General features: G+C 61.7%; 105 protein-coding genes and 1 tRNA gene (2 of these 106 cut by a window edge). 56 read left to right on the top strand and 50 right to left on the bottom strand.

The genetic code is table 11. From position 1 onward, the window contains the following. Positions 1 to 1455, bottom strand: the 5' portion of a protein-coding gene (locus tag AB4Z19_RS05695) for an OPT family oligopeptide transporter (protein ID WP_442034600.1). It extends 816 nt beyond the left edge of the window; only the first 1455 of its 2271 coding nucleotides appear in the window; its start codon is at positions 1453 to 1455; its stop codon lies beyond the left edge, outside the window. 92 nt (positions 1456 to 1547) lie between these two features. Between AB4Z19_RS05695 and AB4Z19_RS05690 the strand changes: the two genes are divergently transcribed. The 3 genes from AB4Z19_RS05690 to AB4Z19_RS05680 are packed head-to-tail and all read left to right on the top strand — an operon-like array spanning position 1548 to position 5774. Continuing rightward, positions 1548 to 3914, top strand: a complete 2367-nt coding sequence (locus tag AB4Z19_RS05690; RefSeq protein WP_442034598.1) for a penicillin-binding protein 1A — start codon at positions 1548 to 1550, stop codon at positions 3912 to 3914. A gap of 19 nt (positions 3915 to 3933) precedes the next feature. Then, positions 3934 to 4980 carry an ABC transporter substrate-binding protein gene (locus AB4Z19_RS05685; RefSeq protein ID WP_442025645.1) on the top strand — a complete coding sequence of 349 codons (1047 nt, stop codon included), beginning with the start codon at positions 3934 to 3936 and terminating at the stop codon, positions 4978 to 4980. Further along, positions 4977 to 5774 carry a PP2C family protein-serine/threonine phosphatase gene (locus AB4Z19_RS05680; protein WP_442025644.1) on the top strand — a complete coding sequence of 266 codons (798 nt, stop codon included), beginning with the start codon at positions 4977 to 4979 and terminating at the stop codon, positions 5772 to 5774. The genes AB4Z19_RS05685 and AB4Z19_RS05680 overlap by 4 nt, the downstream gene beginning before the upstream one ends. Here the strand turns inward: AB4Z19_RS05680 and AB4Z19_RS05675 are convergent. Beyond that, positions 5771 to 7519: a methyl-accepting chemotaxis protein gene (locus AB4Z19_RS05675; protein WP_442025649.1), complete on the bottom strand. Its 1749-nt coding sequence runs from the start codon at positions 7517 to 7519 to the stop codon at positions 5771 to 5773. The genes AB4Z19_RS05680 and AB4Z19_RS05675 overlap by 4 nt on opposite strands. A 150-nt stretch (positions 7520 to 7669) precedes the next feature. Then, entirely contained in the window at positions 7670 to 8347 is a 678-nt protein-coding gene (locus AB4Z19_RS05670) for a TetR/AcrR family transcriptional regulator (protein ID WP_442026076.1), read from the bottom strand. Between the two features lie 220 nt (positions 8348 to 8567). Between AB4Z19_RS05670 and AB4Z19_RS05665 the strand changes: the two genes are divergently transcribed. The 5 genes from AB4Z19_RS05665 to AB4Z19_RS05645 all read left to right on the top strand — a co-directional run bounded on the left by AB4Z19_RS05665 (position 8568) and on the right by AB4Z19_RS05645 (position 16240). Further along, positions 8568 to 9476, top strand: coding sequence for an esterase/lipase family protein (locus tag AB4Z19_RS05665; RefSeq protein ID WP_442026075.1), 909 nt, complete (start codon positions 8568 to 8570; stop codon positions 9474 to 9476). After that, positions 9473 to 10417, top strand: a complete 945-nt coding sequence (locus tag AB4Z19_RS05660; RefSeq protein WP_442026074.1) for a lipase secretion chaperone — start codon at positions 9473 to 9475, stop codon at positions 10415 to 10417. The genes AB4Z19_RS05665 and AB4Z19_RS05660 overlap by 4 nt, the downstream gene beginning before the upstream one ends. Positions 10418 to 10509: 92 nt before the next feature. Further along, positions 10510 to 13944, top strand: a complete 3435-nt coding sequence (mfd, locus tag AB4Z19_RS05655; protein ID WP_442026073.1) for a transcription-repair coupling factor — start codon at positions 10510 to 10512, stop codon at positions 13942 to 13944. 20 nt (positions 13945 to 13964) lie between these two features. Continuing rightward, positions 13965 to 14807: a phosphoserine phosphatase SerB gene (gene serB, locus AB4Z19_RS05650; protein ID WP_442026077.1), complete on the top strand. Its 843-nt coding sequence runs from the start codon at positions 13965 to 13967 to the stop codon at positions 14805 to 14807. A gap of 80 nt (positions 14808 to 14887) precedes the next feature. Then, a complete protein-coding gene (locus AB4Z19_RS05645) occupies positions 14888 to 16240 on the top strand; it encodes a DUF2252 domain-containing protein (protein ID WP_442034596.1) in 1353 nt (450 codons plus the stop codon). Here the strand turns inward: AB4Z19_RS05645 and AB4Z19_RS05640 are convergent, their stop codons facing one another. The 3 genes from AB4Z19_RS05640 to AB4Z19_RS05630 form a co-directional block, all read right to left on the bottom strand. Continuing rightward, a complete protein-coding gene (locus AB4Z19_RS05640) occupies positions 16241 to 17572 on the bottom strand; it encodes an MFS transporter (protein WP_442034594.1) in 1332 nt (443 codons plus the stop codon). A 114-nt stretch (positions 17573 to 17686) separates the two neighbouring features. Beyond that, complete coding sequence (locus tag AB4Z19_RS05635; RefSeq protein WP_442029416.1) at positions 17687 to 18610, bottom strand: hydroxymethylglutaryl-CoA lyase; 924 nt, start codon at positions 18608 to 18610, stop codon at positions 17687 to 17689. Further along, a complete protein-coding gene (locus AB4Z19_RS05630; protein WP_442029417.1) occupies positions 18604 to 19800 on the bottom strand; it encodes a CaiB/BaiF CoA transferase family protein in 1197 nt (398 codons plus the stop codon). The genes AB4Z19_RS05635 and AB4Z19_RS05630 overlap by 7 nt, the downstream gene beginning before the upstream one ends. A gap of 113 nt (positions 19801 to 19913) precedes the next feature. On the opposite strand from AB4Z19_RS05630, the gene AB4Z19_RS05625 reads away from it, so the two are divergent. After that, positions 19914 to 20261 (top strand): GFA family protein, encoded by a 348-nt coding sequence (locus AB4Z19_RS05625; RefSeq protein ID WP_442029234.1) that lies wholly within the window; start codon positions 19914 to 19916, stop codon positions 20259 to 20261. On the opposite strand, the gene AB4Z19_RS05620 is transcribed toward AB4Z19_RS05625, so the two are convergent. Continuing rightward, positions 20258 to 21181: a LysR family transcriptional regulator gene (locus AB4Z19_RS05620; protein ID WP_442029231.1), complete on the bottom strand. Its 924-nt coding sequence runs from the start codon at positions 21179 to 21181 to the stop codon at positions 20258 to 20260. The two genes, AB4Z19_RS05625 and AB4Z19_RS05620, sit on opposite strands and share 4 nt — an antisense overlap. A gap of 78 nt (positions 21182 to 21259) precedes the next feature. Here AB4Z19_RS05620 and AB4Z19_RS05615 point away from each other — a divergent pair, with 78 nt between their 5' ends. After that, on the top strand, positions 21260 to 21625 hold the full coding sequence (locus AB4Z19_RS05615) for a DUF4870 family protein (RefSeq protein ID WP_442029232.1): 366 nt from the start codon (positions 21260 to 21262) through the stop codon (positions 21623 to 21625). A 12-nt stretch (positions 21626 to 21637) separates the two neighbouring features. On the opposite strand, the gene AB4Z19_RS05610 is transcribed toward AB4Z19_RS05615, so the two are convergent. The 6 genes from AB4Z19_RS05610 to AB4Z19_RS05585 form a co-directional block, all read right to left on the bottom strand. Beyond that, positions 21638 to 22801 carry a cystathionine beta-lyase gene (locus tag AB4Z19_RS05610; RefSeq protein ID WP_442034592.1) on the bottom strand — a complete coding sequence of 388 codons (1164 nt, stop codon included), beginning with the start codon at positions 22799 to 22801 and terminating at the stop codon, positions 21638 to 21640. A gap of 75 nt (positions 22802 to 22876) precedes the next feature. Beyond that, entirely contained in the window at positions 22877 to 24268 is a 1392-nt protein-coding gene (rimO, locus tag AB4Z19_RS05605) for a 30S ribosomal protein S12 methylthiotransferase RimO (RefSeq protein ID WP_442029514.1), read from the bottom strand. A 193-nt stretch (positions 24269 to 24461) separates the two neighbouring features. Then, a complete protein-coding gene (gene phaR / locus AB4Z19_RS05600) occupies positions 24462 to 25022 on the bottom strand; it encodes a polyhydroxyalkanoate synthesis repressor PhaR (RefSeq protein ID WP_442034590.1) in 561 nt (186 codons plus the stop codon). A gap of 187 nt (positions 25023 to 25209) precedes the next feature. Continuing rightward, the gene (gene phaC, locus AB4Z19_RS05595; RefSeq protein WP_442029263.1) at positions 25210 to 26931 is read right to left on the bottom strand and encodes a class I poly(R)-hydroxyalkanoic acid synthase; all 1722 of its coding nucleotides are present in this window, start codon (positions 26929 to 26931) and stop codon (positions 25210 to 25212) included. A gap of 239 nt (positions 26932 to 27170) precedes the next feature. After that, positions 27171 to 27947, bottom strand: coding sequence for a peptidoglycan editing factor PgeF (gene pgeF, locus AB4Z19_RS05590; protein ID WP_442034588.1), 777 nt, complete (start codon positions 27945 to 27947; stop codon positions 27171 to 27173). Further along, positions 27931 to 28995 (bottom strand): RluA family pseudouridine synthase, encoded by a 1065-nt coding sequence (locus AB4Z19_RS05585; protein WP_442021893.1) that lies wholly within the window; start codon positions 28993 to 28995, stop codon positions 27931 to 27933. Before AB4Z19_RS05585 ends, pgeF begins: the two co-directional genes overlap by 17 nt. Before the next feature lie 101 nt (positions 28996 to 29096). Here AB4Z19_RS05585 and AB4Z19_RS05580 point away from each other — a divergent pair, with 101 nt between their 5' ends. Further along, positions 29097 to 29897: an outer membrane protein assembly factor BamD gene (locus AB4Z19_RS05580; RefSeq protein WP_442021895.1), complete on the top strand. Its 801-nt coding sequence runs from the start codon at positions 29097 to 29099 to the stop codon at positions 29895 to 29897. Between the two features lie 62 nt (positions 29898 to 29959). Here AB4Z19_RS05580 and yaaA read toward each other — a convergent pair whose 3' ends face one another. Next, positions 29960 to 30730: a peroxide stress protein YaaA gene (gene yaaA, locus AB4Z19_RS05575; protein WP_442021897.1), complete on the bottom strand. Its 771-nt coding sequence runs from the start codon at positions 30728 to 30730 to the stop codon at positions 29960 to 29962. 37 nt (positions 30731 to 30767) lie between these two features. Here yaaA and AB4Z19_RS05570 point away from each other — a divergent pair, with 37 nt between their 5' ends. From AB4Z19_RS05570 to AB4Z19_RS05560, 3 genes are read left to right on the top strand one after another with little or no spacing between them, the layout of a single operon-like run. After that, positions 30768 to 31205, top strand: coding sequence for a putative toxin-antitoxin system toxin component, PIN family (locus AB4Z19_RS05570; RefSeq protein WP_442021899.1), 438 nt, complete (start codon positions 30768 to 30770; stop codon positions 31203 to 31205). Between the two features lie 57 nt (positions 31206 to 31262). Then, positions 31263 to 32444 (top strand): pyridoxal phosphate-dependent aminotransferase, encoded by a 1182-nt coding sequence (locus AB4Z19_RS05565; RefSeq protein ID WP_442021901.1) that lies wholly within the window; start codon positions 31263 to 31265, stop codon positions 32442 to 32444. A gap of 19 nt (positions 32445 to 32463) precedes the next feature. After that, a complete protein-coding gene (locus tag AB4Z19_RS05560; RefSeq protein ID WP_442034586.1) occupies positions 32464 to 33453 on the top strand; it encodes an HD-GYP domain-containing protein in 990 nt (329 codons plus the stop codon). Positions 33454 to 33502: 49 nt separating this feature from the next. Here the strand turns inward: AB4Z19_RS05560 and AB4Z19_RS05555 are convergent, their stop codons facing one another. From AB4Z19_RS05555 to pilM, 7 genes are read right to left on the bottom strand one after another with little or no spacing between them, the layout of a single operon-like run. After that, the gene (locus AB4Z19_RS05555) at positions 33503 to 34906 is read right to left on the bottom strand and encodes a tetratricopeptide repeat protein (RefSeq protein ID WP_442034584.1); all 1404 of its coding nucleotides are present in this window, start codon (positions 34904 to 34906) and stop codon (positions 33503 to 33505) included. After that, positions 34903 to 35790 carry an ExeA family protein gene (locus AB4Z19_RS05550; protein ID WP_442021907.1) on the bottom strand — a complete coding sequence of 296 codons (888 nt, stop codon included), beginning with the start codon at positions 35788 to 35790 and terminating at the stop codon, positions 34903 to 34905. The genes AB4Z19_RS05555 and AB4Z19_RS05550 overlap by 4 nt, the downstream gene beginning before the upstream one ends. Next, complete coding sequence (gene mshL / locus AB4Z19_RS05545; protein ID WP_442021909.1) at positions 35790 to 37544, bottom strand: pilus (MSHA type) biogenesis protein MshL; 1755 nt, start codon at positions 37542 to 37544, stop codon at positions 35790 to 35792. Before mshL (AB4Z19_RS05545) ends, AB4Z19_RS05550 begins: the two co-directional genes overlap by 1 nt. Beyond that, on the bottom strand, positions 37541 to 37900 hold the full coding sequence (locus AB4Z19_RS05540) for an MSHA biogenesis protein MshK (RefSeq protein ID WP_442021911.1): 360 nt from the start codon (positions 37898 to 37900) through the stop codon (positions 37541 to 37543). Before AB4Z19_RS05540 ends, mshL (AB4Z19_RS05545) begins: the two co-directional genes overlap by 4 nt. Then, positions 37897 to 38577 carry a hypothetical protein gene (locus AB4Z19_RS05535; RefSeq protein WP_442034582.1) on the bottom strand — a complete coding sequence of 227 codons (681 nt, stop codon included), beginning with the start codon at positions 38575 to 38577 and terminating at the stop codon, positions 37897 to 37899. Before AB4Z19_RS05535 ends, AB4Z19_RS05540 begins: the two co-directional genes overlap by 4 nt. Then, complete coding sequence (locus AB4Z19_RS05530; protein WP_442021915.1) at positions 38574 to 39293, bottom strand: hypothetical protein; 720 nt, start codon at positions 39291 to 39293, stop codon at positions 38574 to 38576. Before AB4Z19_RS05530 ends, AB4Z19_RS05535 begins: the two co-directional genes overlap by 4 nt. Then, positions 39290 to 40234, bottom strand: coding sequence for a pilus assembly protein PilM (gene pilM, locus AB4Z19_RS05525; protein WP_442021917.1), 945 nt, complete (start codon positions 40232 to 40234; stop codon positions 39290 to 39292). The genes AB4Z19_RS05530 and pilM overlap by 4 nt, the downstream gene beginning before the upstream one ends. 165 nt (positions 40235 to 40399) lie before the next feature. Here pilM and AB4Z19_RS05520 point away from each other — a divergent pair, with 165 nt between their 5' ends. From AB4Z19_RS05520 to AB4Z19_RS05495, 6 genes are all read left to right on the top strand, one after another. Beyond that, positions 40400 to 42919 carry a DUF6701 domain-containing protein gene (locus tag AB4Z19_RS05520; protein ID WP_442034580.1) on the top strand — a complete coding sequence of 840 codons (2520 nt, stop codon included), beginning with the start codon at positions 40400 to 40402 and terminating at the stop codon, positions 42917 to 42919. Next, complete coding sequence (locus tag AB4Z19_RS05515) at positions 42919 to 43383, top strand: pilus assembly FimT family protein (RefSeq protein WP_442021945.1); 465 nt, start codon at positions 42919 to 42921, stop codon at positions 43381 to 43383. Before AB4Z19_RS05520 ends, AB4Z19_RS05515 begins: the two co-directional genes overlap by 1 nt. Then, positions 43373 to 43846, top strand: coding sequence for a type IV pilus modification PilV family protein (locus AB4Z19_RS05510; RefSeq protein ID WP_442021921.1), 474 nt, complete (start codon positions 43373 to 43375; stop codon positions 43844 to 43846). The genes AB4Z19_RS05515 and AB4Z19_RS05510 overlap by 11 nt, the downstream gene beginning before the upstream one ends. Next, a complete protein-coding gene (locus AB4Z19_RS05505) occupies positions 43846 to 44718 on the top strand; it encodes a prepilin-type N-terminal cleavage/methylation domain-containing protein (RefSeq protein ID WP_442034579.1) in 873 nt (290 codons plus the stop codon). The genes AB4Z19_RS05510 and AB4Z19_RS05505 overlap by 1 nt, the downstream gene beginning before the upstream one ends. After that, positions 44715 to 45176, top strand: a complete 462-nt coding sequence (locus tag AB4Z19_RS05500; protein ID WP_442021923.1) for an MSHA biogenesis protein MshP — start codon at positions 44715 to 44717, stop codon at positions 45174 to 45176. The genes AB4Z19_RS05505 and AB4Z19_RS05500 overlap by 4 nt, the downstream gene beginning before the upstream one ends. A 198-nt stretch (positions 45177 to 45374) precedes the next feature. Next, positions 45375 to 45641 carry a hypothetical protein gene (locus AB4Z19_RS05495; RefSeq protein WP_442021925.1) on the top strand — a complete coding sequence of 89 codons (267 nt, stop codon included), beginning with the start codon at positions 45375 to 45377 and terminating at the stop codon, positions 45639 to 45641. Positions 45642 to 46048: 407 nt separating this feature from the next. Here the strand turns inward: AB4Z19_RS05495 and AB4Z19_RS05490 are convergent, their stop codons facing one another. From AB4Z19_RS05490 to AB4Z19_RS05475, 4 genes are read right to left on the bottom strand one after another with little or no spacing between them, the layout of a single operon-like run. Further along, positions 46049 to 46516, bottom strand: a complete 468-nt coding sequence (locus AB4Z19_RS05490) for a type II secretion system protein (protein WP_442021927.1) — start codon at positions 46514 to 46516, stop codon at positions 46049 to 46051. Positions 46517 to 46549: 33 nt separating this feature from the next. After that, positions 46550 to 47053 (bottom strand): hypothetical protein, encoded by a 504-nt coding sequence (locus tag AB4Z19_RS05485; RefSeq protein WP_442021929.1) that lies wholly within the window; start codon positions 47051 to 47053, stop codon positions 46550 to 46552. Then, a complete protein-coding gene (locus AB4Z19_RS05480; protein WP_442021931.1) occupies positions 47050 to 48279 on the bottom strand; it encodes a type II secretion system F family protein in 1230 nt (409 codons plus the stop codon). Before AB4Z19_RS05480 ends, AB4Z19_RS05485 begins: the two co-directional genes overlap by 4 nt. Position 48280: 1 nt before the next feature. Further along, entirely contained in the window at positions 48281 to 49987 is a 1707-nt protein-coding gene (locus AB4Z19_RS05475; RefSeq protein ID WP_442034577.1) for a GspE/PulE family protein, read from the bottom strand. Between the two features lie 86 nt (positions 49988 to 50073). Between AB4Z19_RS05475 and AB4Z19_RS05470 the strand changes: the two genes are divergently transcribed. The 14 genes from AB4Z19_RS05470 to AB4Z19_RS05405 are packed head-to-tail and all read left to right on the top strand — an operon-like array spanning position 50074 to position 65066. Then, a complete protein-coding gene (locus AB4Z19_RS05470; RefSeq protein ID WP_442021935.1) occupies positions 50074 to 50787 on the top strand; it encodes an ABC transporter ATP-binding protein in 714 nt (237 codons plus the stop codon). A 6-nt stretch (positions 50788 to 50793) separates the two neighbouring features. Further along, entirely contained in the window at positions 50794 to 51687 is an 894-nt protein-coding gene (locus AB4Z19_RS05465; protein ID WP_442034575.1) for an ExeA family protein, read from the top strand. Positions 51688 to 51689: 2 nt separating this feature from the next. Next, complete coding sequence (mshL, locus tag AB4Z19_RS05460; protein WP_442034573.1) at positions 51690 to 53609, top strand: pilus (MSHA type) biogenesis protein MshL; 1920 nt, start codon at positions 51690 to 51692, stop codon at positions 53607 to 53609. Next, positions 53606 to 55789 (top strand): tetratricopeptide repeat protein, encoded by a 2184-nt coding sequence (locus AB4Z19_RS05455; protein WP_442021941.1) that lies wholly within the window; start codon positions 53606 to 53608, stop codon positions 55787 to 55789. Before mshL (AB4Z19_RS05460) ends, AB4Z19_RS05455 begins: the two co-directional genes overlap by 4 nt. 10 nt (positions 55790 to 55799) lie before the next feature. Next, positions 55800 to 57503 (top strand): GspE/PulE family protein, encoded by a 1704-nt coding sequence (locus AB4Z19_RS05450; RefSeq protein WP_442034571.1) that lies wholly within the window; start codon positions 55800 to 55802, stop codon positions 57501 to 57503. Then, positions 57500 to 58705 carry a type II secretion system F family protein gene (locus tag AB4Z19_RS05445; protein ID WP_442034569.1) on the top strand — a complete coding sequence of 402 codons (1206 nt, stop codon included), beginning with the start codon at positions 57500 to 57502 and terminating at the stop codon, positions 58703 to 58705. The genes AB4Z19_RS05450 and AB4Z19_RS05445 overlap by 4 nt, the downstream gene beginning before the upstream one ends. 3 nt (positions 58706 to 58708) lie before the next feature. Further along, positions 58709 to 60277 (top strand): hypothetical protein, encoded by a 1569-nt coding sequence (locus tag AB4Z19_RS05440; protein ID WP_442034567.1) that lies wholly within the window; start codon positions 58709 to 58711, stop codon positions 60275 to 60277. Beyond that, the gene (locus AB4Z19_RS05435; RefSeq protein WP_442026096.1) at positions 60274 to 60933 is read left to right on the top strand and encodes a hypothetical protein; all 660 of its coding nucleotides are present in this window, start codon (positions 60274 to 60276) and stop codon (positions 60931 to 60933) included. The genes AB4Z19_RS05440 and AB4Z19_RS05435 overlap by 4 nt, the downstream gene beginning before the upstream one ends. Next, entirely contained in the window at positions 60930 to 61427 is a 498-nt protein-coding gene (locus tag AB4Z19_RS05430; RefSeq protein WP_442034566.1) for a hypothetical protein, read from the top strand. The genes AB4Z19_RS05435 and AB4Z19_RS05430 overlap by 4 nt, the downstream gene beginning before the upstream one ends. Next, positions 61411 to 62145 carry a hypothetical protein gene (locus tag AB4Z19_RS05425; RefSeq protein WP_442026098.1) on the top strand — a complete coding sequence of 245 codons (735 nt, stop codon included), beginning with the start codon at positions 61411 to 61413 and terminating at the stop codon, positions 62143 to 62145. Before AB4Z19_RS05430 ends, AB4Z19_RS05425 begins: the two co-directional genes overlap by 17 nt. Further along, on the top strand, positions 62142 to 62846 hold the full coding sequence (locus AB4Z19_RS05420; RefSeq protein ID WP_442026099.1) for a type II secretion system protein: 705 nt from the start codon (positions 62142 to 62144) through the stop codon (positions 62844 to 62846). The genes AB4Z19_RS05425 and AB4Z19_RS05420 overlap by 4 nt, the downstream gene beginning before the upstream one ends. Further along, a complete protein-coding gene (locus AB4Z19_RS05415; RefSeq protein ID WP_442026100.1) occupies positions 62843 to 63736 on the top strand; it encodes an ABC transporter permease in 894 nt (297 codons plus the stop codon). Before AB4Z19_RS05420 ends, AB4Z19_RS05415 begins: the two co-directional genes overlap by 4 nt. Continuing rightward, positions 63736 to 64494 carry a hypothetical protein gene (locus AB4Z19_RS05410; protein WP_442026101.1) on the top strand — a complete coding sequence of 253 codons (759 nt, stop codon included), beginning with the start codon at positions 63736 to 63738 and terminating at the stop codon, positions 64492 to 64494. Before AB4Z19_RS05415 ends, AB4Z19_RS05410 begins: the two co-directional genes overlap by 1 nt. 23 nt (positions 64495 to 64517) lie before the next feature. Continuing rightward, entirely contained in the window at positions 64518 to 65066 is a 549-nt protein-coding gene (locus tag AB4Z19_RS05405) for a prepilin-type N-terminal cleavage/methylation domain-containing protein (protein WP_442034564.1), read from the top strand. Here the strand turns inward: AB4Z19_RS05405 and AB4Z19_RS05400 are convergent. Together AB4Z19_RS05400 and AB4Z19_RS05395 are read right to left on the bottom strand one after the other, a co-directional pair. Next, positions 65063 to 65401 carry an ArsR/SmtB family transcription factor gene (locus tag AB4Z19_RS05400; protein WP_442026103.1) on the bottom strand — a complete coding sequence of 113 codons (339 nt, stop codon included), beginning with the start codon at positions 65399 to 65401 and terminating at the stop codon, positions 65063 to 65065. The genes AB4Z19_RS05405 and AB4Z19_RS05400 overlap by 4 nt on opposite strands. Then, positions 65382 to 65834 (bottom strand): SRPBCC family protein, encoded by a 453-nt coding sequence (locus tag AB4Z19_RS05395; protein WP_442034562.1) that lies wholly within the window; start codon positions 65832 to 65834, stop codon positions 65382 to 65384. The genes AB4Z19_RS05400 and AB4Z19_RS05395 overlap by 20 nt, the downstream gene beginning before the upstream one ends. Positions 65835 to 65921: 87 nt before the next feature. Between AB4Z19_RS05395 and AB4Z19_RS05390 the strand changes: the two genes are divergently transcribed. The 5 genes from AB4Z19_RS05390 to AB4Z19_RS05370 all read left to right on the top strand — a co-directional run bounded on the left by AB4Z19_RS05390 (position 65922) and on the right by AB4Z19_RS05370 (position 74647). Beyond that, on the top strand, positions 65922 to 66650 hold the full coding sequence (locus AB4Z19_RS05390; RefSeq protein WP_442026105.1) for a histidine phosphatase family protein: 729 nt from the start codon (positions 65922 to 65924) through the stop codon (positions 66648 to 66650). 49 nt (positions 66651 to 66699) lie between these two features. Then, positions 66700 to 67761: a phosphotransferase gene (locus tag AB4Z19_RS05385; protein ID WP_442034560.1), complete on the top strand. Its 1062-nt coding sequence runs from the start codon at positions 66700 to 66702 to the stop codon at positions 67759 to 67761. 63 nt (positions 67762 to 67824) lie between these two features. Further along, complete coding sequence (locus AB4Z19_RS05380; protein WP_442034558.1) at positions 67825 to 69048, top strand: acyl-CoA dehydrogenase family protein; 1224 nt, start codon at positions 67825 to 67827, stop codon at positions 69046 to 69048. Positions 69049 to 69113: 65 nt separating this feature from the next. Continuing rightward, complete coding sequence (locus AB4Z19_RS05375; protein ID WP_442034556.1) at positions 69114 to 73736, top strand: PAS domain-containing protein; 4623 nt, start codon at positions 69114 to 69116, stop codon at positions 73734 to 73736. Next, entirely contained in the window at positions 73733 to 74647 is a 915-nt protein-coding gene (locus tag AB4Z19_RS05370; RefSeq protein WP_442034554.1) for a diguanylate cyclase domain-containing protein, read from the top strand. The genes AB4Z19_RS05375 and AB4Z19_RS05370 overlap by 4 nt, the downstream gene beginning before the upstream one ends. Positions 74648 to 74768: 121 nt before the next feature. Here the strand turns inward: AB4Z19_RS05370 and AB4Z19_RS05365 are convergent, their stop codons facing one another. From AB4Z19_RS05365 to AB4Z19_RS05355, 3 genes are all read right to left on the bottom strand, one after another. After that, positions 74769 to 75881 (bottom strand): acyl-CoA dehydrogenase family protein, encoded by a 1113-nt coding sequence (locus AB4Z19_RS05365; protein WP_442034552.1) that lies wholly within the window; start codon positions 75879 to 75881, stop codon positions 74769 to 74771. A 9-nt stretch (positions 75882 to 75890) separates the two neighbouring features. Continuing rightward, positions 75891 to 77081, bottom strand: coding sequence for an acyl-CoA dehydrogenase family protein (locus tag AB4Z19_RS05360; protein WP_442024789.1), 1191 nt, complete (start codon positions 77079 to 77081; stop codon positions 75891 to 75893). Positions 77082 to 77156: 75 nt separating this feature from the next. After that, a complete protein-coding gene (locus AB4Z19_RS05355; protein WP_442024787.1) occupies positions 77157 to 78038 on the bottom strand; it encodes a LysR family transcriptional regulator in 882 nt (293 codons plus the stop codon). A 108-nt stretch (positions 78039 to 78146) separates the two neighbouring features. On the opposite strand from AB4Z19_RS05355, the gene AB4Z19_RS05350 reads away from it, so the two are divergent. The 3 genes from AB4Z19_RS05350 (at position 78147) to AB4Z19_RS05340 (ending at position 80817) form a co-directional block, all read left to right on the top strand. Beyond that, entirely contained in the window at positions 78147 to 78848 is a 702-nt protein-coding gene (locus tag AB4Z19_RS05350; protein ID WP_442024785.1) for a dienelactone hydrolase family protein, read from the top strand. Positions 78849 to 78870: 22 nt separating this feature from the next. Next, positions 78871 to 79698: an alpha/beta fold hydrolase gene (locus AB4Z19_RS05345; RefSeq protein WP_442034550.1), complete on the top strand. Its 828-nt coding sequence runs from the start codon at positions 78871 to 78873 to the stop codon at positions 79696 to 79698. A 258-nt stretch (positions 79699 to 79956) separates the two neighbouring features. Next, complete coding sequence (locus AB4Z19_RS05340; RefSeq protein ID WP_442024737.1) at positions 79957 to 80817, top strand: GIN domain-containing protein; 861 nt, start codon at positions 79957 to 79959, stop codon at positions 80815 to 80817. Here AB4Z19_RS05340 and AB4Z19_RS05335 read toward each other — a convergent pair whose 3' ends face one another. The 5 genes from AB4Z19_RS05335 to AB4Z19_RS05315 form a co-directional block, all read right to left on the bottom strand. Beyond that, the gene (locus AB4Z19_RS05335; protein WP_442034548.1) at positions 80818 to 83136 is read right to left on the bottom strand and encodes a gluconolaconase; all 2319 of its coding nucleotides are present in this window, start codon (positions 83134 to 83136) and stop codon (positions 80818 to 80820) included. A 209-nt stretch (positions 83137 to 83345) separates the two neighbouring features. After that, complete coding sequence (locus AB4Z19_RS05330; RefSeq protein WP_442034547.1) at positions 83346 to 85583, bottom strand: carboxy terminal-processing peptidase; 2238 nt, start codon at positions 85581 to 85583, stop codon at positions 83346 to 83348. 122 nt (positions 85584 to 85705) lie between these two features. Beyond that, positions 85706 to 86224 (bottom strand): hypothetical protein, encoded by a 519-nt coding sequence (locus tag AB4Z19_RS05325; RefSeq protein WP_442024731.1) that lies wholly within the window; start codon positions 86222 to 86224, stop codon positions 85706 to 85708. Between the two features lie 73 nt (positions 86225 to 86297). Next, the gene (locus AB4Z19_RS05320; RefSeq protein WP_442024729.1) at positions 86298 to 88430 is read right to left on the bottom strand and encodes a molybdopterin cofactor-binding domain-containing protein; all 2133 of its coding nucleotides are present in this window, start codon (positions 88428 to 88430) and stop codon (positions 86298 to 86300) included. Between the two features lie 11 nt (positions 88431 to 88441). Further along, complete coding sequence (locus AB4Z19_RS05315; RefSeq protein ID WP_442034545.1) at positions 88442 to 88900, bottom strand: (2Fe-2S)-binding protein; 459 nt, start codon at positions 88898 to 88900, stop codon at positions 88442 to 88444. 117 nt (positions 88901 to 89017) lie between these two features. Between AB4Z19_RS05315 and AB4Z19_RS05310 the strand changes: the two genes are divergently transcribed. The 3 genes from AB4Z19_RS05310 (at position 89018) to AB4Z19_RS05300 (ending at position 90859) form a co-directional block, all read left to right on the top strand. Next, positions 89018 to 89362, top strand: coding sequence for a helix-turn-helix transcriptional regulator (locus tag AB4Z19_RS05310; protein ID WP_442024725.1), 345 nt, complete (start codon positions 89018 to 89020; stop codon positions 89360 to 89362). A gap of 86 nt (positions 89363 to 89448) precedes the next feature. Continuing rightward, on the top strand, positions 89449 to 90276 hold the full coding sequence (locus AB4Z19_RS05305) for a hypothetical protein (RefSeq protein WP_442024723.1): 828 nt from the start codon (positions 89449 to 89451) through the stop codon (positions 90274 to 90276). A gap of 115 nt (positions 90277 to 90391) precedes the next feature. After that, positions 90392 to 90859, top strand: a complete 468-nt coding sequence (locus tag AB4Z19_RS05300) for a YaiI/YqxD family protein (protein WP_442034923.1) — start codon at positions 90392 to 90394, stop codon at positions 90857 to 90859. 19 nt (positions 90860 to 90878) lie between these two features. Here the strand turns inward: AB4Z19_RS05300 and AB4Z19_RS05295 are convergent, their stop codons facing one another. Then, positions 90879 to 91283 carry a carboxymuconolactone decarboxylase family protein gene (locus AB4Z19_RS05295; protein WP_442029062.1) on the bottom strand — a complete coding sequence of 135 codons (405 nt, stop codon included), beginning with the start codon at positions 91281 to 91283 and terminating at the stop codon, positions 90879 to 90881. Between the two features lie 111 nt (positions 91284 to 91394). On the opposite strand from AB4Z19_RS05295, the gene AB4Z19_RS05290 reads away from it, so the two are divergent. Both AB4Z19_RS05290 and AB4Z19_RS05285 read left to right on the top strand, forming a co-directional pair. After that, positions 91395 to 92279, top strand: coding sequence for a LysR family transcriptional regulator (locus AB4Z19_RS05290; protein WP_442029061.1), 885 nt, complete (start codon positions 91395 to 91397; stop codon positions 92277 to 92279). Positions 92280 to 92405: 126 nt separating this feature from the next. Then, positions 92406 to 93566 (top strand): IS30 family transposase, encoded by a 1161-nt coding sequence (locus tag AB4Z19_RS05285; RefSeq protein ID WP_442029060.1) that lies wholly within the window; start codon positions 92406 to 92408, stop codon positions 93564 to 93566. A 588-nt stretch (positions 93567 to 94154) separates the two neighbouring features. On the opposite strand, the gene AB4Z19_RS05280 is transcribed toward AB4Z19_RS05285, so the two are convergent. The 6 genes from AB4Z19_RS05280 to AB4Z19_RS05255 all read right to left on the bottom strand — a co-directional run bounded on the left by AB4Z19_RS05280 (position 94155) and on the right by AB4Z19_RS05255 (position 98074). Then, positions 94155 to 94688 (bottom strand): hypothetical protein, encoded by a 534-nt coding sequence (locus tag AB4Z19_RS05280; protein ID WP_442034543.1) that lies wholly within the window; start codon positions 94686 to 94688, stop codon positions 94155 to 94157. 52 nt (positions 94689 to 94740) lie between these two features. Further along, entirely contained in the window at positions 94741 to 95331 is a 591-nt protein-coding gene (locus tag AB4Z19_RS05275) for a hypothetical protein (RefSeq protein WP_442030055.1), read from the bottom strand. 25 nt (positions 95332 to 95356) lie between these two features. Continuing rightward, positions 95357 to 95674, bottom strand: a complete 318-nt coding sequence (locus AB4Z19_RS05270) for a hypothetical protein (protein ID WP_442030053.1) — start codon at positions 95672 to 95674, stop codon at positions 95357 to 95359. A gap of 599 nt (positions 95675 to 96273) precedes the next feature. Beyond that, positions 96274 to 96753, bottom strand: a complete 480-nt coding sequence (locus AB4Z19_RS05265) for a WapI family immunity protein (protein ID WP_442034541.1) — start codon at positions 96751 to 96753, stop codon at positions 96274 to 96276. Between the two features lie 481 nt (positions 96754 to 97234). Continuing rightward, positions 97235 to 97717, bottom strand: coding sequence for a hypothetical protein (locus AB4Z19_RS05260; RefSeq protein ID WP_442028609.1), 483 nt, complete (start codon positions 97715 to 97717; stop codon positions 97235 to 97237). A gap of 78 nt (positions 97718 to 97795) precedes the next feature. Next, complete coding sequence (locus AB4Z19_RS05255; RefSeq protein ID WP_442028607.1) at positions 97796 to 98074, bottom strand: hypothetical protein; 279 nt, start codon at positions 98072 to 98074, stop codon at positions 97796 to 97798. Positions 98075 to 98296: 222 nt separating this feature from the next. On the opposite strand from AB4Z19_RS05255, the gene AB4Z19_RS05250 reads away from it, so the two are divergent. Beyond that, positions 98297 to 98617, top strand: coding sequence for an NINE protein (locus AB4Z19_RS05250; RefSeq protein WP_442028606.1), 321 nt, complete (start codon positions 98297 to 98299; stop codon positions 98615 to 98617). On the opposite strand, the gene AB4Z19_RS05245 is transcribed toward AB4Z19_RS05250, so the two are convergent. Further along, a complete protein-coding gene (locus AB4Z19_RS05245) occupies positions 98601 to 99071 on the bottom strand; it encodes a GNAT family N-acetyltransferase (protein WP_442028605.1) in 471 nt (156 codons plus the stop codon). The two genes, AB4Z19_RS05250 and AB4Z19_RS05245, sit on opposite strands and share 17 nt — an antisense overlap. 67 nt (positions 99072 to 99138) lie before the next feature. Continuing rightward, entirely contained in the window at positions 99139 to 99798 is a 660-nt protein-coding gene (locus tag AB4Z19_RS05240) for a glutathione S-transferase family protein (RefSeq protein ID WP_442028604.1), read from the bottom strand. Between the two features lie 129 nt (positions 99799 to 99927). On the opposite strand from AB4Z19_RS05240, the gene AB4Z19_RS05235 reads away from it, so the two are divergent. Both AB4Z19_RS05235 and map read left to right on the top strand, forming a co-directional pair. Beyond that, positions 99928 to 100137, top strand: a complete 210-nt coding sequence (locus AB4Z19_RS05235; RefSeq protein WP_442034539.1) for a ParD-like family protein — start codon at positions 99928 to 99930, stop codon at positions 100135 to 100137. Further along, positions 100134 to 100895, top strand: coding sequence for a type I methionyl aminopeptidase (gene map, locus AB4Z19_RS05230; RefSeq protein WP_442026042.1), 762 nt, complete (start codon positions 100134 to 100136; stop codon positions 100893 to 100895). Before AB4Z19_RS05235 ends, map begins: the two co-directional genes overlap by 4 nt. On the opposite strand, the gene AB4Z19_RS05225 is transcribed toward map, so the two are convergent. Continuing rightward, entirely contained in the window at positions 100892 to 101341 is a 450-nt protein-coding gene (locus tag AB4Z19_RS05225) for a hypothetical protein (RefSeq protein ID WP_442026041.1), read from the bottom strand. The genes map and AB4Z19_RS05225 overlap by 4 nt on opposite strands. Before the next feature lie 58 nt (positions 101342 to 101399). After that, positions 101400 to 101954: a thymidine kinase gene (locus tag AB4Z19_RS05220; RefSeq protein ID WP_442026040.1), complete on the bottom strand. Its 555-nt coding sequence runs from the start codon at positions 101952 to 101954 to the stop codon at positions 101400 to 101402. Between the two features lie 201 nt (positions 101955 to 102155). Here AB4Z19_RS05220 and AB4Z19_RS05215 point away from each other — a divergent pair, with 201 nt between their 5' ends. From AB4Z19_RS05215 to AB4Z19_RS05205, 3 genes are all read left to right on the top strand, one after another. Then, on the top strand, positions 102156 to 103532 hold the full coding sequence (locus AB4Z19_RS05215) for a pyridoxal-phosphate dependent enzyme (protein WP_442026039.1): 1377 nt from the start codon (positions 102156 to 102158) through the stop codon (positions 103530 to 103532). Next, positions 103529 to 104716: a trans-sulfuration enzyme family protein gene (locus AB4Z19_RS05210; RefSeq protein WP_442026038.1), complete on the top strand. Its 1188-nt coding sequence runs from the start codon at positions 103529 to 103531 to the stop codon at positions 104714 to 104716. Before AB4Z19_RS05215 ends, AB4Z19_RS05210 begins: the two co-directional genes overlap by 4 nt. 65 nt (positions 104717 to 104781) lie before the next feature. Beyond that, positions 104782 to 106038 carry a TCR/Tet family MFS transporter gene (locus AB4Z19_RS05205; RefSeq protein ID WP_442026037.1) on the top strand — a complete coding sequence of 419 codons (1257 nt, stop codon included), beginning with the start codon at positions 104782 to 104784 and terminating at the stop codon, positions 106036 to 106038. On the opposite strand, the gene AB4Z19_RS05200 is transcribed toward AB4Z19_RS05205, so the two are convergent. The 3 genes from AB4Z19_RS05200 to AB4Z19_RS05190 all read right to left on the bottom strand — a co-directional run bounded on the left by AB4Z19_RS05200 (position 105937) and on the right by AB4Z19_RS05190 (position 110440). Next, entirely contained in the window at positions 105937 to 107253 is a 1317-nt protein-coding gene (locus tag AB4Z19_RS05200) for a hypothetical protein (RefSeq protein ID WP_442026036.1), read from the bottom strand. The genes AB4Z19_RS05205 and AB4Z19_RS05200 overlap by 102 nt on opposite strands. Positions 107254 to 107357: 104 nt before the next feature. Beyond that, positions 107358 to 109556 (bottom strand): acylase, encoded by a 2199-nt coding sequence (locus tag AB4Z19_RS05195; RefSeq protein ID WP_442034537.1) that lies wholly within the window; start codon positions 109554 to 109556, stop codon positions 107358 to 107360. 20 nt (positions 109557 to 109576) lie between these two features. After that, the gene (locus AB4Z19_RS05190) at positions 109577 to 110440 is read right to left on the bottom strand and encodes a hypothetical protein (protein WP_442029985.1); all 864 of its coding nucleotides are present in this window, start codon (positions 110438 to 110440) and stop codon (positions 109577 to 109579) included. 156 nt (positions 110441 to 110596) lie between these two features. Between AB4Z19_RS05190 and AB4Z19_RS05185 the strand changes: the two genes are divergently transcribed. Beyond that, positions 110597 to 110683 (top strand) — tRNA-Leu (locus tag AB4Z19_RS05185). Between the two features lie 559 nt (positions 110684 to 111242). Here AB4Z19_RS05185 and AB4Z19_RS05180 read toward each other — a convergent pair. After that, positions 111243 to 112127: a LysR family transcriptional regulator gene (locus AB4Z19_RS05180; RefSeq protein ID WP_442026191.1), complete on the bottom strand. Its 885-nt coding sequence runs from the start codon at positions 112125 to 112127 to the stop codon at positions 111243 to 111245. Between the two features lie 119 nt (positions 112128 to 112246). On the opposite strand from AB4Z19_RS05180, the gene AB4Z19_RS05175 reads away from it, so the two are divergent. Next, complete coding sequence (locus tag AB4Z19_RS05175) at positions 112247 to 112927, top strand: type 1 glutamine amidotransferase domain-containing protein (RefSeq protein WP_442034535.1); 681 nt, start codon at positions 112247 to 112249, stop codon at positions 112925 to 112927. Further along, a protein-coding gene (locus tag AB4Z19_RS05170; protein ID WP_442026189.1) for a putative quinol monooxygenase crosses the window boundary here: on the top strand, positions 112924 to 113213 show its 5' portion. 4 nt of this gene lie beyond the right edge of the window; 290 of the gene's 294 nt are visible here — the first part of the coding sequence; it begins with the start codon at positions 112924 to 112926; the stop codon falls past the right edge of the window. Before AB4Z19_RS05175 ends, AB4Z19_RS05170 begins: the two co-directional genes overlap by 4 nt.

Here is a 113213-nt window from a genome sequence, read left to right as displayed (position 1 = left end):
GGCCAGCGAACCGGCCAGGATTGCATACTGTTGCAGGCGCGGCGTGGAGCCGACCAGGAAGCCGGTCTTCAGGTCCTGCGATGTCGTGCCCGCGTTGGCCGATGCGATACACACGATGGCGCCAACCGACAGCGCGGTCACATAATACTGGCCGCCGGTCCAGCCCAGAATCAGGAAGATCAGGCAGGTGAACAGCAGCGTGGCCACGGCCATGCCGGAGGTGGGATTGGAAGAGGAACCGATTTCGCCCGTCAGCTGGGAGGAAACCGTCGAGAACAGGAAACCGAACACCAGGATCAGCAGCGCGCCCAGCACATTCATATGCAGCGGCGTTGCGGCGGTGATGACGGCAATGATGGCCAGGCAGCCGATCACCACCCACTTCATCGGAATATCGCGTTCGGTGCGGCGCGTACTATCGGCCTTGCTGCCCTTGCCCACATTGGACAGGCCCGCAAACAGGCTGCGGATAATCATCGGCATGGCGCGCACCAGCGAAATCAGGCCGCCTGCCGCGACGGCGCCGGCGCCGATGTACAGAATATAAGCGCTGCGCACATCGTCCGGCCCCATTTGCGAAATCAGCATGGTGCCCGGCGACAGCACGGTGGTCAGCGGGTCGCCAAAGAACTTGATCATCGGGATCAGCAGCAGATACGACAGCACGCCACCACCGGCCATGGTCAGCGCAATGCGCGGGCCGATGATGTAGCCGACGCCCAGCAACTCCGGCGAGATTTCGCCGCCCACGGAGCCGCCCTTCAGCGGCGCGCCCAGCACGACTTCCGGCGTATCTTTCCACCATTTCAGCGACACATTCATCGCCTTGTAAATCAGACCGATGAAGAAACCGCTGAAGATGATGCGCGCCCGGCGCTTGGCGTCGCGGGCAGCTTCCGACTCTTCCTGCAGGCTTTCGCCGGCAGCGAGACGGGACGTATCGTTGGCCGCAGCCTTCAGCACTTCAGCGCAGGCCGTACCTTCGGGGAATTTGAGTTCGCGGTGCTGATCCACGATCATGGTGCGGCGCATCGGAATCATCATCAGGATGCCCAGCAGACCGCCCAGCACGCCCACCAGCATCACGCGCCAGATCTCCAGGTCGAAGCCCAGGATCAGGATGGCGGGCATGGTCACACCCAGGCCGAACGCAATCGATTCGCCGGCCGAACCGGCGGTTTGCGCAATACTGTTTTCGAGGATGCTGGAATCCTTGCCGCCCATCTTCTTGGTCAGGCCAAAGAAGGTAATCGCAATCACGGCCACCGGGATCGAGGCGCTGACCGTCAAGCCCACTTTCAGCACCAGGTAAAGCGAGGATGCGCCGAACACCATGCCAAGGATTGTGCCAAGCAGCAGAGAGCGGAAAGTCAGTTCGGGAAGCTGGGCTTCATCGGGGATATATGGCCGTACCTGGGGCTGGCCTTCGAATGGCATTCCTTGATCCTTTGGCATGTCTGCGTCCTGAAAGTACAGCCCGCACTATGGCATAAGCCGCTCCCCCTGCATAGTCTATAATTGCCCGACTTTGCAACCGAGAGACTGCCTTGACCGTTAATCGCCGATTCGTCATCCGTGCCCTGATTGCCGCAGGCGTAGCCGCCGTTCTAGGCGTTGCCGCCGTCATTGGCTACCTGCTGGTTGTGGTCTCCCCCAACCTGCCGTCGCTGGAAGCAGTAACCGACTATCGCCCGAAGATCCCCCTGCGCATTTACACGGCAGACAAAGTGCTGATTGGCGAATTCGGTGAAGAGCACCGCGACTTCGTGCCGATCAAGCAGATTCCGGACATGATGAAGAAGACCATCCTCGCCATCGAGGACACGCGCTTCTACGAACACGGCGGCATCGACTGGATTCGCGCCCTCGGCGCCGCGCGCGCCAATCTGGCCGGCGGCTTCCGCCAGGGCGCTTCCACCATCACCATGCAGGTGGCGCGCAATTTCTATCTGAGCCGCGAAAAAGTCGTGTCACGCAAGGCCACCGAAATCCTGCTGGCCTACCGCATCGAGGGCGCCCTGAGCAAGGACGAAATTCTTGAGCTGTACATGAACCAGATTTACCTGGGCCAGCGCAGCTTCGGCTTCTCGGCCGCGGCGCGCACCTATTTCGGTAAGTCGCTGAAGGACCTGTCCATCGCCGAAATCGCCATGCTGGCGGGCCTGCCGAAGAATCCGGCCCACCACAATCCGATCTCCAATCCCAAGCGCGCCAAAGCCCGCCAGCATGTCGTGCTGGGCCGCTTGCGTGAATTGAACTACATCAGCGAAGCCCAGTACCAGCAGGCATTGCACGAGCCGCTGCGCATCAACAGCCGCGGCCAGGAGTTCGAAGCCCACGCCGAATATGTTGCCGAACTGGCGCGCCTTGCCGTCGTTGCGCAGTACAAGGACGACGCTTACAGCAAGGGCATCAACGTCTACACCACGATTATCAGCGCCGACCAGGATGCCGCTTACGAATCCGTGCGCCGCAATGTGATTGCCTACGACCAGCGCCACGGCTATCGCGGCCCCGAGGCCTATATCGATCTGCCGGCCGATGAAGAAGCACGCGAGGATGCAATTGACGAAGCGCTGGGCAAGCGCACCTCCAGCGATGGCCTGATTCCAGCCATGGTGCTGGCAGCTTCGCCAACCGAAGTCAAAGTGGAAACCATCGACGGCGAACAGTTGGCCATAACCGGCGAGGGCCTGAAGCTGGCCGCACCGGCCTTGTCGGCCAACGCCAAGCCAACCTTCAAGCTGCGCCCTGGCGCCGTCATCCGCGTCATGCGCGGCGAGAAAAAGACCTGGGCCATCACGCAAGTGCCGAAAGTAGCCGCCGCCTTTGCCGCCATCGATGCTGAAACCGGTGCTTACCATGCCATGGTCGGCGGCTTCGATTACACGCTGCAGAAGTTCAATCACGTGACGCAGGCCTGGCGCCAGCCGGGCTCCTCCATCAAGCCTTTCATTTATTCGGCAGCGATCTCGAAGGGCTTCTCGCCAGCCACCCTGGTGCTGGACGAGCCTATCGAGCTGCCGGGCGGCGCCAACGGTGAGCCATGGCGTCCGCAGAACGACGACAATGTTTTTGACGGCCCGATTACCATGCGCCGTTCGCTGGCCGCGTCCAAGAACGTGCCTTCCGTGCGCATCCTGCGCGCGACCGGTCTGGATTATGCGCACGGCTACCTCGGCAAATTCGGCTTCGATCTGGCCAAGCATCCGAAGAATTACACCATGGCGCTGGGTACGGGCGCGGTCACGCCGGAGCAGATGGTCAGCGCTTATGCGGTATTCGCCAACGGCGGCTACAAGGTCCAGCCATACCTGATTTCGCGCATCACCGACAGCAAGGGCACCGTACTGTCCGAAACCAAACCACCAGCCGTCGCGCAGGACGGCAATCGCGTGCTGGACGAGCGCAACCTCTTCATCATGGACAGCATGCTGCATGAAGTCACGCGCACCGGCACCGGCGCGCAAGCCACGCAGCGCCTGGGCCGCAATGACATCGCAGGCAAAACCGGCACCACCAGCGACGCCATGGACGGCTGGTTCGCCGGCTATGGCGGCGGCATCGTCGGCGTCGCCTGGATGGGCTATGACGAGCCGAAATCGCTGGGCGGCCGCGAATTCGGCGCCACGCTCTCGCTGCCGATCTGGATCGACTACATGAAAGTCGCTCTCGCCAAGCGCGGGCCAATCGAACGTGCAGCGCCGGAAGGCGTGGTGCAGCAGGACGGCGACTGGATGCTGGAGGAATACACCAGCGATCCGACGGTGCGCGGCATCGACCTGGATCAGGCGCCGGCGCCGGAGGGCGAAGCGGCGCCGGGCGAAGAGACGCCCGCAGTACCTGGTACGCCTGCCGCGCCGGCCAACCCGCCAGCGACGCCGCCCGCGCAGCCTGCGACGCCCGCACAGTAAGCGGTGTAGAATCGCTGGCATGACTCAGACGAGACGGCCCTCGCATGGCGGCACGCGGCGCACATTCCTGCGCGGCGCGGCCATGCTCACGGCCGCCTCACCATTGGCGCCACTGGCCGCACTGGCGCACGACAGCAAGCCGCATGTGCCGCGCATCTACATGATTCTGGCCTACGGCGAAACGCCCGCCGAACAAGGCTTCCGCGACTACTTCGCCCAGCACAAACTGAAAGTCGAATTCATCGAGCGCAATGTGGACCTGGATATCAGCCGCGTCCCTGCCCTGATCGCCGAAGCCCGCGCATTAGGCGCAGACTTGATCTACACCTGGGGCACATCGGTAACGCTGGCCGTGGCAGGCAAGGAAGGCGCCGTTGACCCGGATGCGCACGAGACCGACATCCCCGTCGTGTTCACCATGGTATCGACGCCGCAAGCCGCTGGCGTGGTGCGCTCGCTGCAGTCCTCGCATCGCAATATCACGGGGACTTGCCATGTGGTGCCGGTGAGCCAGCAGATGAAGGCCATCCGCGCCTGGCGGCGTTTTGCCCGCATCGCGACCATTTACAACCCGAACGAATTGAATTCCCAGGCCACCGTGCGCGAGCTGCGCGCCGAGGCGGCGCAATGCGGCTGCGAGATCATCGCCAAGCCTGTGCCACTGGATGCCAATGGACAACCGCAAGTCGACGCCTTGCCTGGCATGGTGAACGATCTGGCGCGGCAAGGCGTGCAGCTGCTGTATATCGGCCCCGATAACTTCCTGGCCACCCACCGCAAGCTGCTGACGCAAGTGGCGCTCGACGCCCATCTGCCCACCTTCGCGGCCACCGAAATCAATCTGCGCGATGGCAAAGCCTTGTTCGGGCTGGTGAGCGGCAATCGCGAAATCGGCAAACTGACCGCGCATAAGACCGCGCAAATCCTCTTCCACGGCCGCAGCCCGAGCGAGATTCCGATCGAAACTATCGGCAGCTTCAACGTCCTGGTGAACATGGACGTCGCGGCACGTCTCGGTATGCCGCCACCGAAGCAGCTGCTGCAGCATGCGGAGCTGATCCGATGATTCCGCTTTCGCCACCGCGTCCGCACACACTGGCGATGGGCGCCGCCTGCGGGCTCACCGATACCGGGACCGTCCGCCCATCCAATCAGGACAATCTGCTGATCGATACGAGACTGGGACTGGTGGCGGTGGCCGACGGCATGGGCGGCCACGCCGGCGGCGCGCTGGCCAGCACGGAAGCCTTGCTGCTGCTGGCACGCGAGCTGGCCAATGTGCATGATCATCCTGTCGATCCCGACACCACCTGGACGGGTGCCAGTCCACGCGCAGTGCAGGCGGCGCGCGATGCGGTGCTGCACGTGAACGCCACGCTGTACGGCATGAACGCAGCGGCCGGACTGGCGGATGGCATCGGCATGGGAACCACCTTGAGCGCGCTATGGCAGCCCGAGCCAGGCGCGCCTGCCATCGCACTGCATGTCGGCGACAGCCGCATCTACCGCTGGCGCGATGGCCTGCTCGAACAACTGACGCACGATCACACGCTTTACCAGCAGGCGCTGGAACAAGGCCTGCCGGAACCTCTCCCGCCACGCAATCTGCTGCTGCAGGCGCTGGGGCCAAGTCCCGACATCGAACCGGATGTCTTTGCGATGCCGCTGCAGCCGGGAGATCTTTATCTGCTGTGCAGCGACGGGCTGTATGGCGAAGCACAGGCGGGCGCCATCGAAGCGATTCTTGCGCACACCACGCTGGACGGCCTGGAAGCCGCCTGCGCAGCGCTGACCGAAATGGCCAAGCAGGACGGTAGCCGTGACAACATCACTGCCCTGCTGCTGGCCTGTCCTGCTTAAAACTCTTCCCAGTCATCCGCCGCTTCGCGCGCAGCGGCGACTTTCGCCGGCGCGGGACGCTTCAATTCCGGACGTTTGAGCGGTGCGGCGGCCGCCAGCGCGACAGGACGCTTCGCCACAGCCGCAGCACGCGGCTTGGCGGCAGGCGCCGTCAACAGACTGGGATCGAGTTTGAATACGCTGACCACAGCGGCCAGCGACTGCGCCTGTTCCTGCAATGAGGCCGATGCGGCAGCCGCTTCTTCCACCAGCGCCGCATTCTGCTGGGTGACCCTGTCCATCTGGCCGATGGCATCGTTGATCTGGTCGATACCAACGCTCTGCTCCTGCGTCGCCAGGCTGATTTCCTGGATGATGTCCGTCACGCGCTGCACGCTGGTGACAATTTCGCCCATCGTGCTGCCCGCTTCCGCCACCAGCTTGCTGCCGGCGCCCACTTTCTCGACCGAGTCGCCAATCAGCTGCTTGATTTCTTTCGCTGCCGCGGCGGAACGCTGGGCCAGATTGCGCACTTCCGATGCCACCACCGCGAAGCCGCGGCCCTGTTCACCGGCACGCGCTGCTTCCACCGCCGCATTCAGGGCGAGGATATTGGTCTGGAAGGCGATGCCGTCGATCACGCCGATGATGTCGACGATCTTGCAGGACGACTCATTGATCGAATCCATGGTTTGCACCACGCGTGCCACCACGTCGCCGCCCTTCTCCGCCACGCCCGATGCCGTGCGCGCCAGCTGGTTGGCTTGCTGTGCGTTGTCAGAGTTCTGGCGCACCGTGGATGTCAGTTCTTCCATCGAGGAGGCGGTTTCCTCCAGCGAGGATGCCTGTTCTTCCGTACGTGAAGACAGATCCAGGTTGCCGCTCGCGATCTCGCTGGACGCGCAGGCGATCGTGTCGGTGCCGCTGCGCACCTGCGCGACCACCTTGATCAGGCTACCGTTCATGTCTTTCAGCGCTTGCAACAGCTGGCCGGTTTCTTCGCTGGTGTCAACGGTGATGGTGCTGGTCAGATCGCCCGCAGCCACAGTCTGCGCGACCTGCACTGCCGATTCGATGGGACGCGTGATCGCCAGCGCGATATACCATGCGCAGCCAATCGCCACGGCGAGCGCGATGATGGCGGTCCAGATCATGGCCGCTTCCGCCGTGCCGACAGCCGCCAGGCCATCCTTCACGCTGCCCTTGGCCACGTTGTCATTCAGCTCGGTGATCTTGTCCAGAGAGGTTTCGGCCTTGGCGAACAGCGGCCCCGCTTCGTCGAACTGGGCGTAGAACTGCTTGAACAGCTCTTTCTGTTTTTCTTCGTCCTTGTTGGACGCAAGCGCCGCGATGGTAGCGCCCAGTTTAGCGTCGACGGCCTTCCACGCTTCCCACTCGCCCACGAACTGCTTCCACATGGCCGCTTCTTCATCCGTTTGCGGCAGCGGCTCATAGCGCTTCCAGCCGCCGTTGGCGTTGGCCCAGGCCTTATCGCGCAGCTTGATCACTTCGGCGAACTTCGCCTGCGATGTGTAGTCGTTTTCCCAGATGGCCGTGCGCAGCGTCGCGAGCGCCACCGCGGTCTGGCCCTCGTTCAATTCCAGCAGCCCCTGAATCGACGGCAGGCGAACGACCCCGATTTCGTTCACCGATCCGCCCACTTTTGCAATACCCCGATACCCTGCTGCGCCCAGCACCACCAGCGCGATCATCATGATGCCAACCAGGACCGCCAGCTTCCACTTGATCAACAGATTCTTGAACATGCCCAGCCCTTTCCATTACAGAAATTAAAGTTGTTATATTTCGAGAGAATCTGCTCTTCGTACGACGACTATCGGTCGAAAATTCCCGAGCGTCAACGAGATTTGGGAGGACTGTGGCGTACGCCTGACGCAGGCGTAACAACATTGAAATCAGGACAAGCCGTTGCGCAGCACCGCCACCACGCTGGCGGCGAAATCGTCCACATCGACCTTGGCGGCGCGATACTTCCAGCGCTTTACATACCAGTCCTGGAAGGCGGCCAGGCAGTGCGCCGCCAGCAGATCGGGATTGCACTGGCGCGGCGGCTCCACCTTGCGGATGGTGTCTGCAATCACAGCCTGAACGTGGAGCTCGGCTTCCTTGGCAGTGGCGCGCTGTTCGGGCTTGAGCACGCGCGAATCCATGTAGACGAAGTAGAACCAGGGCTGCAGCAACTCGGAAAGATAAATCCAGCCGCGCACCATGGCTTCCAGGCGTTCGCGCGGATTCTCGATATCCGCGTACCACTCCGGCACGGCCGAGCTGCAATGGCGCACCACGTCTTCAATCATTTCCGCCAGCTGGTCCTTGCTGTCGATATAGCCATACAAGCCGCCCATGGACAGCCCGGTTTCACGGCACAAGTCGCGCAAGGTCATGGCGCGGAAGCCCACCTCATTGGCGAGGCGGAAGGTGGCGGCGAAGATGCGTTCGAGATTTTCCAGCGCGGGCTTGGGGCGCTTGACGGTGATGCGCCCGGCATTGCGCGTGAGAAGCCAGGACCAGATGCTGTCGCCGTCGAGCGGCGTGCTGGCCTGGAATTGCTTGAAGTCGAAACTGCCCGGCAACGCTGGCTCCGTTTGTTGAGTGCTGAAAGATTATAGCTCATTAAAACAACGTTAAATTTCCGACCAGAACAGAACGCCGGAATTTTTGCGAAATGCCCTTTCTTCCTTAAAATACGGTGCTAAATTTTGAAAACCGAGCAGCTGCTCGCTTTTCTAACCGGCGCAGATCGGACGGGGCAATGCCCGGCCCTTGAACGTAGTTCCTTCACACGGAGACAAAATGAAGAAACGCATCCTGACGTGCCTGTCCGCACTGCTGCTCGCCTGCCTGGCCCTGCCGTCCTGGGCCACCGGCTATACCCAGACCCGCTATCCCATCGTGCTCGTGCACGGACTGTTCGGCTTCGACAATATCGGCCCGGTCGATTACTTCTACGGCATTGCACCGGCCCTGCGCAGCGGCGGCGCAACCGTGTACGTGACCACCGTGTCCGCCGCTAACAGCACCGAGGTGCGCGGCGAACAATTGCTCTTGCAAGTCAAACAGATCCTGGTTGCCACGGGCGCGTCCAAGGTCAACCTGATCGGCCACAGTCACGGCGGCCCGACAGCACGCTATGTGGCGTCGGTGCGGCCGGACCTGGTGGCGTCCGTCACCAGCGTGGGCGGCGTGAACAAGGGTTCCAAGGTGGCGGACGTGCTGATCGGCGCGGCACCGGATGTGGCTTACGACGTGGCGAACGGACTGGCCAGCCTGATCAGCCTTCTGTCCGGCAGCTCGACGTACCCGCAAAGCTCGCGCGCGGCGGCGGTGTCGCTGAGCACGGCAGGCACCGCGGCCTTCAACGCGGCCCATCCTGAAGGCGTGCCGACGTCCGCGTGCGGCGAAGGCGCGTATCAGGTGCATGGCGTGTATTACTTCTCCTGGAGCGGCGCCCAGCCTTACACCAATGTGTTCGACGCTGCCGATCCTTTCCTGGCGCTGACGGGCCTGGCGTTTGGCGGCGCGAAGAACGACGGCCTGGTCGCCAGCTGCTCCAGCCATCTGGGCCGCGTGATCCGCGACGATTACGCCCTCAACCACCTGGATGAGGTGAACCAGCTGATCGGTATCACGAATCTGTTCGAGACTGATCCTGTCACGCTGTACCGCCAACAGGCCAACCGCTTGCAGGGCCTGGGCCTGTGAAACTGCTGCGCTATCTCGCTTTAGCCCTTGCGGCTGTGGCGCCCGCCATCTGGGTGCTGTGGCCGCAGGGCCAGGCGCCGCTGCCTGCCGCCAGCGCGCAATCTGCGCCGGCTGCGGGGGGCAATGCCGCCGCTGGCGATGTCACCTCCACCGCATTCGCCCCCTCAATGGCCGGAACACGGCCGGACGGCGACATCCGCAGCGACGCCGGCCATCTGGTCATCAATGAAGAGCTGACGCATCTCTTTGATTACTACCTGTCGTCGCTGGGCGAGCAGGATTTGCCGGCCATCCGCGCCGGCATCGAGCGCGATCTGCGCCAGCGCCTGACGCCGATCGCCGCAGCCGAGGCCATCGCCCTGCTCGACCGCTACCTCGCCTACAAGCACGCGCTGGCGGACCTGGAGGGCAAGCTGAAGCCGTCGCCGGACCAGGCCAAGGCTGCGCGCGCCCGGCTGGAAGCCATGCAAAGGCTACGCAGGGATTATTTCAGCGCCGCCGAGCTGGCAGGTCTGTTTGGCGCCTCCGATGCGCGCGACCGTGACGCCATCGCGCGGCTGGAAATCACCCAGGACAAGCAACTGAGCGACGCCCAGCGCCGCGCGCAGCTGTCGGCGCTGGACGGCAAACTGTCGGCAGCCGAAAAGGCCGAGCGCGATGCGCCGGTCAAGATCCTGAGCCTGGAAGCGGCCGTGCAGCAAGCCCGCAGCCAGGGCGCCGATGATAACGAAGTCTATCGCCTGCGCGCCGCCGCGCTATCGCCGGAAGCAGCCGCCCGGCTGGCCGACGTGGACCGCGAGGAAGCCGACTGGCAGCGCCGCATTGCCGCCTACCGCGCCGACCGCGCCCGCCTGCAGGGCGCCAACGAAGTCACCATGCAGCAGCTGCGCGATTCCCAGTTCACAGTCCAGGAGCAGAAACGCCTGACTGCCTACGAATGAGGCAGCGCCGCCGGCCGGGCGCGGCTGGCGGCGTCCCCTAAGGGCTTGCACTATAATGTGGGGCCAGACATCCACAGCGCCCACGTTTCTGCATGTCCTTTGACTTAAAAAAAGCAATACCCAAACCCGGCAACCGCTTTGTCCTGCCCAATCTGTTCGGCTCCGCGGATGCCTATGCACTCGCGCAAACAGCCCTTGAACTGAAGTCGCGCGGCCAGATGCTGGCCGTGATCGTGGCCCAGGCCAGCGATGGTCAGCGCCTGCTGGAAGAGATTCCATGGTTCGCTGAAGGCAAGCTGCGTTGCCACTTGCTGCCGGACTGGGAAACCCTGCCTTACGACGCCTTCTCCCCGCACCAGGACCTGGTGTCCGAACGTCTGGCCACCCTGCATGAGATCCAGACCGGCCAGTGCGATGTGGTGCTGGTTCCGGCCACCACCGCGCTGGTGCGCATGGCGCCGCCGTCTTTCCTGGCCGCCTATACCTTCTTCTTCAAGCAGGGCGAATCGCTGGATGAAGCGAAGCTGAAGTCGCAGCTTACCCTGGCCGGCTACACCCACGTGACGCAGGTGATGTCGCCAGGCGAATACTCGGTGCGCGGTGGACTGATCGACCTGTTCCCGATGGGTTCCGCCCTGCCTTATCGCCTCGACCTGTTCGGCGACACGGTGGAAACCATCCGCACCTTCGATGCGGACACCCAGCGTTCACTGTATCCGGTGAAGGAAGTGCGCCTGCTGCCCGGCCGCGAATTCCCGATGGACGAAGCCGCGCGCACCACCTTCCGCAGCCGCTGGCGCGAAACGTTTGAAGGCGATCCGTCACGCTCCGTGGTCTACAAAGACATCAGCAGCGGCATCGCTTCCGCCGGTATCGAATACTACCTGCCACTGTTCTTCCAAGAGACGGCGACCATCTTCGACTACCTGCCGGCAGGTGCGGCGCTGGCCATGATTGGCGACATCGATGCGTCCATCAAGCGCTTCTGGGCCGATACCGAATCGCGCTACAAATTCCTGAAGGCCGACCGCGAGCGCCCGATTCTGCCGCCGGACCAGATCTTCCTCGGCGACGAGCAGTTCTTCATCCAGGCCAAGCCGCATGCACGCATCGCGATCAGCCGCGATATGTCCGCGCCGGCATCGGAGCTGAGCGCGCCGATTCCAAACATCGCCGTCAACCGGCACCTGGACGATCCGCTGACCAATCTGCGTTCCTACCTGATGCAGACCAAGCGCCGCGTCATGATCTGCGCCGAAACCAACGGCCGCCGCGAAACGCTGCAGCAGTATTTCGCCGAATTCGACCTGGCGCCGCCGCCGGTGGAAGGCTATGAGGGCTTCCTCGCATCCGACGCCAAGTTCGTGCTGGGCGTGGCGCCGCTGCATGCAGGCTTTGAGCTGGAAGATGGACTGACGTTCATCACCGAAACCGAACTGTATGCCGGCACCGGCCGCCGCGTCGGCAAGAAGAAGCAGGAGGCTGTGACCCAGGTCGAGTCCATGGTGCGCGACCTGTCCGAACTGAAGATCGGCGACCCGGTGGTGCACATCAACCATGGCATCGGCCGCTACATGGGCCTGACCAGCATGGACCTGGGCGAAGGCGAGACGGAGTTCCTGCATCTGGAATACGCCAAGGACACCAAGCTGTATGTGCCCGTCTCCCAGTTGCACGTGATTTCGCGCTACTCCGGCGGTTCGCCGGAAGATGCGCCGCTGCACACCCTGGGCTCCGGCCAGTGGGAAAAGGCCAAACGCAAAGCCGCCGAGCAGGTGCGCGACACCGCCGCCGAGCTGCTGAACCTTTACGCCCGCCGCGCTGCGCGCCAGGGCCACGCTTTCGAATATTCGTCGCAGGACTACGAGCGCTTCGCCGAGAGTTTCGGCTTCGACGAAACGCCGGACCAGGCAGCCGCCATCCTGAACGTGATGAAGGATATGACGTCCGGCAAACCGATGGACCGCCTGGTGTGCGGCGACGTGGGCTTCGGCAAAACGGAAGTCGCGCTGCGCGCCGCCTTCATTGCCGTCATGGGCGGCAAGCAGGTCGCGATTCTCGCGCCGACCACCCTGCTGGCCGAGCAGCATGCGCAGACCTTCGCCGACCGCTTTGCGGACTGGCCGGTGCGCATTGCCGAGATGTCCCGTTTCCGCACCGGCAAAGAGATCGCCAACGCCATCAAAGGCATGCAGGACGGTACCGTGGACATCGTGATCGGCACGCACAAGCTGCTGTCCGACGACGTGAAATTCACAAGACTGGGCCTGGTCATCATCGACGAGGAACACCGTTTCGGCGTGCGCCAGAAGGAAGCGCTGAAGTCCCTGCGCGCCGAGGTGGACGTGCTGACGCTGACCGCGACGCCGATCCCGCGTACGCTGGGTATGGCGCTGGAAGGCTTGCGCGACTTCTCCGTCATTGCCACCGCGCCGCAAAAGCGCCTGGCCATCAAGACCTTCGTGCGTAACGAAAACGGCTCCATCATCCGCGAAGCCGTGCTGCGTGAGCTGAAGCGCGGCGGCCAGGTCTACTTCCTGCACAATGAAGTCGAAACCATCCAGAACCGTCTGGCCGCGCTGACCGAACTGCTGCCGGAAGCCCGCATCGCCGTGGCGCACGGCCAGATGCACGAGCGCGATCTGGAAAAAGTGATGCGCGATTTCGTGGCCCAGCGCTACAACATCCTGCTGTGCACCACGATTATCGAAACCGGCATCGACGTGCCGACCGCGAACACCATCATCATGCACCGTGCCGACAAGTTCGGCCTGGCCCAGCTGCACCAGCTGCGCGGCCGCGTCGGCCGGTCGCACCACCAGGCATACGCTTATCTGCTGGTCAACGATGTGCAGGGCCTGAGCAAACAGGCGCAGCGCCGTCTGGACGCGATTCAGCAAATGGAAGAACTGGGTTCCGGCTTCTATCTCGCCATGCACGACCTGGAAATCCGTGGCGCCGGCGAAGTGCTGGGCGAGAACCAGTCCGGCGAAATGCTGGAAGTGGGCTTCCAGCTGTACACCGACATGCTAAACGAAGCCGTGCGCGCGCTGAAGGCGGGCAAGGAGCCCGATCTGGCGGCGCCGCTGGCAACGACCACCGAAATCAATCTGCACGTCCCAGCCCTGCTACCCGCGGATTTCTGCGGCGACGTGCACGAGCGCCTGTCCATTTACAAGCGCCTGGCCAACTGCGAAGCGCAGGACGCCATCGACAATCTGCAGGAAGAACTGATCGACCGCTTCGGCAAACTGCCGGAGCAGGCCAAGGCGCTGGTGGAGACCCACCGCCTGCGCATCGCGGCCAAGACCGTCGGCATCATCAAGATCGACGCACATAGTGAAGCAGCCAACCTGCAATTCATGCCCAAGCCGCCCATCGATCCGATGCGCATCATTCACCTGATCCAGAATCAGCGCCACATCAAACTGGCAGGACAGGATAAACTGAAGATAACCGCGAACATGCCCGACCTGACGGCACGCGTGAATCAGATTAAGACCGCAATCAAACAATTGACCGCCTGATGAAGAAAGACGATATCACGATGAATCTGGTGCTGCAGGGCACCGGCGACTGCGATGCACGGCTGGAGCGCATTGCCGCCCTGACCGCACCCAAGTCCGTTCACCGCGTTTCGGAACATGCCGTACGCTGCGAAGGCATCAGCTATTCCCCGGCACTGCGCCAGACCATCGAGGTCGCCGCGCACGCCGCCCAGCTGGATGCCACTTATATGATGGGCCGCCGCCACCTGAGCGATTTCCGCCTGGTGGCAATGGACATGGACTCCACCCTGATTACCATCGAGTGCATCGATGAAATCGCGGACATGCAGGGTCTCAAGCCGCAAGTATCCGAAATCACCGAAGCTGCCATGCGCGGCGAGCTGGATTTCGCTGAAAGCCTGCGCCGCCGCGTGGCGCTGCTGGAAGGCCTGGACGCCTCCGCGCTGCAACGCGTGTACGACGAGCGCCTGCGCCTGTCGCCGGGTGCGGAGCGCATGCTGCAAGCCGTGCAGGCCGCTGGCCTGCAAACCCTGCTGGTTTCCGGTGGCTTCACTTATTTCACCGACCACCTGAAACAGAAGCTGGGTCTGAACTTCACCCGCGCCAATGAGCTGGAAATCAGCGACGGCAAGCTGACCGGCCGCGTGCTTGGCGAAATCGTGGATGCGGAAGCCAAGAAGAAGACCGTGGAACATGTGTGCGCCGCGCTCGGCATCACGCCGGACCAGGCCATCGTCATGGGCGATGGCGCCAACGACCTGAAGATGATGAGCATTGCCGGCCTCTCCGTCGCCTTCCGCGCCAAGCCGGTGGTACGCGAGCAGGCCAGCGTGGCGCTGAACTTCGTCGGCCTCGATGGCATCCTGAATCTGTTGGATTAACGACACTGGCAGTCACAGGGCGGTCATCTTCCTTTCCTATACTCGCGGCCATTTGAAACGGCCGTGAGGAAATAAGGACAATGAAGAAAATCGCCCTGCTGATTGCCAGCGCCATGCTCTCCCTTTCTGCAAACGCAGCATCTTCGCGCTCATCCTGGGTCGTGAGCCAGGTGTACAACTACAACCACCAGTTCGCCGCCACCGGCAGCGCGGACCTGGCGACCAAGATGTCCACCATGGCGAACAGTCCCTTCCTGTTCTACCGTGGCACGGCCCACATCTTCTACCAGGACATGGCCACCCTGCCTGCTTCGCTCTACACCAGCGTGCAGACCGGCTACACGTGGCTGGGCGGCGACACCCACCTCGGCAACTTCGGCTCCGTGCGCGACAGCGGCGGTGCGCAAGTCTTTGCCGCCGGCGATTTCGACGAAGGCTATCTGGGCCAGTTCGTGTGGGACCTGCGCCGCATGGCGGTCAGCATGATCCTGGCAGGCCGCGAGAACGGTATCTCCGATGCGGACATCACCACCGCCATCAACACCGTGGCGGGTGCCTACCTGGACAAGATGGACGCCTTCAAAGGCACCAGCGATGAACTGACCTTCCAGCTCAAATCCGGCAACACCAGCGGCGTGGTGCAGGACACCATCAATGCCGGCGCCGCCGATTCGCGCAGCAGCCTGCTGTCCAAATACACCCAGCTGAATGGCGCGGCGCGCGTGTTTCAGACCACCGCGCAGCTGCAGGTGGTTCCTGCCGCGACTTACAATGCGCTGGTGGCGTCGATGGGCGACTACGTGAACTCGATCGCTTCGTCCAAGCGCTATGCGTCCGGCTACTACGCCGTGAAAGATATCCGCCAGAAGCTGGGCTCCGGCGTCGGCAGTCTGGGCAAACTGCGCTACTACCTGCTGCTGGAAGGCCCGTCGTCTTCGACTTCGGACGACGTGATCGTGGAAATGAAACAGTCCGTGCCGAGCGCCGTGACCGCTGCCGCCAACGGCCGCCTGCCCGCGTCCACTTACGCCTACAACGAAGGCAACCGCGTTGCCCGCACACTGAAGGCACAGCTGATCAACGCTGACGTGCTGGCCGGCTACACCCGCGCCAACAATATGGACTTCTTCCTGCACGAGAAGTCGCCATGGCAGCAGGACTTCGATACTACCGCCCTGACCAGCGGCGGCAAGCTGAATACCGCCGCCACGTACATCGGCCAGGCGCTGGCATCGGCCCACGCCATCGCAGACCAGGACTACGACGCCACCGTCGTCAGCTACAGCATCGACAAGCAGGTGACCGATGCCGTGACCAGCAAGAGCAGCTTCAAGTCCGAACTGGTGTCCTTCGCCTTCGACTATGCCACCCAGGTCAGCCTGGACTGGCAATCCTTCGTCGCGGCGAAGAACGCCGGCAGCCCGCTGTACTGATCACTCCTTCTGCCGCAGGCGCTGCGGCAGACCATACAGCACGATCAGTGCACAGAGCAGCGCCAGGCCGCCAATGACGTACATGGCGGGCGTGGTGCTGCCGGTGACATCCTTGATACGTCCCACCATCACCGGGCTGACGATGCCGCCCAGCTGGCCCAGCGTGTTGATCAAGGCGATGCCGCCTGCCGCGCCGGCGCCCGTTACCAGCTTTGGCGGCAGCGCCCAGAAGGCGGGAATCGATGCAACCACGCCAGCGCCCAGCACGGCCAGCGCCAGCTCCAGCATGTGCTTCTGTGTATCGAACAGCCCCGCGCTGAAGAAGCCCAAGGCCGCCAGAATCAGCAGACCAGCCACGAATTTATGACGCTGCCCGCTCGCATCGGACATGCGCCCCACTACCACCATGCTGATGGCGCCGCAGACATAAGGGATCGCGGTCAGCAAGCCAATGACGGTCGGATTCTGCGTGCCGGCGCTGCGGATCAGGTGTGGCGCCCAGAAATTCAGACCGTACGATGCGATCTGGATCAGGAAGTACACGAGGCCCAGCGTGAGGAAGCCCGGCGTGCGGATCGCCGCCCACAGCGAGTGGCCCGCGCCATGTGGCGCCGTCTGCGTGATGCTGTTGCGTAGCACGGCTTGTTCAGCTGTGCTGAGCCACTTGGCGTCTTCAATGCGGTCTTTCAACTGGCTCAGCACCACCAGGCCAAGCAGCACGCACGGCGCACCGCCCAGCATGAACAGCCAGTGCCAGCCGCGGATGCCCACGACGCCATCCATGTGGCTCAGAATCAGGCCGGAGAATGGTGCGCCAAACAGGCCGGCGAAGGCCGATGCCAGGAACAGCATGGAGGTGACACGGCCACGGAAGCTGGTGGGGAACCAAAGCGTCAGGTAATACAGCACGCCCGGCGCAAAGCCCGCTTCCATCGCGCCGATCAGGAAGCGCAGGCCGTAGAACTGCCACTCGCTGTTCACGAAGACCATCGCGGCGGTGGCGATCCCCCACGAAATCATGATGCGCGCGATCCAGCGCCGCGCGCCAACCTTGTACAGCAGCATATTGCTCGGCACTTCAAACAGCACATAGCCGACCACGAACAGGCTGGCGCCCAGGCCATAAGCTGTGTCGCTCAAGCCAAGATCGCCTTGCAGCTGGAATTTGGCAAAGCTGATGTTGATGCGGTCGAAGAAGGCGAACAGATAGCAGATCATAATCAGCGGCATGATCCGCCATGCCGCCTTGCGCACAACGGCGGCTTCGGTCACCGCGCCGCTGCTTAGCGTCTGATCGGCCGCTGCGGCGGCCAGTATGCTTTTCGTGGACATAAAAGGTCTCCTTTGCCGGCGCTTTCAAGGGCCGGTCATTAGTTTAAGTGTGTCGGTCATTCTTGGCGGGTCAAACGACCCGCCCTACGTTGGCGGATCATTGACCCGCCGAATTCAAGCCGCGATGGGCAGCAGATCCGGTGGCGTTGGATGCAGGTCGCTATTGCGTCCCGCCTTGACGACCTGTCCCGGCAAGTCGTGCCCCAGCAACGGCGGCAAGGTGCGCGACAGCGCGATCAGCGCAGGCAGATCGATCCCCGTCGGGATACCCATCTCCTCGCACATATTCACCAGGTCCTCGGTACAGATATTCCCCGAAGCGCCCGGCGCGAAAGGACAGCCGCCAAGGCCGCCCAGCGAAGCATCGAAGCGGCGCGCGCCCGTGTCATAAGCCGCCAGCACATTGGCCAGGCCCAGGCCGCGCGTGTTATGGAAGTGCAGCGTCAGCTCGGATGCCCGCACGCGCTCGCGCACCCGGCGCACGATGCGCGCGACCTGACGCGGATTCGCCATGCCCGTGGTGTCGGCCAGCGTGATGCCCTGCATGCCCAACTCCAGATACTGGTCGACGATACGCAGCACCAGGTCTTCATCGACCTTGCCCTCGAAGGGACAGCCGAACGCCGTGGCAACCGTACCGTTCAGCGAGGCCGCGCTGCCGGTTGCGGCAACGATGTCGCGGAAGCCAGCCAGCGACTGTTCGCGCGTCATGCGCATATTGGCGCGGTTGTGCGTCTGGCTCGCGGACATCACCAGATTCAGCTCGTTGGCGCCCGCCTCCAGCGCGCGCTGCGCACCCTTCAGGTTCGGGATCAGTGCCACATAGATCACACCGGGGCGGCGCTGGATGCGGCGGAATACTTCATCGCCATCGCGCAGCGCTGGAATGGCTTTCGGTGACACGAACGATCCGGCCTCGATGCGCGTGAAGCCCGCCGCAGACAGCGCATCGATCAGCGCCACCTTGGTTTCGGTCGGCACGAACACCGGCTCGATCTGCAGCCCGTCGCGCGGTGCGACTTCCTGAACGATCAGCATTGCACCACTCCCTGTTCGCGCAGACGCGCAATATCGCCTGCCGTCATGCCCAGATCCGCCAGCACGGACGCGGTATGCTCACCCAGTTGCGGCCCCTGCCAGCGCACTTCGCCCGGGGTGTCCGACAGCTTCGGCACGATGCCCGGCATTTTCACGTGCACGCCATCCGGCAGCGTGGAATCCAGGATCATGTCGCGCGCCTGGTAATGCGGATCGGCGACGATGTCCTTCACCGAATAGATGCGGCCGGCCGGCACTTCGGCGCGCTCCAGCGTTGTTAGCACGTCTTCGATGCTGTGTGCCGAAGTCCAGCCGGCGATGGCCGCATCGATCAGGCCCACCTGTGCGGCACGGCCATCGTTCTGGGCGAATTGCGGATCTTCGGCCAGATCGGCGCGGCCAATGGCGTGCATCAGGCGCTTGTAAATCGGGTTGCTGTTACCCGCGATGACGACATAGGAACCGTCGCGCGTCGGATAGGTATTCGAGGGGGCGATCCCGGGCAATGCACCGCCGCTGCGTTCACGCACATGGCCCAGCAGATCATATTCGGGAATCAGGCTTTCCATCAGATTGAACACGCTTTCGACCAGCGACACATCGACCACCTGGCCATTACCCTGCCCCGTCTTCACGCGCAGCACGGACATCAGCGCGCCCATCACGGCATGCAGCGAGGCCAGCGAATCGCCCAGGCTCACGCCAACGCGCGCCGGCACACGGCCTTCTTCGCCCGTTGTGTGACGAATGCCGCCCATCGCCTCGCCAATCGCGCCAAAGCCCGGACGGTCTTTGTACGGGCCGGTCTGGCCGTAACCCGAAATGCGCACCATGGTCAGCTTCGGGTTCAGCGCATGCAGCGTATCCCAGCCCAGGCCCAGCTTTTCCAGCGCGCCCGGCTTCATGTTCTCGATCAGCACATCGGCGCCTTCAGCAAGCCGCTTGACGATGGCGATGCCTTCCGGCGACTTCAGATTGATCGAAATGGATTTCTTATTGCGCGACTGCAGATACCACCACAGCGAGGTGCCCTTGTGCAGCTTGCGCCATTTACGGATTGGGTCGCCCTCGCCGGGCGCTTCGATCTTGATGACTTCCGCGCCGAATTCGGCCATCAGGCGGGCGGCGAAAGGTGCGGCGATCAGGGTTCCGATTTCGATAACCTTGATGCCGGTGAGCGGTCCACTCATTGCGTGTCTCCTTCTGTTAGTGTTAGCAGGATAGACAACGCTCTGCGTTTCCGTCCAGACGCAAAAAAGCGAGTATCATTCGCTAAACACGAACGTTAATAAGGAGACAAGCCATGCAATACAAAGGCAGCTGCCACTGTGGCAACGTGGCATACGAAGTCGAAGGCGAGATCACCGGCGCCATGGCCTGCAACTGCTCCATGTGCCAGCGCAAGGGTTCCCTGCTGTGGTTCGTGCCGCGCGCGCAATTCAAACTGACGACGCCGGAAGAAAACGCCAGCACTTATCTTTTCAACAAACACGTGATCCAGCACCGCTTCTGCCCGAAGTGCGGCATTCACCCTTACGCGGAAGGCGTGGACAAGAACGGCAACAAGATGGCGGCGATTAATGTGCGCTGCCTGGAGGGCATCGACCTCGATTCGATCCCGGTCAAACACGTAGACGGCCGCGCCTACTAAGCCTTGACGCGTGCTTCCGCGCTGCGCAGGTGTTCGAACAGCGCCTTCGTTACCGGCGACAGGCTTTCCTCGTCGCGGATGACAATCTTCAGCTCGCGCTCGGCCCAGTCTTCATTGAGATCGACTGACACGAGCCCGAGCTGGCGTCCAATCGCCACGAAGACCTCATAAGGCAGCAGGCCGATGCCCATGCCCACTTGCGCCATCCTGCACACGGCATCGAAGCCCGGCACGTGAATCGGCACCCGCAGCGTGCGCCCAGCCGCGCGCGCCTCGAGGTGCATGCGCGTGTTGATCGAGCTGTTGACGTGCAGGCCCACGTGGTCGTATTCCAGCGTTTCGGCAAACGCCACACAGCCGCGCTTTGCCAGCGCATGGTCTGCGCGCATCACCAGCACCAGCTTGTCGAGGCGGTAAAGCTCCGTGCGCAGCGCGCGCGTGTCGACGTCGCCGGAGCAGATGCCGATGTCGGCCCAGCTGTCCTCCACACCGCGCACCACGTTATCGCTCGGACGCTCTTCCAGATCCAGCCGCACCTGGGCGTGCTGCGCCATGAAGTCGCGCAGGTCCTCGGGCAGGAATTCAATGATGGCGGACAAATTGGCCACCATGCGCACATAACCGCGCACACCCTGCGCGTGTTCGGCCAGTTCAACGCCGATCTTCTCCACACTGAGCAGCATGCGGCGCGCGTGGGTCAGCAGGGTTTCACCGGCGGGCGTGAGCACCATGCCGCGCGTCTTGCGCACAAAGAGCGGCACATTGAGCGCCTGCTCCAGTTCCACCAGCCGTTTGCTGGCTGCGGACACCGCGATGGCTTCACGTTCGGCAGCGCGCGTCAGCGTGCCCTCCTCGTGGACAGCGAGGAAAAGTTGCAGGGTTGTCGGATCGAGGCGACGGAGCAGGTTCAGGTAAGCCATTCCCTACTTTACCAAAATGCGCCCAACGCTTGTCAAGATGGCTATAATTGCATTAGCAAATTCGCAAGGAGCACAGCCATGGCACAAGAACTCATCCTCGATTCGCGTACCGACTCCGCCAAGAACTGGGCGTGGTGGCTGTATCTCGGCCACGGCCTGAGCGTGTTCTTCACCTTGGGCGCGGCCTCGTGGATTCCCCTGATCCTGAACTACGTGAAGCGCTCCGAGAGCGAGGGCACCTTCATCCGCAGCCATCACACCTGGATGATCCGTTCCTTCTGGTGGTACCTGGTGTGGGTATTCGTGGGCTGGTGCCTGTTCATGACCATCATCGGCATTCCGTTGGCGTGGGTCACCTGGCTCGGCGCCTGGCTGTGGAAAATCTACCGGCTGCTGCGCGGCTGGTCCGCCCTCAACAACAACGAGCCAATGGACGTGTCATAACGCGCAGTGCGGTTACAGCCTGGCCAGCGCTTGTTCGATGTCGGCGATGAGGTCGGCGGGGTCTTCGAGGCCGATGTTAAAGCGGACCAAAGTGCCTGCATCGCTCCAGTTGCGGCGCATGGCCTGGATGCGGTAGGGAACGCACAGGCTGTGCGCGCCGCCCCAGCTATAGCCGATCTTGAACAGCTTGAGCGAATCGACGAAGCGGTCGGTTTGTTCTTCGCTGAACTTCGCGTCGAACAGCACGGAGAACAGGCCGCCGGCGCCGGTGAAGTCGCGCTTCCAGAATTCGTGGCCGGGGCAGTCTTCAAACGCAGGATGCAGGACCTTGCTGATTTCGGGACGCGACTTCAGCCACGTGGCCACTTTGCGGGCGCCGGCATCATGGGCTTCGAAGCGAAGTTTCATGGTCGGCAAGCCGCGCAACACGAGATAAGCATCGTCGGCACCGACGCCCATGCCGAGGCGCATATGGGCGATGGCCAAGCGATCGTGCAGCGAACGGTCACGCGTGATCAGGGCGCCCATCAGCACGTCCGAACCGCCGGACTGGTACTTGGTCAGCGCCTGCATGATGATGTCCACGCCGAGATCGAAGCCGCGCAGCGCCAGCCCTGCGGACCAGGTGTTATCCAGCGCCACCAACACGCCGCGCGCATGCGCCGCGGCGCTGATCGCGCGCAGATCCGGCACTTCCATCGACACGGAGCCCGGTGCCTCGGTCCAGATCAGTTTTGTATTCGGTTGGATCAGCCCGGCAATGCCGGCGCCGATCATCGGATCGTAATAGCGTGCGGTAATGCCGAAATCGGCCGTCAGCCATTTGCCCAGTTCGCGGTTCGGGTTGTAGACGTTATCCGGCAGCAGAACGTCGTCGCCGGTTTTCAGCAGCGCGAAGTCGACCATCGAGATCGCAGCAAGGCCGCTCGGCGCCAGCAGGCACTGCTCGCCATCTTCGATTTCAGCCAGGCGCGCTTCCAGCGTGAAGGTGGTCGGCGTGCCATGCAGACCGTAGGTATAGGCGTTCTTTTCTTTCCAGTCGCCGGAGCGCATGGCCGCCACGTCCTTGAACAGGACTGTCGACGCATGATGGATCGCGCTCGGAAAGGCCGCGAAGCCTTCCGGAGCGGTGTAATCGGTGTGGATTAGCTGGGTTTGGAGGTGCTTGGAGGTCATTTGCACATTTTAAACCACAGGCGTGAAGCTGGTGGCTGCCACATCGTGGCAGCCACCTGGGTTACGCCCTTGGTTTCAGAGCGCCTCGCCCCACAGGTCATGCGCGTCTGCGCGGGTGATTTCGACGTCGAAGAACTGGCCGACTGCCAGCTTCTTGTGCGGTTCGTATGGACGCTTCACGTGCACCACGCCATCGATTTCCGGCGCATCGGCAGCGGAACGGCCAACTGCGCCGCTTGGGGTCAGTTCGTCGATCAGGACCTTGATGGTCTTGCCGACCTTGGCCTGCAGGCGCTTGCGGGAAATCTCTTCCTGCAGCAGCATGACGCGGCCGCGGCGCTCTTCGCGCACTTCTTCCGGCACTGGATTAGCGATGTCGTTCGCGGTCGCACCTTCCACCGGCGAGTAGGCGAAGCAGCCCAGGCGGTCGATCTGCGCTTCTTTCAGGAAGTCCAGCAGGTATTCAAATTCGGCTTCGGTTTCGCCAGGGAAGCCGGCGATGAAGGTCGAGCGGATCACCAGCTCAGGATTCATCTCGCGCCACTTCAGGATGCGCTCCAGGTTCTTCTCGCCGGAAGCCGGACGCTTCATGCGCTTCAGCACATCAGGATGCGCGTGCTGCATCGGCACGTCCAGGTAAGGCAGCACGTGGCCGCCGCTCATCATCGGGATGATTTCGTCCACATGCGGATACGGGTAGACGTAGTGCAGGCGCACCCACGCGCCGTACTGCTTGGCCAGCTCGCCCAGGGCCTGGGTCAGCTGGGTCATGTGGGTCTTCACCGGACGGCCGTTCCAGAAGCCGGAGCGGAATTTCACGTCCACGCCGTAAGCGGAAGTGTCCTGCGAAATCACCAGCAGTTCTTTCACGCCGGCCTTGAACAGGTTCTCTGCTTCCAGCATCAGTTCAGCGATCGGACGCGACACCAGATCGCCGCGCATCGACGGGATGATGCAGAAGGAGCAGCGGTGGTTGCAGCCTTCGGAAATCTTCAGGTAAGCGTAGTGCTTCGGCGTCAGCTTCACGCCCTGCGGTGGCAGCAGGTCGATGAAGGGCTCGTGCGGCTTCGGCAGGTGGGTGTGGACTTCGGCCATCACCTCGCCCACGGCGTGCGGACCGGTCACGGCCAGCACTTTCGGGTGGATTTTCTGGATCAGGTCCTGGCCATCCGTGTCCTTCTTCGCGCCCAGGCAGCCGGTCACAATGACCTTGCCGTTTTCAGCGAGCGCCTCGCCGATCGCATCCAGCGATTCCTGCACGGCGGCGTCAATGAAGCCGCAGGTGTTGACGATCACCAGGTCGGCGCCATCATAGGATTTCGCGGTTTCGTAGCCTTCGGCACGCAGCTGGGTCAGGATCTGCTCGGAGTCGACCAGCGCTTTGGGGCAGCCGAGGGAAACGAAGCCTACCTTCGGGGCCGGAGCGCCTTCGGTGGGGGTGATGCGGGAGAGTGGCTTGGATTGCATGGGAGATAACTGAAAATCGGGCGCAATCGAGCATTATATCATTGCGCCGGCGGCGCATAATGAAACCTGCGGCCCCGAGCAGGTGGCTGACACTGGCTTTGTTGCACACGGGTCCGCCGAGGCCGACGATGGCGAGTGTCAGCCACCGGGTTTAAGCCTGCCAATAAAAAACCGGCCAGCGGCCGGTTTGCATTTATTTCTTGTCGTTCGACGGCGGGGGCGTCATGAACGGGAAGGCGCTGAACAGATTTTTGCTCTGGTTCTGCATCTGTTCCTGCATCTGCACGAACAGGCTCTTGCTCTGGTCGATGTAGTTGTTCATCATGCCCTGCATGATCGGGGCCTGGACGTTCATGAACTGGGTCCACATTTCCGGGCTGAAGGCCTTGCCATCCAGATTGGCCGCGCTGGCGGTGAATTTGCGCTGGATTTCGGTAAAGGCCTGGATATTCTTTTCGAGATAAGAACCCATCATGCCCTGCATGGCGTGGCCGTAGTAGCGGATGATCTGGGCCAGCATATCGGTCGAAAACATCGGCGCGCCGCTGGCCTCTTCTTCCAGAATAATCTGGAGCAGGATGCTGCGGGTCAGGTCTTCATTCGATTTGGCGTCGACGACCGTGAAGTCTTCCGCGTCGAGCACGAGTTGCTTCACATCCGTCAGGGTGATGTAGGAACTGGTCTGCGTATCGTAAAGACGGCGATTCGGATATTTCTTGATCAATCGTTCGGTACTTTTCTTTGCACTACTCATCACAAGTCCATTTATTGCGCCGCAGCGCGTTTACCTGCCGTTGATAATGTTTGCGAGCCTATTATAGATGTAAAAAATCGTGACAGGCAGCATAAGTTATAAGTTCGATGCCTGTTCTGATCATTATTGCAACGCAACTTAAATGACTTGAAGCCGGACCGGCAGGCAGTCCGGCCACTTTCTGTCATTAATCAGCTCTTACCTTTACGTAACGGCCCGGAGCGGCTTCGATCGGCTTGTGTTTGGTATTGCCGAGCTTGGCGCGCGCCTTCACTTGCTCGCCGCCGTGTTTGGCCAGGAAGCCCGACCATTCACCCCACCAGCTGCCGGGATGCTCGGTCGCCTTGCCGAACCACTCGTCCGCTGTCAGCGCCTTGCCGTCGTTGACCCAGTAGCTGCGCTTCTTCTTGGCGGCCGGATTGATCACGCCGGCGATGTGGCCGGAAGCGCCCAGCACGAAGCGGTTATTTTCCGGCTTTTTCGGGTTCAGGATGCGCAAGGAGTCGAAGGCGGACTGCCACGGCACGATGTGATCTTCCCTCGAACCATAGATGAAGGCGGGGGTGTCGATTTTCGAGAGGTCGATCTTCTCGCCGGCCACTTTTACTTTACCCGGCACTTTCAGGTTATTTTCCAGATAGGTCTGGCGCAGATACCAGCAGAACATCGGCCCCGGCAGATTGGTCGAGTCCGAGTTCCAGTACAGCAGGTCGAACGGCGGCGGCTCGTTGCCCTTCAGGTAGTTGGACTGCACATAATTCCACACCAGGTCGTTCGGACGCAGGCTGGAGAAAGTGCTGGCCAGGTCGCGCCCCATCATCAGGCCGCCATTGGCGAGGGTCTGTTCGCGCAGCTGCACTTGCGGCTCGTCCACGAATACCTGCAGCACGCCGGTATCCCGGAAGTCGAGGAAGGTGGTCAGCAAAGTCAGGCTGGAGGCCGGATGTTCGCCGCGTGCGGCCAGCACGGCCAGCGCGGTGGACAGCAGCGTGCCGCCGATGCAGAAGCCCAGCATATTCAACTGGTCCTGCTTGACGATTTCGCGGGCAACGTTGATGGCGTTGATCACGCCCTGCTCGATGTAATCGTCAACCGAGGCCTTATTGATCGAGGCATCGGTCGGATTGCGCCAGGAAACCAGGAACACGGTATTGCCCTGCTCTACGCCGTAGCGCACCAGCGAATTTTCCGGCTGAAGGTCGAGAATATAGAATTTGTTGATGCACGGCGGGACGATCAGCAAAGGACGCTCGGCCACGGTGTCGGTCTTCGGCGCGTACTGGATCAGCTGGAACAGCTCGTTCTCGCACACCACCTGACCCTCGGTGGTCGCCAGGTTGCGGCCCACTTCAAAGGCCTTTTCGTCGGACAGCGAAATATGGCCCTTCTGCATATCGCCCAGCATATTGGCCAGGCCCTTGGTCAGGCTTTCGCCCTTGGTTTCGATCAGCTTGGCCTGCGCTTCCGGATTCGTAGCCAGGAAGTTGGCGGGCGACATGGCGTCCACAATCTGCTGCACGGCAAAGCGGATTTTCTGCTTCTGGTGCGGGGTCGCATCCACGGCTTCCGCCATGGCGGTGAGGAATTTGGCGTTCAGCAGGTATGATGCTGCATGAAACGCCGACACAGGATTGCCCTGCCAGGCTTCCGAGGAGAAACGGCGGTCTTTGACAGCCGGGGCTTTGCCGCCCATGAACTCCTGGAAGAGCTGGCCGAATTCGGTCATGTACTCGTTTTTGAGCTTTTCCAGCACATCCGGTTTGACGGACGCGCCAGCGTCACGCAACAGTGCGGAGCCCGGGATTACATCCATTTCCGGCATCATCTTGAACCAGGATTGCCACTGGTTGGGGTCGCTGATCTGCGCCATCCATGCGTTGGCAATGACTTGCGGGTCGGGCATGTTCATATTGAGTCCAATTCGAGTGTTGAATTACTAAAAACCTAGACTGCTTATGTGGATTGTTGCTGTTGCCTGGATCTACGTCGTTCTTCTCATGGCGTTCACGGAACCCTCCGTGGTCGCCGGGATCATGACCTTCCTGCTTTATTGTGTGTTGCCTTTAGGGATACTATTTTATCTAACGGGAGGTAAAGCTCGCAAACGCAAGCGAGCTGCTCAAGCGAAACCGCCTGAAATTCCCCCATCTACTTGATCCATATCAAGCTGGCTTGACGGCCGGTGACCTTGTCACGGCGGTAGGAGTAGAAGGTGCCGGGTTCGCTGACCGTGCAGCGATCGCCGCCGGCGACGCGGCGCACACCGGCACGGGCCAGGGCCAGACGCGCCAGGGCGTAGATATCGGCCAGGAATTTGTCGCCGCGCGGCTGGAAGGCCAGCTGTGCGCTGGCGTCGCGGACAAGGAAGGCGTCCAGCACTTCCGGGCCGACTTCGAACTGCGTGGGGCCGATGGCAGGACCCAGCCAGGCGGTGATTTCCGTGGCGCCGGCCGTGCGCATGGCCTCCACCGTGTCTTCAAGAATGCCTGCGGCCAGTCCGCGCCAGCCGGCGTGCGTGGCGCCGACCACGCGGCCTTCGAGATCGGCAAACAGCACCGGAAGACAGTCGGCAGTCTGAATGGCGCAGATCACGCCCGGCTGGCGGGCAATGCTGGCGTCGGCAGTCGGCACGCCGGCTTCCGCATCAGCTGCCGTGGCGGCGTCCACCACGATGGTGCCATGCACCTGGGATAGCCACACCGGTTCGGCCGGCAGCTCGGCGCGCAGCAGCGCCCGGTTGCGCGCCACGTTTTCCGGCGCATCCCCGACGTGAACGCCGAGGTTCAGGCCGCGGCCGCCCTGCCCGTCCCCGTATGGCGCGGGGCTGACGCCGCCACGCCGGGTGGTGCAGAGGAAGCCGATATTGGCCGGGGCATCCGGCCAGTCGGGGACCAGCCAGGGAGAAGCATCACTCTTCGTCGTCAAAATCGTCGTCTTCGTAATCGTAGTCGTCGTGTTCGTCGTCCTGGCCGGCGTTCTCGTCCGGTTCCTCGATATTCGCGCGGGCCAGCAATTCCTTGAAGTCATCCGCCAGCTCGACCATCCATTCCATCGGCTCGCCGGTATGCGGATGAATCAGCCCCAGGCGGCGCGCCTGCAGTGCCTGGCGCGGGAACACATTGGTCAGGTGCGGCTTGCCGTACACATAATCGCCGATCAGCGGGAAGCCCAGGTGCGCCATGTGGACGCGGATCTGGTGGGTGCGGCCAGTTTCCAGGCGGCACTGAACCAGGCTGACCGGACGACGGTCCAGCGAACCTTCCGCCAGGCGCTTGTAATGGGTAATCGCCGGCTTGGAGCCCATGCTGGTGGATACAGCCATCTTAACGCGCTCACGCGGATGGCGGCCCATCGAGGCGTCAATCGTGCCGGACAGATGAGGCGTACCCCACACCAGGCACCAGTATTCACGCTTCACGGTACGGGCTTGCAGCTGGCGCACCAGGTCGGTCTGGGTGGCCAGGTCCTTGCCGACCACCATCAGGCCGGAAGTATCCTTGTCCAGGCGGTGCACGATGCCCGCGCGCGGCACGCCGCTCAGCTGCGGTGCGTGGTGCAGCAGGCCGTTCAGCAGCGTGCCGGACCAGTTGCCCGCGCCCGGATGCACCACCAGCCCGGCCGGCTTGTTGACCACGATCAGGTAATCGTCCTCGAAGACGATGTTCAGTTCCATCGGCTCCGGCTCGAAGGCCACATCCTCCGGCGCCGGCTGCGGGTTGACGACCACTTTCTCGTCGCCATACACTGTGGCGCGCACCTTGGCTGGCTTGCCGTCCACCGTAACATGGCCCTCTTCGATCCATTGTTGCAGACGGCCACGCGAGAACTGGGGCACCAGACGGGCCACCACCTTGTCCAGGCGTTCACCGCAGACTTCCGACGTCAGTTCCAGTTCGATCGGGGCCAGCGGGTCGCCCGCTTCACCGGGCAACAGGTCACCGTCAAACTCGGCATCAAATTCTTCGTCGGACAATTGTTCTGCCGAATTAGGCTCACGATTCAATATCACAGCATTCCCATAGGCTATAATCAGCCAATTGTAGTTTTTGTTTAAACGTTTCCTTGCACATCAACATGCAAAAAAAATTTTCGGTAGTTGCAGCAACCGTTGTACTGCTTAGTTTGTCGGCTTGTGGTTTGTTACCAGACAAAGTCGACGAGACCAAAGGCTGGTCCGCAACGAAATTATACTCGGAGGCCAAGGACGAATTGGAGGGCGGCCACTACGAGCGCGCTATTCAGCTGTTCGAACGCCTGGAGTCCAGCTACCCGTTTGGCACCTATGCGCAACAGGCGCAGATGGAAATCGCCTACGCCTACTATAAGTCGCAGGATCAGGCTCAGGCCCTGGCCGCAGTGGAACGTTTCATCAAACTGCACCCGAATCACCCGAACGTCGACTATATGTACTACCTGCGCGGCCTGGTCAACTTCAACGACCAGCTGGGCGTGCTGAACTTCATTTACGAGCAGGACCCTGCCGAGCGCGACCCGAAAGCGACCCGCGAGTCCTTCGCCGCGTTCAAGGAACTGGTCCAGAAGTTCCCGGACAGCCAGTACGCGCCGGACTCCATCGACCGCATGAAGTACCTGATCAACGCGATGGCCAAGTATGAAATCTATGTGGCGCGTTATTACTACCGCCGCGGCGCCTACCTGGCGGCCGTGAACCGCGCCCAGGGCGTGGTGACCGATTTCAGCGATTCCCCGGCTATCGAGGAAGCGCTGGCGATCATGGTGCGCGGCTACGACAAGATGGGCAACGAGACGCTGCGCGACGATGCCCTGCGCGTGCTCAAGAAAAACTTCCCTGAGAGCAAGTTACTGGAAGGCCCGGTCAAGGGCGAGCGTCCGTGGTGGAAGTTCTGGGGTTAAAACCCTAAGAGCCGGGTCGGACCCAAGGGTCTGACCCTTTGGGTCTGACCCGAAGTTCGGGCTTAAGCCGCCAATCGGCGGCGGAACACCCAGTTGCGCTCGTCCGAGACCGCAGGCTCGAACGCATAGCCGTCCACCTCAAACTTCTTCAGCTTCTGCGGATCGGTGATGCCCTTCACTGCCGCGTAGCGCGCCATCATGCCGCGTGCACGTTTGGCGAAGAAGGAAATGACTTTGTACTTGCCGTTCTTCCAGTCCTCGAAGTTCGCCGTAATGACGGGAACAGCCAGCTTCTTCGGCTTGACCGACTTGAAATACTCTTCCGACGCCAGGTTCACCAGCACCTCAGCGCCCTGCTCTTCGGCCGAGCGGTTCAGCGCATCCGTGATGGTGTCGCCCCAGAACTCGTACAAGCTCTTGCCGCGCGCAGTCTTCAGGCGGGTACCCATTTCCAGGCGGTGCGGATGAATCAGGTCCAACGGCTTCAGCATGCCGTACAGGCCGGACAGGATGCGGATACGCGACTGGGTGTAATCGAGCTGCTTGCCGGTCATCGAGCGCGCATCCAGGCCGTCATAAACGTCGCCATTGAAGGTCATGACCGCCTGGCGCGCTTCGGCGGTGTCCCTGGTCCACGAGGCATAGCGCGCCACGTTCAGCGTCGACAGCGCATCGGACAGCTCCATCAGCTCGCCCAGCTGCGCCGGCGTAAACTCGCGCAGGTGGTCGATCAGCTGGGCTGAATGATCGAGAAATGCAGGCTGGGTGTGAAGCTTGGTGGTCGGCGGGGTTTCCAGGTCAAGACTTTTTGCAGGCGAAAGCACTATCAGCATAAGATTCCAACAAATACATCAAAACAAAATAGCCGACATGATAACCGCTCCAGCAAAACGCATCGTCATCGACACCAATGTTTGCCTCGATTTATTCGTTTTCCAGGACCCGCGCTGGGCCGCGCTGCTGGAAGCGATCGAAAACGGCACGGTCGAAGCGATCACCCGCGCCGACTGCCGCAACGAATACCTCTTCGTCCTGCACTACAAGCATCTGCCGCTGACCGACGAAACCCGTCCGCTCAGCGCCGAACGGTTCGATAAGCTGATCAAGGTGGTGGCGCCGCCCGAATCCGGCGCGCGCCTGCCGGTCTGCACCGATAAGGATGACCAGAAGTTCCTGGAACTGGCGCGCGACGCCAATGCGGACATTCTCATCACCAAGGACAAGGCCCTGCTCAAGCTGGCCAAGCGCCTGGCCAAGGCCGGCATGTTCAAGGTCATGCAGCCGGAAAAATGGAGCCTGGAGGCTTAAGGGAATTCGTCCTTTTGCGGCAACACACGGCGCGGGCGGCTGCGCTAGAATGGTGTAATGAACAACCGTCACGTCCCTCCGTACACGCCGCATCTGGCCACCCGCCTGCCCGCCGTTGGCACCACCGTTTTCAGCCGCATGTCCTCGCTGGCCGTGCAGCACGGCGCCGTCAACCTCGGCCAGGGCTTCCCTGATTTTGCCTGCGATCCCAAGCTGGTCGACATGGTCTCCGCGGCCATGCGCGAAGGCTTCAACCAGTACCCGATGGGCATTGGCGCGCCGGTGCTGCGCAAAGCCATCGTCGAGAAGATCGCTGCCACTTATGGCCACAGCTATGACGTGGACAGCGAAATCACCGTCACCCCGGGCGCCACCGAAGGCCTGACCACGGCCATCCTGTGCGCCGTGCATCCCGGCGACGAAGTGATCGTGATCGAACCGGCCTACGACAGCTATATGCCGGCCATCGAACTGGCCGGCGGCGTGGTGGTGCCGGTGCAGATGGAAGTAGCGCCGCATGGTGGCTTCAGCATTCCCTGGGACCGCGTCGGCGCCGCAGTATCGCCGCGCACGCGCATGATCATCCTCAATACGCCGCACAATCCGACCGGCAGCGTGCTGCGCGCGGCGGATATGCTCTCGCTGTGCGACATCGTGCGCGGCACCGAGATCCTGATCCTGTCGGATGAAGTGTACGAACACATGGTCTACGACGGCCATCGCCATGAGTCGATGTGCCGCTATCCCGAACTGGCGGCGCGCAGCTTTGTGGTGTCCAGCTTCGGCAAGACGTACCACGTGACAGGCTGGAAAATCGGCTATGTTGCGGCGCCCGCGCCGCTGATGGCGGAATTCCGCAAGGTCCACCAGTACAACGTCTTTTCGGTCAACACGCCGATGCAGCACGGGATCGCGGCTTATATGGCCGACCCATCGCCGTACCGCGAACTGCCCGATTTTTATCAGCGCAAGCGCGACCTGTTCCGCGATGGGCTGAAAAACAGCCGCTTCGAACTGCTGCCTGCCGATGGCACCTACTTCCAGTGCGTGCGCTACGACGGCATTTCTTCAATGACGGAAGCGGATTTCGCGGAGTGGCTGACCACCGAAATCAAGGTGGCGGCGATTCCAGTCTCGGCCTTCTATCGCGAGGCGCGCGAATCGGGCATCGTACGCTTCTGCTTTGCGAAGAAAGACGAAACACTGGCGCTGGCCCTGGAGCGGCTGGCGCGCATTTAGAAAAATGCAGGGGACGATCATGAACCAGCACCTGAGCAGTCTGCACGATCTCTCAATCGACGATACGCGGCACCTGTACCCGCCGGTGTCGGTGCTGCATGAACTGAACCTGGCCAATAAGCGCCTGGAAAAGCTGCTGACCGACCTGCGCAACGAACACAATGCGGATGCGGACCTGCGCAATATCGCGCGCGAAGTCGGACGCGCCGTCGAGGTGAATCCGGACATCGCGCTCGCCAGCGTTTTCCTGAACCAGATCGCCGGTTCCTATGCGGTGCGCCACTGCATTGAAACGGCGGTGGTGGTGGTGCTGGTCGCGCGCGGTCTGGCCCGCACGCCCAGCGAAGTGCTGTCGCTGACGGCGGCGGCGCTGACCATGAACGTGGGCATGATCCGCCAGCAGGATAATTTCCAGTGCAAGATGGGCTGCCTTGACGATGATGAAATGGCGCTGGTGCGGCGCCATCCTGCCGAAAGCGCGGAGCTGCTGAAATACGCGGGCGTGGAAGATGACGAATGGATCTCGGCGGTGCTGCTGCACCATGAGAATGACGACGGCACCGGCTACCCGGAAGGCAAGTCGCGCGAGCAGATCACGCAGAATGCCCGCCTGATCAGCCTCGCCGACCGCTACTGCGCGCAGGTCTCGGCGCGCAATTACCGCTGCTCGTTGCCGCCGGACGAGGCCATGGACAAAGTGCTGGCGGATACCGCGCACATGTCCGATCCGGTGCTGGCGGAACAGTTCCGCCGCCAGCTGGGCAAATATCCGCCGGGCTGCCTGGTGCGGCTGGCCAATGGCGAAACGGGCGTGGTGACGCAGCGCGAGTCGGCGCAGGGCGTGATCGAAGTGCGCTGCCTGCGCGACAGCTCAGGCAAGACGATTCCAATCGCCCTGCACCGCCACACCAATCAGCCCGACTGTGCGATCGAGGCTGTGCTCAGCGAGGATGATGCGGAACTGCGCTTCAGCATGAAGCAGATCTGGGGCGCCCAGGCGGCGCTGTAAATCGGCGGATCAATGATCCGCCCTACGCTGCGGCGCTCCGTAGGGCGGGTCATTGACCCGCCGGCTGCTGAAGCTTGCGCTCAACGAAGGCTTGCAACTCCGGGGTCAACCTGCCTGAATCGCGGGCATGTACAAACGCATCGTGCGCCTCGGCCGCGCGCTTGTCGGCCTGCAGCGAAATCCCCAGCCCCATCCACCACACCCCGTTTGATGGCTGCAGCTTCAGCGCAGCCTGATATTGCTCGACCGCTTCATGATTGCGCTGCGTACGCTGCAGCATCCCCGCCAGCAATGCGCGGTACTCTGCGTTGCCGGACGCATACTGGAGGCCGCGCTGCAGCGTTTCGATCGCCGGTCCACCCTGCTCGCTTTGAAGCCTTGCCAGCAGCATGGTCATATTGGATTGACGCGGATCGAGGCTGATCGCAAATTGCAAATGCCGGATCGCGTCGGCATACTGCTTGCGCTCGACCAGCAAGCCAACCAGCGTCTGGCGCGCAGCGTCGTGGCGCGGATACAGATACACCGCCTGCTCCAGCCCCGCCACCGCCTCGCTCACACGGCCATCCTGCAGCGCGCCCAGTGCGCGCCGATATTCATTCTCCGCCCGCTGCTGCGAGCCGACAGCATACTCCTCAGCGGCCCCGCCAGCACCAGCGGCACCGACGCCGCCCGCGGCGGAGCCACGCGCCTTGCGATCGGCCGCAGCAACATGCCTATCCGCCTTCGACGCAGCACCTCCATGTACACGCGCATCGCCCGCAACCCCGGACGCCGCTTTGCCAGTACCGGCGTAACCGCCCGTCTCGTGGCCGGACGCTGCTTTGCCGGCACTGGCGTAACCGCCCGCGTCATGCCCGGACGCCGCCATCGCTGCTCCAGGTGCCGCTCCGCCGGCACTGCCGTGGCCGGCGCCTTCGTGCCCGAACGCCGTCGCCGCTGCTGCGGTGGCGCTGCCGGCCGTGCGGCGTGGCTTAGCAGCCAGCTCCTGTGGCGCGCGCGAGGCCACGTCCGCGCGGCCTGCGTCTGCTGCGGGCACGGTTCGCTCCGTGCTCGCCGCGTCGTGCGCCTGTGCATCGCGAGCCGCTTTGTCGGCAGCCAGCTGGCGCGCACGGGCCAGGGATTGCATTGCCTGCTCATCGCTGAGCGCCGCACCAACGGCCGTGGCTTGAGCGACCTGTGCGACCTTGCTTGCCGGCGCGGCAGCCGCGGCGCGCGGCGGCACGGTCACTGTTTGCGCGGCGGGCGCTGATGACGGTTTGCGCAGGTACTGCCATCCCGCATAGCCCGCCCCTGCCAGCACGACGACCAGCACGCCCGCGCCAGCGGCCATGCCGGTGCGTGGCCAGCGGTCCGGCTGCGAGACGGGACGCACTTCGACCGGCGCGCCAGTTCCCTGGGCGCCGCCACCGCGGGCGTCCAGATCCTGCAGCATCTTGTTGATCAGGCTCATTTGATGAACGCCCAGGCTACGCTGGCGACAGCGATCAGGCCCGCCGCACCGGCCATCCACGGCCACCACCATCCCTGGCTAGCTGCCGTGTCTTTGACGGCCAAACCGACATGGCGGCGATCCACCTGATGTTTGCCTTCGCCATACGCCAGCAGCATCGCCTTATGCGCCAGAATATTCACGAGGCGCGGAATGCCGCCGCTGGCCGCGTACAAGCGCGCGACCGCGCTGCGCGAAAACAGGCGAGCACCCGCGAAGCCCGCCACGCGCAGGCGATGCGCCAGATAAAACTCCAGATCATCGCGCGACAAAGCCCCCATGTGATAGTGGAAGGTAATGCGCTGCGCCAGCTGGCGGATCGACTCGGTCGCCAGATGCTTGTTCAACTCAGGCTGGCCAAACAGCACGATCTGCAGCAGCTTGCGTTTCTCGGTTTCCAGATTTGTCAGCAGGCGCAAGGCTTCCAGGCTTTCCAGAGGAATCGCCTGCGCCTCGTCCAGGCACAGCACCACTTGCTTGCCCTGCGCCGCCAGCTCCATCAGGCGGAAAGTGATCGACTTCATCATCTGATGCTGGTCCACGTCGCGTGGCAGCGTCAGCTCCAGTTCATCGGCCAGCGCCAGCATCAGCGTGCGCGGCTCCAGATAAGGATTCGGGATATACGCCGTAACAAAGTTCTCGCCCAGCGTGGCCAGGAATTTGCGGCACAACAGCGTCTTGCCGGTGCCGACTTCGCCGGTAATCTTGATGAAGCCCTCGCCCGAGCGCATCGCCACCAGCAGCGTATTCAACGCCTCCTGCGACTGTGCGCTGGTGAAGAAATAGCTGGTGTCCGGCGTAATGCCGAACGGTGCCTCACCCAGCCCGAAGTGCGCTTCGTACATCAGCGGCCTCCACGCGCAGGATCCAGCGCCTTGATGCGGCGTTCGGTATCCTGCAAGTCCTCGTTCCAGCCGGCGTCGCTGTCGACGATGGTCGGCTTGATCAGCACCACCAGCTCGCGCTTCTGCACGGCTTCCTGCTTGTTGCCGAACAGGGCGCCGACAATCGGCAGGCTGCTCGTGCCGGGCAAGCCGGTGCGGTCCGAGGTCGTCGCCTGGCGCATCAGGCCACCGATGGCGACCACCTTGCCGTCCTGGCCGCGCACCATGCTGTCCATCTCGGACGTGGTGGACGATGCCAGCGGCAGATTCAGGTTGCCCACGCTGCCCAGATTGATGCTCTTGTTGACCGTCTCGACCTGGCTGACGGATGGATGCACGTGCAGGATGACGTTGCCGTGATCGTCGATCTGCGGCGTCACATCCAGCACCACGCCGGAGAAGAACGGCTGCAGCGTCACGTTCGGCGACACTGTGCCATTGCCCACCGCATTGGTGCTGGTGGTCGTGCTCACGCCGGTCACGAAGAATTCATCGGTACCGATCTTCAGCACGGCCTTCTGGTTATTCAGCGTGGCCACGCGAGGGCTGGACAGCACGTGCACCGTGCCCTGCGATTCGAGCATGGAAATCAGCGCCGCGAAATTACTGGTCTGGAAGGCCAGTCCGAACAGCGAACCGACAGCTTCCGCGCCGCTGCTCAGCGACGAACCGCTGTTGGCCGAGATACCTTTGGTGCCGCCCGTCGAAATCGCCGGCGGCACACCGGTGCTGCCGCGCACCAGCGGATTCAGCGAAGTGCCCGGCGACAGAATGCCGCCCGACAGCTTGCTGTTCGGGTTCTGCGTGAACACCGACCAGTTGATGCCGCTCTGGAAGCCGCTGTTCAACTCAACTTCGATGATCTTCGCTTCCAGGATTACCTGGCGCTCAACGGACAACTGGGTCGCCTTTAAATAGCGGTCCACTGCGCGCAGCTCGTCCGGCATGGCGCGCACCAGGATCACGCCCGACTGCGGCGAAATAATCACACTGCGGCCGCCTTCCTTGCTGCCGACGATGGCCTCCAGCGCCATCTTCAGCTCGCGCCAGAAATCGCTGTCCGAGGTGGTCAGCACATTGGTGGCATCGATGCGCGCATTGTTATTGCTGCCGCTGTTATTGTTATTCTGCGGCGCGGGGGTGCCGGTTTGCTGGCCGTTCTGGCCGTTGGTGTTGTTGACGTCCGCCACGGTGGTCGAATTCACGCGCACATTCGACATGCCCTGGCGCTTCGAGGTCAGATAGTTCACCTGGAACATGCGGGTCTGGATCGTCAGCGGACGAATATAGATCTTGGTCCCTTCGACCTTGTAGTCATAGCCATACAGCTCGCGCACCGCATCCAGCGCTTCGAACAAGGTTACGTCGCGCAGATTGGCGGTGATGGTGCCATCCACGTCCGGATGCACCAGCATGTTGTAGCGCGTGCCCGTCACCAGCGAATTGAAAAACTGGCGTGCCGGCACATTGTTGAAGGAGACATTGAACCGCTCTTCGAGGACCACGCGGGCTTTCGGCAGCTGGCTCGCCAGATCGCTCACCGGCGGCACCAGCGCGTTTGCGACCGCGTCGGGCTGGGCTTGCGGCGCGGCCTTGGTGGCTTGCGCCATCTGCTCCGTGATCTTGTCGTAGGCGCCGCGCGGCGGCGTGGTGGAGCATGCCCCCACGGTCATTAGTCCCGCCACTGCAGCCAGTTTGAAGAGGTTTCGCATCATTTATTCTCTGATTTCGTTTTTTGGCCGCTCGCTGCCATCGGGAACAGGTGCAGCACCTCGACCTGCTTGCCCCGGCGCAGAATCACTTCGTTTGCTTTGACTTCTTCCAGCACCGCGCCGTGGAACTTGTCGCCGCGGCGCAGGATCTCGCCATCGATCACGGCCACTTCCCTGCCCTGGTAACCTTTGCCGACCAGGACCGATTGCAGCTGCGGGCCTGCCGGCACCGCAGGCGCGGCATTGCCGGCCTGCGGCAGCATCGCTTCCGGCGGCGGACGCGTCGGGTCGGTCAGGCCCTGGGCCGATGCCAGCAACGGCAGCGCGGCGAACAGCAATGTCGGCAGACGCAGGCTCATAGCTTCATCCACTTCTCGTCCGGGCTCAGGGTGTAGAGCTTGAGCGTCAGCGTCACGTTCGGGTAAGCCAGAGCGTCCAGCCTGGCCTGGCCCCAGAACAGCTGCGACTGCAGTTTCTCCAGCGCCGCCATGTAATCCACCATATCGAGATAGCTGCCTTGCACAGTCACCTCCACACCGTGACGGTACAGCAGCTCGCGTCGTTTTGGCGCATTCTTGTCGGCCGGTGTGGCAGGTTTGTCGGATTTTTCGCTCAAGCCTTCAGTTGGCAAGGTGCGCAGCGAAATCAGTTTCAGCTTGCCATTCGAGCGCAGCATCTGCTCCAGCAGGCCAACCATCTTCTCCGGCGCCACCAGGCCATTCTTGACCGACACCAGCGACTCGCGCAATGCCATGCGCTGGGTGCCCAGGCTTTCAAGCTGCTGGCGAGCAGCCGCATCCGGGTCCACCGTAAAGGCCGCCACCACGGCAGTCACTTCCGCGTCGTTCGCCAGGGCCTGATTGTGCTGCTGATTGAGCTGCATGCGCAGCGACTGCTGGCGCGCGAAGACAGGCGCCAGAGCTGCGTTGTAGATTATGTACAGCAGCACGGCAAGCATGGCGGCGAAGATCATGACACGCTCACGCAGCGTCAGCGCGTCAACGCGGCCGCTGATCTTGTCCCACCACGGCTTCATTTGGACGCCTCCGCAGGCTGCGATTGCAGGCTGAATTCAACGAAAGGCGCGGCGGCGGGCGCGCTGCCACTGGCGCCGCCCGGCCCGGATGTCGCCGTCGCCGCGGCCACACCCTGCGCCGACGGCTGCACGGCCGCGCCAGGCGCACCAGTCATGGCAGCCATCGCCTCCGGCCGTCCCATCTGCAAGCTGCCAAACGTCTTCCCGTGCATGACCGGTTCCTGCGTCAAGCGCGCGATATAGCCTGGCACCAGCGTCGCCTGCATCGCCCTGCCTTGCACGGAGATATCCGTTCCGGCGCCGCTTATCGCAATGCCGGTCAGCCACAGGCCGTGCACGTTCTGCCGCGCAAAGGCGCGGAAATATTCGGCATAACCTTGGGTATTGCCCAAGCTGCCGCGCTGCAGGATGTTCTGCGCTTCGCGCATCGCCGCCAGATCGGCCTGCGCGGACGCCAGCTCCTCGGCCACCTGCTCGCTTTTCTTGCGCGGCACGAACTCGGCGCGCGCATGCGCCAGGCGGCCTTCGCTGGCGGTCAGCGCGGCTTTGCTAGCGGCCACTTCGTCTTCCAATTGCGCCGTGCGGTAATGGCCGAAGGCGGCCAGCGCCAGCGCGCCGGTCAGGATCAAGCCCAGCGTCTGCACCATCTGCCCGCTGGTGAAAATCTTCTTCTGGCGCAGGAAGATGGGATTGAACAGATTGATCTGCTGGCTCACGGCACCGTCTCCTCATGCCGCAGGGCCGCGCCCAGCGTCAGCAGATAGCGGATCTGCTCGCCGATATCCTGTAGCTGTGGCGCTTCCGAGAAGTCGAATATCTCGCTCAGCGACATCGCTTCCACCGGCACGTAGATGTTCTGCGCCAGGAAATCCTGCAAGCCGCTGGAACCGGTCGGCGCCAGCACCAAGCGCGACACGCTGATGAAGTGGAACTGGCGGTCAAAGTGATCGAGCGAGCGTTGCAGCTCCAGCGCGATGCGGTCGAAGTAGCCGTGGCGGCGCGTGGAATCGGAATCGTTCAACTGCTCCAGCGTAACGTCGATCTGACGCGCCAGGTACAGCTCGCCGTGGTAACTCACCGTCAGCAGGCCGCCCTGCGGGCCGAAGGTCAGCATGGCCAGGCCGCGTCCCGGCGTCTCCAGCAAGGCCGAGATATTGCGTTGCGCCATTTCGGGGATGTCGATCACGCTCAGCTCCACCTTGGCCTCATCGAACAGCGCCTGGCGCGACTGGATCAGCGAGTTGCGTGCGGCCACGGCAAACATCGAATGCGCGCGCGGCGCCGTGCCTTTTTCAACCGGCATGTCGAACACGTCGATGGTGGCGTCGTCGATGTGGAAATCCAGCATATCCTTGAGCCGCCAGCGTACCGCGGTCTTCAGCTCATCGGGCGCCACATTGGGCGCCTCCACCGTCAGCAGCTGATATTCGCCGGCGCCGAGCAGCGTCAGGCACTGATAGCCGGCGGCGCGCAACTCGCGCGCGAGCTTATCCAGCGCGTCCGGCGAGAAGCTCGGCGTTAGGGGCTGAAACGTGGCAATTTGAACAACTGGTTTGGCGTCGGCCCGGCGCTCCACGCTTGCTGCGCAGATGCCGTCTGCGAGAAAGGTGAAGACGAGTTTGCCATTCTTTTTTCTTGCTTTCGAGAAAAAGCGCATTCCACCAGTCTAAAGAGAAAATGTTACGGGAGGTATCCGTCGTAATGGCTTGATTATATTCAAGTTCACCTTGTCTTTTGAGTAAATTTACGTGTGCTGGTGAAAAAATATCGCTTTCTTGTTACGGCCTTGACACATTCTCAGGGCGCATGGTCTGATTCGGCCATGACTCGACCATTGCTACCGTCAGCGCCATCCAGGGCAAGGGCTTTTGTGGCCGCCCTGTTGTGCGCTGCCGCCGGCATGGCGCAAGCCGACACCTATACTCTACCGGCCGACCTGACCAGCGCGCCGTTCAATTGCACAGGCAGCGGCAACAGCTATAGCTGTCATGGCTCGATCGGTCTGGACAAGGATTCCATCATCCAGCTGACCAGCGATGTCACCCTGAACATCGACGGCAATCTCACAGCCGACAAATCCCTTTCGACGAGCAATAATGGCCACTCGCTGACCCTGTATATCGGCGGCTCGGCCAACTTCAAGAAGGAAACCACCCTTACCGCCGATCTCACCGTCGGTGGCAGCATCAGCTTCGACAAGGACGCGACAGTTAACGGTGACATCACGACCGGTGGCAATATGACCATGGCCAAGGACTCCACTGTCTACGGCGATGTGGTTGTCGGCGGCTATCTGGACATGGGCAAGGACAGCGACATCATCGGCACATGCCGCGCCGCTGCCACGAATTACACCTGCAGCGCTGTGCCGAGCGGCATTCACCACCTGCGCATCGAGCATGCTGGCACTGCCCTCACCTGCTCGCCTGCCACGATTACCGTGCGCGCCTGCAGCGCCGCGGACAACAACGGCTGCACCGCCAGTACCGCAGGCATCAGCGGCACAGTACGCGCCTCAAGCGGCGGCAGCGTACTTGCCAGCACGGCCTTCAATATTCCGGCAGGCGTCAGCACTGCCACCATTACGCTGCCCGTCACTAGCGCTACAGCGACAACGTTATCCGCGGCCGGCATGACGCCAACGCCGTCCAACGCGACCACATGCTGGGTCGGTGCAACGCAAAGCTGCACGCTGACCTTTGCCGACTCAGGCTTCTTCATCGATGTGCCGGACCATATCTCCGACACCACCGCCTCCGGCACCGTCAAGGCAGCCAGGAAGGACGACGCCTCAAGTGCTTGCGTTCCCGCATTTACCGGCGCCAAAGCAGTTCCACTGTCCTGCCAGTATGTCAATCCCGGCACCGGCACCAAGTCTCTGACACTGACCGGCAGCTCTACCGCGACCATGGCATGCAACGGCACGCCTAGCCCAATTAACCTTAGTTTCGACACCAACGGCGTCGCACCGCTGCAGGTGCGATATCCGGACGCCGGCCAGATTGGCCTGGACGCGCACTACGTTGCCGGCGCCCTGGATATGCAAGGCAGCGATCAATTCATCGTCGCGCCGAAAGACTTCGCAGTGAATGCCGCCGTATCGAACATCTACGTGGCCGGATCACCATTCGCCCTGCAAATCATTGCGCGCAACAACAGCGGCGCCACCACGCTCAACTTCGGCAAGGAAAGTACACCTGCGACAGCCATTCTTTCACGCACGCGCTGCGAACCGTCTGCCAACGGCACCCACGGTGAAACCCCGCAGGACGGCACGCTCAGTACCGGAACACCAAACAATGCCGTGTCGATGAATAGCGGCGTAGCGTTCGTCACGACCACTGAATGGACTGAGGTCGGCAAAATCATCGTCAAGGCAGACCACACAAATTACCTTGGCTCAGCCCTGAGCGTGACGGGAACCGTCAACAACAGTGCCGGCTGCGCCAGCCCAATCGGCCCATTCGTGCCGCACCATTTCAGCACAACGGTCACCGATGCCTATCCTGCCAATCCATCGACCGATCCCACCACGGCCTTTACCTATTCAGGTCAGCCAATGGTGCTTCTGGTGGCAGCGAAAAATGGCCATGACGCGACTACCCAAAACTACTACCTTGCCAACTCAGGGAGCAGTTTTGCGAAGGATGTAACGCTGACCGCCCTCCTCAATCCGACACCAGCGCCTGGCTCCTTGCTGCCAAGCCCCATTCTCGCGAAAGACTTCGCTGGCGGTGTGGCGACGGCAAATGCCAGCTATACATTCACCAACATCAAGACCGCACCCACTGCAGTGACGATCCGCGCCAACGATGCAAACGCTTCGTCGCAAAGCGGAATCGAAGGCATCGCGCACGTTCGCAGCGGTCGACTGCGCGTCAGCAATGTATTCGGTAGCGCAAGGCAAGCGCTGAAAATTCCCGTGCAGGCGGAATACTGGACCGGACAGGCCTGGATTCTCAACGTAAACGACACCGGCGCTCCCGCGACTCAAATTAAACCCAGCTCGGTGGCGCTTAGCTTCACGAGTTCGACTTCCTCCCCTTCTTTTTCGGGCAGCACGATTACTGGCCCTACAATCGTACTCTCCGGCGGCAAAGCGGAAATCCCACTTAGCGCGCCCACCGTCGGCACTGGTTATATTGACTTCGCGATCAATCTCGGCACAACGGCAGCCGACAATTCCTGCCTGGCCACACACCCTGCAACTGTGGGCAATGTGCGCACCTGGCTGCGCTCAACCTACAGCACCTGTGTGCTAAGCGATCCTTATGCGCGTGCCACGTTCGGTATCTACACCCCGGCACAGAAGTCCGTTATCCACGTGCGAGAGGTCTATTGATGGCACAGAGCGCGCGCGGCTACACCATTGTCGAACTGATTGTGGTCATGGTGCTGATCGGGCTTCTGACCGCTGTAGCAATGCCGCGTATCCTCGGCAGCAATGTCATGGCGGGCACTGCCTGGCGCCAGCAAGTCGTCAGCGCCCTGCGTTACGCCCAGAAGAGCGCCGTCAGCCATCGGCGGCTGGTCTGTGCCAACGTTTCTGCGCAGTCGGTCACGCTAATGATTGCACCCTTGCCTGGCAACGCCTGCGCATCCAATTTGCCAAGCCCGGACGGTTCCTCTTACTCAACCAGCGATAGCCAGGCTGTAGCGAGCGGCGCGCTTGGCAACATCTTCTTCCAATCCGACGGCCGCATCACTTCGGATGCGAATGGCGCTACGCCACTAGCCGCAGCGATTATTTCGATTGCGGGTGAGCAGAATATCCGCATTGATGGAGTGACCGGCCATGTCGAATAGGCGCCAGCGTGGCATGACACTGGTGGAACTGGTCATCGCCATGGCAATTATTGGCGTGGGACTCGCTGGCGTGCTGGGTGCGCTCTCCAAGCTGGCGGTGACGACCGCCGACCCCATGATCAAAAAGCAGATGATCGCGATCGCGGAAGGCATGCTGGAGGAAGTGCAACTGCAGCCGTACACGAGCGCCGCAACTGTCACGATTGGCGCGAACACCTGCGCACGCGACCAATTCCAGGGGACCTGGGACTATAACAATTACAACGCGCCGCGTCCCGTCTGCGACACTAGCGGCAATCCTATCGCCATGCTCGCTGGCTACCGCGTGTCGGTCACGGTAGCCAATGAAGCTGCCGGCGGTCCGCTTACGGGCGTGCCTGCCGGGCGGGCCAGCCGCATTACCGTCACCGTTACGCATGGCACCGATAACTATTCGCTGCAGGGTTGGCGCGTCGACTATTGATGATGATGAACAGACAGCGCGGATTTACATTGGTTGAACTGATCATCGTCATGGTGATCGTCGGCGCACTCGCTGGCATTCTGATGGTGTTCTTCAAGCCTGCAATGCAAAACTATTTGTCCGCCGGTCAGCGTGCCGCGATGACGGACCTTGCGGATGGCGCCATGCGGCGAATGGTCCGCGATATTCGCGTTTCGGTGCCCAATTCCGTGCGCGAGATTAGTTCTCGGTGCATTGAAATGATTCCTACATCGAGCGGTGGCCGTGTCCGCATGGCTCCGGACACCGTGTGGGATACCGCCAGTCCCGGCAACCCCAGCATGGCACTGGACACGAACCTACCCACCAATGGCTTCGACGTAATGACTCCCATCATGACCCAGCCGACCGTTGGCGACTGGGTGGTGATCGGTAACCAGGCGACTGAAGATGTGTACGCGGGAATCACCCGTTATCGCATCGCTGGAGTGCAAACTGCGCCTGCTGCCAACGTCGGCACGTTGCGACTGACGTTTTCGTCCTCGCCGCCGGCCCAGTTCCCAGTTGGTTACGATGGGGGGCGGTATGTCGTAGTGCCTCAGGCGCAGCAAGCCGTCTCATTTGTCTGCTTAAACGCAGGCATCGATGCAAGCGGCACTGGCACCGGCACACTGTTCCGCGTCGCGAATTATGGATTCAATTCTCCGGGGACCTGCCCGGCCGCTGGCAGCGCCCCAATTCTAGCAACGCATGTTCAGACCTGCAATTTCAACTATAACCCGTCGGCTGGCGTGACCGCGCAAAACGGCTATGTCGAAATCACACTGCAATTGACCGACCATGGGGAATCCGTCTCCCTTTACTACGGCGCCCACGTGGATAACGTGCCATGACAAAAACTCCGCACCGCCAAGGAGGCTTCGCGTATATCGCCGCAATCGTTGTCTGTGTCGTGCTGGCAGCGCTGGCAACAGCCGCTGTTAGGCTTGGCACGACGCAGCAGACCACGCTCAATCAGGACTATCTCTCGGCACGTGCATGGCAGGCCGCCAGGGCCGGTACCGAATGGGGAGCGTATCAGGCCATACAAACCGCGGCGCCCAATAACTGTCAGGCTTTATCGACGCTGACAGCACTGAACGGGTTCACAGTCAATATACAGTGCCAGGTTCGGACGTTTAACGAAGGAGAGTCTGCGCCCGGTGTGGCGCGGACTGTCAACGTTTATCAAATCACGGCCACCGCCTGTAACGCCGCGGCTTGCCCCAGCAATCAAGTCACTTCGCCGGATTACACGGAGCGCAGCCGCGTCATCTCCGTTTGCACCCTTAGCCAGGGTGTACCCTGTTAATTCAGGCTTGGCCTAATTCGGTCTAAACAGCGCGCAGCGCGTCTAACAGCGTCCAGAATCCGAGGGTGCAAGTCTAAAAGAGTCCGCAAACTCGGGGCTGAAATCTAATTCGGTCGCGAATTTGGCAGCAGAAGTCTAAACGGAACTATCTTTCATTACCGCGATCCAATCTTTAGACTCATTTCGAAGGATTGGATCATGGACAACATTGCCACGCGCCCCGTTCACCTGCCGGCAGCCGATCTCCTGGATCTGGAATTCCATCTAATGGAGACAAGGCCAGACCTTACCCTTGAAGCATTTCTCACAGAGCTGCTGAAACGCTGGTTGAAGCTTGACAAGGAACGAACCGAGCTACGCCTTATGGTCAGCCCATTCGCGGTTTTCAATGGAAAAATGTCTTTCTTCCTGAAGGCACGAACCTTCGCACAAGCTATCGCGACACCGTTGAATTTGCGAAAGTAGTTGGCGACCACATCCTGTCTGCGGACGGGCATCCGTTGACGCCATCGGTGTTCGCAAACCAGCACGCGACGGGACGAAATGCATGGCGCTTTATCTGGCTTCGCTTTCCTGGCGAAGAGCATTGGACGCGGGCGGCCGATTGCAGAAGAAACTCTTCCAGTCTATAAGTTGCGACTGAGAACGAAAAGAGGGACCGGTTTAGACTTTCGTCCCCCTCAAAAGCGACCAATTTAGATTGGCGGCCTCGATTTTTAGACTGTTTGAGGCGCAGGGGCCCGGATTTCAGTCTCTTTTAGACTGATTCTTCGCTATCTAGAGTAATTTAGACTGGGCTCTGAAATAGATACTACACCCACCAATAAAAAAGCCAGCCTCGCAAGGCTGGCTTTCATGCGACGTCTACTCGATCAGCATTGATCGCCAGTCGGCAATGCCGAGTAGGTTGGAATGCCGCCAGAAGCAGCTTGCGTGTAGGTAAACAAGCATGTAGCCGCTTTCGACGTAGGCACATTTGCAGGCTTGATCGTCAACACACCACCGGTCCCTGCTCGCGAGTAATCCGTCGAGTTCAAGCCTGCAGCATCCGCCGTACTGGTATCGCCGGAAGGGTATCCGTTCGTAATATTCACAGTGATACCTTCGGCATCGATCGTGGGGGGATTAGTCCCAGCTGCCAGGAAGCGTCCGTGCGCCATCGCAGCCGTCGCTTGCAACGAACCTTTGGCGGCGTTGAGGCTGGCAACGCGGGCGTCACCGCCGAGGTTGGCGAAGCGTGGCAGTGCCGTGGCGGCGAGGATGCCGAGGATCACCATTACGACGATCAGTTCGATCAGGGTAAAGCCGGCTTGCTTTTGAGGCACAGCGTACTTGCTCATGCTTTGATTCTCCATTTAACAAAGTGTGCGGCTTCAATCTAACTGCACCAAGGACACACCGCTTGTCCTCGCCTGCTGCCCATCGGGAATTGGATCGGATTTTACCTTGAAAATCAGGCGCTTTCTTTCCGTAGCTCCAAAAATTTTTCCCATATTTAACAAATAAACCAGACTTTGCGTCTGCCGGTCGAAATACCAGCGGCCAAGCTCGGCCTTGTCCAATCCACCGTCCACCTCGCCCCCATAGTTCGGCGGAGGCGCCCGCAGCAGCAGGATTGGATTCTGTCCGGCCAGCGCCGCGACCTCGTTTTCCCTGTGCTGCAGCAGCAATTCCCCAGTGCGTGCGGCCAGCGCCGTACGCAGGGCACCTATCATCCCGTCGACCGCCACCCGCTCAGCCGCCGCCTGGTAGTACACGATACGGCTGAGCAGAACCGTTATCAGAATGGCGACGACACTGGCGACAATAACAAATTCCAGCCTGCTCGCGCCACACTGCTTAAGCTGTTGCGGCGAGGCGACAGCACGTAAGCTCATCGGTGCAACGCCGCCTTCCCAAGATCCCAAATTGGAAGGAAGATGCCCAACGCGAGAATCAGCACCATCACACCGAGGAAGGTAATCAGGATCGGCTCGATCTGCGACGACAGCGTCTTCAGCTCATATTCCACTTCGCGCTCGTACATCTGCGCGATCTCTTCCATCAATTCGTCCAGCGAACCGGACTCCTCGCCGACAGCGATCATCTGCAGCACGATGGGCGTGAACACATTGGCGGCAGCGGCCGTGCGCAGGATCGATTCGCCGCGCTCCACGCCGTCGCGCATCTGCTCGACGCGGGCGGTCAGATAAGCGTTATCGACCGTCTGGCCAACCACAGTCAGCGCCTGCACAATCGGTACCCCGCTGCGGCTCGACAAGGCGAAACTGCGGGCGAAGCGCGCCATCGTCGCTTTGAGCACAATCTTGCCGGCGATTGGAATGCGTAGCTTGAACTTGTCCCAGCTATAGCGGCCGGCCGAGGTATTGACCCAGGCGCGGAAGCCGAACACCCCCATCAGCAGGACGCCGAGCAGCAGCGGCCAGTAATCCACCATGAAGCCGGAACTCGCCAGCAGCAGTCGCGTCATGAATGGCAGCTCTGCGCCGAAACTCTGAAACACTTTGGCGAAAGCCGGAATCACAAAAATATTCACGATGACGATGGCTGCGATCATCGCAATCACCACAAAGCTCGGGTAGCGCAGCGCTGATTTCACACGGTCGCGCATATCGCGGTCGAACTCCATGTGATCGAACAGGCGCAAAAAAACCTCTTCCAGCCGGCCCGTCATCTCGCCAACCCGCACCATCGACAAATAAAACGGCGTGAACACTTTCGGGTGCCGCCGCATCGCAGCCGACAACTCGCGGCCCGAGTCCAGCGACTCGCGCAGGTCCTTGATGACGCGGCCGAACGATTTGCTGATGGCCGACTCCTGCAAGCCCGCCAGGCCGCGCATGATCGGCACGCCCGATTTAAGCAGGGTGTACATCTGGCGGCTGAATAGCTGCACGTCCATCGGCGTGACCTTCTTCTCGGTCAGGCGCTCCCACAGCGAATCTTCGTTGCTTGGTGCGGCCTTGCGCGTGACCGTGATCTCGACTGGCGTAACGCCAGTGCTGAACAACTGGTCGGCGACGGCGCCGCTGTCGGCGGCTTCCAGCACGCCTTGCATCAATTCGCCGCGAGCGTTGCGGCCTTTGTAGGCGAAGAAGGGCAAATTAGTCCTCTAGCTGGTTACTGATGCGCATGGCTTCGGCAATCGTGGTACGTCCCTGAATTACCAGCTGCACCGCGTGGCGGCGCAAGGTCTGGCCGCCCATCTGCTGCTGGGCGGCTTTCAGGAAGACGCCAGGGTCGGGATTATTGGCCGCATCGACCACCGACTGTGTCATCTCCAGCAGCTCATACACGCCGGTTCGGCCGCGATAGCCCATGCCGTTGCAATGCGAGCAGCCCTTGCCGTGGAAGTAGCGCGCCATATCGACCTTGTCGTTCAACTCAAGACGCAGCCATTCGTGTTCGGATGGCGACGGCGTGTACGGCGTGGTGCAGCTTTCGCAAATCACGCGCACCAGACGCTGCGCCAGCACGGCCTGCAAGGAGCTGCCCACCATATAACGCGGCACACCCATGTCCATCAGGCGCAGCGGCGTGCTGGCGGCATCGTTGGTGTGCAGGGTCGAGAGCACAAGGTGGCCGGTCATGGCAGCACGCAGACCGATCGACGCGGTTTCCTGGTCGCGCATCTCGCCGACCAGCACAATATCCGGGTCCTGACGCAGCGCGGAACGCAGCACGCGCGCGAAGTCCAGCTCAATCTTTTCATTGACCTGCACCTGGTTGATGCCGGGCAGACGGTATTCGACCGGGTCTTCGACGGTGATCAGTTTTTTCTCGTCCGAATTCAGTTCGGACAAAGCGCAGTACAGCGTGGTGGTTTTGCCGGAGCCGGTCGGCCCGGTTACCAGCACCAGGCCATTGGGACGCGCAACGATGGCGCGGAATTTATCCAGCAGCGGCTTGGGCATGCCGATCGCGTCCAGCCGCAGCGTGGCGCCGCTCTGATTCAGCAGACGCATCACGATCGATTCGCCGTACTGCGTCGGCATGGTCGAAATACGCACATCGATGCGGGCATTTTTCACGCGCACGGCGAAGCGGCCATCCTGCGGCAAGCGTTTTTCCGAAATATCGAGATCGGACATCAGCTTCAAACGCAGCGCCAGTGCCGGCGCGATCTTGATATCGGCCTCGGTCTGGCGATGCAGCACGCCGTCGATGCGGAACCGGATCTGCAGCCGGTTTTCCTGCGGCTCGATGTGAATGTCGGAGGCGCGCACCTGGGCCGCATCATCAAACACCGATTGCAGCAGCTTGACGACGGGCGCTTCTTCCAGACCGGGACTGGCCGCGGCCAGCGCGCCAAAGTCGACGGAGGCATCGCCCATCTCCTGTTCCAGCTCGCGCGCCAGATCGCTGATGTCTTCCGTGCGGCGGTAGATGCGGTCGATCGCCGCCAGCACTTCCGTCTCGTTGACGACGGCCAGCTCGATATTCTGTTTGACCAGCTTGGCGATCTCGTCGTAGGCAAACAGGTCGGTCGGATCGGACAGGCCAATCAGCAGTGCATTGGGCCGTTCCTCCAGCACCAGCGCGCGGAACCGGCGCGCCTGGGTTTCCGGCAGCTTGCGCACCAGTTCCGAATTGACGTGATAGAACTTGAGATTGATGTAGGGGATGTTGAGCTGCCGCGCCAGCGCGCCGGAGATCTGCTCCTCGGTCACGTAGCCATGTTCGACAAACAGGCGGCCCAGCTTGCGGCCACTGCGTTTCTGTTCGGTCAGCGCCAGGCCAAGCTGTTCTTCGGACAGCAGTTTTTGCTGCACCAGAATCTCACCAAGCCTGACCTTTTCCGGTCTCGTCATACCGTTCGCCCTATCAAGAAGTCCGGGGCCATTGTAATGCCAACGGTGCGCGCGCGGCCAGTAAAAGTAGTTATTATCCGACAACAATGAGTCAGGCGCTTCGCTTCCACAACGTAAGTAAGCAGCACGCGCGCCGCAGCGTGCTGTCCGCGTTCGACCTCGACGTGCCGCCGGGCGCCCTGTTCGGACTGGTGGGCGTCAACGGCGCCGGCAAAACCACCGTGCTCAAATGCCTGCTCGACTTCTGCGCCCTCGATGGCGGAACGATCGAGATTTTCGGCGCCAGCCACTTGCAGCCCGCATCGCGCCAGCCTTTGGCCTTTCTGCCCGAACGCTTCATCCCGCCCGCACACCTGACGGGCGACGAATTTCTGCGTTACGTGGTCAAATTGCAAGGCCTGCCTTACGACCGCTCGGCGGCAGAACACATGCTGCAGGCCATGGACCTGGAGGAGTCAGCCTTGAACCGCACCGTGCGCCATTATTCCAAGGGGACGACGCAGAAGCTGGGCCTCGCCGCCACCTTCCTCATCCGCAAAGACCTGTACGTGCTGGACGAGCCGACCAGCGGCCTCGATCCCCGCGCCCGCGCGCGCCTGAAAGCGCACTTGCAGCTGCTGCGTAGCGAAGGCGCCACAGTTTTTCTGACCTCGCATGCGCTCGCCGACATCGACGAGCTGTGCGACCACATGGCCATCCTGCACGACGGCCGGCTCGCTTTCACCGGCTCACCTGCCGCGTGCAAGGCGCAATACAACGCCGAGTCGCTGGAAGCCGCCTTCCTCACTGCCGTCAACTAAACCGCCATGTACCAGACCCACTTCGGCCTGCGTGAAGCGCCTTTCAGCATCACGCCCAACCCGGCCTTTTTCTACAGCGGCAATACGCGCGGCGAAATGCTGGCCGCCCTACTCTACGCCGTCACGCATGGAGAAGGCATCGTCAAGGTGACGGGCGAAGTCGGCAGTGGCAAGACCATGTTGTGCCGCATGCTGGAGCAGCACCTGCCGGAGCACATCGATGTGCTTTACCTCGTCAATCCCAGCCTGGGGCCGCATGAAGTGCTGTATGCGATTGCCGCCGAACTGGGCCTGATCCCCGATGGCCGCCGCGCCGATGAAGTGCTGCGCATGCTGAATGCGGAGCTGATCGCGCGCCACAGCGACGGGCGCCAGGTGGTACTGCTGGTGGAAGAAGCTCAGGCCATGCCGCTCGATACGCTGGAAGAGGTGCGCCTGCTGACCAATCTGGAAACCGCGCGCCACAAGCTGCTGCAAATTGTGCTGTTCGGGCAGCCGGAACTGGACGAGCACCTGTCCCTGCCGCGCATGCGCCAGCTGCGCGAACGCATCACGCACAGCTTCGTGGTGCCGTGCATGCCGCGCGAGCAGATCCCGGAATTTCTCGGTTTCCGCCTGCGCGCTGCTGGCTATCTCGGGCCGGATATTTTCAGCCGCCACGCGGTGCGGCTGATCGCCAGCGGCTCGGAAGGCATCGTGCGCCGTATCAACGTACTGGCCGACAAGGCCATGCTGGCCGCATTCGTCGATGACGCGCGCCATGTCGACGCCATGCATGTGCGCCAGGCGATTCAGGAGGCCAGCTATTCGTGCGCGGGTCTTTGGCGCAATCGCAGTATGATCGTTTTCGAGAAAATTTTGACAACATATTTCAGTCGGTCAACTTTTAGGCGGCGATAACGATGAGAATACTCGCGGCTTCCCTGCTCTGCACTCTGCTCGCGGCCTGTGCGACGCCCAAGCTGCCGCAATCGCCATCCCACCTGAGCGAAGCGGCGCCTCCGGCGGGAGCGATTCCCGAACCGGTACAGCAGAACGCAGCCCTGCCGCCGCCTCGCGCGTCCGCAAGGCAGGAGACATACAGCGTGACCGTTCACCGCGTGCCGGTGCAGAACGTGCTGTTCGCCCTGGCGCGCGACGCGGGGCTCAACGTCGATATTCATCCCGCCGTGGAAGGCACGGTGACACTGAACGCGCTTGACCAGACTTTGCCGCAACTGCTCACGCGCATCGCGCGCCAGGTCGACATGCGCTACGAGCTCGATGGCAATACGCTGACCGTGCTGCCAGACCAGCCCTACTGGAAGAATTACAAGATCGATTACGTGAACATCGCGCGCAGCACCAACAGCAGCGTGAATATCGCGACCCAGATTTCGACCACCGGCAATTCCAGCGCATCCCAGTACAACCCGAATACCGGAAATACCGTCACCGCGTCCAATCCGCTCGACACTAGCGGCGGCAACAACAATTCCACGACCTCCGTAGCGAACCGCTCGGATAATAATTTCTGGTACAGCCTTGAGAAGAATATCCGCGATATGCTGCGGCCAACCAATCTCAATGACCAACTGACCGATCCGCTGGCGCAAATGCGCGACCAGGCGGCTGCCTTGCAGCGGCAGGCACTGATGTCCGCTGGCGGCGCCACGGGTGCGCCAGGCGGGTACGGCACGGCCGGCTTGCCCGGTGCGACGGGCAGCGCCTACCCCGGCGGCGCCGGGCCGCTATACGGCAGCGGCCAGGCGGCAGATCCGAATTATCCCGGCGGTGCGAACGTGCAAGGATATGGCGGCGCGGGCTATCCCGGCAACCAGGCCACGTCCGCGCAAAACCGCAACGCGCCGCGCATGGCGCAGTCGGTCATCGCCAATCCCGAAAGCGGCCTGATTGCCGTGCGCGCGACCAGCCGCCAGCACGAGAAGGTGCAGGAGTTTCTGGACATCGTCCTGTCCACCGCCAAGCGCCAGGTGCTGATTGAGGCAACCATCATCGAGGTCAAACTGAGCGACCAGTACCAGCAAGGCATCAACTGGTCGCGCATCAATGGCAACTCCACGGTCAGTCAGGGCGAGGTCGGCACCACGCCCCTGCCCTCCGGCATTGCCCCCGGATCGTCGGCCGGCGTGTTCGTATTTAATTATCTGAACCCGACCACACGCTTCGGCAATATCTCGGCCACGATCCAGCTGCTGGAATCCTTCGGCAAAGTGAAGGTGCTGTCCAGCCCGAAGATCAGCGTGCTGAATAATCAGACCGCGCTGCTCAAGGTGGTCGACAACAATATCTTCTTCACGATCAAAGTCACGCCTGCTGTGCTGACCACCACGGGTACGATCGCCACGCCGGCGACCTACGAGTCCAAACTGGAAACCGTGCCGGTCGGCTTCGTGATGAGCGTGACACCGCAGATTTCGGAAGATGATGAAGTTACGCTCAATGTGCGTCCCACTATCACCCGCGTGGTGGGCTTCGTGCAGGACCCGAATCCCGAGCTGTCGAAACAGAATGTGGTGAGCAAGGTGCCTGTAATTCAGGCGCGCGAACTGGAATCGGTGATGAAGGTACACAGCGGACAGATCGCCGTGATGGGCGGTTTGATGCAGGATTCGGTCGACAATTCCAAGGACGGCATTCCGCTGCTTAGCTCCCTTCCCGTGGTCGGCAATGTGTTCTCGTACCGGAACGAGACGGCAAGCAAGACTGAACTCGTGATCTTCATGCGCCCGGTGGTGGTGAAGGACGCGACCATGTCCGGCGACTATAAGGACTATCGCTATCTGCTGCCGGAGCAGCAGGCCAAGGCAGGTGGATTATGAGCCTGCTCATGCAAGCCTTGCGCAAGGCGGAGCGCGCCAAACACGGTTCGCAAATCTCGGCGCCACACGAAGAGAATGGTCTGCAGCTGGAGCCGCTGGAAACGGACGTCCAGAAGGCGGCGGCAAGCAGTGAGTCGGCTGTGGTGGGCGGTCCGGCATTTTCTCTGGAGCCGCTGGAGCCACCCACTTCCACGTCCGGCGCGGACGATGATGAGGATATTCCTGTCGTTGCCGCGACGGAGGCAATGCATGACCCCGTGCCGCCGCAGGCGCGGCCAGGCGCACGCCGCAACCCCGCCGCCGCAGCGCGCGCAGCGGCGGCAGCGCGGCTGGCGTCCGATATGCCCCATGGCCCCGGCCAGCCCGGCGGTCTGGGCGCCGATCCCGCGCCGCATGCCCGCAGCGCCGATGATGATGCGCATGGCGACGCGGCGTTTGCAGCCAGCATGCAAGGTGCCGACACAGCGCGCACTGCGCGCGACGGTTCCGGGGCATCGCGCCCTGCCCCGGCCAGCAACATCGCCAGCAGCGCCCCTGGCGCTTCTTCCTCCACAGCTCGCGGCGCACCAACGACGGCGGCGCGCGACGCGGGCGCTCCGCGCGCTTCTGGTCAGGGCGGCACGCGGGGAGACAGCGGTGCCGCGGCGATGTCCGGTCCCGGCGCCGCGCCTTGGAGCCGAACCGGGGCCGCAACACGTGCCAGCGCAAACGCGTCGCGCCAACGGCTCACCGTGCTGGCGGGCCTGCTGGTGGTGGTCCTGCTGGCCTTTGGATTCATGTACTGGAAAGCCGTCAGCAGCCCTGGCCCTGGCGCCTCGCTGCCGCCGGTGCCAATGCCCGCACCGGGCACCATCGCCGGTCCCGCGCAAAATGTCGCGCCGCCGGTGGCGGGCATACCGGGCGTGGACACGGCCCAGCCAGTCCCCGCTGGGACCATCCCCGGCGGCATCGCGGCGACCGGCGCGCAGGGGCCCGCTGCGGTACCAGCGGCCGGCTCGCCGCCTGGCAGTGTGGCGACAAGCGGTGCTGCTGGCGTTCCGGGGGCCGGTGTAGCCGCCACGACCGGAACCACCGGCACGACGGCCGCCGGCATCGGCGCGAATGGCGCATCAGCCGGAGCTGGAAACGCAGGGGCGACCGCGCATGGCGTCCCCGCGGTAGCACCGGCGGCACCGGGCGCCGGCACAGCCGCCGCGCGGGCCACAGTACCTGCGGGCGCGATCACGGTCGACACCGCCTCCCCACAGCGCGCAGGACACACGGCTGCCACCAGCCATGGCGCAGCTCCGGCCACGCGTCCGCAGCCGCATGTGATTGTCCCGACGGCGGAAGCGCTGGCCGCCATCCCCGATCCCGCCATGCGCGAAGAAGCGCGGCGCGATGCGGAGGAGCGCGCTGCAAGACTGGCGCGCGATACCGGGACCATGGTGCCCTCGCACGACACTGGCACCGCCGCGGCAGCCGCGCCAACCGCCGCCGCGGGCATCACAACTGCCGGCGGAAAAGCGGGGTCAGCCGCCGCGGTGGATAGCGCGCCCGCCTCCGCCGCACCAGTCGCATACGGCGACACCGGCGACGTGCGCATCGTGCGCAACAACCACACGCCGCAAGTCAGCCCCGCGCTGCAGAACGCCTATTCCGCCTTCAAGGCCAACGACATGGCCGCCGCGCGCCAGCAGTACGACGCCGCGCTGGCGCACGACGCAAACAACCGCGACGCCCTGCTGGGCAGCGCCGCCGTCGCGGTCCGCCAGGGCAACGGCCAGCTGGCGGCCGCCAACTACGTGCGCCTTCTCGAACTCGATCCGGGCGACCCGGAAGCGCTGGCCGGCCTGGTGGCACTGCGTCCCGGCGACATCGGCCAGGCCGAAAGCAGGTTGAAAGCCATCCTGCAGCGCGCCCCCGAATCCGGCCCCGTGCTGTTCACCCTGGGGAATCTGTATGCCCGCCAGGGACGCTGGCCGGAAGCGCAGCAAAGCTACTTCCGCGCCTACAGCGCCACGCCGGACAATCCCGATTACGCTTTCAACCTCGCCATCGGGCTGGATCGCCTGAACCAGGGCCGCCTGGCGAAAGACTACTACCAGCGCGCGCTGACCCTGGCCCAGACCACGCCAGCCGGTTTTGATCCCAACGCTGTGCGCAAGCGCCTGCTTGAACTGGGCGCGCCAGCGCCCTGACGCACACTACATGGCAGAACAGACCAAAATCCCGCTCGGCAAACTGCTGATCCAGAAAGGCGTCATCAGCGAGGACCAGCTCCGCATTGCATTGCTTGAGCAAAAGCGCAGCAGCGAACCGCTGGGCAAGCTGCTGATCACACTCGGCTTCGTCACCGAAGCGACGGCGCGCGAAGCCCTGAGCGAAAACCTGAACACGCAATCGGCCGACCTGAAATCGCTGGTGGTGGACGCCATCGCGCTCAAGCTGATTCCAAAGGATGTGGCCAAGCGCTACCGCGTCTTCCCCATCGTGTACGAACGCGCCACGGACCGGTTGATCCTTGCCATGTCCGACACCAGCAATATCGTCGCGCTGGACCAGATCAGCGCCATGCTGGTGAAGGGCATCGTCATCGTGCCGCTGCTGGTGAACGATTCCGACATCGCCCACGCCATCGACCACTACTACGGCTATGAGCTATCGATCGACGGCATCCTGCACGAAATCGAAACGGGCGAAGTGAATTACCAGAGCTTCGACGCGGCCTCCGATGAATACAGCCACCCCATGGTGCGCCTGATCGACGCCCTGCTGGCGGACGCGGTGCAGAACGGCGCATCGGACATCCACTTTGAGCCGGAGCACAGCTTCCTGCGCATCCGCTACCGCATCGACGGCATCCTGCGCCAGATCCGCAGCCTGCACAAATCCTACTGGCCAGCAATGGCTGTGCGCCTGAAGGTGATCAGCAATATGAACATCGCCGAAACGCGCGCCCCGCAGGACGGCCGCATCGCGATCAAGTTCTCCGGCCGCCAGATCGACTTCCGCGCCAGCGCCCAGCCCACGGCGCACGGCGAGAACTTCGTGCTGCGCGTGCTGGACCGGCAAAAAGGCATCGTGCCGCTCGACCAGCTTGGCCTGTCCGAGCACGACCTCGATGTACTGAAACTGATGATCGCCCGGCCCGACGGGCTGATTCTCGTCACCGGCCCCACCGGCAGCGGCAAGACCACCACGTTGTATTCGATTCTGAACCACATCAACACGGAAAGCGTCAATATCATGACGCTGGAAGACCCGGTCGAATACCCGATGAACATGATCCGCCAGACTTCGGTGAACGAATCGGCCAAGCTGGGCTTCGCGGACGGCATCCGCTCCATGATGCGGCAGGACCCGGACGTGATCCTGGTCGGCGAAATCCGCGACAAGGAAACGGCCGACATGGCGCTGGCCGCCGCCATGACTGGCCATCAGGTGTATTCGACCCTGCACACCAATTCCGCCGTCGGCTCCATCTCGCGCCTGCTCGATATCGGCGTGGTGGCGGACGTCCTGGCCGGGAACATCATCGGCATCATCGCTCAGCGCCTGGTGCGAAGGCTGTGCATGCACTGCCGCGAAGCGCACATCGCCGATCCGCTGGAGCGCCGCCTGCTTGGCCTGCATCCAGATCATCCGCAAACCACCATCTACCGCGCCGTGGGCTGCGAGCGCTGCGTCCATCAAGGCTACAAAGGCCGCCTGGCCATCCTGGAACTGCTGAAGATGAACGCCGACCTGGATGAGCTGATCGCCCGCCGCGCCTCGCTGCGCGAGCTGCGCAACGCCGCCAGCGGCGCGGGTTTCCGCTCGCTGWTCGATGACGGCATGCGCCGTGTGCTGGAAGGCGCCACCACGCTGGAAGAAGTCTCGCGCGTGGTGGATCTGACCGAGAGGCTGGCATGAAGCAGTTCCTGTACCGCGCCATGGATGCCAGCGGCGAAATCGTGCCGGGAAATATGGACGCGCTCAACGTCCCCGATCTGGAAGCCCGCCTGCACCGCATGGAGCTGGACCTGATCGATTACCGCGAAACGCGCAAGCGCGAAATCGCACTGGGCCGGCGCGCCATCAACCGCAAGGACCTGATCAACTTCTGCTTCCACATGGAGCAGATGAGCAGCGCAGGCGTGCCGATTCTGGAGGGGCTGTCCGACCTGCGTGACAGCATCGATCACCCGCGCTTCCGCGAAATCCTGACCGATATCGTGGAGAGCATCGAAGGCGGCTTGCAGCTCTCCTCCGCGCTGTCGGCCTATCCGGAAGTATTCGATGCGACCTTCACCAGCCTGGTACGCGCGGGAGAACAAAGCGGCAAGGTCAATGAAGTCTTCGCCAATCTGGCGGAAAGCCTGAAATGGCAGGACGAACTGGCCGCGCAGGCGCGCAAGGTGCTGGCTTATCCGGCGCTGGTGGTGGTAATCGTCAGCGGCGTCGTGTTCTTCCTGATGATTTACCTGGTGCCGCAGCTGACCGCCTTCATCCGCAATATGGGCCACGAACTGCCGATCCAGACGCGGGCGCTAATTGCCGTCTCCAATGTCTTCATCCATTACTGGTATCTGCTGCTGGCCGTTCCGCTGATCGCCTGGCAGGCCGGCAACTGGTGGCTGCGGCATAGCGAGCGCGCTGCGTACGCCTTCGATTCCTTCAAGCTGCGCTCCTGGCCGCTGGGTTCCACTCTGCAGAAAATCAGCCTGGCGCGCATCGCGACCTACTTCGCCCTGATGTACGCCTCCGGCATCACGGTGCTGGAATGCATACGGCTGTCCGAAGGCATCGCAGGCAACCGCGTGATCGCGGCCGCCCTGCGGCGGGCAGGCCAGCTGATCGCGGAAGGGCGAACGGTGGCGGGCGCCTTCCAGGAAACCGGCATCTTCCCGCCGCTGGTGGTGCGCATGCTACGCGTGGGCGAAACCACCGGCGCGCTGGACCGCGCGCTGCGCAATGTGGCCTATTTCTACAACCGCGAAGTACGCGAGCAGATCGAGCGCCTGCAATCCATGATCGAGCCAACGATGACGGTGATTCTCGGCCTGCTGCTAGGCTGGATCATGCTGTCCGTGCTGGGTCCGATTTACGACACCATCAGTTCAATCAGGATCTGAGCCATGCTACGCAAACAGATCTTCTACGTGACCAGCGAACGCCTGTGGGCATGCCAGTGGCGGCGCGGCGAACTGACGGCCATCGCCAGCTTTGAACCCGGCCGTGACGGCCTCACGGCGTTCGCCAACTATCTCGCCCAGCACGGCCGCGTTCCGGCATTCCTGATCGCGGACCTGGTGGAAGAAGACTTCCAGCGTCAGCTGCTGCCGCATGTCACGGGCCGCGCCGGCCGCGACCTGCTGGCGCGCCGCGTCGCGCAAGCCTTCCGCGATACGCCTTACCGGACCGCCCTGCAGCAGGGCCGGGACGAGGAAGGCCGGCGCGACGACCGCGTGCTGCTGACCGCCCTCACCAACCCTGCTCTGCTGGCCACCTGGATCGACGTCATCGAACAGCAGCAAACACCGCTGGCCGGAGTCTACTCGGCCACCCTGCTTTGGGCGGATCTGCTGGACGAACTAAGGCTGGGTTACCAGCACCTGCTGCTGGTCAGCGAACATTCGGCCGGCATGCGCCAAATCTATTTCCACGACGGCGCGCTGAAATTCTCCCGCCTGGTGCAGGCGAATGGCCAGTCCGCCGATCCGGCCATGATCGCCGCCGAAACGGCGCGCACACGGCAGTTCCTCAACAGCTCTCACTTTTTGGCGCGTGAAGAAATCCTGCACACGGTAGTGATTACGCCGGCCGAGGCGATTGAACGTTTGTCGGCCGCGTGCGCGGACCGGAGCGATCTTTACTATCACTTCGAGCCCATCGAAGCGGCCGCCGAAAAACTCGGCATGGACGATGCACCGCCCCTGGCCGACGGTCTGCTTCTGCACTGGCTGGCCGAAGAACAGCCGCCCAGCCATTATCCGCTGGGCGAAAAGGGACGCTACTTCCGCTTCTGGCAAATTCGCGTCGCGCTGTACGCATCCAGCGCAGTGGTGGGTGCTGCATGTCTGATCTGGACCGTGGCAAATCTGATCCACTATGCGGTGGCGACCTCCCACAGCAAGGACCTGGCCGTGGAAACCCGGCACTATGATCAGAGCTACGCCAGAAGCATGTCGGACATGCCGCCGGCGATGGACAAGACCATCAATATGAAGGCCGCCGTCACGATCGATCAGATGGTGGCGCGCCAGGGTCCGTGGCCACTGGCGATGATGAATATGGTGAGTGATGCGCTGGAACGCTCGCCGCAGATCCGCTTGACGCAGCTGGAGTGGCGCGCCAACGTGCCCGGCTCGCATCCGGTGACCGAAACCACCATGAACCCGATGGCCGCGACCAGCGCTGCCCTGGTGGCGCCGCAATCGTCCCTGCTGCTTGGCATTCCGAAGGCGCCGCCGCAGGTGCTGCGGCTACAGGCCGAGGTGCTGGTCGACCAGAACGAATACCGCAACGTGCTGATGGCCATGAGCCAGTTCACCAGCGAACTGGCGCGCAAGCCGCGCATGGAAGTGCAGGTCGAGCAACTGCCCTTCGACGTGCGGCCCAACGTGAAACTGAGTGGCAAAGCGGGCGCGCCTGGCGCCATGACCGAGCGCGCCAGGTTCACTCTTAACCTGGCGTGGCAGCCATGATGGCCCGATCCATCAACGCCCCCGTGCGACTCCCGATGCCCGACTGGCTGCGGGAGTTTGCACAGATCCGCAAGGCCGCCGTCACCTTCGCCGGCACAATCGGCATCGCGGCGGCCGCCGTTTTCGCCAGTTATTGGCATATGGACACCGCCCGCCAGTCCGAAGCGGCGGCGCTCGCGGCGCGCGACGCATCCCGTTCCAGGCTGGTGCACGCCGAAACGGAGAAGGCCGAGATCCGCCTCTATCAGCCGCAATTCCTCGAACTGCGGCGCCGTGGCCTGATCGGCAATGAGCGGCGGCTGGATTGGGTGGAGGCGATCCGCCAGATTCAGGAACAGCGCAAGCTGCTGCCATTGAGTTACGAGATCGAACCACAGCAGCCTTACACGCTGGAGACGCGGCTGCCCACCGGCGATTATCAGCTGCGCGGCAGCCGCATGGCGCTGCATATGGATTTGCTGCACGAGCTGGATCTGTTCCAGTTCCTGGGCGACCTGCGCCAGACCGGCACATTCACCGTGCAGGATTGCGCGATCCGCCGCGCATCCAGTGCCGGCACCACGCCGCTGGCGCCTTCGCTCAACGCCGACTGCACGCTGGACTGGCTGACGCTGATCCCCGTTGCTACCGTCACACCGCGGAGGCCAGCACCATGAAGACTGTACGCCTTCTGCCAGCGCTGCTGGTCCTGTTCATCCTGCTCCTTGCCGCCGGTGCGGCGGAGCAAGCCGGCGCCCAGACCTTCATCACCATGGGCAGGCTGTTCACCACGCCGGGTGAGCGTGCGCAACTGGATCAGTTGCGCAACAGTGGCGCGGCAATCCAGGCCGGTCCCGCCGCCGGTCCTGGCGCGCCCGGTGCATTGGGCGCCACGGCGCCGATGAACGGTACGCCGGGCGCAATGCCGGGTGCCGCCTCTTCGGGCGCCGACGCTGCGCCGGCCCCGCCGCCGGAGCCGGTCCAGCTGACGGGCATGATCCGCCGCAGCAATGGCCGCACTACGGTCTTTGTCAACGACGAGGCGCGCGAGGCGCATTCGGCAAATAACGGGAAAGCTGCGCGGGTCAGCGTGGACGGCAAAACCATCGTGCTGAAACCGGGGCAAAGCTATGATCCGGACACAGGAGCCATCCGTGAAATCGGCCAGTAGCCGCCGCCCGCCCATTCGCCAGCGCGGCGCCGCGCTGCTGTTGCTGATGGTGGTCGCCAGCGTGGCGGCAGCCAGCCTGCTCATCAGCGCATTCTCGCGCTCCAGCGTTGAGCAGATTCGCGAACGGCGCACCATCGCAACACTGGGCCGCGCCACCGATGCGCTGGTGGGCTTCGCCGCGACGCATGGCCGCTTGCCGCGTCCCGCCATCTCGGCCACGGATGGCCGCGAACGTTCCGAACCTTGCAGCGGCGAGGAGGATTGCAGCGGCTTTTTGCCCTGGGTCGATCTGGGCGTGGAAGGCGTGGACAGCTGGGGCAAGGTGCTGCGTTATGCGGTCACGCCGGTATTCACCACGCCGCCAGTCCAGCGCGTGTCCGCCATCGCCACCAAACGGGTGCAGGCACGTGATGGACAGGGCCTGTTGTTCTACACCGTGGGACAGGACCAGTGCCAGCTGGCCGCGCAGTGCGCGCCGGCCGTGGTGCTGTCGCAGGGACGCAATAATCTGGGCACGCACGCCAACGGCCTGCGTCAGGCCAATGGCACGGTGGCGAATCTGGACGAGATCGGCAATGACAGCGCCTCGATTGGCTTCATTGGCCGCGCAGCCAGTGACGACCCACGCCGTCCCGGCGGCGAGTTTGACGACCTGCTGGCCGTCGTGCCACTGCAAATCATGTACAACCGGATGGCTGCGGCCAAAACACTGCCATGAGCAAGCGCGCACAAGGCTTCACGCTGGTGGAAATGGCGATCGTGCTGGTGATTGTCGGCCTGCTGATCGGCGGCCTCGTTACGCCGCTTGGCGTGCAACTGGAGCAGCGCCGCGTGGCCGATACGCAGCGGGCGATGGAGGATGCGCGCGATGCGCTGGCCGGTTTCGCCGTGCGCAACGGCTATCTGCCCTGCCCGGCGATTTCGGCGTCCAACGGACTGGAAGACCGCGAAGGCGCGCGCTGCACCAATGAGCGGCGCATCGGTTTTCTGCCGTGGGCGACCCTCGGGCTGCCCAAACTGGATAGCTGGAACCACCTTTATCTGTACAGCGTGACGCCGGCCTTTACCGACAGCGCCAATGTGTTCCGCCTGAATACGCCGCGCGATATCACCATCGCCAGCCGCGATGCGTTGGGCAATCTGGTGTCGGCCAGCGCGAGCAATGATATTCCGGCGGTGATTCTGTCGCACGGGCATAACGGCTACGGTGGGTACAGCGACGCCGGCGTACGCATGGCCGATGCCGGGAGCGGCAATATCGACGAGAAGACCAACATGAGCCCGGACGGCCGTGCCTTTATCTCGCGCACCGCGACCGACAACGCCGCCGCACCCGGCGGGGCTTACGACGATCAAGTGGTATGGCTGTCGCCGAATATTCTCTACAACCGCATGCTCGCGGCCCAGAGGTTGCCATGAGCACCTCCCGTCACCGCACCTCGTCCGAGCCAGTATCACCGGCCGCCGACTCGTCCGAGCCAGCGGCACCGGCCGCCCGCTCGACCGGCCCGGGCGCGGCGAAACGTATCAGCCATCGTCCGTCCACGCGCGCGGCGGCGATGGCCATTGCACAGTTCACCGTGCTGGAGGCGCTGCGTAGCCGCGTCTTGTGGCTGCTATTGGCCGCGCTGGCCGGCTCTGTTGGTCTATCCGGCTTCCTGTCCGCCATCGCACTCACCGAGGCGCGCGAAACGCAGGCGGCTTTACTGGCCACGGCGCTGCGCCTGTCCGCAGTCTTCCTGCTGGCCAGCTTCGTGGTGACCAGCATGTCCCGCGAAGCGCAGGACAAAGGTACGGAGTTGCTGCTGGCCTTGCCGCTCCCGCGCACGGCCTGGCTGGCTGGCAAACTGCTTGGCTTTGGTGCGCTCGCCCTGCTACCCGCTGCGCTGTTCGGCGGCCTGCTCGCGTTCTTTGCCGCACCGGCGCAGGCCGCACTGTGGTCCGCATCACTACTCTGCGAGCTGTGGATCGTCGCCGAGTTTGCGGTTTTTTGCACCATGACGATGAGCCGTCCCTTGCCGGCACTGGCTGTAGTGACGGGCTTTTACATCCTGTCGCGCAGCCTGGGGGCGCTGCAACTGCTGGGACATGCGCCCAGCGGCGCCGACAGCACGCGGCATGCCATCACCTCCGCGATCGACGCCATCGCCATGCTGCTGCCGCGCCTCGATCAGTTCACGCAGACAGGATGGCTGCTTTATGCGACCGGCAGCGTTGCGACGCTCGCCCACATCGCCGTGCAGACCGCCATCTACCTGGCGCTGCTCGCCGCCGCCACCGCATTCGACCTGCACCGCAAGGACTTCTGATGCGCCGACCTTTGCCCTCCTCGACGCCGCCACAGGCCCCCGCCGCGCCGCGCGTAACCGGCGCACGCCAGCCGCGCGTACCACGGGCCGTTGCGGCGGTGTTGCTGCTTGCGCTGGGAGCGCAGATTGCCTGGCGCTGGACCGGCGCTGCGGCGGGAGCGGATGCACGCGACCTGCCGGAAGCGCCGTCCGCAGCTGCGTTAAGACTGGCAAGCCTTGGCGAGCCGGAAGCGGCGTCGAAGGTGGCGATGCTTTACCTGCAGGCCTACGATGATCCGAACGTGCATTGGCGCGAGATGGATTACGGCCATCTGCGCGACTGGCTCGCACGCGCGCTGGACCTCGCCCCGCGCAGCCAATACCCTCTGCTGGCCGCGTCGGAACTGTACACCGCCGTACAGGACCCGCCGCGTGTGCAGACAATGCTCGACTTTGTACACGACCGCTTCAAGGAAGATCCAAACCGGCGCTGGCCCTGGCTCGCGCATGCCGCCCTGATCGCGCAGCATCGTCTGCACGATCCACAACAAGCGCAGCGCTACGCGGCCGAATTGCGCGCGCAGGCAAGCGAAGCGCCGCAATGGGCGCGTGAGCTGCAGCCGCTGCTGGCAGGCACAGAATTGCAAGCCACTCGCCGCCTTGCCGGCGCGATGCTCACCACGGGCCAGATCACCGATGCCAGCGAGTTGCGCCTTCTGGAGCGCAGATTGCAAGCCACGGAAACGCGCGCCACCCCGCCTGACGCAGCGCTAAGATAATGCATCCACGAAAGGAAAAACCCATGTCCCAACGCGGCTTTACCCTTGTTGAAATCGCCATCGTCCTTGTCATCATCGGCCTGCTGCTGGGCGGGGTGCTGAAAGGACAGAGCCTGATCGACAGCGCGAAAGTCAAGAATGTGATTCAGCAGTCGCAGTCGCTGCAGGCTGCCGTCAACGCCTATCAGGACCGCTTCCGCGCCCTGCCTGGTGACGACATCATGGCTACCACCCATGTTCCCGGCGCGACGGGCAACGGCAATGGCGACGGCCAGATCACCGAATACCAGCTGGCGCCCCAGCACCTCGCGCTGGCAGGCCTGATCACCGGCTCCTACAACGGCACCACGGACTTCATGACCAGCGCCCAGGGCGGCGCCGTCTACATCTACAACGACGTGGTGGGTGGACGCGGCGGCAATGGCATCCGCTTCGACAACCTGCCCGACACCTTCTCCGAGCAGATCGACTCGAAACTGGACGACGGCAAGCCGGACACCGGCTCGGTGCGCGCCACCGGCCCTTACACCAACAACGGCAGCATCATCACGCGCACCGCCATCTTCTTCTAGTCTTCAACAAAGGCCTTCAGACGCGCCAGCGCCGCATCCCACTGCGCCGACACGTGATCGAGATAGGCACGTGCATCGGCAATCGGCTGCGGATCGAGCGCGAAGCGGCTTTCGCGCCCCGCACGCTGGCTGCGGACGATGCCCGCGCCTTCCAGCACCGCCAAATGTTTGGTGATCGCCTGCCGCGTCAGGGACGACCCGGCCGTCAGCTCCGAAATACTCTGCGGCTCGCCGTCCGATAAGCGGCCGACGAGCCACAGGCGCGTGGGATCTCCCAGCGCCGAGAACACCGGCGCCTGGACCTGCGCCGCACGTTCAAGGGTGCGCAGCGACATAGTCCGCGATGTTTTGCATTTGCTGGGTCCAGCCGCCATCGTTCATGCGGAAAGCTTCCGCGCGGCGATGCTCCGGCACCTTGTCGAAGCCCGATTCGGTGAGGGTCAGCAGCGTGCCGCCATCGAGAGCCTTCAGCCGGAACTCAACCAGGGTTGGCTCCTCCTTCGAATAATCCACCTTCTGGTCGATGCCATACGGATGCCAGCTGAACGAGAACAAGGACTCCGGCACGATTTCCTTCACGGTCGCGGTCCAGCGAACATGCTCATAGCCTGGATGCGTGATATGGCCCGTGCTGGGCTGACCCGGTGCGAAAGGCTGGTCCAGCTTCACGCGGAACCATTCGCCAAATTCCTCGTGATTGGTGAGCGCGCGCCACACGCGGGAAACCGGCGCCTTCAAGGTGATTTGCTTTTCGATACGATCAGTCATGGGTTCATCCTCCTTGCCCGGCATGGTAGAACACGCACGATCGAAATGCAACCATTGGGTTGCATAAATATCTGGTACGCTAAAAAAATGAATACTCCCAATCAATCCCGCCGCCGCATCTTCGTGATGCGGCACGGCAGCGTTACCTATTTCGACGCCACCGGCAAACCCTTCCTGCCAGAAAGCGTGCCACTCAACGAAGCGGGCCGCGTGCAAGCCAGCGCCGCCGGCCAGGAATTCGCGCGCCAGCAGCTAAGGTTTGACCGTGTGATCGTTTCCGGCCTGCCACGTACCGTCGAAACGGCCCGGCGCGCGCTGGCCGAAACCGGGCAGCAGATCGAATTGGAAATCTGGCCGGAGCTCGAGGAAATCCGCGGCGGCCGCCTGTCCGCCATTCCCGATGAGCAGATCCAGGCCGCCTTCACCGGCGCCTTCGAAGGCGTGGTGGCGGAGGACAAACGCTTCCTCGGCGGCGAATCCGTGGGCGAGCTGATGGACCGCGTACACCCGGCCCTGGCCAGGCTGCGCGCCGACGAAAACTGGGACACGGTACTGCTGGTGCTGCACGGCGGCGTCAACCGCGCCATCCTGTCTTACGCCCTGACCGGCGGCCAGCGCACTTTCTTCGGCGGCATGTCGCAGACGGCGGGCTGCATCAACGCGCTAGACGTCGGCGCAGCGGAACAGGATTGGGTACTGCGTTTCTCCAACTATTCCCCTCCAGCGCCCCTGCAGACCGAAACACGCACCACCACCATGGAACAGCTGCTGGCCGAATACATGAAGTTCCGCGTCACTTTTCAGCAAAACAAATAGCACGCCCGTTCTTTTCTGGTGTACGATAGCCGCTCAACAAGGAGACGCTATGTTCGAGGAATTCATGGGAACGAAGGCCGTTTCGGAGCGCCACCGCTTTGACACGGCCGCGCTGGACGCCTATTTGCGCCAGCACGTGGAAGGCTATCCGCACGGCGAACTGACGGTGGAACAGTTCAAGGGCGGCCAATCCAATCCGACCTTCAAGCTGACCATTGGCGGCCAGAGCTACGTGCTGCGCACCAAGCCTGCCCCTGCCGACAAGCTGCTGCCGTCGGCCCATGCCATCGACCGCGAATTCCGCGTGATGGACGCCTTGAACAAAGCCGGCTTCCCCGCCGCCCGCCAATACTGCCTGTGCATCGACGAATCGGTAATCGGCCGCGCCTTCTACGTGATGGAATTCGTGGAGGGCCGTGTGCTGTGGGACCAGGCACTGCCCGGCATGACGCCGGCCGAACGCGCCGCGATTTACGATGAACAGAACCGCGTCATCGCCCAGCTGCACAGCATCGACTACAAGGCCATCGGCCTCGGCGATTACGGCAAGCCCGGCAACTACTTCCAGCGCCAGATCGAGCGCTGGACCAGGCAATACAAGGCCTCCGAGACTGAAACCATCGAGGCCATGGATAAGCTGATCGACTGGCTGCCATCGCATATCCCGCCGGGCGACGACACTTCCATCGTGCACGGCGACTACCGCCTGGACAATATGATTTTCCATCCCACCGAGCCGCGCATCCTGGCGGTGCTGGACTGGGAACTGTCCACGCTGGGCCACCCTTTCGCGGACTTCAGCTACCACTGCATGAGCTGGCACATCGCACCCGGACAGTTCCGCGGCATTGCCGGCCTGGACCTGGAGGCGCTGGGCATTCCATCGCAGCGCGAATACATCGCCAGGTACGCCGAGCGCACCGGCAAGAACATCCGCCTGGAAGACTTCAACTTCTACCTCGCCTTCAATATGTTCCGCCTCGCCAGCATCATGCAGGGCATCATGAAGCGCTATGTGGACGGCACCGCATCGAGCGCGCAAGCGCTGGAGTCAGGCAAGCTGGCCAAACCGATGGCCGAAATGGGCTGGTCCCACGCACAAAACACATAAGGCGGTAACACATTTAGGCCCATTTGAGGCAAATGTGTTACGTCCCCATTGAGGAGACGCATAATGGATTTTGAATATTCCGGCCGCTGCAAGGAGTTGCAGGGTCGTCTGCTGGCCTTCATGGACCAGCACATTTACCCGAACGAAAAGGCCTTCCACGAAGAAGTGGACCGTAACGGCCGCGAAAAGGGCAACCGCTGGATTCCCACTGAACTGATCGAGCGCCTGAAGCCATTGGCGCGCGAACAGGGCTTGTGGAACCTGTTCCTGCCGCGTTCCGCCCGTGCACCGGAAGGCTTGTCCAACCTGGACTACGCCCCGCTGTGCGAAATCATGGGCCGCGTACCCTGGGCTGCGGAGGTGTTCAACTGCTCCGCGCCGGATACCGGCAATATGGAAACGCTGGAACGTTATGGCACCGAAGAACACAAGCAGCAATGGCTCGAACCGCTGCTGCGCGGCGAAATCCGCTCGGCTTTCGCGATGACCGAACCGGCGGTGGCTTCATCCGACGCGACCAATATCGAAACCCGCATCGAGCGCGATGGCGACCATTACGTGATCAATGGCCGCAAGTGGTGGATTTCCGGCGCCGGCGATCCACGCTGCCAGATCTACATCACCATGGGCAAGACGGACTTCAACGCCGCGCGCCACCAGCAGCAATCGATGATCCTGGTACCGGCCGGCACGCCGGGCCTCACGGTGTTGCGTCCCCTGCCCGTCTTCGGCTACGACGATGCGCCGCATGGCCACTGCGAAATCGCGTTCGACAATGTGCGCGTACCGGCTACCAATATCCTGCTGGGTGAAGGCCGCGGCTTCGAGATCGCGCAGGGCCGCCTCGGGCCGGGCCGCATTCACCACTGCATGCGCGCCATCGGTGTGGCCGAACGTGCGCTGGAGCTGATGTGCCAGCGCCTGAATGCCCGGGTAGCATTTGGCAAGCGCCTTTCCGAGCAGGGAGTGTGGCGTGAACGCATCGCCGAAGCCCGCATCCAGATCGACACGGCGCGCCTGCTGACACTGAAAGCCGCCTACATGATGGATACCGTCGGTAATAAAGTGGCGCAAGCGGAAATCGCCATGATCAAGGTGCTGGCGCCCAATGTAGCCCAGCAGGTGCTGGATTGGGCGATTCAGGCGCACGGCGCGGCGGGCGTGTCGGAAGAGTTCCCGCTGGCCTATCAGTGGGCCGGCAACCGCACCTTGCGCCTGGCCGACGGCCCGGACGAAGTGCACCGCAACGCCATCGCCAAAATTGAGCTGGCAAAGCATGGGAGCTGACGCTTTGCGCGCACGGTGAGCTGAGCTATCATCGTCCTGCAGCCACTATTCCGAAAGGATGTGTAGTGCAGGACGAAGCCAGCAAACCTTTGCCGTCGATACGTTCGCAGATCACGCTGCTGGTGGCGGCATGCGCCTTGCCTGCCCTGGTCGGCGCGATCGTCTTCTTTCTCCATTTTTCCACCGCAGATAACACCGCCGATCAGCAGCGGCTGGCGCGCGCTGTTGCCGTCTCGCTGGATCGCCAGCTACAGGCGGTGGAAACCGCTGCAATATCGCTGGCGGCTGCGCCGGGCATGAAGTCCGGCGATTACGCGGGCTTTCACAGCCAGGCGTCGGCCCAGCTGCGGCCGGGCTTCCCGGCCCAGCAGGTCTTGCTGAGCGACGCCACCGGCCAGGTGCTGGCCACCACCAATCAGGGTTTGCCGCGCGCCGCCAATGCGCGCCGCCTGCAAGCCTTGTTCGCCAGCGGCCGCACTACCCTCACCCGCATGCCGTCCGGTTTCTCGCTGGATGTGCCCATCAGCCGCGAAGGCAAGCCAGTGCTGGCAGTCAGCATGCTGCTGCCGGCCGGCTTGCTGGACACACTGCTGACCGAGCAGCCCTTGCCGCGTGAATTATCCGCCACCTTGTTCGACGCGAAGGATCAGATCATCGCGCTCAGCAAGGGTGAAGCTACCGGCCAGCAAACGCTGGTGAAAATCGCCTACCGCACGGCGCCGGATAGCGCCTGGTCGATCACGGTAGCCCTGCCCGTCACGCCAGCCTTCGGCGGCAGCAGCGGCGAACTGGCGGCGCTGACCGCAGCGCTGGCGGCACTGGTACTGGCGGGCTTCGTGTTTGCGTGGCGCGTCGGAGGCCGCCTTGGCCGCTCTATCCGCGCCCTGAGCCAGCCCGCGCAGGCGTTGGCCGATGGCGCGCCACTCATCCTGCCGCCGATGGCCTTCCAGGAGGCGCATGAAGTGGCGCAGGCCCTACAGCAGCTGGAACAGGCGCTGGCGCGGCATCGCCAGGATCTGGAGCAACTGGTGCAGGAACGCACCCGCCAACTGGAAGATTCCAACGCCCTGCTGGAAACGATTTGCGCCTCGGCTCCGGTGGGCCTGAGCTTTGTCGACACGCGCTTGCGCATTTTGATGGTGAACGATTTTCTCGCGGCGCTGAACGGCATTCCCGTCAGCRAGCACCTGGGCTACCGCTTCGATGAGCTGATCAAGGACCGCCGCTTGCTGGCCTCCATCAATGATGCCTACGGCCGCGTACTCGACACGGGCCGCCCCGTCACCGGCGTTGAATTCAGCGGCAAGGCTGCCGGGCGACCGGAACGCGAAAGCCATTTTGCCGCCAGCTACCACCCCGTATTCGGTGCGGACGAGCGCATGGTGGGCATCACCGGCCTGCTGGTCGATATGACGGAACAGAAGGCCGCCGAAGCAGAACTGCATCAATCCAAGCAGCTGTTCAAATCCGTACTGGAAAATATGCCGGCCGTGGTGTTCGTGAAGGAAGCGGAGAGCAGGCGCTACGAGCTGCTGAACCGGCACGGGGAGCTTTTCCTTGGCCGTCCGCGCGAGGCGGTGCTGGGCAAGCGCGACGAAGAGATCTTCCCGGCCGAGATGGCGACCGGTTTCAGGGAAACGGACAGCCAGGTGCTGGCCTCCAGCGCAGAGATGCAGATCCGCGAAGAAGAGGTACGCTCCGGCGACGGCGAGGCGCGCTGGCTCACCACGCGCAAGGTCGCGCTGCGCGACGAGTGGGGCACCGCCACGCACCTGCTGGGCATCTCGGTCGATATCACTGAACGCAAGCGCGCCGAAGCGGCTTTGCTGAGCGCATCGCAGCGCGCCGAACGCACCACCGCCTTCCTGCGCACGGTCACCGACAATCTGCCGGGCATCGTGGCCTACTGGGATGCGGAGCTGCGCTGCCGCTTCGCCAATCAGTTCTTCCTCGACTGGTTCCGCAAGACGCAAGAGGAAGTGCTGGGCGCGCCGATGTCCGCCGTACTGCCGGCCTTCCTGGTCGACCAGATCCAGCCGCAGCTGGAGGCCGTGCTGGACGGCGCACCGCAAAACTTCGCCCGCGAAATCGCGCTGCCCAGTGGAGATGTGCGCTACGCATGGATCAACCTGATTCCGGACGCCGACGAACAAGGCAAGGTACGTGGCTTCTATGCGCTGGCCTCGGACGTGACGGAACTTAAACGTGGCGAGCAGCGCCTGCAGGAACTCAACGAACAGCTGGTGCGCGCCCGCGACCGCGCGGAGGCGGCCAGCAGCGCCAAGAGCGAGTTTGTGGCCAATATGAGCCACGAAATCCGCACGCCGATGAATGCCATCATCGGCCTGGCGCGGCTGCTGGAAGAGGCGCCGCTGGAACGGCGCGAGCGCGGCTACGTCGGCAAGATCCAGATGGCGACCAAGTCCCTGCTGGGCGTGGTGAACGATGTGCTGGACTTTTCCAAGATCGAGGCCGGCCAGCTGCGGCTGGAACAGGCGCGCTTCAATCTCGAACAGCTGCTGGCCGGCACCGCCATGCTCGTGGCGGGCAGCGCCTGGGATAAGGGCGTGGAGCCGGTGTTCGACATCGCGCCCGGCCTGCCGGCCGAATTGGTGGGCGACGCCATGCGGCTGCATCAGGTCCTGCTGAATTTGATGAGCAATGCCGTCAAGTTTACGGAGCGTGGCGAGGTGGTGCTGGGCGTGCGCGACGCTGGCCGCGACGGGCCGCGCATCACGCTGGAATTCTATGTGCACGATACGGGTATCGGCATCGCGCCGGAGCAGCAGCTGCGCATGTTCGACGCCTTCTCGCAAGGCGATAGCAGCACAAGCCGGCGCTATGGCGGCACCGGCCTGGGACTGGCGATTTCGCGCCGCCTGGTCGATCTGATGGGCGGCGTGATCAGCGTGCAGAGCACACCTGGCCAGGGATCGACTTTCCGCTTCGTGTGTCCGCTGCTGTGCGCACCGGGCGTGCCGCCGGCCGATGTGCCGTCGGCTCTGTGCGGGCTGCATGTGCTGGTGGTCGATAACAACCGCAGCGTACTGCATGCACTGGAGCACGCGGGCGATACTCTGGGATGGGCAGTGTGGACGGCAGCCAGCGCAGCGGAAGGTCTGCATTGCCTGCATACCTTGCATAGCCATCAGCAGAAACTGGATCTGCTTATCGTTGACAATGCCATGCCGGAGGTGGATGGCATCGAGATGCTGGTCGAGGCACGCGGCATTGCGGGCCTGAATCTGCCGCCGGTGATCATGATGGCGTCCGAGCAGGCGGCGGACGATCTGCGTCCGCTGGTTGACAGCCTGCAGATCGCCACTGTGCTGGCCAAGCCATGCACGCCGGGTCAGCTGCGCGCTGCCGCACTGGAGGCGCTGACGGGCGTCGCGCCGGCCATGCAGCAAGCCACGCAGACGCCTTTGGCCGGGCGGCTGGCGGGCATGCGCGTGCTGCTGGTCGAGGACAATGAGATCAATCAGGAGATGGCGCGCTATATTCTGCAGCATGCAAATGCGCAGGTTGAAACCGCGTCTAATGGCGAGATTGCGGTGGACATGCTGCGCGCGCGTCCGGACCGTGCGGACGCGGTGCTGATGGATTTGCAGATGCCGGTAATGAACGGCTACGAAGCCACTGCCGCCATCCGCGCGCTGAGTCTCGATCGCTTGCCGATTATCGCCATGACCGCCAATGCGATGCAGGAAGACCGCATGCGCGCCATGGCCGCGGGCGTGAATGCGCATATCGCCAAGCCGATCGACGTCGACGAACTGATCGCCACCCTCACCCGCCTTGCCACCCCGCGCAGCGGCAGCGCCGTGCACAGAGATTGCGCCCCGCACGGCGACAGTATGCCGCCGGCGCCGCGCCCGCCACAGTCGTCGCACTCGTTGCAGCCGTCGCACTCGTCGTCGCCGTCGCACAGGTCTCAGCCGTCTCAGCTTTCGCACTCGCAGCACTCGTCGCCGCCGTCGTACTCGTCGCCGCCGTCGCAATCCTCGCAGCCGTCGCACGCGCTGAGCGCCCGGCGATCCTTGCCATCGCTGCAGACGGCCCAGACTGACGCGCCGCACGCGCAGGACGGCAGCGGTGCGCTGCCGGTGGAGCTGGCGGGCATTGATCTGCATGCCGCGCTGGGCCGGATGAACGGCAACTTTCCCGCCTTCGTCGTCCTGCTGAAACGCTTCGAGCGCTCGCAGGGCGCTACGGTGAGCGAGGTACGCAGCCTGCTGGAACTGGACAAGCGCCACGCCGCTGGCCAAGCGCTGCACCGCGTGCATGGCGTCGCGGCCAACCTGGGCGCGCGGGAGATCGCCGATCTGAGCGCCGAAGCCCAGGCCGCGCTGGCGGATGGTCAGGACGACGCCCTGGCGTCGCTGCTGACCGCATTGGATGACGCCATCACCACCGTCATCACCACCGCCCGCGCCCTGCCCGAACCCGGCGAAACAAGTGTCGCCTCGGCAGCGGAGCCGGATTTGAACGCCGCGCTGGCCGAGCTGCTCTCCCTGCTCCGCAACAGCAATATGCGCGCGGTCGCCAGCTTCAAATCCCTGCATGCACCGCTCAAACGGGAATGTCCCGATCTGGCGCCCGCGCTGGCCGAAGCCATCGACACGCTCGACTTCACCGCCGCCGAACATCTGGTGAAGGAAATGTTGAAACGGAGGGAATGGGCATGAGCTGGGACGACCAGGCGCGCAATGGGCGCATCCTGATCGTGGATGACGCCACCGAAAACATCCAGATGCTGAGCCATGTGCTGGGCGAAGAGCATGAGCTGCTGTTCGCGCTGAACGGCGAAAAAGCCCTACAGTTGGCGCATGACCAGCAGCCGGACCTGATCCTGCTTGATGCCGTCATGCCCGGCCTGGACGGCTACGAAGTCTGCGCCGCGCTGCGTGCATCGCCCGGCGCGCAGGACATTCCCATCATCTTCGTCACCGCCCTCACCACGCCGGAACACGAAACGCGCGCACTGGAAGCGGGCGCCGTGGACTTCATCACCAAACCGTTCAACATGGCCGTGGTCAAGGCGCGCGTGCGCACCCATCTCACGTTGAAGCGCCAGTCCGACGCCATGCGTGAGCTGACGCTGACTGATGCCCTCACCGGCATCGCCAACCGCCGCAGCTTCAACGACGCTTTCGACAACGAATGGCGGCGCTGCGTGCGCTCAGGCACGCCACTGTCGGTGATCATGATCGACATCGATCACTTCAAGAATTACAACGATGCGTATGGCCACCAGGCCGGCGACCATTGCCTGCAGCAGGTCGCCAACGCCATGCGGCACTGCGCGGGACGTCCGCCGGATATGCTGGCGCGCTACGGCGGCGAGGAATTCGTGGTGCTGCTGCCGAACGTGGAGGCGTCCGGCGCGGAGACGGTGGCGCAGCGTATTCTGCTTGAGGTGCGGCGGCTGGCGATACCGCACCGCATGTCGACGGTGAGCGATATCGTCACCGTCAGCATCGGCGCGGCCACGCTGGCGCCGGGCGATGGATTGTCGCCCGAAATCCTGATCCGCGCTGCGGACCGGGAACTGTACGAAGCCAAGGAATCAGGCCGCGACCGCTACAGCGCCGCGTGACTGCCCGGCGGATCGATGATCCGCCCTACGCCAGACAGCCGTGCGAGTCCGCCGGTCACGCAGCGCCGGCCACCAAATGCGATGAATTACCACCCACCGAACGCCGGCGACGTAGGGCGGGTCATTGACCCGCCGTGAATCCCGGCTCGTGTGCGAACCGTTCAAGGTGGTGGTCCACATCGCCCAGGGTAAGGCCGATCATGGTCAGACGCTTGAAGTGGTGTGCTGCCGGCAGCTCGTCGGTCACGCCCATGCCGCCGTGCAGCTGCACTGCCTGCTGGCCGACGAACTTGGCCGCCTGCCCCACACGCACCTTGGCAGCCGACGCCACGCGGCGGCGCTCTTCCGCATCGTCCGACGACACTTTTACCGCCGCCAGCATCGCCATCGAGCGCGCCTGTTCCAGATGGATGAACATATCCGCCATGCGATGCTGCAGCGCCTGAAACTGGCCGATCGGCACGCCAAACTGCTTGCGCGTTTTCAGATATTCCAGCGTCGCGGCGAAGATCGCATCCATCGCGCCTATCGCTTCAGCACACAGCAGCGTGTTGCCGTAATCGGCAGCCGCTTCCAGCACATCCCAGCCGCCGCGCAATGGCGTCGCTTGCGCGCCATCGAAGCGTACGGTTGCGGCGCGCTGCCCATCCAGCGTACGGTAATCGGTGACCGTCACACCTGCGGCATCGCGCTGCACGACATACAGCGCAATTCCTTCGCGCTCGCGCTGCGCGCCGCGCGTGCGGGCCGAAACGATGAATGCGCCCGCCTGTCCGCCGTGCACCACGACAGTCTTGGTGCCGGTAATCGTATGCGATGGCGAGGCCATGGTCGCGACATCAGCCAGATCGTAGCGCGATTGCTGCTCGCCCAGTGCGCAGGCCAGCTTCAGCGAACCGCTGGCGACCTGCTCCAGCAAGGCCTCCTGGCCGCCGGCCAGTTTGAGGAACTGCGCACCCAGCATCGTCGCAAAATAAGGTTCAACCACCAGGCCCCGCCCCAGCTCCTGCATCACCACCATCATGTCCACGGCACTGCCATCAAAGCCGCCCTGCGCTTCCGGCACCGGCAGCGCAGTCATGCCCAATTCGACCAGCTGCGACCAGGCTGCGTCGGACACGCCGGCATCGGAATGGATAATCTTGCGGCGTGCTTCAAAGCCGTAGTCCTTGTCGATCCAGCGACGCAGCGCATCAGCGAATTGCTGCTGCTCTTCCTTGAAAGTGAAATCCATGCCGTCCCCTTACAGTCCCAGAATCATCTGGGTGATGATGTTTTTCTGAATCTCGTTCGAACCGCCGTAAATGGAGGTCTTGCGGAAGTTGAAGTAGTAGCCCGCCAGCGGCGCGGCAGCGTCGTCGCCCGCGACCGCATGCTCGCTGCGGCCCTCCAGATATTCCGGGTCAAAAGGCAGCGCTTCCGGGCCGGCCGCTTCCAGCATCAGCTCCGTCAACATCTGCTGGATCTCGGAACCGCGCACTTTCAGCACGGACGCCTGCGGACCCGGCCCCTGGTGCTCCTGCGCGATGGTACGCAGCACGGTCACTTCCAGCGCCATCAGTTCGATTTCGAGATTTGCCACCTTGGCGCCGAACAGCGGGTCCTCCAGCAGCGGCTTGCCGTTGCGCTGCTGGCGCATGGCCAGCTGTTTCAGGAATTGCAGCTCGCGCTTGGAGCGCCCCACCGCCGCAATGCCGGTACGCTCATGGCCCAGCAGGTATTTGGCGTACGTCCAGCCTTTGTTCTCCTTGCCGATCAGGTTCGACACCGGCACCTTCACGTTGTCGAAGAAGACCTCGTTCACTTCATGCTCTTCATCCAGCATGATGATCGGGCGCACGGTGATACCCGGCGTTTTCATATCGATCAGCAGGAAGGAAATGCCCTCCTGCTTGCGCACGCCTGGATCGGTGCGCACCAGGCAGAAGATCATGTCGGCGTGCTGGCCCAGCGTGGTCCAGGTCTTCTGGCCGTTGACGATGTAGTGGTCGCCCTGGCGTTCCGCGGTAGTCTTCAGTGAGGCAAGGTCGGAACCGGAACCCGGCTCGGAATATCCCTGGCACCACCAGTCGTCGCAATTCAGGATGCGTGGCAGGTAGTGCGCCTTCTGCTCCTCGTTACCGAAAGCCATGATGACCGGCGCCACCATGTTCACGCCAAACGGCAGGATGGGCGGGGTGCCGGCGCGGGCGCATTCCTCTTCCCAGATGTGGCGCTGGGTCGCATTCCAGCCCGGACCTCCGAATTCGGCCGGCCAGGCAGGTGCTGCCCAGCCTTGTTTGGCGGCGATCTTGTGCCAGCGCACATAGTCTTCTTTCGCCAGACGCTTGTGCTGGCGCACCTTCTGCTGCAGATCGGCGGGCAAATTCGCTTCGAGGAAGGCGCGCACTTCGGCGCGGAAAGCCTCATCGGCAGCGGAATAGTTCAAATCCATGCTGTCTCCTTGGTTTTTTTCGTGCTCAAACAAAAAAGCACGATCGTTCCAAAAGATTGTACAGCAGTTTTCCTCTCAGGAACCGCAGAGTTTATGGCGATTGTCGGCAAACAGGCTGATGAGCCAGCCGGCCACGGTCTTGAAGCGCCCGATCGAGGCCGCATCCCGATGGCTCAGCAGCCACAGCTCGCGCCGCACTTCCGCGCCGCTCAGGCGCACCAGCGCGGGATCGCCATCGATCAGGCACGGCAGCAGCGCCAGCCCCAGGCCGGCGCGGCAAGCCTGGGTCATGGTGGCCAGGCTGTTGACGCGCAAGGCAATCCGCGGCTGCGGCGCCAGACTGTCCAGCCAGCGCATCTCGGGCAAATGGGACAGCGAGGCATCATAGGCGATCCACGGCTGGCTGCCCCACTGCGCCGGCGGCGTGTCCACGAAGCGCGGCGCACCGAAAACGGCCCAGCCAATCTCACCCAGTTTGCGCATCAAAAGTGCCGCATCTTCAGTGGGCTGCGCCAGGCGCAAGGCGAAGTCGGCCTCGCCGCGCATGAAGGACATGTTCTGGTTATCGCCCAGCAGTTGCACATCGAGCGCCGGATGCTCGGACAGCAAGCCCGCCAGCGCGGGCGTCAGCCAGAAATTCAGCAGGAAGTCGATGGCGGTAATGCGTACCAGGCCCCCGATCGCATCGGCCTCCTGCGACGACGCCAGCAGCATGCTCTGCACATTGCCATATACCGCCTCGCCGTACTCGACGAAGACGCGGCCCGCGCTGGTCAGCTGATAGCGGGTGTTATCGCGGATGAACAGGCGCAGGTTCAGCGCCTTCTCGGCTGCGGCAATGCGGCGGCTGATGGTGGAGGCGTCCACGCCCAGTTCGCGGCCGGTCGCGCTCATGCTGCCGCAGCGCGCCAGGGCGAGGATCAGCGGAATGTCGTTCCAGTCGAAGTCGCTCGTCATGTTGACCCTGCATTTCTGCAAAACGGCCTTGCAGGCTTGGGCGTTCCCGCCAGCGCCAGCAAGTTCTAAAGTGAGTTCACCAAAACACACAACCACAAGGAGCACATCATGAGCCTGACCATCTCCACGCCCGACGGCAATTTCCAGTGCTACGTAGCACGGCCCGCCAAGCCGGGCACCTACCCCGTGCTGGTCGTGCTGCAGGAAATCTTTGGCGTCAATGCCGGCATTCGGAGTATCGCTGACGACTACGCCGCCAAAGGTTTCATCGCCGTCTGCCCGGATCTGTTCTGGCGTGCCGAGCCAGGGTTAGACATGTCCGAGTCCAGGGAAGCCGACTGGGCCAAAGGATTCGCTCTCTACAGTGCTTTCGACTTCGACAAAGGCGTGCAGGACATCGCGGCCACCGTCGCCGCAGCCCGCAAGATCGAAGGCGGCAACGGCAAGGTTGGCGTGACGGGCTACTGCCTCGGCGGCCTGCTGACTTTCATGAGCGCCGCGCGCATCGACGCCGATGCCGATGCCTTCGTCGCCTACTACGGCGGCGGCACCGAGAAATACGTATCCGAAGCGCCGCAGATCAAGGCCCCGATGATGTATCACCTGGCCGAAGAAGACGAATACATCAACAAGGACGCGCAGGCCGCTATCAAAGCCTCAGTGGCCGGCAAACCGAACGTCGCGCTGTACAGCTACCCGGGCCGCAATCATGCCTTTGCCCGTCCCGGCGGCAACCATTACGACGATCACGACGCAAAGCTCGCAAACAGCCGCACCGACGCTTTTTTCAAACAGCAACTTGCACTCTAACATAGCCTTGAAAGGATCAATCATGTACTTCACCACCAAAGACGGCGTAGAGATTTACTACAAAGATTGGGGCCCGAAAGACGCCCAGCCCATCGTGTTCAGCCACGGCTGGCCCCTCAGCTCGGACAGCTGGGAGTCGCAAATGTTCTTCCTGGCGAACCATGGCTACCGGGTCATCGCGCACGACCGCCGCGGCCATGGCCGTTCCAGCCAGCCCTGGGATGGCAATGATATGGACCACTACGCCGACGACCTGGCCCAATTGATCGAGGCGCTGGATTTGAAGAATGTGATCCTGTTCGGCTTCTCGACCGGAGGTGGTGAAGTGGCGCGTTATGTGGGCCGCCATGGCACAGGACGCATCGCCAAGTTGGGCCTGATTTCGGCCGTGCCGCCGCTGATGGTGAAGACTGCCGATAACCCCGGCGGCTTGCCAGTGGAAGTCTTCGACGGCATTCGCGCCGGTTCCGAGAAAGACCGTTCGCAGCTGTACCTGGATATTGCTTCCGGTCCCTTCTACAGCTACAACCGGCCGGGCGCCAAGCCGTCGCAAGGCATCATTCAGTCGTGGTGGATGCAGGGCATGATGGGCGGCCACAAGAACACCTATGACTCGATCAAGGCCTTCTCGCAAACGGACTTCCGCGACGACCTGAAGAAGTTCGATAAGCCGACCCTGATCATTCACGGCGATGGCGACCAGATCGTGCCGATCGACGCCGCCGGCCGCGCCTCAGCCAGGATTGTGACGCACGCCAGACTGATCGTGTATGAAGGCGCGCCACACGGCCTGACCGACACGCACAAGGAGCGCGTCAATGCGGATCTGCTGGAGTTCGTGAAATCCTGAAGCACAAAAAAAACCGCCGGCAATGGCCTATCGCCGGCGGTGATTCGGGGTATTAACTTTATTCTTTCTCAGCAGGGCGAACCCGGCCGGGCCGGCCACACGAAGCCAGCTATTTCATAATATCAAGCGGCCGTGCCCATGTTCAATGTTTTTCTGCAGTTCGCCCCCTCATAACGACCGTTCGTCGCAATTCCCCCGCACAACAGGCAACAGCTCATTAGCATTCCTATATCTCAACCTGGATAACAAGGAATAAAAATGCGCCTGACCCTGACTTTTGCTGCCGTCCTCGCCCTCGCCGGCTGCGTAATCGTGGTGCCCGACGGTAAAGCCGACTATCGCTGGTCTTCCAGCTCATCCATTCAGGGCAATGGTTCCAGCGCTACCGAAACGCGTAGCGCGAACAGTGTCGTGGCCGTGCGTATCGAGAACCGCCGCCGCGTCGACATGGAAGTGGACGTGCGTGTGGGCGGCGCCTCCACGCTGACCGTGGAAGGCGACAGCAATCTGCTGCCTTATGTGCATACCGATCTCGATGGCGACACCCTGCGCATCTCGACCGATGAAGACCTGCGTAGCGGTGCGCCGATCCGCGTGCTGCTGACCGTGCCGCGCCTGCGCGAGCTGGCCTCCACCGGCTCGGTGCAGGTGGATGTGAATGGCTTGAATGGCGGGGCGCTGCGTGTGTCGCACACGGGCTCAGGCCGGGTGGCGATGCACGGCCGGCTGGATGACCTGAACCTCGATCACACCGGCTCCGGTTCCTTCAGCGGCGATGGCCTGGAGTCGCGTACCGCGAACGTGAATATGGTGGGCTCGGGCCGCATCGATCTGGGTACGCTGCGCGGCGATGCGCTGCGCGTGAACAGCACGGGTTCGGGCGGTTTCTATGCACGCGGCGCGGTTCATCGTCTGGATGTGCAGACCCAGGGTTCGGGCGGCGTGTATCTGTCCGAACTGCATGCGGAGGTGGCGAATCTGTCCAGCTCCGGTTCGGGCGGCATTACGGCCTGGGTGTCGCAGAAAGTCGATGCGCATGGCAACGGCTCGGGCGGCATCCAGGTGTCCGGCAATCCCGCGCAGCGCAATGTGTCCGGACGCCGCACTACTATCCAGTAATCACTCGATCGTCAGCTGCAGATCGCGCCCCGATTTCGCGGTATTGCCCGCGAAATCGGCGGCGTAAATACGCAGCGTGTAATCGCCCGGCTTCAGATCGGCCACCTTCCACACGCCCGGCGTGACTTCGCCGTTGATCAKCGTGCTGTTCAGTGCATACGCGAAGTGCGTGGCCTTGCTGCCATATACGGTGATGCCGCTGTTCGGCGCGTACACGACTTTTACCGCTTCACGATCACGGGGCAGCTTGTTGTAGGTCTGCGTGATGACCGGCTTTTCGAAGCCTTTCAGCGGTTTGTCGTCTTGCAGGATCTGGTAGCCAAGCTGGTACAGGCCCAGGCGGCGTCGAGCCTGGTTGCCGTCCATCTGGTCGAAGGCGTCCACCACCACGGTCACTGCGCCCAGTGAGCGCGCCACGTGCAGACGCTGGCCTTTCTTCTGCGGCAAACGCTTTTCCTGCGGGTCGAGCAGCGTGATGCTGTTGATCTCCGGCGCGATGGTGTCTTGGATGCCGGGGAATGGCAGCGTGAGCGGATTGATTAACATGCCGCGCTCGAAGTAGTCGAGGTGCACGTGCGCCATCTTGTTGACGGTGCCCAGCGTGTCGCCCACCGCGAACCTTGTGCCGCGCTGCACGCGCACCCGCTCGGGTTTGCCATGCTCGTCTTTCAGCAGCTGGAATCTGGCGTCCAGCGGTTTGTCTTTGGCGTTGCGGCCGACGCGCATGTGGATGTAGTCCACTGTACCGAGGTTGATGCCTTCACCTGTGCTGCCGAAAGCCCAGTTGGCCAGAGGGTCGATGACCTTGGCATTTTCGATCACGTGCACCGGCGTGCCGATCGGCGCTTGCACGTCAAGGCCGGCATGGAAGTGATCGCGATTTTCACCGTCATAGCTTCCCCTCACCTCGCCCATCAGACCCACCACCTCATGCGGCTCATCCTGCGGCATCACCGGCCAGGGCATCATCTTGCGGCCCGTGGCTGCACGCGGAACCGCGCCTGCAGCAGCAGGCATCGCCCCCGCGGCGTCCGACGCAGCCATCTGAGCGCCGCCACTTGCGAGCCCCGCGCCAACCGTTGCCGCATTGGCCGTACTAATCGCGCCTCCCTGGGGGTGTGCACCGCTCTGCGCGGCGCCCGGAGCGGCGCCGACTGCACCGGAAGTGTTACCGTCGGCTGGGCCGCTAGTCGGCGCTGCGCCGGTTTGCGCCGCGTTCGCGGCGGGCGCGAGCGGCGTTTCTTGCGACAGGCGAACGATGCGCTGGGCGGTGGCATCGGTGACGATCACGCTGCCGTCGCGCGCGACAGCGAGGCCGCGGGGTCCGAACAAGTGCACGTTGCCTTCGGCGCCGATGGCCGGATTCGGCGCGTGGTCGGCATCAGTCAGCGCGGCCAGTTCGCCGGAAGGCGTCAGCTGCAGCACGCGTCCCTTCGCATTGGTTGCTATATACAGATAGCCATCCTGGGTCGCCGACAATGCCACGGGACGGCGCAAGATCGCATTGCGTTCCTCATCCGGTGCCGAAGCAATCGTAGTCACCGCGCCGTCCGCGCCAACGCGGCGCAAGGCATGGTTACGGGCGTCGGCCACCACAATCGTGCCATCCTTCATGACCGCAATCCCGGTCGGCGTATCGAAGAGCGCCGCCGCGCCGACGCCATCGGCAAAGCCCGGCAGGCGGCCGCCAACCAGCGTGGACACCGTCCCGTCCGGCAAAATCTTGCGCACGCGGTCATTATAGGTATCGGCCACATACACCACGCCTTCCACATCCACCGCCACGCCAACCGGACCATTGAACTGCGCCTGCGCGCCCTTGCCGTCCGCCGCGCCAGCAACACCACTACCAGCCAGGGTGGTCACCGTACCATCCGGCGCAACTTTGCGGATTGCGTGATTGCCCGTATCGGCCACATACAAATTCCCCTTGCGGTCCAGCGCCAGGCCGGAAGGCGTATTGAACGACACCTGCGCGCCAACGCCATCCTTGAAACCCTCGGCACCACCTGCCAGCACATGCCGGCTGCCGTCCGCCGCCAGCACGATGATGCGATTGCTGTCGCCGCCGTCGGCCACAAACACATTGCCTTTCTCATCGACCGCCACGCCATAAGGATCGGCCAGGCCATCCTCGGCCACGGTGCGCACGTGAGCCGCCCAGAACTTCTGCGTCACCGCCACGGCAGGCTTAAACAGCTTCGGCACTTCCACCGGACGCGGTCCGCCCGGCTTCGCCGCATACCATACGTAGCCACCACCGGCAGCCGCCACTACCGCGGCTATCGCGGCCAATTTCAATGTTGTCGAATTACGCATGACAGCATTGTACCGTCCGCTATCAGTGTCACCAAAGGCGCCTTCGCCCCGGCAAGGGGCAGGGATAAAAAAAAAGCCCGCTCAGGGAGCGGGCTGAATCTATTCCTTGGAGGAGAATAGAGGAGACAGGTGCAATTATGCTGCGCCGCGGCATATATGTCTAGTTTTTTGTAGGAATACTAGATATAAGTACCGCGAATGTCTCCTCGTCACTTATCAGTGGCGTACGGCAATACTCGGGATGCCATGCGCGTGTCCGTTTTCAGCAAGCCAACTTCGTCCGCCAGAATGTGGACGGACTCGTTCAGCAGCACGTCTTTTGCATTTTTGGCAGCTTTCTCGGCATCCAGCTCATCGGACAGCTTGCGCTCATCCGCCTGCAAGCCGTCATCCGTGCGGATCGCGCCCTTCACCGACTGCGCTTGGCGCTGAGCCGCACGCGGATTGGCCGGCTTGGCCGAAATCGCCTTGTTCAGCGCATCTTTCGGATCAGGCACGGTCACCGGATCGTCCGGCGATGGGCCTGCTGCCAGACGCTGCTCGCGCAGCTTGGCACGCGCTTCCTGCTGGTCGCGTTCCTTGCGGCGGGCCGTTTCGTTCAGCGAGATCAGGTTTTCCTTGCGCTGCTTCTTCACGTAGGCGATGTCTTCCAGCAGGTACTGGAAGTCCTTGTCCTTCGACACACGGGCTTCGTGCTTCTTGTCCAGCAGCGGAATCACTTCCTTCAGCTCGCCCGCCGGAATGTAGACGGCTGGCTTGATCTGGGTGTACGGCAGCGCATTGTCGTAGCTGGACTCGCCGAAGGATTCCGCATCGCTGACGTAAGGCAGCTTGATGTCCGGCGTCACGCCGCGCAACTGGGTGGTGCCGCCGTTGATACGGAAGAACTGGGCGATCGTCATCTTCAGCTCGCCGTAGCGGGCTTTATCGGATTGGCCGAAGCGGTCCAGGTTCACCAGGGTCTGCACGGTGCCCTTGCCGAAGCTGGGCTCACCGATGATCAGACCACGGCCGTAATCCTGGATTGCAGCGGCAAAGATCTCGGATGCAGAAGCCGAACCGCGGTTGATCAGCACGCCGACCGGACCGTCCCAGGCCAGGCCCGGCACGTTGTCGCTTTCGACCTCGACCTTGCCTTCGGCATTGCGCTGCTGCACCACCGGGCCGCGATCGATGAACAGGCCGGTCAGTTCGACCGCCTCGTTCAGCGAACCGCCGCCGTTATTGCGCAGGTCGATCAGCACGCTCTCAACCTTGTCCTTCTTCATCTCGCCCAGCAGACGGGCTACGTCGCGGGTCGCGCTCTTGAATTCCTTGTCGCCTTTGCGGCGCGCTTCGAAGTCCTGGTAGAAGGTCGGCAGCGAGATCACACCGATGCGATGCTTGGCTACGCCATCCTTCACTTCCATGATGGTCTTCTTGGCGGACTGCTCTTCCATGCTGATTTTCTTGCGGATCAGCGGCAGCACGAACGGCTTGCCGTCCGGACCGGCATCGGCAGGCAGTACCTGCAGGCGCACCGTGGAGTCCTTGGCGCCACGGATCTGCGCCACGACATCGTCGATACGCCAGCCCAGCACGTCGGTGAACGGGCCGGACTCGCCCTGGCCCACGCCAATGATGCGGTCGCCGACCTTCAGTTTGCCCGACAGGCCCGCCGGGCTGCCCGGCACGATTTCGCGGATCACGGTGTATTCGTCACGCGGCTGCAGCACGGCGCCAATGCCTTCCAGCGACAGGCGCATCGCGATATCAAAGTTCTCGGAAGCGCGCGGGCCGAGGTAGTTGGTGTGCGGCTCGATCGACATCGCATACGCGTTCATGAAGATCTGGAACACGTCTTCGTTGTTCAGCTTCTTGGAACGGGTGACGTAGTTCTCGTAGCGCTTGTCCAGCGTTTCGCGGATGGCCTTGTCGTCCTTGCCGGCCAGCTTCAGGCGCAGCCAGTCGTTCTTCACGCGCTTGCGCCACAGATCCTTGATCTCGGCTTCGTTCTTTGGCCATTCGGCTTTTTCGCGGTCGAACTGATAGCTCTCGTCGACGGTGAAGTCAAATTTGGTCTTGAGCAGTTCACGTGCATAAGCCATGCGCTCAACGAAGTGCTGCTGGTACACGTTATACATCTGGAACGGGATGGTCAGATTCTCGCTGACGATGGCGTCATCCAGCTTGGTGCGGTAAGGCGCGAACTGGTCGATATCGGCCTGAGTCAGGAACAGCTTTTCGCCGTCCAGCGACTTCAGATAGCGGTCGAAGATTTTCTCCGACATCGCATCGTCCAGAGGCGTTGCCTTGTAGTGGTAGCGCGGCAGCACACGGGATGCCCACAGGGCAGCTTGCCCTTGTTGGGCGGCGGGCTTGATCGGCGTGTCTGCCGTCTTGTCCTGCGCCGCATAAGCGGACGCGATTGCGAGGGACATGATGGCCAACAGCATTTGCTTCTTCATCGGCTTGCTCCGAACGTATATACAAAAAGATGCCACGAGGGGCTTCATCTTTATTCTACATGATGAAACGCAGGAATACCCCGTACAGAGCAGCAGTTTCCGGGTTTTACCTTAGGGCCGTCTTAAAGCCACCATAGTAAAGCGGCAATGATGACAAGATAGGGCCAGGAGCGCAGTGCAATCTTCCAGTCCACCGCGGATGGCCAGCAGGCCAGGAATTGCGGCGCCACCAGCAGCGCCAGCAGCATGTCGAGCGGCTCGAAATGCCAGCCGGGCCGGGTGCGCAGCACGGCCACCCAAACCGGCAATGCCGCAATCAGGAAAGGCGCCAGGGCGGCCGGGGCCGCGTTATACCAGCGCACGCGGGTCAGCGACACGGAACCCAGTTCCCAGCCCCGTCCTACCCGTCTTGGAATGATGGTGAAAGCCGCCGGCCTGGCGCCGGTCAGCAAACCGACCAGGAAATGCGCGAACTCATGGCAGATGGTGCCAGCCAGCCGGAACAGGAAGAAGACGGGATGGACTGCGGAGAGACGGCGGATCACCAGTGCCAGCGCGAACGACGGCACCAGGTACAGCAGCACATCGCGCTGCCCGCATAGCCAGGCAGGCGCGAGGCTGGTGCACTCGACCATTGCCATTCAATTACCTCCCCAACAGACCCGCTTGAATATTGGGGAGGATTATAACGCCGCCCCGCGGGACGGCAATGCCCTAAGTACGCTTGAGCTGGTCCGCCTCAAACGGCGTGCGGCGCAGGCGCTTGCCGGTCGCTGCAAACACCGCATTGGCCAATGCCGGCTGGATAACCGCAGTCCCCAGTTCGCCCATGCCGCCAGGCGATTCGGTACTTGGCACCACATGGACTTCCATCGGCGGCGCCTCGTTCATGCGCAGGATCTGGTAATCGTGGAAATTGCTCTGCATGATGCGGCCGTTTTCCAGCGTCAGCTTGCCGTACAGGGCCGCGGTGAGGCCGTAGACATGGCCGCTCTCGGTCTGCGCCAGCACGCCGTCCGGGTGAATGACCTGTCCACAATCGACCGCCGTGGTCACCTTTTTCAGCTTGATCTGGCCGTCCGCATTCACCGCACATTCGACCACCGAGCATGCCCAGCTGCCCCAGGCCTGGCACACCGCCAGACCCATGCCGCTGCCAGGCTCCATCTTCTTGCCCCAGCCCGCCTTTTGCGTGGCCAGGTTCAGCACGGCGAGCGCGCGCGGGTTCTTGGTCAACAAGGCCTGACGGAAGCTGAGCGGGTCCTGATTGGCCGCCAGCGCCGCCTCATCGATAAAGCTTTCGATCACGAAGGTATTGTGGGTCGGTCCAACGCCGCGCCAGAAACCGGTCGGCACGGCCGTTTCAACGGGTTGATATTCGATGTGGCGGTGCTCAAAGCCATAGGGGCTTTCCGAAGCGTCGATGGCATCGGTGTCGATGCCATTCGCCATCCAGGCCGGCGCATAGCGTGCTTCAATCGCTGAGCCGACCAGGCGGTGACGGAAGCCCACCGGCTTGCCTTGCGCGTCGAAGGCCATCGACAGCTCGTCGCGATAGAACGGACGGTAGTAGTCGTGGGCCATGTCTTCTTCGCGGCTCCAGATCAGCTTGACCGGGAAATCGACCTGCCTGGCAATCTGGGCGGCCTGAACGATGTAATCGACATCCAGCCTGCGTCCGAAGCCGCCGCCCAGCAGGAAGTTATTGATCGTCACCTGTTTCGGCTCCACGTTCAGGGCCTTGGCGACGAAGAGCTGGGCGCGTTCGGGCGTTTGCGTGCCGGTCCAGATATCGACCTTGCCGTTCTTTACCAGCGCCGTGCAGTTCATCGGCTCCATCGTGGCGTGCGCCAGGAACGGCGCGAAGTAAACCGCGTCCACCGTCTTGCCGGCTGCGGCGGCTTTTCCAAAGTCGCCTTCGTTGACGTGCATGAGGCCTTTCTTGCGCGCGGTTTCTTCCAGCACTTTTTCCCATTCCGCGTTGTTGAACTTGGCGTTCGGGCCTTCATCCCACGTGATTTCGAGCGCAGCCAGGCCTTTGCGCGCGGCGCCGTTGTGGTCGGCGATCACGGCGACGGCGTCGTCCAGCTTGACCACTTTACGGACGCCTTTCACGGCCAGCGCCTTGCTGTCGTTGACCGAGGCCAGCTTGCCGCCAAACACAGGGCAGGCTTTGACCGCAGCGATCTTCATGTTGGGCACTTGCGCATCGATGCCGAACTTGGCCGTGCCATTGCACTTGGGCGGCACGTCCAGGCGTTTGGCGGGTTTGCCGATGTGGGTGAAGTTTGCGGTCTTCAGCGGCACATCTTTCGGCACCGTCACGCCGGCCGCCTTTGCGGCGAGTGCACCGTAGGCCAGCTTGCGCCCGCTGGGCGTGTGCACCACTTCGCCGTTCGCCGCCTTGCAGGTGTCAGGCGACACCTTCCATTGGTCGGCGGCGGCCTGCACCAGCATCACGCGCGCCGTCGCGCCCGCCTCGCGCAAAGGCTTCCAGGCAGCGCGTACGCTGGCTGACGCGCCGGTCAGCTGCACGCCGAACATGCCGTGCTTGTAGGCCGGATCGGCAGGCGCGTGTGCCCAGTCGATCTTGTTCAGGTCCACTTCCAGCTCATCGGCAAGGATGATGGGAATCGAAGTGTAAGTGCCCTGCCCCATTTCCACATACGGCATGGTCATGGTCACCCGTCCGTTCGGATGGACGGTGATGAAGGCGTTGGGCTTGAAATCGGCCGCCACCGCGCGGGCGTCCGGAAGATAGAAGGACAGCACCAGGCCACCGGCGGCGCCCAGGCTGGCTTGCATGAAGTGGCGGCGGGATGCGCTGAATTCAGTCGGAGCATTCATTCTGTTCCTCCTTAAGCGGCGCCTGAGGCGGTCTTGATGGCAGCGCGAATGCGCGAATAGGTGCCGCAGCGGCAGATATTGCCGGACATCGCGTTCTCGATGTCCTCATCCGATGGCTTGGGATTGGAGGCCAGGAGCGCGGTCGCGCTCATGATCTGGCCGGACTGGCAGTAGCCGCATTGCGGCACGTCATGCGCCACCCAGGCTTGCTGCACCCGCTTGCCGACGGCCGTATTGCTGATCGCCTCAATCGTGGTGATCTTGCCTTTGCCGATCGACTCGACCGGCGTGCTACAGGATCGGATCGGCTGGCCATTGAGGTGCAYGGTGCAGGCGCCGCACAGCGCCATGCCGCAGCCGAACTTGGTGCCCGTCATGTGCAGGACGTCTCGCAGCACCCACAACAGCGGGGTGTCGCCGTCGACATCGACAGTCTGGGGTTTGCCATTGATATTCAGGACGTAGCTCATCGATGATCCCCTTCATCTTTTGGTTGTGTGTCCATTGATTATCTTTCCTGAACCCAAAGTCGAGTGGTACTCTATTGCTTACTTCTGGCACTTCCTTGCTGCAAGGAGATCGTTTCCATGGCTTACGCCCACCCGCACCGCCTGGCCCCGCGCGCATTGCTTCGTATCAAGGAATTTATCGATGCGCATTTGCATGAAGAGATCGATTTATCGACCCTGGCGGGACTGGCCAACGTAAGCCGCTTCCACTTCGCGCGCCTGTTCCGCGCCACGGTCGGTGTGAGCGCCATGACGTATGTGGAGCAATGCAGGATGGAGCGCGCGCAGGCACTGATTCTCGCAGGCGAGCTGCAGCTGGCCCAGGTGGCGTCGCTGGTCGGCTACGATGACCCGAGCTACTTCACCCGCCGCTTCCGCCACCGCTGCGGACAGACGCCATCGGCCTGGGCGCGCGCGCACTGACGATACAAACCGATAACAATTTTCAGTCAATGTTCTCCGCGACCGGGGCTAAGCTTTAGCTAGCCACTGACCAGAGGAGAAGAATAATGCGTGCCCTCGCCTTTTCCCTCACCGCATTAGTGTCCCTGTCCGCGCTTGCCGCCGAGCCTTTGCCGCGCAAGTTCGGCATCATGTCCCTGTCCGGCGACAGCATTTCCACGTACAACGCCATTACGCAGTCCGGTACCCGTGTCGGACAGCTGCGGCGCAATCTGATCCCGCTGAATAACACAGCGTTTGACGATATCACCGTGCAGGCGGCAAACAAGGCGGTGCAGCAAGTAGAACCCGCCACGCCCACCGCAATGCTCTTGACGCTCGACGGCAAGCTCTATCAGGCCCAGAACGCCATGTTCGACAATCCCTCAGCCAACAAGGCTGAGTTGGAATACCTTCAAAGCCTGCTGGCCGAGCGCGGCATCAGCCACCTGATCCTCGTTTCCAAACTCAACGCAGAATCTGAAGTGCGCTTGAATCGGTCAACCGAGGAACGCGGTCGCATCGAAGGCCTGGGCTTCTATCTCGACAACGGCATCCGCATCAAAGACGACGAGTCTCGCCAGTCCGGCCACGGAGTCATCGCGCCCTTCGCCTACGTCAAACTACGCCTGATTGATGCCTCCAGCATGCAGGTGATCAAGGAAGTCATCCAGAAGCAAAGCAGCACCATCGGCAACCTGCGCGGCGAAAGCGGCCTGTATGCCTGGAACGTCCTCAGCGCCGGGGAGAAGGTCAGCTACATGGAAACCCTGCTGAATGCCGCCATGACGAAAGGCGTACCTCAACTGCTCGGAGCAACCCGCGCGTCGGCCGACAGCGCGCAATTGCGGTGCAAGGGCAGCATCTACGACAAGCCGCTGATTTCATCGCGTTAGACACTAAGGCACCCTTTTCGACGTGCCGGTCACGTCTACGCCCTTTCGACGTTACGACGACGTGAGGGACATCCCGGCTAAAATGTAGGCCTGTTTATCAAGTCGAATGTTCACCATGCACATCTGGGTCGACGCGGACGCCTGCCCCGCCGTCATCAAGGAAATTTTGTTCCGCGTAGCAGAGCGATTGCAGCTTAGCGTGACCCTGGTAGCAAACCAGCTAATGCGCGTCCCGGGCTCGCGCTATGTCCGTGCCCTCCAGGTCCCGGCAGGTGCAGACGCCGCCGACGCCGAAATCGTTGCACGTGTCAGCCCCGGCGATATTGTCGTGACCGGAGACATCCCGCTGGCTTCTCTGGTGCTCGAAAAGGGTGGCCTACCCCTCAATCCTCGTGGCGAGTGGTACACCAAGGATACGATTGCTCAACAACTGACCATGCGGGCGTTCATGGAAGAGCTGCGCGGTGCCGGCGTTGATACTGGCGGCCCGGCAGCCTTCAGCCACGGCGACCGCCAAAATTTCGCCAATGCGCTTGATCGGGTACTTGCCCGGCGGGCAAAGGGTAGTTTCTCAGACCAGTGAATGGCCTGCCCCGGTGGTATCAGCGCCCAATGCCCTCGTTTGCATCGGCCCCCGCGAACACATCCTTCAAATACACCAGCGAATTCCGTACCGCAGGCCCGCCTGCGTAAAACACCAGTTGGAGAATAGTTTCGACGATTTGCTCCCTGGTCGCGCCGACCTTGAGCGCAGCTTCCGCGTGAGCGCGCAGCTGAGGTAAGGCATGTCCCAGCGTCACACAGGATGCGACCAGGATCAGTTCGCGCGTCTTCAGGTCCAGGCCGGGGCGATCCATGATCGTGCCGATGGCCCAGTCAATCGACATGTCCGCAAACGGCGGGCAAATTTCCTGCATTTCGGCGACCATTGCAGCGCCGGCATGGGAGCCGTGAAGTTGGTCGAGCAATTCGAGGCCACGGCGGCGAAGAGGACTGACGTTTGACATCTTGCTTCTCCTTGATCTGACTGCGTCAATTACGCATGGCCCCAGTATCGCAATGAATCCCCAATTGATAAACTAGCACCCAGTGATAACACTTAAAACCAAGGGTGCGTAATGCTTGATCGTTTCACCAGCATGTCGGTGTTCGTCGCCGCGGTGGATTTGCGCAGTTTCACCGAGGCCGCGCGAGCCTTCGGCATCTCGGCCACCATGGTCGGCAAGCATGTGCGCTTCCTCGAAGAGCGTGTCGGCGCCCGCTTGCTGAACCGGACCACGCGCCAGCAATCGCTCACCGAAGTGGGCCAGATTTATTACCACCGCTGTAAGCAGTTGCTGGCTGACGCCGCAGCGGCCGACGCCTGCGCCGACGAAATGCGCGCCGCCCCGCGCGGCTTGCTCCGAGTCCACGCCCCGGTGTCGTTTGGCAGCGCGCGCCTGGCGACCGCCATGGCGAACTATCTGCGGCAACATCCCCAAGTCGAATTGGACCTGACGTTATCGGACCAGGTAGTCGATTTGGTGGAATCGGGTTACGAAGCCGCAATCCGGATTGGCACCCTGCCCGACTCCGGACTCATAGCCAAAACCCTCGCCCCATATGAAATGTGGCTGTGCGCCGCGCCCGCTTATCTGGAATCCAGAGGAAAACCGGAAAGCTTGCAGGATTTAACGGCGCACGAATGTCTGGGATTTGCGTATTGGGGCAAAAAGAATGTCTGGCGGTTGCGCCGTGGAGGACAAACCGAGCAAGTACACGTGAAAGGCCAAATGACTACCAACAACGGTCAAGCGCTTCGAATGGCCGCGCTCGCTGGCCTTGGCATCATCATGCAGCCGGCGGTGCTGGTCGGCGACGATGTGATGGCAGGACGGCTAGTGCGCGTTTTGTCAGACTACGACACGCCAGCACGCCCCATGCACCTGGTCTACCTCGCAGATCGACGGCCTTCCCCAAAACTAGCCAGCTTTATCGAGTTCATCGTTACAACTTTCGCATAAGCGCGACGACGATTCGGGCGACTGTTTCAACCACTATATAGTTAGAGCATGAGAAGCCCGCTGTCGCCTGCGGATTCAACCGATCGACGCAACACTATAAACTGCTTTGGCAGGAGGAGTGTTGCGATGAAAAACAAGCCCCGGATTCATTACACTGAAAGCCAGAGAGCAATGATGTGGGAGCGCTGGCGGCAAGGTGATTCTCTCCAGCATATCGCTCAAATGTTTGGCCGAAGTCACTCATCGGTACAGGGTATTCTGGCCGTCACCGGTGGCATTCGCCCAGCTGAACGGTGCCGCTCCCGGTTGGCACTGACCTCATCCGAACGAGAAGAGATATCACGTTCCTTGGTGGCGGGCGCATCCCTTCGGTCCATCGCGGCTTTTCTTGGCAGAGCACCTTCGACGATCAGTCGGGAAATCAAACGTAACGGTGGGCAGGCATGCTATCGCGCGCATCAAGCCGACAGGTGTGCCTGGGACCGAGCAAGGTGTCCGAAGCGCTGTAGACTGGCAGTGAACTTGGAGCTGGCTAACATTGTGGCCGAGAAACTCCAACTGCAGTGGTCTCCCGAGCAAATTGCCGGTTGGCTCAAGCACACTTACCCTGGCGATGAGGCGCATCAAGTGTCACACGAGACAATCTACCGCAGCCTCTATATCCAAGCTCGTGGCGCCTTGAAGAAGGAACTGCTTGAGCATTTGCGACGCACCAGGGCCATGCGCCGCTCTCGCCATCACACCATGAAGACTGAGGATCACGGCCGGATCAGCGATGCGGTGTCAATTAGTGAACGCCCAGCCACAGCGGAAGATCGAGCCGTGCCTGGGCATTGGGAAGGCGACCTGCTATTCGGCAGCCATAACAGCCAGATCGTCACATTGGTTGAGCGCAAAACGCGCTATGTGATGCTGGTGAAAGTCACGGGCAAAGATACTGAAACCGTTGTGAATGCCTTGATCCAGCACGCCATGAAGCTGCCACAGGAACTCTACAAGTCGCTGACGTGGGATCGAGGTAAGGAGTTAGCTGATCACAAGCGCTTCAAACTGGCCACCGACATTCAAGTCTATTTTTGCGACCCGCAGAATCCTTGGCAGCGTGGATCAAACGAGAATACTAATGGCCTGCTGAGGCAGTATTTCCCTAAGGGCTTGGATCTGTCGAATTACTCTCAGGGGCAACTGGATGCCGTGGCTAATCGCCTAAACGAACGGCCGCGAAAAACGCTAGACTACGAAACGCCGGCTCAACGATTTCACCAGTGTGTTGCGTCGACCGGTTGAATCCGCACCCCTTTGCGGACCTTCGCATACATTAGTCTTGTCCCCCAGTAAAAGCTCAGCCATTGGTGCTAAGTGGGCCACGCCCAACTAACTCGACGACTGAATATCTATCTAAAGGTGGTAGTCGGATTTGTCTGGTCTCCGGCGATATAGCCACTGCACGGCATTGACATCCCATGGTATAAGAACATGCCGTCGGAACTAGTTCCCTGCAACCATGGCAAAGAATATACCAACCTCTGCGTGGAATGAATCCGTCTTCGAAATCAAAACCCAGAAATCTAATTTCCGCCTCGGTCTGGACTGATGCTTCATTCAAAACTTGAATTGTATTTTTACGATATTTTCGGTTTAGTTGATATTCCGTTTGAAGATTACTGACCCAGTTCGGATGGCCGACAGGCCAAGGGTTGCGTGCAGCAAGTTGCTCTCGGACTTCGTCAGAGCTTTCCTGTACCAGTTGTTTTCCGATTTTCTTCAAGTCGCGGCGACGTGCACTATCCATACTTAGGCTATTGGAAAGAAATTTTTATCCAGCTTTTTTGTGAAAGGCGGCTTCTGGCCGTATCCGGCAAGATCCATAGTTTGCTACTTCCCTAGGATCGGGCTAAAACGAATGTCTCGAATTGATTGCTCAAGAAAAGACAGGTCCAAAGCTGTGCGCTTTGACTGCTCCTGGGAACTCAAAATCGAGTAACTAAAACTTGCGATGCGAACATGGTCAGGTTCAACAACGCTTGCCACCGACCACCAATAGATCGTGATGGGGGTGCCACGATCAACTTCCCTCGAAACGTGTTTAGCTATCGCTGCCCCAGTTGGCAATGACTCTACATCCGAATCGCCAGTTTTTAAAAGCACTGAGGCGCTATCGGCCGAGGTCACGGGGTGCGGTGATTTAGCCGTGATAACATCCAGTCGTAGCGTGCCTGTATCATCTCCGGGAGCATAAAAAACTCCGCCCCCTTCTGGCTCATACTCCTCAACCCAAGCCCCCGGCAAAGCGAACACTACCAGTCCTCCACGGTAATTTATCTGCTTTGGCGGTGACTGCAACTCCTGAGCCGCTACCGAGCTCTTAAAACTAAATAATGCCGCTATGCCAGCGATGAGCTTGCGCATGAAGTACCTTAAAAATTTTGATAGACCGCTTTTGGCCGTCACAAGTCATCGGCTAATTTACATGACACCTACCATCCGGATGTCTCTTGTTTTCCTCAGGGTCAAGCAAATCAATGAAGCAAAACCTGAACATTTTGTAGCGTCTGCCGTCGAACTTCAATAACTTATCTGAATAATGCCCTGCTGTGCCGCTAGGCATTCTGAGGTCTCGAAGTCCATGCGTCTTTGTGTTCAACAGGACCACTCCTTGTCCTCCATCGTACAACACGATTCGATAACGATTCTTTTCGTTTTTTAATATCCAGATTTTCGCTGTGTTCGCACCCCAGGCGCATCCATCAGCTGTCTTTGCAATCCAGTCAAGCTTTTGACCGTTTCCCTTAAGGTCCACCGCACTCCCGACGAACTTCCCGTCTGCACATTCTTTGTAGTCTGTATGCTTGAGGTACATACGCAAGACTTCCTCTACTCCGGATGGCACGGGGCGCAGGTTATCATCCTCAATGCCGAAAATATCCACTGCCAGAGCGGGACGCATTGCAGCAAAGGCGACGAGAGATAGCGTTAGTAACCGTCTTTTAATCAAAATCCACATTTTTTTAGAATTATCATATGACGTTTGAATGGCGGCTGATGGCCGCATGCCGTCCTGGGGTTCGCGTAATCGGTCAACCGAACAATTGCTGCTCTAGCGTTGACGCGTCGGAGTCAAAAGATTCAGCTTGCCGCAAATACTGGCGAAGATCTTGACCGAGAAACGGATCTGGATCTAAGGCAGCCAATCTCAGCAAATTTAATATACGGCTCTTCGAGGGATTTCGGCGCAGCCACCAATGAAAAGCTCCATTCCTGTCATGTTCCGCACCAAACTCATGACCCGGCTGATACCCGGAAGCCTGAATAGAAAATAGCTCGTCGGGATACATATCGAAGTCGATCCATTCTCTTGGAAACTTCATCAATTTCAGAAAATCAAGTTTTGTCATGGCCGGACCTTGTGTTTTACTAGCGGCAGCATCTGGCCGCGGACTGCCGGATTCGTCGCCGTCAATGGTGCTGTGAAGGGCCTGTCGAAGACGGGGTGGCAGCAGACAAAATTTCCTCGCTTGTCCAATTCCGTGATACCCAAATCATGAGTGCAGCGCCAGACAAATGCCACCATTCCATCCCTCGATGTCGACGGTGACTCGAGAGATAATCAGATGCAACCCACCAGGCAATCCGTTGGCCCGGAGTCGTCCTTGGTTCTTCTTTACCTACTACCAGCGCGACAACATACGAATAAGGGTTCATTTTATCGATGCGAGGCTCGCCAACACCACCTGCACGCCTCCAAACAATTGCCTCCTGCTCCTTTGTGACAAGTTGCTGTGGTTTTTGCGGCAGGCCCTCGACACCGCTTAAACCCAACCAATATAGGCCCAGCGGCATCGCCAAAAATAGCGCAACGGTAATGCAGAAGGCTATCGACATGATCAAGCGAAATCGACGCATAACTCCTAATTTTTTAGTCCCGCGTTTGTCGGATACGCTGCTCGGCGACTGCTGCTGGCCGGATACGGAAGACCGCCGAAGTGTAAGGTCATCAACTTGCAATAGGCCGGACCTTCATCCCAGGATCGCGGATGGGGTACCTTTCAAGAATGACTTGGCACGAGTTGATGATTGCTGGCAGATACGACTGATCGATTTCATCCTCGTATTCGTGTGTCTCTTTATTGTGATCGGGGGTAACCGAAAGGCTGACGCCAATGTGGCCTCGAGCGGAGGCCGAAAACTCCACCGAAATATACGGCTCCATACATTTAAGTTCAGCTTTGCCGCTTAAAGACGAATACAACTTCTCACAACCAGCTAAAAAACCGCCAACTTCGTCAGTGCGAAGACAAGAATTATTCTGAATTCGAACGGCAGAATGAGAGTAGTTGCAATAGGCTGTCACGCGGAGCCAGTTCCCATCCCAATAGTCGGGCGCGTCAGGAAACTGGCGCCCATGGATCCAAAGTCGCAGTCCACATATCGACAGGTCCGGCTCACCCAACTGCTCTAGTTCAAGAAAGTTCATGTCTCCGAGTATAAGCCTTTTGAAGTTCGGCGAGGCGCCCGCAATTTAAATTAACAAAGGGCTGCTAATGGCCGCTTACAGTCTCACGGGTCGCCATAGCAAAAGAACTCGCCCAAGCATAGCCAGAACAAGTCCCAGAATAAAATTAAAGAGCGGCGCGGCGATCAAGACCTCGCCGTGACTAACATTAACATGATGACCTGTGGCATCAAGTACCCACAGCACCCCATAGTAAAGCAAAAATCCTGAAATCACTCCCGCTAGAACGGACGCCGCGACAAAACGACTCGCAAAGACTTTCTTATTGCCACCACTCTTAATAGCTCTGCGCGATAAGAACAACGCTACCAGCACGAACCCGGCAGTGGCGCCAAACGTACAGTAATAAATTAAGTCTGACATATCCAAAATTTGGCTAACTGTCTACGCGGCAAGGGCCGCTTGTGGCCGTTCTCGACCATACCATAAAGCACTAACAATGCTAGAAGTCCGGAACAATGCTCTCACGCATATACGAACCAAACCAGCGTCCAACCGGATACGGCGGCATCGTCCCTAGTTTTTGCAAGCTGCTCAGATGATGACTAAGGCAGTTGACTGAGCCGGAAACCGCATTTCTTGAACAACCTTCGATTCGGCAAATTGAGGCAGTATCCGTGAACGCGCCCCGCATCAGGAAATCATGCATGAGAGCGGTGAAGATTAGGAGGTCGTCCGGTTGCACATAGACCTCTGATTCCCAGTCAGTGGACTCAGCGGGCGGCACCTTGAATAGATATTCGTCGTTGCCCCAATTCCACGCTCGACTACATTGCCAGAGCTGACCGCATGCCGCGCAATGATAGAGCTTGTGCTCACCGTCCGCATGCTTAGAAATGAGGGTTAACGACTTCTTCAATTCACGACTGTCTTTGATTCTTTTCGTTATAGCTGCGCGAAAAAGCTCTAAATCTTTGAACTGCACACACAAGCACATTATGACAATCCTAGATACGTTTTGAACGGCGGCTTATGGCCGTTCTCCCTCACGTGGACGGTGACGTTAACGAGGTTCATCAATAGGTAGAATTCCCTTGATGGCGAGCTCCAGCTCATCGTCAAGGATTTCAGTTTCATCCGTGAAGCCCGACGCGATCCGCCGTTGCGCCTCGGGCACCACTAACCCCAATGCAATTTGCTGACGAATAAAGGTAGCCAACACGAAATTAGAAATTTCACCAACTGGTACCAACCAATTTTCGCGACAACGCTCAAAGAGACTCGAGTTGAAGCACGGCTCAATCCAAGGGCCAACGATATCTGCAACTGCTCTTTTTTCCATTTAAATCCACGTCATGTCAGTGACAAGGTCTCAGATGGCCGCTATTGGCCGGATACTGCCGGTGACTGATGAGCATGTCATTTCAGCAGGCCCCTTCGCCAACACATGCTACTAGAAAATTACCGATTGGTATCAAGTTTTTACATTGTGATAATTGGATAGTTTCCCTGAATTTAGAGCTGTTATGATTTTGAAATAACACCTACTGAAGGGATGTTGAGCATGAACACTGCGGTGAATTCGCAAATGGTTTTCTGTCGCGCTTGTGGTGCGCAGATGCATGTCAGCGCGCACGCTTGCCCGAGCTGCGGCGCGTCACAGGCGGCAAGCGAGTCGCAGAAGCGTATTCTTCCCGCGGCAATCCTGTGCTTCTTCCTGGGATTCCTGGGCGTTCACCGCTTCTATGTCGGAAAAGTCGGTACCGGCATTCTCCAGCTACTGACACTCGGTGGTTTTGGCATCTGGGCGCTGGTCGACTTTATTATGATTGTGGTCGGCTCTTTCCGTGACAATGACGGAAACCTCATCAATCAGTGGACTTGAGTTTAAAACCCTCGTGACTTGCGACAAAGCCCAGCCGCGTGTAAAAGCGGTGGGCTTCTGTCCTGCTCTTATCACTGGTCAACTGGATCAAAGCGCACTGGCGTTCGCGCGCCAGCGCAATCGCCTCGCTGATCAACCAGCTGCCTATCCCCTGTCCGCGCAAGCTGCTGTCAACGCGGACCGCCTCAATATTCGCCCGTAGCGCCCCGCGCCGGCTCAGGCCCGGAATGAAAGTCAGCTGCAGCATTGCTATGATGCGTCCCTCCAATTCGCCGATCAACAGGTATTGATTCGGATCGCTATCGATAGCGTGGAAGGCCCGAACGTAACAGGCATCGCTGCTGCCGACAGCCTCACGATTTTTGCCAAGGTCGTCATCGGCCAACAGCTCCAGCAACCGAGGCAAATCGCCAGATGTGGCGCGGCGGGTGCTCAACTTCGCGTAGTCAATCATTGATGGGGCTCGCCGTCTTTGTGAATATGATGGGCATTGTAGGCCGCTTGCCGGATTACGTGAATTGTCACGCAGCAGGTGAACTCGTCTTAAAGACCGCGAGCTGGGCCTCGAATGCGCGTTTGTAGGCCGGTCGGGCTTCGCCCCTGGTCACGTAGGCGGCGAGGTTTGGGTGCTCCGCCACCAAACCTGAGCCGGTTGCCGTCAATCGGATCAGTACCGAAATCATGAGCAAATCGGCGGCGCTAAACTGGCCGTCGAGCCATTCAGCATTGCCCAGATAGGCGGAAAGCTGCTTCAACCGCTCGCGGATGCGGTCTTCGACCGTGGGCAGGCGCTGCTGATACCAGCTTTCCTTGTTCTCGAACAGCACGCAATTTTGGCGCTCGACGATCGGCTGCTCCATCGTATTAAGCGCGGCAAACATCCAGGTAATGGCGCGCATCCGGGCGTTGGCATCGGAGGGCAGCAGGCCCTTGTGCTGCTCGGCGATGTGGAAAATGATCGCTCCCGATTCGAAAATGGCGAGGCCGTCTTGCTCGTAAGTGGGAATCTGGCCAAACGGGCTCAGCGCCAGGTGCGCGGGCTGCTTCATCGCTGCAAACGAGAGCAGACGCACGTCATAGGGCTGCCCTACCTCCTCCAGTGCCCAGCGGACGCGCATATCACGTGCCAAGCCGCGGCCGCGGTCGGGGGAGGATTCGAATGCGGTAATGGTGGGGTTCATGGAATCTCCTGTTGGTTGATACTGACACGACGCATGGCCAAGCCGGAAATCGACACATTCTCCGGCCACTTGCACAAGCGCACGGCTGAATATATGATTCGTATACGTTTCATATATTCAGGAAAACTCATGGGCATTGTGAACATCGACGACGAACTGCACGACCAGATCCGCAAGGCGAGCGCGGTTTCGTGCCGCTCGATTAACGCGCAGGCGGCGTTCTGGATCAAGATGGGCATGCTGTGCGAAATGAATCCTACGCTGACGTTCAATGAAATCGTCGCGCGGGAGTTGCGCGCTGCGGGCGTCGAGCCGCCTGCGGCGATGGCGGCATCATGACCAAGCGGCCCGAAGAAATCGCCTTGATGGCGGAGTCCGGTAGGCTGCTGGCAAGCGTATTTGGCCGCCTCGATGCGCTAAGCCTGATCGGCATGTCGACCATGCAGGTCAACGATCTGGTGGACAGCTTCATCGTGAACGAACTCGAGGCGCGCCCTGCCAGCAAGGGGCAGTACGGCTTTGCCTATGCGCTGAACTCCTCGCGCAATAACGTGGTTTGCCATGGCGTGCCGTCCGAGTCCGATATCTTGCAGGACGGCGATATAGTGAACTTCGATATCACGCTGGAGAAGAATGGCTTTATCGCGGACTCCAGCAAAACCTATCTTGTCGGCGCCGTCTCACCTTCCGCCCGGCGGCTGGTGCAGGTGACGTATGAGGCCATGTGGCGCGGCATCCACGCAGTCCGTCCCGGTGCGCGGCTGGGAGATGTGGGCCATGCAATCGAGCGCCATGCCAAACGCAGCGGCTATTCTGTCGTACGGGACTATTGCGGACACGGCATCGGCCGCGAAATGCATGAGCCGCCGCAAGTGCTGCATTGGGGACGCCCGCAAACAGGCCTGGTGCTACGTGAAGGCATGGCGTTCACCATCGAGCCGATGCTGAACGAAGGCCGCGATGCCGTGGAGACCGAAGAGGATGGCTGGACGGTCGTCACGCGCGACGGCAAACTGTCCGCGCAGTTCGAGCACACGGTGGCCGTCACGAAAAACGGTGTGCGCGTATTGACGCTGCGTCCTGAGGAACGCGCTTAAGCTTCAAGCAGGCTGCGGGTCTGTTCGAGCAGCGAACCAGCGACGTCCTTGCCGTACTTGGAATCGCGCATGGCCATATGCCACATGCCCAGTGCATGCTGGACCTGGGCTTCATCTTTCGCCATCTCGATGCGGCGCACCAGATCGGCGGCCAGCAGGCCGAGGTATTTCTCGGCACTTTGACGCATCAGGGACTTAGCCTCGGCCAGTTTTGGTTCGCGCTTCGGCACCAGCGCAGCCGGATCGGCGATGAAGCCAAGACTGAGCAATGCTTCCAGCGCCGGCACCAGCTCTTCCATCGGCAGCAGCGGCAGCAGCGCCGACAAAGGTTTGCGTCCGTCCAGCATGATCAGCAGGGTTCGCTGGCGCGCGGTCAGGCCCGCACGGCGCGCCTGCACCTCCTGCTGACCCGCAGGGGTTTTTGCATACAAAGCATCCGGTCGCATCGAGGCCCTCCCAGCATTACTGATCGGGCGATGCTACACGGCAATTATTACGTCTTTGTTACGAAGTATAGAAACAACGACCACATGCTTGTCGATAAGCTTCGTTTCCACCAATACTTATTTGCTCGCCTTCCCGGATGCGATTGCCCTGCTCGTCCACGCGGATATTCATGGTGGCTTTCTTGCCGCAAGTGCAGATGTTCTTGATTTCTTCGATGTCGTCCGCCAGGGCCAGCAGATAAGCTGAGCCTGGGAATGGTTCGCCGCGGAAGTCGGTACGCAGGCCATAGCAGATCACGGGAATGCCCTTGGTCTGCGCCAGCTGGTGCAATTGCACGACCTGGGCGGTGGACAGGAATTGCGCCTCGTCGATCAGCACGCAAGCTACCTTCTTCTCGATTTCGGCCAGGAAGTTGGTATTGGCGTCGAACAGTTCGGTCTCGCGTTGGGGACCGAGGCGGGACGTCACCTTGCCCACGCCGTAGCGGTTGTCGATGGCAGCCGTGAACAGACGCACGGCCTGGCCCTGCTCTTCGTAGTTATGAGCCACCTGCAGCATTGCAGTCGATTTGCCCGCGTTCATCGCGGAGTAGCGGAAGTAGAGTTTTGCCACAGCGGTGTTGTGTTTTAGTTAAGCCGGTCTCCGGCGGTACGCGATTATACAAAATGGCGCATACTCTGAGTGCATCCGGAATCCGCATAACTTAGTGCGAAAACATTCCTTCTTTGTTCAGCGAGCGCGTTCGACAATGCGCGCTTTTCAACAAAGGGCCGGCGACACAATCGCTTGCCCTGGCGACTGCAAGGAGTCAGCATGCAAAAAGAACGCACGGCCGCGCTCTACGGCCTGATCGGCAATACCCCCCTGGTCGAAGTTACCCGCCTCGATACCGGTCCCTGCCGCCTCTTCCTCAAACTCGAATCGCAGAACCCCGGCGGCTCCATCAAGGACCGCATAGGCATGTCCATCATCGAAGCCGCCGAGAACGACGGCCGCCTGAAACCGGGCGGCACCATCGTTGAAGCCACTGCCGGCAATACGGGCCTGGGCCTGGCGCTGGTCGGCCGCATCAAGGGCTACCGCGTGGTGCTGGTGGTGCCGGACAAGATGGCCACGGAAAAGGTGCTGCACCTGAAGGCGCTCGGCACGGAAGTGCATATGACGCGCTCCGATGTTGGCAAGGGCCACCCCGAGTATTACCAGGATTACGCGGCGCGGCTGGCAAGCGAGATCCCCGACGCCTTCTTTGCCGACCAGTTCAACAATCCCGCCAATCCGCTTGCGCACGAAACCACGACCGGCCCCGAGATCTGGGAACAGATGGGCCATGAGGTTGATGCGGTGGTCGTGGGCGTCGGCTCCGGCGGCACGTTGACCGGCCTGTCGCGCTACTTCAAGAAAGTGTCGCCATCCACGGAGTTCGTGCTGGCCGATCCCAAGGGTTCGATTCTGACCGAATACGTCAAGACGGGCCAGGTGTCCGACGTGACCGGCTCCTGGGCCGTGGAAGGCATCGGCGAGGACTTCATTCCAAACAACGCGACCATGAGCGCTTTCAAGCAGGCCTACACTATCACCGACCAGGAGAGTTTTGAAGCCGCCCGCACACTGGTGCAAGCCGAGGGTATTCTCGGCGGCTCCTCGACCGGTACGCTGCTGGCCGCTGCGCTGAAATACTGCCGCGAACAAAAGACCGCCAGACGCGTGGTGACGCTGGTGCCTGATACGGGCACGCGCTATCTGTCCAAGGTCTACAACGATGCCTGGATGTTCGACCAGGGCCTGATCCAGCGTCCTCGCCTCGGCGACCTGCGCGACCTGATCGGCCGCCGTTTCGAAAACGGTGATGTGGTCAGCGTGGCGCCGACCGACACGCTGCTGATCGCCTTCAACCGCATGCGCTCCGCCGATCTGGCCCAGTTGCCTGTAATCGAGAGCGGCCGCCTGACCGGCATCATCGACGAATCGGACATCCTGTTCAAGGTGGAGAAGGACGCCAGCCGCTTCACCGGCCCGGTCAGCGGCACCATGACCACCCGCATTGAAACGCTGGCGCCCGGCGACAGCATGGATGCGCTGCGCAGCACCCTTGACCGCGGCCTGACCGCCATCGTGGCTGAAGGTGATAAATTCTATGGACTGATTACCCGCTACGACCTCCTCAACCATCTGCGCAGGACTCTATCTTGAACGAGAAAAAATTCAAATCCCACCTGGCGACCCGCGTCATCCATGCAGGCCAATCTCCCGACCCGACGACCGGCGCCATCATGCCGCCGATCTACGCCACCTCGACCTTCGTGCAGCAAAGCCCAGGCGTCCACAAAGGCCTGGATTACGGCCGTTCGCACAATCCCACGCGCTGGGCGCTGGAGCGCTGCGTGGCGGACCTGGAAGGCGGCGCGCAGGGTTTCGCCTTTGCCTCCGGCCTCGCTGCGATTTCGAGCGTACTGGAAATCGCCGACTCGGGCTCGCACATCATTGCCGGCGACGATATGTACGGCGGCACTTTCCGCCTGTTCGAGCGCGTGCGCCGCCGCAGCGCGGGTCTGGATTTCAGCTATGTGGATCTGACCAATCCGGAGAACCTGCTGGCCGCAATTCGTCCCAACACGAAAATGGTTTGGGTCGAAACGCCGACCAATCCGATGCTGAAGCTGGCCGACCTGCGCCGCATTGCCCAGATCTGCCGTGAGCGTGGCATCATCGCGATTGCGGACAACACTTTCGCCAGCCCGATCGTCCAGCGCCCGCTGGAATTCGGCTTCGACATCGTGGTGCATTCCGCCACCAAATACCTGAACGGCCACTCCGACATCATCGGCGGCATCGCCGTGGTGGCCGGTGAAGAGCGCCAGTCGGCATGGCGCGAGCAGCTGGCCTTCCTGCAGAATTCCGTTGGCGCCATCGCTGGTCCGTTCGACAGCTTCCTCGCTCTGCGCGGCGTGAAGACACTGGCCATCCGCATGCAGCGCCACTGCGAAAGCGCGTTGCATATCGCTCGCTGGCTGGAGCAGCAGCCCAGGGTGCGCAAGGTGTTCTACCCCGGTCTGGAATCGCACCCGCAGCACGCGCTGGCCAAACAGCAGATGGACGGCTTCGGCGGCATCATCTCCATCGACCTCGATACCGACCTGGCTGGCGCGCGCCGCTTTCTGGAACGCTGCGAAGTGTTCGCGCTGGCCGAAAGCCTGGGCGGCGTGGAAAGCCTGATCGAGCATCCTGCCCTGATGACGCATGCCTCCATCCCCGCACCGCAGCGCGCCTTGCTGGGCATCGGCGACGGCCTGATTCGCCTTTCCGTCGGCATCGAAGCAGTGGAAGATCTTTTGCAGGATCTGCGAAATGCCCTCGATGCAATTGATGCAATCTGAGGTATAGTGGCCGGTCCGGCAGGCGGAGCACGTCGACTCTGCCCCGGCCCGCACTAGCTCAGAAAATGAAAAACGCTTATCTGCCCATTTGGGCGACGGCCGCCATTGATGGTGTCGGCATTGGGCTTGTCATGCCCATCTTTCCCGGCCTGCTGCGGCAGGTCGGCCAGGAAGCCAACTTCGGTTGGCAGTACGGCCTGTTCCTCTCGATCTACTGCCTGATGCAATTCGTCTGTGCCCCGCTAATGGGCAGCCTTGGCGACCGCTTCGGACGCCGCCCGGTATTACTGGCGTCCCTGGCCGGCATCACGATCGACTACCTGTTCATGGCGGTGGCGCCGACCTTCTGGCTGCTGCTGATTGGCCGCGCGATTTCAGGCGCGGCGGGTGCAAGCATTTCCGTGCTGTCCGCCACGATTGCCGACATCACGCCAGAGGAAGACCGCGCACGCCGCTTCGGCCAGTTAAGTGCTGCGATGGGCGTGGGCTTCATTGCCGGCCCCGTGATCGGCGGTGTGCTGGGCGACGTGTGGGTGCGCGCGCCCTTCATCGCAGCAGCGGCGCTGGGCTGCATCAATCTGCTCCTGGTCCTGCGCTTCCTGCCTGAATCGCGCCCTGCCAATGCAACGACGGAGCCGCACGGACTGAATCCTTTCGAGCCTTTGCGCTGGCTGCTGCGCTTCCAGTCGCTCGGCCCCATGGTGCTGGCGTTCGGCGCGGTTGCCGTGGTGGGCCAGGTTGGCGGAACCATCTGGGTACTGTACGGCCAGGACAAATTCCACTGGGACGGCATGACGGTCGGCATATCGCTGGCCTGCTTCGGTGTGTTCCATGCGCTGGCCCAGGCTTTCGTGGTTGGCCCGATTACCTCGCGCTTTGGCGAAAAGCGCGGCCTGCTAATTGGTATCGTCAGCGACAGCGCGGCCTATATCCTGATCGCGCTGGCAGGCCAGGGCTGGATGGCGTTTGCGCTGATGCCGCTATTTTGCGTGGGCGGCACGGCAGTACCGGCTCTGCAATCGCTGCTGTCGGCGCGCGTGGGACCGGAATTCCAGGGACGCTTGCAGGGTGTGCTGGCCAGCGTCGGCGCGCTGGCATCGGTGGGCGGACCGCTGCTGCTTAGCCCCCTGTATGTCGCCACACGCGACACCTTCCCCGGTACGGCATGGATTGCGGGCGCCGCGCTGTACCTGTTCTGCCTTCCCGTCTTCTTCACCCGCTCAGTGGATAGTGCGGCTGGGGTCAGCAACGTTGAAGACGCGCCGGACAAAGCTCTCCAGCGCCAGGAATACGCCTTCGACGCCGAAACCCGCGATGAATGAGAGCGCGGAGCTGCTCAAGCCCCAGTTGCCCAGCAAGCTGATTTCGGCGCCCGGCGTCTGGCCTGACGGGTTGATGAACAGCGCGATGCAGGCGCCGATTGTCGCCCCCAGCGCCAGCTGCAGCAGCGCCAGCGTGTAATCGCGCGGCGACAGCAGGCTTTCGCGCATCTTAGCCCACAGCCCGCGCACCACAGCAGCTCCCGCGCCGAGAATGCCGTAGCAAAGCGGCAGCACGGCGGTGCCGACCACCAGCGTGACGATTTGCGCCAGTTCTTCCGTGCCGCGCTTCTGGATCTCCTCCACAGCCTTTTCGTGCGGAGTGCTGAACCAGGCGGACACGCGGCCATAGCAATCCTTCCATGGCTGGAGCCAGTTGCGCAGATTGGTGCGCACCGCGGTCATTTGCGTTTCAATCTGGCGGCGCCGCGTGCACAGCTGGTATTCCTCGGTATTGCGGTAATGCGCGAGGCCCGCTTCGTCCACCGCCAGGCAATACTGCACCGCTTGTACCGGCTCCGGCGTCACAGCCCCGGATTTCGCACGGCGCGCCTGTTCGTCGGACGTGAAGCGCAGTTCGGCGTCGCTGATGGACTTCACCACCGCCGCATGCTGCTGCGACAGTGCGTCCAGATGCTGCAGGATCACGTTGCCGCCAGTGACGTGCCACGACATCACACAGGTCAGCACCAGCCCAATCAGGAGCAGCAGCACGATCAGGAACACGCGCCGGTTAAAGCGCTTGGCTGCATCGATCAGGCCCGGAAAAGCGTAGCGTGCGAGTGTGAGACGGGTAGGCATGTCCCAATAGATTGCGTGGCGTGGCCGCAGCGGTGCAGCATCGTGGCCACGATTGCCGCGGTAAGCCAGATTGCGGAACCAGTTACGCAGTTTGCGCGGGTTTTCTTCGCCAACCACCATCAGCGTGAAGGCGATGGTCATACCGGTGGCGGGACGCGCCACGGCATTCAGCCTGTCCTTCGCGCACAGTAGCCTGACGGCCTGCAGCACGCGATCGGTGTCGCTTTCAGCAGGCGTGAGGCCGATGGCGCAAAGTTCTTTGATGTGGGGTGAACCATCATCGGCGATGCCGTTGCCGTAAAGGCTTTTGTCCCAGCGGCCGGAGATGTGATCAAGGAGGAGGAAGACTTCATTCAGCTCGCGCACGAAAATGAAGTCTTCGATTTTCTGACTGTGGCTTGCGGTATTCGAGGACATGGCGGCCTCCCAACTGAGCGGACCTGCAGCACATTGTGCGCCGATCCGCCTTGAGAAAAAGCCATATCCCCCCTACCCTGTTTGAGCTGGCTCAAACAATCCGGTCATTCACCCGGATGGTACTTGCGCTCAAGATTCTTTTCGATGTCTTCTTTGTAGAACAGCACATCCTTGAACTCACCACGCGCATACATTTCCGCCTGGTCGGTGAAGTGCGGCGATGCAGGGTCGCCGCTCTCGCCGCCCGCCAGAATGCTCTTGGCGCGAATGTGCGGACCGAATTCCACCGCTGCCACGAAGCTGTTGCCGCGCTCACCGTAAATGCGCTTGGTGTGCGGCTTGGACGTCATGCCGAAGGCCGCCAGCGAGCCCCAGTTGCCCGATGCGAATGCGACCGGGATGCTTGGCTTGCTGTCGTCGAAGGGCTGCACGATGTCGCCGGTCAGGCGCTGGAAGCGGTTGATTTCGCCCCATGGCGTCTTCCAGGTGCCGAAGTCGTTATCCAGCTTTTGCGAAGCGCGCACCAGGGCTTCCAGGCGCTGCTGCGGCGTGACACTGGTGGCCAGATAGTCCAGCACCAAAACGCCTTTCGTTTTGGCCTCCGGGCCGTAGACCTTCACCAGATCCTGCATCCAGTAGATGGCCAGCGAAGTCGGGATGGAGTTCAGCGTGTAGCGCATGTCCCAGTCGCGCAGCAGCGAGATCTGCTCGGTCAGCGAAGCCTTCGCCAGGTCGCTGGCCGGCGCCTCGTCATAAGCGCGCACCAGCAGCGGCAGCAGCGGCTCGAAGGCGGTCAGCTGGTTGTCGTAAGCCGATGCGATCAGGCTCTCCAGCGTGAAGTCCTTTTTGTTCTGCAGCACGCGCACGGCGTGGATGCCGCGTGCGTTCTCTGGATTCATCGACATATAGGCCGGATAGTCCTGCGGACGCGGGCTGTATGCGCCGGCGGCGGAGAATGGCCAGTTGTTCGTATTCTGAATCCAGCCATTCTTCGGATTGAAGAGCTGGATGGTGTCTTTCACCGCGTGAATGCCCTTCCAGTCCGTGGCCGGATTGCTGCCATCCACCGGTTTGGTGTAATCGAACCTGGTATCGCGGACTGGCACGAAGTTACCGTGGAAGTAGGCGATATTGCCATCGGCATCCGCGTACACTGTGTTGTTGGACGAATTGGTGCGCAGCTCCATCGCCTTGTAGAAGGCCGCGTAGTTGCGGGCTTTCGTGCGGATGAAGGATTGCGTCAGCGCCTTCAGTGGCTCGTTCATGAGCGCCACGGAAACCCATTTGTCGCCTTCCTGGCGCACTACGGGACCGTGATGCGTGAAGTAAGCGGTAACGGTTTTCTCGGCCATACCTGTTGGCGTTTTGTATGGCAGCTTGATCTCGCGCGTTTTCACTTCCCGCAGCTCGTCGCCGTATTTGTAGAAGAACTTGCCGTCCTTCTCGACGATGGTTTCCAGGAACTCGTCGATCACATCGCCGCCGCCGGACGTGTGCATCCAGCCCAGGCGATCGTTGAAGCCCTGGTAGACGAAGAACTGGCCCCAAGTCACGGCGCCATAGGCGTTCAGGCCTTCGCTGCTGACCACATGAATCTCGGGACGGAAGTAGAACGAGGTGTGCGGATTGATCATCAGCAGCGCGTGGCCGGTCTTGCTCAACGCCGGTGCGATGGCAAAGCCGTTGGAGCCTGCTGGTTCTTTATCCAGATCGCTGCCGGCGTGCGCCAGCGACGGCTGGGGGCGCTTGGCGTAGAAGGCCTGCAGCGGCTCCAGTTTCACTTCTTCGATATCGCCGCCGATGCTGCCTTCGCTGAAGCTGAGCGCCATCCACGGTTCGAAATAAGTGAGCAGCTGCGGCTTCACCTGCGGATGCGTGTGCAGGTAGTAGTTCAGGCCATCGGCCCAGGCCACCATCAGCTTCTTCAGCCACGCCGGGCTGGCTTTGTACTGTGCCTTCAGCACTTCCGGATCGATGAAGAGCTTCATGCGCAGATCCTGCGGCAGTGCCTTCTCGCCCTCCACTTCGGCCATGCGGCCCATGGCGTTGATGAAGTTCGTTTCAACGCGGTGGAAGTCATCCTCGGACTGGGCGTAGATCATGCCGAAGACCGCGTCCGCGTCCGTCTTGCCGTAAATGTGCGGGATGCCCCATTTGTCGCGCATGATGGTCACGCGCTTGGCGACCATTTGCAGGCGCAGCGCTTCGACCGCGCCGACCTGGCTGGTCGCAGGAGCTGGTGCGGCCACTGCCGCAACGGGAATGGCACAAAGCGCGGCAAGCGCGGGACTCAGTCGGGGCATACTCTCTCCAAGTTTTTATATCAGGATGCGTCTACCAGCATCGCGATGCGTTCGCGCAGCTCGGCGTTTTCAGCCCGCAGCGCGGCATTCTTCTCTTTTAATTGCGCCACTTCGTTGCGCAGCTGTTCCACTTCGCTCAGCGGAATCGTGCGCTCGCCCTCCCATGGCGCGCTGCCGTCCGACTCCCTCGCCTCTTTCGGCGGCTTCGCAGGGCGGTTGGCGGCGCGCTGCTCGCGGATCTCTTTTGCCGCCTGCTGCAAGAACTTGCGTCCGCCCTGCACCGCCGAGACCTGGTCCGCTGCGGGCAGCGAGGCAACGGTTGCGGCAGCGTTGATCGAGATCGTCCCAGCCCGCACCGCTTCCACCAGTTCAGGCGTGGCGCTCTTCTGGATCTTCTCGATCTGGGTCAGCGTGTTGCTCGATACTCGCGCAGCGCGCGCGATGTCCTCACGCGAAGTGCGGACTTTCGGCGCAGGCGCGGCTTCCACTTCCTCCGCGGTCGGCTCGGGCGGCGCGATCGCCGCGTCTTCGGCCTTCAGACGCGCGGTTTCTTCCTCGGCGCGCTGGGCGAGAATGTCCTTCTTGCGCAGCGCGAGCACGCCGCGCTGGAAGTCGGACACGCTGCGGCGGCCCAGATGGTTATCAATCATCCACAGCATCACATCTTCGATGCTCTGGAATTGGGTATTCTGCGTGACCTTGAACGGGATGCCGTGTTTCTGGCAGATGCTGTAGCGGTTATGGCCGTCCACCAGCACATCGTTCCACATAACCAGCGCGTCGCGGCAGCCTTCGGCCAGCAAGCTGCGCTCCAGGGCTTCGTGTTCGGCTTCGGTCAGCGGGTCAATATAAGCGCGCAGGACTTCGTTGATCTGTATTTGCATGCTCGGGATTCCAGACGTATTTCTTCGACCCGCATGCTACACCAAACGCTGAACAGTCCCAAGTTGAATGATGGTCCATTGCCACTATTTCAACTTCCGCACTCTAAGGCGGCTCTGGATGTTAACTAACAAGCATGTCATAATAGCGGGCTCTGTGCCCCGATGGTGAAATTGGTAGACACACCGGACTTAAAATCCGTTGGCCGCAAGGCCGTGCCGGTTCGATTCCGGCTCGGGGCACCAGAGACCTCTATGCCGGGTGACAATTCGAGAGTTTATTCTCTCTTCCGTTCATTAAGCTGATTGAGCAGCGCCTACACTCCGCTTGTCGCTGCGTCGCTTATGGAGGAGCGAATGCCGCGCCCTGTCCAGCCTCGCATCCCCACTTTCCCAAAGCCATATCTCATTCAACGGGCGGCCGTCCATGCTCCGCCTGTTTACCATCCGTCCAGCTTGCTACGAACCGTGCAGCGGGCGGAGGCGAAGAAATCAGAAGGGCCGCAGGAGAAGCTCAATGAGATGGCGACGAAAATCCACGCCAAGGCGGGCGGGACAAGCTGCAGCGGCGACGCGGTATGGCATTGCAGGCAGTAACGTGCCCCGATGGAGTGGCCGCCGCGCGAAACACCTTGCCAGAAATGGAAGAGTCCCGAATTCCTCGCAGGCGATGAGAATTCACCTACCACCGCGGCCTATCCTTGGTACTTCTTCAAAGATGAAATCGAAGGCAAGCGCTTAACATTTCAGACGAAAGCAGACTTCGACGATTGGGTCAAAAAGCGCACATCGTGACTAATCCAGACTAAGCATCTCCGGCGCTCGCCAGCAGGAAGTCGCGCAGCAGCCGAGCGCTGGGGCCGACGCGCTGCGAGTGGACCAGATAGATTTCCAGTGGCGCGGTAGCGGCCTCGGGTAGCACGTGGACCAGTTCTCCGGAAGCGATGAGCGCTGCGGCATCATAGGCCGGCAGCCGCGCCAGGCCTTCGCCCGCCAGTACGAACGCCAGCCGCGATGCGGCGCTGTCGGTCACGACATCTCCCTGCAACGAAATCTGCATCCCCTGCAAGGTAAGCGTACGCTGGCTGGGCGGATAGATGACCCAGCGGTGCTGTTGCAGCCCTTCTATCGACACCGGCGCAGGGTGGCGGCGCAGATAGGCGGGTGACGCGCACAACATGGTCGGCTCGCGCAGCAGCCGGCGCGCGACCAGATTGGAATCAGCCAGCGGCCCCGCGCGTACCGCCAGTTCGATCCCCTGCTGCACCAGATCCACGTTGGCGTCGTTCATCGCCACGTGCAGGCGAATTGCAGGATAGCGCCGCCGGAACTCCAGCAAGACGGGCAAGATGCGCTTGCTGCCGAAATGGTGCGAGCATGTGATGCGTACCTCGCCGCGCGGCTCTTCGCGCAGCAATTCCATGCCGCGAATGCCGTCGTGCGCTTCGTCCAGCAGCCGTTCACAGTGCACACGGAAAGCCTCGCCAGCCGGCGTCAGGCTGAAGCTGCGCGTACTGCGCTGGGCCAGCGGCACGCCGAGTTTCATTTCCAGGGTCTTCACATGATGGCTCACCACTGCCCGCGTCAGTCCCAGCGCGCGCGCACCGGCCGCGAAGCTGCCATGGCGCACCACTGTCGCAAAGATGGCCATGGCGCGCAGTTCATCAAGGATGGGGGAAGAATTGTCCATTAGGCGATTGTATTACTTTTTTTGACATTGAGTCAGCATACTGGCGCCTACTCGAAGCCGCCCAGGCAGCCTATATTGCTCACGTACGTAGCACATTTCTTGAGCAAAAGGAGAGCATCATGAGCGTGAAACATGTCCTGTTTATTTTGACAAATGCAGCCGAAATCGGCCCCAACAAACGTGCCACCGGCTATTTCTTCCCTGAAGTCGCCCACCCTTACGAGGTGTTCGATGAAGCCGGCATCGCAGTCGAATACGCCTCCCCCTTGGGCGGCACGCCACCGGAAGACGGCTACGACGCCAACGACCCGGCACAACTGGCCTTCCGCAACAGCGCCGCCATCCGCCGCATGGCCCACAGCCGCAAATTGTCGGATGTCGACGTGAACGACTACGACGCAATTTTCTTCCCCGGCGGCCTCGGCCCGATGGTCGACATTGCCCACGACCCGGACGTAAAGCAGGCTGTCACCACCGCCTGGAACGCCGGTAAGATCGTCGCGGCAGTCTGCCACGGGCCCGCCGCTCTGCTCGGCGTGACTGCCCCCGACGGGACGCCACTAGTCCGTGGCCGAAAACTGACCTCCTTCTCCAACGCGGAAGAAGCGGGCTATGCCCAGGCCGACGTACCGTTTAAGCTGGAAGACGCACTGCGCGAAGAAGGCGCAGATTATTCGGCCGCCGATGTGTGGCAATCCAAAGTGGTGGTGGATGGCCTTTTGATGACCGGCCAGAATCCAGCCTCGGGCGGCCCGCTGGCACGCGAAATCGTCAAAGCACTGAAGGGAGAAGCAAAATGAGCGAAGAAATCACCGTAGTCGCCCGCTGGCAGCCAGCCGAAGGCGCCCTGGACGAAGTGCTGTCCATCCTCGCGGAACTGCGCCCGAAGTCGCTGGCGGAAGCAGGCTGCCTCGGATACGAGGTGTACCGGCACGCCGAACAGGCCAACACCCTGTTGCTGGTCGAGCGCTACTGCGATAACGCAGCGCTCGAAGCCCACAAACAGTCGGAACACTACCGGCAGCTGGTACTCGCCCGCGCCCTGCCCTTGCTGGCAGATCGCAAGGTGGAGCTGTTAAAGCCGCT

The organism is Pseudoduganella sp. RAF19, assembly GCF_052114165.1.
In the GTDB taxonomy this organism is placed as follows: Bacteria; Pseudomonadota; Gammaproteobacteria; order Burkholderiales; family Burkholderiaceae_D; genus Rugamonas.
The sequence above is the reverse complement of the archived record's forward strand: the minus strand, read 5'-3'. Positions and strand labels throughout refer to the sequence as shown.

What these genes read in the sequence shown, in the direction of transcription:
- AB4Z19_RS05685 (WP_442025645.1), top strand. Translation starts at nt 3,934, where the DNA reads ATGACTCAGACGAGACGGCCCTCGCATGGCGGCACGCGGCGCACATTC.
- AB4Z19_RS05680 (WP_442025644.1), top strand. Translation starts at nt 4,977, where the DNA reads ATGATTCCGCTTTCGCCACCGCGTCCGCACACACTGGCGATGGGCGCC.
- AB4Z19_RS05675 (WP_442025649.1), bottom strand. Translation starts at nt 7,519, where the DNA reads ATGTTCAAGAATCTGTTGATCAAGTGGAAGCTGGCGGTCCTGGTTGGC.
- AB4Z19_RS05665 (WP_442026075.1), top strand. Translation starts at nt 8,568, where the DNA reads ATGAAGAAACGCATCCTGACGTGCCTGTCCGCACTGCTGCTCGCCTGC.
- mfd (WP_442026073.1), top strand. Translation starts at nt 10,510, where the DNA reads ATGTCCTTTGACTTAAAAAAAGCAATACCCAAACCCGGCAACCGCTTT.
- serB (WP_442026077.1), top strand. Translation starts at nt 13,965, where the DNA reads ATGAATCTGGTGCTGCAGGGCACCGGCGACTGCGATGCACGGCTGGAG.
- AB4Z19_RS05645 (WP_442034596.1), top strand. Translation starts at nt 14,888, where the DNA reads ATGAAGAAAATCGCCCTGCTGATTGCCAGCGCCATGCTCTCCCTTTCT.
- AB4Z19_RS05640 (WP_442034594.1), bottom strand. Translation starts at nt 17,572, where the DNA reads ATGTCCACGAAAAGCATACTGGCCGCCGCAGCGGCCGATCAGACGCTA.
- AB4Z19_RS05635 (WP_442029416.1), bottom strand. Translation starts at nt 18,610, where the DNA reads ATGCTGATCGTTCAGGAAGTCGCACCGCGCGACGGGCTGCAGATCGAG.
- AB4Z19_RS05630 (WP_442029417.1), bottom strand. Translation starts at nt 19,800, where the DNA reads ATGAGTGGACCGCTCACCGGCATCAAGGTTATCGAAATCGGAACCCTG.
- AB4Z19_RS05625 (WP_442029234.1), top strand. Translation starts at nt 19,914, where the DNA reads ATGCAATACAAAGGCAGCTGCCACTGTGGCAACGTGGCATACGAAGTC.
- AB4Z19_RS05620 (WP_442029231.1), bottom strand. Translation starts at nt 21,181, where the DNA reads ATGGCTTACCTGAACCTGCTCCGTCGCCTCGATCCGACAACCCTGCAA.
- AB4Z19_RS05615 (WP_442029232.1), top strand. Translation starts at nt 21,260, where the DNA reads ATGGCACAAGAACTCATCCTCGATTCGCGTACCGACTCCGCCAAGAAC.
- AB4Z19_RS05610 (WP_442034592.1), bottom strand. Translation starts at nt 22,801, where the DNA reads ATGACCTCCAAGCACCTCCAAACCCAGCTAATCCACACCGATTACACC.
- rimO (WP_442029514.1), bottom strand. Translation starts at nt 24,268, where the DNA reads ATGCAATCCAAGCCACTCTCCCGCATCACCCCCACCGAAGGCGCTCCG.
- phaR (WP_442034590.1), bottom strand. Translation starts at nt 25,022, where the DNA reads ATGAGTAGTGCAAAGAAAAGTACCGAACGATTGATCAAGAAATATCCG.
- phaC (WP_442029263.1), bottom strand. Translation starts at nt 26,931, where the DNA reads ATGAACATGCCCGACCCGCAAGTCATTGCCAACGCATGGATGGCGCAG.
- AB4Z19_RS05580 (WP_442021895.1), top strand. Translation starts at nt 29,097, where the DNA reads ATGCAAAAAAAATTTTCGGTAGTTGCAGCAACCGTTGTACTGCTTAGT.
- yaaA (WP_442021897.1), bottom strand. Translation starts at nt 30,730, where the DNA reads ATGCTGATAGTGCTTTCGCCTGCAAAAAGTCTTGACCTGGAAACCCCG.
- AB4Z19_RS05570 (WP_442021899.1), top strand. Translation starts at nt 30,768, where the DNA reads ATGATAACCGCTCCAGCAAAACGCATCGTCATCGACACCAATGTTTGC.
- AB4Z19_RS05565 (WP_442021901.1), top strand. Translation starts at nt 31,263, where the DNA reads ATGAACAACCGTCACGTCCCTCCGTACACGCCGCATCTGGCCACCCGC.
- AB4Z19_RS05560 (WP_442034586.1), top strand. Translation starts at nt 32,464, where the DNA reads ATGAACCAGCACCTGAGCAGTCTGCACGATCTCTCAATCGACGATACG.
- AB4Z19_RS05555 (WP_442034584.1), bottom strand. Translation starts at nt 34,906, where the DNA reads ATGAGCCTGATCAACAAGATGCTGCAGGATCTGGACGCCCGCGGTGGC.
- AB4Z19_RS05550 (WP_442021907.1), bottom strand. Translation starts at nt 35,790, where the DNA reads ATGTACGAAGCGCACTTCGGGCTGGGTGAGGCACCGTTCGGCATTACG.
- mshL (WP_442021909.1), bottom strand. Translation starts at nt 37,544, where the DNA reads ATGATGCGAAACCTCTTCAAACTGGCTGCAGTGGCGGGACTAATGACC.
- AB4Z19_RS05540 (WP_442021911.1), bottom strand. Translation starts at nt 37,900, where the DNA reads ATGAGCCTGCGTCTGCCGACATTGCTGTTCGCCGCGCTGCCGTTGCTG.
- AB4Z19_RS05535 (WP_442034582.1), bottom strand. Translation starts at nt 38,577, where the DNA reads ATGAAGCCGTGGTGGGACAAGATCAGCGGCCGCGTTGACGCGCTGACG.
- pilM (WP_442021917.1), bottom strand. Translation starts at nt 40,234, where the DNA reads ATGCGCTTTTTCTCGAAAGCAAGAAAAAAGAATGGCAAACTCGTCTTC.
- AB4Z19_RS05520 (WP_442034580.1), top strand. Translation starts at nt 40,400, where the DNA reads ATGACTCGACCATTGCTACCGTCAGCGCCATCCAGGGCAAGGGCTTTT.
- AB4Z19_RS05515 (WP_442021945.1), top strand. Translation starts at nt 42,919, where the DNA reads ATGGCACAGAGCGCGCGCGGCTACACCATTGTCGAACTGATTGTGGTC.
- AB4Z19_RS05510 (WP_442021921.1), top strand. Translation starts at nt 43,373, where the DNA reads ATGTCGAATAGGCGCCAGCGTGGCATGACACTGGTGGAACTGGTCATC.
- AB4Z19_RS05505 (WP_442034579.1), top strand. Translation starts at nt 43,846, where the DNA reads ATGATGATGAACAGACAGCGCGGATTTACATTGGTTGAACTGATCATC.
- AB4Z19_RS05500 (WP_442021923.1), top strand. Translation starts at nt 44,715, where the DNA reads ATGACAAAAACTCCGCACCGCCAAGGAGGCTTCGCGTATATCGCCGCA.
- AB4Z19_RS05495 (WP_442021925.1), top strand. Translation starts at nt 45,375, where the DNA reads ATGGACAACATTGCCACGCGCCCCGTTCACCTGCCGGCAGCCGATCTC.
- AB4Z19_RS05490 (WP_442021927.1), bottom strand. Translation starts at nt 46,516, where the DNA reads ATGAGCAAGTACGCTGTGCCTCAAAAGCAAGCCGGCTTTACCCTGATC.
- AB4Z19_RS05485 (WP_442021929.1), bottom strand. Translation starts at nt 47,053, where the DNA reads ATGAGCTTACGTGCTGTCGCCTCGCCGCAACAGCTTAAGCAGTGTGGC.
- AB4Z19_RS05475 (WP_442034577.1), bottom strand. Translation starts at nt 49,987, where the DNA reads ATGACGAGACCGGAAAAGGTCAGGCTTGGTGAGATTCTGGTGCAGCAA.
- AB4Z19_RS05470 (WP_442021935.1), top strand. Translation starts at nt 50,074, where the DNA reads ATGAGTCAGGCGCTTCGCTTCCACAACGTAAGTAAGCAGCACGCGCGC.
- AB4Z19_RS05465 (WP_442034575.1), top strand. Translation starts at nt 50,794, where the DNA reads ATGTACCAGACCCACTTCGGCCTGCGTGAAGCGCCTTTCAGCATCACG.
- mshL (WP_442034573.1), top strand. Translation starts at nt 51,690, where the DNA reads ATGAGAATACTCGCGGCTTCCCTGCTCTGCACTCTGCTCGCGGCCTGT.
- AB4Z19_RS05455 (WP_442021941.1), top strand. Translation starts at nt 53,606, where the DNA reads ATGAGCCTGCTCATGCAAGCCTTGCGCAAGGCGGAGCGCGCCAAACAC.
- AB4Z19_RS05445 (WP_442034569.1), top strand. Translation starts at nt 57,500, where the DNA reads ATGAAGCAGTTCCTGTACCGCGCCATGGATGCCAGCGGCGAAATCGTG.
- AB4Z19_RS05440 (WP_442034567.1), top strand. Translation starts at nt 58,709, where the DNA reads ATGCTACGCAAACAGATCTTCTACGTGACCAGCGAACGCCTGTGGGCA.
- AB4Z19_RS05435 (WP_442026096.1), top strand. Translation starts at nt 60,274, where the DNA reads ATGATGGCCCGATCCATCAACGCCCCCGTGCGACTCCCGATGCCCGAC.
- AB4Z19_RS05430 (WP_442034566.1), top strand. Translation starts at nt 60,930, where the DNA reads ATGAAGACTGTACGCCTTCTGCCAGCGCTGCTGGTCCTGTTCATCCTG.
- AB4Z19_RS05420 (WP_442026099.1), top strand. Translation starts at nt 62,142, where the DNA reads ATGAGCAAGCGCGCACAAGGCTTCACGCTGGTGGAAATGGCGATCGTG.
- AB4Z19_RS05415 (WP_442026100.1), top strand. Translation starts at nt 62,843, where the DNA reads ATGAGCACCTCCCGTCACCGCACCTCGTCCGAGCCAGTATCACCGGCC.
- AB4Z19_RS05410 (WP_442026101.1), top strand. Translation starts at nt 63,736, where the DNA reads ATGCGCCGACCTTTGCCCTCCTCGACGCCGCCACAGGCCCCCGCCGCG.
- AB4Z19_RS05405 (WP_442034564.1), top strand. Translation starts at nt 64,518, where the DNA reads ATGTCCCAACGCGGCTTTACCCTTGTTGAAATCGCCATCGTCCTTGTC.
- AB4Z19_RS05400 (WP_442026103.1), bottom strand. Translation starts at nt 65,401, where the DNA reads ATGTCGCTGCGCACCCTTGAACGTGCGGCGCAGGTCCAGGCGCCGGTG.
- AB4Z19_RS05395 (WP_442034562.1), bottom strand. Translation starts at nt 65,834, where the DNA reads ATGACTGATCGTATCGAAAAGCAAATCACCTTGAAGGCGCCGGTTTCC.
- AB4Z19_RS05390 (WP_442026105.1), top strand. Translation starts at nt 65,922, where the DNA reads ATGAATACTCCCAATCAATCCCGCCGCCGCATCTTCGTGATGCGGCAC.
- AB4Z19_RS05385 (WP_442034560.1), top strand. Translation starts at nt 66,700, where the DNA reads ATGTTCGAGGAATTCATGGGAACGAAGGCCGTTTCGGAGCGCCACCGC.
- AB4Z19_RS05380 (WP_442034558.1), top strand. Translation starts at nt 67,825, where the DNA reads ATGGATTTTGAATATTCCGGCCGCTGCAAGGAGTTGCAGGGTCGTCTG.
- AB4Z19_RS05370 (WP_442034554.1), top strand. Translation starts at nt 73,733, where the DNA reads ATGAGCTGGGACGACCAGGCGCGCAATGGGCGCATCCTGATCGTGGAT.
- AB4Z19_RS05365 (WP_442034552.1), bottom strand. Translation starts at nt 75,881, where the DNA reads ATGGATTTCACTTTCAAGGAAGAGCAGCAGCAATTCGCTGATGCGCTG.
- AB4Z19_RS05360 (WP_442024789.1), bottom strand. Translation starts at nt 77,081, where the DNA reads ATGGATTTGAACTATTCCGCTGCCGATGAGGCTTTCCGCGCCGAAGTG.
- AB4Z19_RS05355 (WP_442024787.1), bottom strand. Translation starts at nt 78,038, where the DNA reads ATGACGAGCGACTTCGACTGGAACGACATTCCGCTGATCCTCGCCCTG.
- AB4Z19_RS05350 (WP_442024785.1), top strand. Translation starts at nt 78,147, where the DNA reads ATGAGCCTGACCATCTCCACGCCCGACGGCAATTTCCAGTGCTACGTA.
- AB4Z19_RS05345 (WP_442034550.1), top strand. Translation starts at nt 78,871, where the DNA reads ATGTACTTCACCACCAAAGACGGCGTAGAGATTTACTACAAAGATTGG.
- AB4Z19_RS05340 (WP_442024737.1), top strand. Translation starts at nt 79,957, where the DNA reads ATGCGCCTGACCCTGACTTTTGCTGCCGTCCTCGCCCTCGCCGGCTGC.
- AB4Z19_RS05330 (WP_442034547.1), bottom strand. Translation starts at nt 85,583, where the DNA reads ATGAAGAAGCAAATGCTGTTGGCCATCATGTCCCTCGCAATCGCGTCC.
- AB4Z19_RS05325 (WP_442024731.1), bottom strand. Translation starts at nt 86,224, where the DNA reads ATGGCAATGGTCGAGTGCACCAGCCTCGCGCCTGCCTGGCTATGCGGG.
- AB4Z19_RS05320 (WP_442024729.1), bottom strand. Translation starts at nt 88,430, where the DNA reads ATGAATGCTCCGACTGAATTCAGCGCATCCCGCCGCCACTTCATGCAA.
- AB4Z19_RS05310 (WP_442024725.1), top strand. Translation starts at nt 89,018, where the DNA reads ATGGCTTACGCCCACCCGCACCGCCTGGCCCCGCGCGCATTGCTTCGT.
- AB4Z19_RS05305 (WP_442024723.1), top strand. Translation starts at nt 89,449, where the DNA reads ATGCGTGCCCTCGCCTTTTCCCTCACCGCATTAGTGTCCCTGTCCGCG.
- AB4Z19_RS05300 (WP_442034923.1), top strand. Translation starts at nt 90,392, where the DNA reads ATGCACATCTGGGTCGACGCGGACGCCTGCCCCGCCGTCATCAAGGAA.
- AB4Z19_RS05295 (WP_442029062.1), bottom strand. Translation starts at nt 91,283, where the DNA reads ATGTCAAACGTCAGTCCTCTTCGCCGCCGTGGCCTCGAATTGCTCGAC.
- AB4Z19_RS05290 (WP_442029061.1), top strand. Translation starts at nt 91,395, where the DNA reads ATGCTTGATCGTTTCACCAGCATGTCGGTGTTCGTCGCCGCGGTGGAT.
- AB4Z19_RS05285 (WP_442029060.1), top strand. Translation starts at nt 92,406, where the DNA reads ATGAAAAACAAGCCCCGGATTCATTACACTGAAAGCCAGAGAGCAATG.
- AB4Z19_RS05280 (WP_442034543.1), bottom strand. Translation starts at nt 94,688, where the DNA reads ATGCGCAAGCTCATCGCTGGCATAGCGGCATTATTTAGTTTTAAGAGC.
- AB4Z19_RS05275 (WP_442030055.1), bottom strand. Translation starts at nt 95,331, where the DNA reads ATGCGGCCATCAGCCGCCATTCAAACGTCATATGATAATTCTAAAAAA.
- AB4Z19_RS05270 (WP_442030053.1), bottom strand. Translation starts at nt 95,674, where the DNA reads ATGACAAAACTTGATTTTCTGAAATTGATGAAGTTTCCAAGAGAATGG.
- AB4Z19_RS05265 (WP_442034541.1), bottom strand. Translation starts at nt 96,753, where the DNA reads ATGAACTTTCTTGAACTAGAGCAGTTGGGTGAGCCGGACCTGTCGATA.
- AB4Z19_RS05255 (WP_442028607.1), bottom strand. Translation starts at nt 98,074, where the DNA reads ATGGAAAAAAGAGCAGTTGCAGATATCGTTGGCCCTTGGATTGAGCCG.
- AB4Z19_RS05250 (WP_442028606.1), top strand. Translation starts at nt 98,297, where the DNA reads ATGAACACTGCGGTGAATTCGCAAATGGTTTTCTGTCGCGCTTGTGGT.
- AB4Z19_RS05245 (WP_442028605.1), bottom strand. Translation starts at nt 99,071, where the DNA reads ATGATTGACTACGCGAAGTTGAGCACCCGCCGCGCCACATCTGGCGAT.
- AB4Z19_RS05240 (WP_442028604.1), bottom strand. Translation starts at nt 99,798, where the DNA reads ATGAACCCCACCATTACCGCATTCGAATCCTCCCCCGACCGCGGCCGC.
- AB4Z19_RS05235 (WP_442034539.1), top strand. Translation starts at nt 99,928, where the DNA reads ATGGGCATTGTGAACATCGACGACGAACTGCACGACCAGATCCGCAAG.
- map (WP_442026042.1), top strand. Translation starts at nt 100,134, where the DNA reads ATGACCAAGCGGCCCGAAGAAATCGCCTTGATGGCGGAGTCCGGTAGG.
- AB4Z19_RS05225 (WP_442026041.1), bottom strand. Translation starts at nt 101,341, where the DNA reads ATGCGACCGGATGCTTTGTATGCAAAAACCCCTGCGGGTCAGCAGGAG.
- AB4Z19_RS05215 (WP_442026039.1), top strand. Translation starts at nt 102,156, where the DNA reads ATGCAAAAAGAACGCACGGCCGCGCTCTACGGCCTGATCGGCAATACC.
- AB4Z19_RS05205 (WP_442026037.1), top strand. Translation starts at nt 104,782, where the DNA reads ATGAAAAACGCTTATCTGCCCATTTGGGCGACGGCCGCCATTGATGGT.
- AB4Z19_RS05200 (WP_442026036.1), bottom strand. Translation starts at nt 107,253, where the DNA reads ATGTCCTCGAATACCGCAAGCCACAGTCAGAAAATCGAAGACTTCATT.
- AB4Z19_RS05195 (WP_442034537.1), bottom strand. Translation starts at nt 109,556, where the DNA reads ATGCCCCGACTGAGTCCCGCGCTTGCCGCGCTTTGTGCCATTCCCGTT.
- AB4Z19_RS05190 (WP_442029985.1), bottom strand. Translation starts at nt 110,440, where the DNA reads ATGCAAATACAGATCAACGAAGTCCTGCGCGCTTATATTGACCCGCTG.
- AB4Z19_RS05180 (WP_442026191.1), bottom strand. Translation starts at nt 112,127, where the DNA reads ATGGACAATTCTTCCCCCATCCTTGATGAACTGCGCGCCATGGCCATC.
- AB4Z19_RS05175 (WP_442034535.1), top strand. Translation starts at nt 112,247, where the DNA reads ATGAGCGTGAAACATGTCCTGTTTATTTTGACAAATGCAGCCGAAATC.